This is a genomic window from Aeromonas sp. s3, assembly GCF_040907805.1.
In the GTDB taxonomy this organism is placed as follows: Bacteria; Pseudomonadota; Gammaproteobacteria; order Enterobacterales; family Aeromonadaceae; genus Aeromonas; species Aeromonas dhakensis.
Genome location: NZ_JBFOCQ010000010.1, coordinates 1 through 112,333, shown reverse-complemented (window position 1 = coordinate 112,333; position 112,333 = coordinate 1). Strand labels below are relative to the sequence as shown.

General features: G+C 61.2%; 98 protein-coding genes, 12 tRNA genes, 2 pseudogenes and 1 riboswitch (1 of these 113 cut by a window edge). Of the genes and pseudogenes, 69 read left to right on the top strand and 43 right to left on the bottom strand.

What is annotated here, in order from left to right:
* The 3 genes in view from AB5Y98_RS05800 to AB5Y98_RS05790 are tightly spaced (at most 22 nt apart) and all read right to left on the bottom strand, a layout consistent with a single transcriptional unit that may run on beyond the window.
* Positions 1-191 carry the beginning of a hypothetical protein gene (locus tag AB5Y98_RS05800; protein WP_368231494.1) on the bottom strand. 436 nt of this gene lie to the left of the window's left edge, so only the first 191 of its 627 coding nucleotides appear in the window; it begins with the start codon at positions 189-191; the stop codon falls past the left edge of the window.
* A gap of 22 nt (positions 192-213) precedes the next feature.
* Positions 214-516, bottom strand: a complete 303-nt coding sequence (locus AB5Y98_RS05795; RefSeq protein WP_029304363.1) for a YkvA family protein — start codon at positions 514-516, stop codon at positions 214-216.
* Positions 513-1,061 carry a hypothetical protein gene (locus AB5Y98_RS05790; RefSeq protein ID WP_368231493.1) on the bottom strand — a complete coding sequence of 183 codons (549 nt, stop codon included), beginning with the start codon at positions 1,059-1,061 and terminating at the stop codon, positions 513-515. The genes AB5Y98_RS05795 and AB5Y98_RS05790 overlap by 4 nt, the downstream gene beginning before the upstream one ends.
* Before the next feature lie 315 nt (positions 1,062-1,376).
* On the opposite strand from AB5Y98_RS05790, the gene AB5Y98_RS05785 reads away from it, so the two are divergent.
* Positions 1,377-1,760 (top strand): hypothetical protein, encoded by a 384-nt coding sequence (locus AB5Y98_RS05785; RefSeq protein WP_368231492.1) that lies wholly within the window; start codon positions 1,377-1,379, stop codon positions 1,758-1,760.
* A gap of 505 nt (positions 1,761-2,265) precedes the next feature.
* Positions 2,266-3,681, top strand: a complete 1,416-nt coding sequence (locus AB5Y98_RS05780) for a hypothetical protein (protein WP_368231491.1) — start codon at positions 2,266-2,268, stop codon at positions 3,679-3,681.
* Positions 3,682-4,150: 469 nt separating this feature from the next.
* On the opposite strand, the gene AB5Y98_RS05775 is transcribed toward AB5Y98_RS05780, so the two are convergent.
* The 5 genes and pseudogenes from AB5Y98_RS05775 to AB5Y98_RS05755 form a co-directional block, all read right to left on the bottom strand.
* Positions 4,151-6,292: a DUF1156 domain-containing protein gene (locus AB5Y98_RS05775; protein ID WP_368231490.1), complete on the bottom strand. Its 2,142-nt coding sequence runs from the start codon at positions 6,290-6,292 to the stop codon at positions 4,151-4,153.
* The gene (locus AB5Y98_RS05770; RefSeq protein ID WP_368231489.1) at positions 6,289-7,467 is read right to left on the bottom strand and encodes an N-6 DNA methylase; all 1,179 of its coding nucleotides are present in this window, start codon (positions 7,465-7,467) and stop codon (positions 6,289-6,291) included. The genes AB5Y98_RS05775 and AB5Y98_RS05770 overlap by 4 nt, the downstream gene beginning before the upstream one ends.
* Entirely contained in the window at positions 7,454-7,732 is a 279-nt protein-coding gene (locus AB5Y98_RS05765) for a helix-turn-helix domain-containing protein (RefSeq protein ID WP_368231488.1), read from the bottom strand. Before AB5Y98_RS05765 ends, AB5Y98_RS05770 begins: the two co-directional genes overlap by 14 nt.
* A 172-nt stretch (positions 7,733-7,904) precedes the next feature.
* Positions 7,905-8,374: pseudogene (locus AB5Y98_RS05760) on the bottom strand (hypothetical protein).
* 440 nt (positions 8,375-8,814) lie between these two features.
* The gene (locus AB5Y98_RS05755; RefSeq protein ID WP_368231487.1) at positions 8,815-11,091 is read right to left on the bottom strand and encodes an immune inhibitor A domain-containing protein; all 2,277 of its coding nucleotides are present in this window, start codon (positions 11,089-11,091) and stop codon (positions 8,815-8,817) included.
* Positions 11,092-11,510: 419 nt separating this feature from the next.
* Here AB5Y98_RS05755 and rraB point away from each other — a divergent pair, with 419 nt between their 5' ends.
* Positions 11,511-11,858: a ribonuclease E inhibitor RraB gene (rraB, locus tag AB5Y98_RS05750; RefSeq protein ID WP_080628938.1), complete on the top strand. Its 348-nt coding sequence runs from the start codon at positions 11,511-11,513 to the stop codon at positions 11,856-11,858.
* Between the two features lie 167 nt (positions 11,859-12,025).
* Here the strand turns inward: rraB and AB5Y98_RS05745 are convergent, their stop codons facing one another.
* Positions 12,026-13,999, bottom strand: a complete 1,974-nt coding sequence (locus AB5Y98_RS05745) for a bifunctional diguanylate cyclase/phosphodiesterase (RefSeq protein ID WP_042007430.1) — start codon at positions 13,997-13,999, stop codon at positions 12,026-12,028.
* 171 nt (positions 14,000-14,170) lie between these two features.
* Between AB5Y98_RS05745 and AB5Y98_RS05740 the strand changes: the two genes are divergently transcribed.
* Positions 14,171-14,665 (top strand): hypothetical protein, encoded by a 495-nt coding sequence (locus AB5Y98_RS05740; RefSeq protein ID WP_368231486.1) that lies wholly within the window; start codon positions 14,171-14,173, stop codon positions 14,663-14,665.
* A 145-nt stretch (positions 14,666-14,810) separates the two neighbouring features.
* Here the strand turns inward: AB5Y98_RS05740 and AB5Y98_RS05735 are convergent, their stop codons facing one another.
* From AB5Y98_RS05735 to rsgA, 5 genes are read right to left on the bottom strand one after another with little or no spacing between them, the layout of a single operon-like run.
* Positions 14,811-15,209 (bottom strand): hypothetical protein, encoded by a 399-nt coding sequence (locus AB5Y98_RS05735; protein WP_010633005.1) that lies wholly within the window; start codon positions 15,207-15,209, stop codon positions 14,811-14,813.
* Positions 15,210-15,211: 2 nt separating this feature from the next.
* Positions 15,212-15,463 carry a DUF2960 domain-containing protein gene (locus tag AB5Y98_RS05730; RefSeq protein ID WP_042007433.1) on the bottom strand — a complete coding sequence of 84 codons (252 nt, stop codon included), beginning with the start codon at positions 15,461-15,463 and terminating at the stop codon, positions 15,212-15,214.
* Between the two features lie 4 nt (positions 15,464-15,467).
* Positions 15,468-15,719 (bottom strand): VF530 family DNA-binding protein, encoded by a 252-nt coding sequence (locus AB5Y98_RS05725; protein ID WP_017763973.1) that lies wholly within the window; start codon positions 15,717-15,719, stop codon positions 15,468-15,470.
* Complete coding sequence (asd, locus tag AB5Y98_RS05720; protein WP_017763974.1) at positions 15,716-16,588, bottom strand: archaetidylserine decarboxylase; 873 nt, start codon at positions 16,586-16,588, stop codon at positions 15,716-15,718. Before asd ends, AB5Y98_RS05725 begins: the two co-directional genes overlap by 4 nt.
* A 26-nt stretch (positions 16,589-16,614) precedes the next feature.
* Positions 16,615-17,649, bottom strand: a complete 1,035-nt coding sequence (gene rsgA / locus AB5Y98_RS05715; protein ID WP_041202860.1) for a small ribosomal subunit biogenesis GTPase RsgA — start codon at positions 17,647-17,649, stop codon at positions 16,615-16,617.
* Positions 17,650-17,740: 91 nt separating this feature from the next.
* Here rsgA and orn point away from each other — a divergent pair, with 91 nt between their 5' ends.
* The 8 genes from orn to AB5Y98_RS05675 all read left to right on the top strand — a co-directional run bounded on the left by orn (position 17,741) and on the right by AB5Y98_RS05675 (position 19,174).
* Positions 17,741-18,286, top strand: coding sequence for an oligoribonuclease (gene orn, locus AB5Y98_RS05710; RefSeq protein ID WP_201992303.1), 546 nt, complete (start codon positions 17,741-17,743; stop codon positions 18,284-18,286).
* A 178-nt stretch (positions 18,287-18,464) separates the two neighbouring features.
* Positions 18,465-18,540, top strand: a tRNA-Gly gene (locus AB5Y98_RS05705).
* Positions 18,541-18,576: 36 nt separating this feature from the next.
* Positions 18,577-18,652: transfer RNA gene (locus tag AB5Y98_RS05700), tRNA-Gly, on the top strand.
* Positions 18,653-18,684: 32 nt separating this feature from the next.
* Positions 18,685-18,760: transfer RNA gene (locus tag AB5Y98_RS05695), tRNA-Gly, on the top strand.
* 24 nt (positions 18,761-18,784) lie between these two features.
* Positions 18,785-18,860: transfer RNA gene (locus AB5Y98_RS05690), tRNA-Gly, on the top strand.
* Between the two features lie 24 nt (positions 18,861-18,884).
* Positions 18,885-18,960, top strand: a tRNA-Gly gene (locus AB5Y98_RS05685).
* A 38-nt stretch (positions 18,961-18,998) separates the two neighbouring features.
* Positions 18,999-19,074, top strand: a tRNA-Gly gene (locus tag AB5Y98_RS05680).
* Positions 19,075-19,098: 24 nt separating this feature from the next.
* A tRNA-Gly gene (locus tag AB5Y98_RS05675) sits at positions 19,099-19,174 on the top strand.
* Between the two features lie 661 nt (positions 19,175-19,835).
* Here the strand turns inward: AB5Y98_RS05675 and AB5Y98_RS05670 are convergent.
* The 3 genes from AB5Y98_RS05670 to AB5Y98_RS05660 all read right to left on the bottom strand — a co-directional run bounded on the left by AB5Y98_RS05670 (position 19,836) and on the right by AB5Y98_RS05660 (position 23,187).
* Positions 19,836-20,045 carry a cold-shock protein gene (locus AB5Y98_RS05670; protein WP_005297820.1) on the bottom strand — a complete coding sequence of 70 codons (210 nt, stop codon included), beginning with the start codon at positions 20,043-20,045 and terminating at the stop codon, positions 19,836-19,838.
* Between the two features lie 272 nt (positions 20,046-20,317).
* Positions 20,318-20,986, bottom strand: coding sequence for a LysM-like peptidoglycan-binding domain-containing protein (locus tag AB5Y98_RS05665; protein ID WP_054545473.1), 669 nt, complete (start codon positions 20,984-20,986; stop codon positions 20,318-20,320).
* 98 nt (positions 20,987-21,084) lie between these two features.
* On the bottom strand, positions 21,085-23,187 hold the full coding sequence (locus tag AB5Y98_RS05660) for a methyl-accepting chemotaxis protein (RefSeq protein WP_368231485.1): 2,103 nt from the start codon (positions 23,185-23,187) through the stop codon (positions 21,085-21,087).
* Positions 23,188-23,448: 261 nt separating this feature from the next.
* On the opposite strand from AB5Y98_RS05660, the gene gltX reads away from it, so the two are divergent.
* The 7 genes from gltX (at position 23,449) to AB5Y98_RS05625 (ending at position 25,800) form a co-directional block, all read left to right on the top strand.
* Positions 23,449-24,864 (top strand): glutamate--tRNA ligase, encoded by a 1,416-nt coding sequence (gltX, locus tag AB5Y98_RS05655; protein WP_368231484.1) that lies wholly within the window; start codon positions 23,449-23,451, stop codon positions 24,862-24,864.
* Between the two features lie 15 nt (positions 24,865-24,879).
* The gene (locus tag AB5Y98_RS05650) at positions 24,880-25,011 is read left to right on the top strand and encodes a glutamyl-tRNA synthetase (RefSeq protein ID WP_230599180.1); all 132 of its coding nucleotides are present in this window, start codon (positions 24,880-24,882) and stop codon (positions 25,009-25,011) included.
* A 236-nt stretch (positions 25,012-25,247) separates the two neighbouring features.
* Positions 25,248-25,323 (top strand) — tRNA-Ala (locus AB5Y98_RS05645).
* 28 nt (positions 25,324-25,351) lie between these two features.
* Positions 25,352-25,427, top strand: a tRNA-Ala gene (locus AB5Y98_RS05640).
* Between the two features lie 63 nt (positions 25,428-25,490).
* A tRNA-Ala gene (locus AB5Y98_RS05635) sits at positions 25,491-25,566 on the top strand.
* Positions 25,567-25,614: 48 nt separating this feature from the next.
* Positions 25,615-25,690: transfer RNA gene (locus AB5Y98_RS05630), tRNA-Ala, on the top strand.
* A 34-nt stretch (positions 25,691-25,724) separates the two neighbouring features.
* Positions 25,725-25,800: transfer RNA gene (locus AB5Y98_RS05625), tRNA-Ala, on the top strand.
* A gap of 134 nt (positions 25,801-25,934) precedes the next feature.
* Here the strand turns inward: AB5Y98_RS05625 and AB5Y98_RS05620 are convergent.
* Positions 25,935-28,079 (bottom strand): ExeM/NucH family extracellular endonuclease, encoded by a 2,145-nt coding sequence (locus tag AB5Y98_RS05620; protein ID WP_368231483.1) that lies wholly within the window; start codon positions 28,077-28,079, stop codon positions 25,935-25,937.
* A gap of 296 nt (positions 28,080-28,375) precedes the next feature.
* A riboswitch (cyclic di-GMP riboswitch) is annotated at positions 28,376-28,461 on the top strand.
* A 148-nt stretch (positions 28,462-28,609) separates the two neighbouring features.
* On the opposite strand from AB5Y98_RS05620, the gene AB5Y98_RS05615 reads away from it, so the two are divergent.
* Positions 28,610-31,612, top strand: a complete 3,003-nt coding sequence (locus AB5Y98_RS05615; RefSeq protein ID WP_368231500.1) for a glycosyl hydrolase family 18 protein — start codon at positions 28,610-28,612, stop codon at positions 31,610-31,612.
* Between the two features lie 413 nt (positions 31,613-32,025).
* Here AB5Y98_RS05615 and AB5Y98_RS05610 read toward each other — a convergent pair whose 3' ends face one another.
* From AB5Y98_RS05610 to AB5Y98_RS05580, 7 genes are all read right to left on the bottom strand, one after another.
* Positions 32,026-33,261, bottom strand: a complete 1,236-nt coding sequence (locus tag AB5Y98_RS05610; RefSeq protein ID WP_124249677.1) for a lipopolysaccharide assembly protein LapB — start codon at positions 33,259-33,261, stop codon at positions 32,026-32,028.
* Positions 33,262-33,272: 11 nt separating this feature from the next.
* Complete coding sequence (locus AB5Y98_RS05605) at positions 33,273-33,908, bottom strand: energy transducer TonB (RefSeq protein WP_005297832.1); 636 nt, start codon at positions 33,906-33,908, stop codon at positions 33,273-33,275.
* 16 nt (positions 33,909-33,924) lie between these two features.
* Entirely contained in the window at positions 33,925-34,332 is a 408-nt protein-coding gene (locus AB5Y98_RS05600; RefSeq protein ID WP_005297833.1) for a biopolymer transporter ExbD, read from the bottom strand.
* Positions 34,333-34,399: 67 nt separating this feature from the next.
* Positions 34,400-34,927 (bottom strand): MotA/TolQ/ExbB proton channel family protein, encoded by a 528-nt coding sequence (locus AB5Y98_RS05595; RefSeq protein WP_005297834.1) that lies wholly within the window; start codon positions 34,925-34,927, stop codon positions 34,400-34,402.
* 10 nt (positions 34,928-34,937) lie between these two features.
* The gene (locus AB5Y98_RS05590; protein ID WP_005297840.1) at positions 34,938-36,311 is read right to left on the bottom strand and encodes a MotA/TolQ/ExbB proton channel family protein; all 1,374 of its coding nucleotides are present in this window, start codon (positions 36,309-36,311) and stop codon (positions 34,938-34,940) included.
* Entirely contained in the window at positions 36,308-37,072 is a 765-nt protein-coding gene (locus AB5Y98_RS05585; RefSeq protein ID WP_005297842.1) for a DUF3450 domain-containing protein, read from the bottom strand. The genes AB5Y98_RS05590 and AB5Y98_RS05585 overlap by 4 nt, the downstream gene beginning before the upstream one ends.
* A gap of 110 nt (positions 37,073-37,182) precedes the next feature.
* Entirely contained in the window at positions 37,183-39,738 is a 2,556-nt protein-coding gene (locus AB5Y98_RS05580) for a TonB-dependent receptor (protein ID WP_124249675.1), read from the bottom strand.
* Between the two features lie 735 nt (positions 39,739-40,473).
* On the opposite strand from AB5Y98_RS05580, the gene AB5Y98_RS05575 reads away from it, so the two are divergent.
* The 5 genes from AB5Y98_RS05575 (at position 40,474) to AB5Y98_RS05555 (ending at position 46,527) form a co-directional block, all read left to right on the top strand.
* Positions 40,474-41,499 (top strand): ABC transporter permease subunit, encoded by a 1,026-nt coding sequence (locus AB5Y98_RS05575; RefSeq protein ID WP_010633023.1) that lies wholly within the window; start codon positions 40,474-40,476, stop codon positions 41,497-41,499.
* A 2-nt stretch (positions 41,500-41,501) separates the two neighbouring features.
* Positions 41,502-42,545 (top strand): ABC transporter permease subunit, encoded by a 1,044-nt coding sequence (locus AB5Y98_RS05570; RefSeq protein WP_043170341.1) that lies wholly within the window; start codon positions 41,502-41,504, stop codon positions 42,543-42,545.
* A gap of 82 nt (positions 42,546-42,627) precedes the next feature.
* Positions 42,628-44,445, top strand: coding sequence for an extracellular solute-binding protein (locus AB5Y98_RS05565; protein WP_208201350.1), 1,818 nt, complete (start codon positions 42,628-42,630; stop codon positions 44,443-44,445).
* Between the two features lie 25 nt (positions 44,446-44,470).
* Positions 44,471-45,529 (top strand): ABC transporter ATP-binding protein, encoded by a 1,059-nt coding sequence (locus AB5Y98_RS05560; protein ID WP_042007445.1) that lies wholly within the window; start codon positions 44,471-44,473, stop codon positions 45,527-45,529.
* Positions 45,526-46,527, top strand: a complete 1,002-nt coding sequence (locus AB5Y98_RS05555) for an ABC transporter ATP-binding protein (protein ID WP_017781039.1) — start codon at positions 45,526-45,528, stop codon at positions 46,525-46,527. The genes AB5Y98_RS05560 and AB5Y98_RS05555 overlap by 4 nt, the downstream gene beginning before the upstream one ends.
* Positions 46,528-47,225: 698 nt before the next feature.
* Here the strand turns inward: AB5Y98_RS05555 and AB5Y98_RS05550 are convergent.
* Positions 47,226-48,677, bottom strand: a complete 1,452-nt coding sequence (locus AB5Y98_RS05550) for an aminoacyl-histidine dipeptidase (RefSeq protein ID WP_024941440.1) — start codon at positions 48,675-48,677, stop codon at positions 47,226-47,228.
* A 916-nt stretch (positions 48,678-49,593) separates the two neighbouring features.
* Between AB5Y98_RS05550 and gpt the strand changes: the two genes are divergently transcribed.
* The 6 genes and pseudogenes from gpt (at position 49,594) to AB5Y98_RS05520 (ending at position 55,305) form a co-directional block, all read left to right on the top strand.
* Positions 49,594-50,061 carry a xanthine phosphoribosyltransferase gene (gpt, locus tag AB5Y98_RS05545; protein WP_005297888.1) on the top strand — a complete coding sequence of 156 codons (468 nt, stop codon included), beginning with the start codon at positions 49,594-49,596 and terminating at the stop codon, positions 50,059-50,061.
* 120 nt (positions 50,062-50,181) lie between these two features.
* Positions 50,182-51,450: an esterase FrsA gene (gene frsA, locus AB5Y98_RS05540; RefSeq protein ID WP_005297890.1), complete on the top strand. Its 1,269-nt coding sequence runs from the start codon at positions 50,182-50,184 to the stop codon at positions 51,448-51,450.
* 61 nt (positions 51,451-51,511) lie between these two features.
* The gene (gene crl / locus AB5Y98_RS05535; RefSeq protein WP_054545465.1) at positions 51,512-51,904 is read left to right on the top strand and encodes a sigma factor-binding protein Crl; all 393 of its coding nucleotides are present in this window, start codon (positions 51,512-51,514) and stop codon (positions 51,902-51,904) included.
* Positions 51,905-52,065: 161 nt separating this feature from the next.
* Positions 52,066-53,169: a glutamate 5-kinase gene (gene proB, locus AB5Y98_RS05530; RefSeq protein WP_368231482.1), complete on the top strand. Its 1,104-nt coding sequence runs from the start codon at positions 52,066-52,068 to the stop codon at positions 53,167-53,169.
* A gap of 89 nt (positions 53,170-53,258) precedes the next feature.
* A pseudogene (locus AB5Y98_RS05525) lies at positions 53,259-54,515 on the top strand (glutamate-5-semialdehyde dehydrogenase); the annotation flags it as partial.
* A gap of 154 nt (positions 54,516-54,669) precedes the next feature.
* A complete protein-coding gene (locus AB5Y98_RS05520; protein WP_005297899.1) occupies positions 54,670-55,305 on the top strand; it encodes a murein L,D-transpeptidase catalytic domain family protein in 636 nt (211 codons plus the stop codon).
* 63 nt (positions 55,306-55,368) lie between these two features.
* Here AB5Y98_RS05520 and AB5Y98_RS05515 read toward each other — a convergent pair whose 3' ends face one another.
* Positions 55,369-55,800, bottom strand: coding sequence for a universal stress protein (locus AB5Y98_RS05515; RefSeq protein WP_005297901.1), 432 nt, complete (start codon positions 55,798-55,800; stop codon positions 55,369-55,371).
* Between the two features lie 210 nt (positions 55,801-56,010).
* On the opposite strand from AB5Y98_RS05515, the gene AB5Y98_RS05510 reads away from it, so the two are divergent.
* On the top strand, positions 56,011-56,754 hold the full coding sequence (locus AB5Y98_RS05510; protein ID WP_139431673.1) for a hypothetical protein: 744 nt from the start codon (positions 56,011-56,013) through the stop codon (positions 56,752-56,754).
* A 48-nt stretch (positions 56,755-56,802) separates the two neighbouring features.
* On the opposite strand, the gene AB5Y98_RS05505 is transcribed toward AB5Y98_RS05510, so the two are convergent.
* Positions 56,803-56,910, bottom strand: coding sequence for an RNA methyltransferase (locus tag AB5Y98_RS05505; protein ID WP_095592118.1), 108 nt, complete (start codon positions 56,908-56,910; stop codon positions 56,803-56,805).
* 22 nt (positions 56,911-56,932) lie between these two features.
* The gene (locus tag AB5Y98_RS05500; protein WP_201988258.1) at positions 56,933-57,436 is read right to left on the bottom strand and encodes an RNA methyltransferase; all 504 of its coding nucleotides are present in this window, start codon (positions 57,434-57,436) and stop codon (positions 56,933-56,935) included.
* Positions 57,437-57,633: 197 nt separating this feature from the next.
* Between AB5Y98_RS05500 and AB5Y98_RS05495 the strand changes: the two genes are divergently transcribed.
* Both AB5Y98_RS05495 and AB5Y98_RS05490 read left to right on the top strand, forming a co-directional pair.
* Complete coding sequence (locus AB5Y98_RS05495; protein ID WP_024941444.1) at positions 57,634-58,725, top strand: PfkB family carbohydrate kinase; 1,092 nt, start codon at positions 57,634-57,636, stop codon at positions 58,723-58,725.
* Positions 58,719-59,627: a pseudouridine-5'-phosphate glycosidase gene (locus AB5Y98_RS05490; protein ID WP_005297912.1), complete on the top strand. Its 909-nt coding sequence runs from the start codon at positions 58,719-58,721 to the stop codon at positions 59,625-59,627. Before AB5Y98_RS05495 ends, AB5Y98_RS05490 begins: the two co-directional genes overlap by 7 nt.
* Positions 59,628-59,692: 65 nt before the next feature.
* Here AB5Y98_RS05490 and AB5Y98_RS05485 read toward each other — a convergent pair whose 3' ends face one another.
* A complete protein-coding gene (locus tag AB5Y98_RS05485) occupies positions 59,693-60,418 on the bottom strand; it encodes a carbonic anhydrase (protein WP_368231499.1) in 726 nt (241 codons plus the stop codon).
* Between the two features lie 449 nt (positions 60,419-60,867).
* Here AB5Y98_RS05485 and AB5Y98_RS05480 point away from each other — a divergent pair, with 449 nt between their 5' ends.
* On the top strand, positions 60,868-61,845 hold the full coding sequence (locus AB5Y98_RS05480) for a cytochrome-c peroxidase (RefSeq protein ID WP_117402370.1): 978 nt from the start codon (positions 60,868-60,870) through the stop codon (positions 61,843-61,845).
* A gap of 242 nt (positions 61,846-62,087) precedes the next feature.
* A complete protein-coding gene (locus AB5Y98_RS05475; RefSeq protein ID WP_005297919.1) occupies positions 62,088-62,843 on the top strand; it encodes a DNA/RNA non-specific endonuclease in 756 nt (251 codons plus the stop codon).
* A gap of 47 nt (positions 62,844-62,890) precedes the next feature.
* Here AB5Y98_RS05475 and AB5Y98_RS05470 read toward each other — a convergent pair whose 3' ends face one another.
* The 3 genes from AB5Y98_RS05470 to AB5Y98_RS05460 are packed head-to-tail and all read right to left on the bottom strand — an operon-like array spanning position 62,891 to position 64,638.
* Positions 62,891-63,106, bottom strand: coding sequence for a hypothetical protein (locus tag AB5Y98_RS05470; RefSeq protein WP_005297921.1), 216 nt, complete (start codon positions 63,104-63,106; stop codon positions 62,891-62,893).
* 44 nt (positions 63,107-63,150) lie between these two features.
* Positions 63,151-64,227 carry a methyltransferase gene (locus tag AB5Y98_RS05465; protein ID WP_368231481.1) on the bottom strand — a complete coding sequence of 359 codons (1,077 nt, stop codon included), beginning with the start codon at positions 64,225-64,227 and terminating at the stop codon, positions 63,151-63,153.
* 18 nt (positions 64,228-64,245) lie between these two features.
* Positions 64,246-64,638 (bottom strand): hypothetical protein, encoded by a 393-nt coding sequence (locus AB5Y98_RS05460; protein ID WP_019839469.1) that lies wholly within the window; start codon positions 64,636-64,638, stop codon positions 64,246-64,248.
* Positions 64,639-64,885: 247 nt separating this feature from the next.
* Here AB5Y98_RS05460 and AB5Y98_RS05455 point away from each other — a divergent pair, with 247 nt between their 5' ends.
* The 18 genes from AB5Y98_RS05455 to AB5Y98_RS05370 all read left to right on the top strand — a co-directional run bounded on the left by AB5Y98_RS05455 (position 64,886) and on the right by AB5Y98_RS05370 (position 80,562).
* A complete protein-coding gene (locus tag AB5Y98_RS05455) occupies positions 64,886-65,596 on the top strand; it encodes a beta-ketoacyl synthase chain length factor (RefSeq protein WP_368231480.1) in 711 nt (236 codons plus the stop codon).
* Positions 65,581-66,339: a lysophospholipid acyltransferase family protein gene (locus tag AB5Y98_RS05450; RefSeq protein ID WP_017781051.1), complete on the top strand. Its 759-nt coding sequence runs from the start codon at positions 65,581-65,583 to the stop codon at positions 66,337-66,339. The genes AB5Y98_RS05455 and AB5Y98_RS05450 overlap by 16 nt, the downstream gene beginning before the upstream one ends.
* 17 nt (positions 66,340-66,356) lie before the next feature.
* Complete coding sequence (locus AB5Y98_RS05445; protein ID WP_005297932.1) at positions 66,357-66,623, top strand: phosphopantetheine-binding protein; 267 nt, start codon at positions 66,357-66,359, stop codon at positions 66,621-66,623.
* A 3-nt stretch (positions 66,624-66,626) separates the two neighbouring features.
* A complete protein-coding gene (locus AB5Y98_RS05440; protein ID WP_011707160.1) occupies positions 66,627-66,875 on the top strand; it encodes an acyl carrier protein in 249 nt (82 codons plus the stop codon).
* A gap of 19 nt (positions 66,876-66,894) precedes the next feature.
* On the top strand, positions 66,895-67,482 hold the full coding sequence (locus AB5Y98_RS05435; RefSeq protein WP_368231479.1) for a hypothetical protein: 588 nt from the start codon (positions 66,895-66,897) through the stop codon (positions 67,480-67,482).
* Positions 67,479-68,858 carry an AMP-binding protein gene (locus tag AB5Y98_RS05430; protein WP_368231478.1) on the top strand — a complete coding sequence of 460 codons (1,380 nt, stop codon included), beginning with the start codon at positions 67,479-67,481 and terminating at the stop codon, positions 68,856-68,858. Before AB5Y98_RS05435 ends, AB5Y98_RS05430 begins: the two co-directional genes overlap by 4 nt.
* Positions 68,842-69,198, top strand: coding sequence for a hydroxymyristoyl-ACP dehydratase (locus AB5Y98_RS05425; protein ID WP_017788369.1), 357 nt, complete (start codon positions 68,842-68,844; stop codon positions 69,196-69,198). Before AB5Y98_RS05430 ends, AB5Y98_RS05425 begins: the two co-directional genes overlap by 17 nt.
* Positions 69,195-70,898, top strand: coding sequence for a glycosyltransferase (locus AB5Y98_RS05420; protein WP_368231477.1), 1,704 nt, complete (start codon positions 69,195-69,197; stop codon positions 70,896-70,898). Before AB5Y98_RS05425 ends, AB5Y98_RS05420 begins: the two co-directional genes overlap by 4 nt.
* Positions 70,885-72,447, top strand: coding sequence for a histidine ammonia-lyase (gene hutH, locus AB5Y98_RS05415; RefSeq protein WP_368231476.1), 1,563 nt, complete (start codon positions 70,885-70,887; stop codon positions 72,445-72,447). The genes AB5Y98_RS05420 and hutH overlap by 14 nt, the downstream gene beginning before the upstream one ends.
* Before the next feature lie 28 nt (positions 72,448-72,475).
* Positions 72,476-72,901 (top strand): acyl-CoA thioesterase, encoded by a 426-nt coding sequence (locus tag AB5Y98_RS05410; RefSeq protein ID WP_368231475.1) that lies wholly within the window; start codon positions 72,476-72,478, stop codon positions 72,899-72,901.
* Entirely contained in the window at positions 72,898-73,512 is a 615-nt protein-coding gene (locus AB5Y98_RS05405) for an outer membrane lipoprotein carrier protein LolA (RefSeq protein WP_017766382.1), read from the top strand. The genes AB5Y98_RS05410 and AB5Y98_RS05405 overlap by 4 nt, the downstream gene beginning before the upstream one ends.
* Positions 73,513-73,562: 50 nt before the next feature.
* Complete coding sequence (locus tag AB5Y98_RS05400; protein ID WP_368231474.1) at positions 73,563-75,911, top strand: MMPL family transporter; 2,349 nt, start codon at positions 73,563-73,565, stop codon at positions 75,909-75,911.
* On the top strand, positions 75,908-76,465 hold the full coding sequence (locus AB5Y98_RS05395; RefSeq protein ID WP_201891721.1) for a DUF3261 domain-containing protein: 558 nt from the start codon (positions 75,908-75,910) through the stop codon (positions 76,463-76,465). The genes AB5Y98_RS05400 and AB5Y98_RS05395 overlap by 4 nt, the downstream gene beginning before the upstream one ends.
* Positions 76,462-77,646, top strand: coding sequence for a beta-ketoacyl-[acyl-carrier-protein] synthase family protein (locus AB5Y98_RS05390; protein WP_368231473.1), 1,185 nt, complete (start codon positions 76,462-76,464; stop codon positions 77,644-77,646). The genes AB5Y98_RS05395 and AB5Y98_RS05390 overlap by 4 nt, the downstream gene beginning before the upstream one ends.
* Positions 77,639-78,100 (top strand): hotdog family protein, encoded by a 462-nt coding sequence (locus AB5Y98_RS05385; protein ID WP_139398162.1) that lies wholly within the window; start codon positions 77,639-77,641, stop codon positions 78,098-78,100. Before AB5Y98_RS05390 ends, AB5Y98_RS05385 begins: the two co-directional genes overlap by 8 nt.
* 9 nt (positions 78,101-78,109) lie before the next feature.
* Positions 78,110-78,835 carry a 3-ketoacyl-ACP reductase FabG2 gene (locus AB5Y98_RS05380; RefSeq protein ID WP_005297950.1) on the top strand — a complete coding sequence of 242 codons (726 nt, stop codon included), beginning with the start codon at positions 78,110-78,112 and terminating at the stop codon, positions 78,833-78,835.
* Positions 78,832-80,058 (top strand): beta-ketoacyl-ACP synthase, encoded by a 1,227-nt coding sequence (locus AB5Y98_RS05375; protein ID WP_005297952.1) that lies wholly within the window; start codon positions 78,832-78,834, stop codon positions 80,056-80,058. Before AB5Y98_RS05380 ends, AB5Y98_RS05375 begins: the two co-directional genes overlap by 4 nt.
* A gap of 165 nt (positions 80,059-80,223) precedes the next feature.
* On the top strand, positions 80,224-80,562 hold the full coding sequence (locus AB5Y98_RS05370; protein WP_017766388.1) for a DUF2541 family protein: 339 nt from the start codon (positions 80,224-80,226) through the stop codon (positions 80,560-80,562).
* 39 nt (positions 80,563-80,601) lie between these two features.
* Here the strand turns inward: AB5Y98_RS05370 and mog are convergent, their stop codons facing one another.
* Positions 80,602-81,132 carry a molybdopterin adenylyltransferase gene (gene mog, locus AB5Y98_RS05365; protein ID WP_139398161.1) on the bottom strand — a complete coding sequence of 177 codons (531 nt, stop codon included), beginning with the start codon at positions 81,130-81,132 and terminating at the stop codon, positions 80,602-80,604.
* 399 nt (positions 81,133-81,531) lie between these two features.
* Here mog and AB5Y98_RS05360 point away from each other — a divergent pair, with 399 nt between their 5' ends.
* The 7 genes from AB5Y98_RS05360 to proX all read left to right on the top strand — a co-directional run bounded on the left by AB5Y98_RS05360 (position 81,532) and on the right by proX (position 87,867).
* On the top strand, positions 81,532-81,873 hold the full coding sequence (locus AB5Y98_RS05360) for a DUF3135 domain-containing protein (protein WP_005297955.1): 342 nt from the start codon (positions 81,532-81,534) through the stop codon (positions 81,871-81,873).
* A 234-nt stretch (positions 81,874-82,107) separates the two neighbouring features.
* Positions 82,108-82,905 (top strand): threonine/serine exporter family protein, encoded by a 798-nt coding sequence (locus AB5Y98_RS05355; protein ID WP_005297956.1) that lies wholly within the window; start codon positions 82,108-82,110, stop codon positions 82,903-82,905.
* Between the two features lie 118 nt (positions 82,906-83,023).
* Positions 83,024-83,491, top strand: a complete 468-nt coding sequence (locus AB5Y98_RS05350) for a threonine/serine exporter family protein (protein WP_017788380.1) — start codon at positions 83,024-83,026, stop codon at positions 83,489-83,491.
* 24 nt (positions 83,492-83,515) lie between these two features.
* Positions 83,516-84,007, top strand: coding sequence for a type 3 dihydrofolate reductase (gene folA, locus AB5Y98_RS05345; RefSeq protein ID WP_005297958.1), 492 nt, complete (start codon positions 83,516-83,518; stop codon positions 84,005-84,007).
* A 514-nt stretch (positions 84,008-84,521) separates the two neighbouring features.
* Complete coding sequence (gene proV / locus AB5Y98_RS05340; RefSeq protein ID WP_368231472.1) at positions 84,522-85,718, top strand: glycine betaine/L-proline ABC transporter ATP-binding protein ProV; 1,197 nt, start codon at positions 84,522-84,524, stop codon at positions 85,716-85,718.
* Positions 85,715-86,869, top strand: a complete 1,155-nt coding sequence (gene proW, locus AB5Y98_RS05335) for a glycine betaine/L-proline ABC transporter permease ProW (RefSeq protein WP_368231471.1) — start codon at positions 85,715-85,717, stop codon at positions 86,867-86,869. The genes proV and proW overlap by 4 nt, the downstream gene beginning before the upstream one ends.
* Entirely contained in the window at positions 86,866-87,867 is a 1,002-nt protein-coding gene (gene proX, locus AB5Y98_RS05330; RefSeq protein WP_208200749.1) for a glycine betaine/L-proline ABC transporter substrate-binding protein ProX, read from the top strand. Before proW ends, proX begins: the two co-directional genes overlap by 4 nt.
* A gap of 92 nt (positions 87,868-87,959) precedes the next feature.
* Here proX and AB5Y98_RS05325 read toward each other — a convergent pair whose 3' ends face one another.
* From AB5Y98_RS05325 to AB5Y98_RS05315, 3 genes are read right to left on the bottom strand one after another with little or no spacing between them, the layout of a single operon-like run.
* The gene (locus tag AB5Y98_RS05325) at positions 87,960-88,766 is read right to left on the bottom strand and encodes a phosphoadenylyl-sulfate reductase (RefSeq protein ID WP_017766718.1); all 807 of its coding nucleotides are present in this window, start codon (positions 88,764-88,766) and stop codon (positions 87,960-87,962) included.
* Entirely contained in the window at positions 88,756-90,468 is a 1,713-nt protein-coding gene (gene cysI, locus AB5Y98_RS05320; RefSeq protein WP_368231470.1) for an assimilatory sulfite reductase (NADPH) hemoprotein subunit, read from the bottom strand. The genes AB5Y98_RS05325 and cysI overlap by 11 nt, the downstream gene beginning before the upstream one ends.
* Positions 90,468-92,258 carry an assimilatory sulfite reductase (NADPH) flavoprotein subunit gene (locus AB5Y98_RS05315; RefSeq protein ID WP_368231498.1) on the bottom strand — a complete coding sequence of 597 codons (1,791 nt, stop codon included), beginning with the start codon at positions 92,256-92,258 and terminating at the stop codon, positions 90,468-90,470. The genes cysI and AB5Y98_RS05315 overlap by 1 nt, the downstream gene beginning before the upstream one ends.
* A gap of 198 nt (positions 92,259-92,456) precedes the next feature.
* On the opposite strand from AB5Y98_RS05315, the gene AB5Y98_RS05310 reads away from it, so the two are divergent.
* Complete coding sequence (locus AB5Y98_RS05310) at positions 92,457-93,263, top strand: PhzF family phenazine biosynthesis protein (protein WP_368231469.1); 807 nt, start codon at positions 92,457-92,459, stop codon at positions 93,261-93,263.
* Positions 93,264-93,395: 132 nt separating this feature from the next.
* Here the strand turns inward: AB5Y98_RS05310 and lysS are convergent, their stop codons facing one another.
* The gene (gene lysS / locus AB5Y98_RS05305; protein WP_005297982.1) at positions 93,396-94,931 is read right to left on the bottom strand and encodes a lysine--tRNA ligase; all 1,536 of its coding nucleotides are present in this window, start codon (positions 94,929-94,931) and stop codon (positions 93,396-93,398) included.
* Positions 94,932-94,955: 24 nt separating this feature from the next.
* Positions 94,956-96,054 (bottom strand): peptide chain release factor 2 gene (gene prfB / locus AB5Y98_RS05300; RefSeq protein WP_099358782.1). Its coding sequence is split into 2 segments (ribosomal slippage): positions 94,956-95,978 and positions 95,980-96,054, totalling 1,098 coding nucleotides; the frame shifts between segments, so codons are not numbered across the junction.
* A gap of 254 nt (positions 96,055-96,308) precedes the next feature.
* On the opposite strand from prfB, the gene AB5Y98_RS05295 reads away from it, so the two are divergent.
* Positions 96,309-98,180 (top strand): methyl-accepting chemotaxis protein, encoded by a 1,872-nt coding sequence (locus AB5Y98_RS05295; RefSeq protein ID WP_017780299.1) that lies wholly within the window; start codon positions 96,309-96,311, stop codon positions 98,178-98,180.
* Positions 98,181-98,366: 186 nt separating this feature from the next.
* Here the strand turns inward: AB5Y98_RS05295 and gltS are convergent, their stop codons facing one another.
* Entirely contained in the window at positions 98,367-99,566 is a 1,200-nt protein-coding gene (gene gltS, locus AB5Y98_RS05290; RefSeq protein WP_017780300.1) for a sodium/glutamate symporter, read from the bottom strand.
* 513 nt (positions 99,567-100,079) lie between these two features.
* On the opposite strand from gltS, the gene ansA reads away from it, so the two are divergent.
* Complete coding sequence (gene ansA, locus AB5Y98_RS05285) at positions 100,080-101,087, top strand: asparaginase (protein WP_005297986.1); 1,008 nt, start codon at positions 100,080-100,082, stop codon at positions 101,085-101,087.
* A gap of 381 nt (positions 101,088-101,468) precedes the next feature.
* On the opposite strand, the gene AB5Y98_RS05280 is transcribed toward ansA, so the two are convergent.
* Together AB5Y98_RS05280 and AB5Y98_RS05275 are read right to left on the bottom strand one after the other, a co-directional pair.
* A complete protein-coding gene (locus tag AB5Y98_RS05280; protein ID WP_024941476.1) occupies positions 101,469-101,762 on the bottom strand; it encodes a YeaC family protein in 294 nt (97 codons plus the stop codon).
* Positions 101,763-101,802: 40 nt separating this feature from the next.
* Positions 101,803-103,233 (bottom strand): glyceraldehyde-3-phosphate dehydrogenase, encoded by a 1,431-nt coding sequence (locus AB5Y98_RS05275; RefSeq protein ID WP_368231468.1) that lies wholly within the window; start codon positions 103,231-103,233, stop codon positions 101,803-101,805.
* A 197-nt stretch (positions 103,234-103,430) separates the two neighbouring features.
* Between AB5Y98_RS05275 and AB5Y98_RS05270 the strand changes: the two genes are divergently transcribed.
* Positions 103,431-104,231, top strand: coding sequence for a DUF2989 domain-containing protein (locus tag AB5Y98_RS05270; RefSeq protein ID WP_005297998.1), 801 nt, complete (start codon positions 103,431-103,433; stop codon positions 104,229-104,231).
* Positions 104,232-104,237: 6 nt separating this feature from the next.
* Positions 104,238-104,795 (top strand): NUDIX domain-containing protein, encoded by a 558-nt coding sequence (locus tag AB5Y98_RS05265; protein WP_139723866.1) that lies wholly within the window; start codon positions 104,238-104,240, stop codon positions 104,793-104,795.
* 60 nt (positions 104,796-104,855) lie between these two features.
* On the opposite strand, the gene sppA is transcribed toward AB5Y98_RS05265, so the two are convergent.
* Positions 104,856-106,700 (bottom strand): signal peptide peptidase SppA, encoded by a 1,845-nt coding sequence (sppA, locus tag AB5Y98_RS05260; RefSeq protein WP_368231467.1) that lies wholly within the window; start codon positions 106,698-106,700, stop codon positions 104,856-104,858.
* Between the two features lie 310 nt (positions 106,701-107,010).
* Between sppA and AB5Y98_RS05255 the strand changes: the two genes are divergently transcribed.
* The 3 genes from AB5Y98_RS05255 to AB5Y98_RS05245 all read left to right on the top strand — a co-directional run bounded on the left by AB5Y98_RS05255 (position 107,011) and on the right by AB5Y98_RS05245 (position 111,875).
* Positions 107,011-109,032 carry an NADPH-dependent 2,4-dienoyl-CoA reductase gene (locus tag AB5Y98_RS05255; RefSeq protein ID WP_279485528.1) on the top strand — a complete coding sequence of 674 codons (2,022 nt, stop codon included), beginning with the start codon at positions 107,011-107,013 and terminating at the stop codon, positions 109,030-109,032.
* A gap of 802 nt (positions 109,033-109,834) precedes the next feature.
* Positions 109,835-111,289: an autotransporter domain-containing protein gene (locus AB5Y98_RS05250; RefSeq protein WP_368231466.1), complete on the top strand. Its 1,455-nt coding sequence runs from the start codon at positions 109,835-109,837 to the stop codon at positions 111,287-111,289.
* A gap of 37 nt (positions 111,290-111,326) precedes the next feature.
* The gene (locus AB5Y98_RS05245) at positions 111,327-111,875 is read left to right on the top strand and encodes an NAD(P)H nitroreductase (protein WP_017779913.1); all 549 of its coding nucleotides are present in this window, start codon (positions 111,327-111,329) and stop codon (positions 111,873-111,875) included.
* The last annotated feature ends 458 nt before the right edge of the window (positions 111,876-112,333 follow it).

Here is a 112,333-nt window from a genome sequence, read left to right as displayed (position 1 = left end):
AACCAGTGTTTGCTGAACAGGCCACCCGTGTCGTTGGCGGTAATGCGAAGCGCGTAGCGACCTTCATCGTTCTTGCCCACCTCGTAGTGCAGCAAACCACTGGCCCGTGCGCTGATCTTCGGGGCCTTAGCAGATTTAATAACAGTCCAGACCGGAGCAGCCGACGCTGCCGGTTGTGTGGCTTTTGCCATGATGGTGTTCCTTCTGAAGGGATTACTTGAAGAAGTCAGCCGCTTTACTGCGATGACCTTGATGGATATGACTGCCTAACGAGGCAATGGCTCCGCTGATGACCCCCAGGTCATCGGTGAGACCTACGCCGGGGATAAAGTCCGGTACGGCATCGACCGGACAGAGCAAATAGGCGAGTGCGCTGACCACGATGGTCTTGACCCACACAGGCGTCTGCTCGTCGGCCATCAACAGGTAGAGCAAGACGGCCTGCTCAACCAGCAGCTTCATGCCCTTGATGTGCTTGAGCTTGGCGAGTAGCGAGGAGCGGTTGATCTCGGTCATGCGGCCCACTCCCCATCCCACTCTGACGCCAGCACCAGACTGACCACACCATCGCAGATATCCAGGACCGGACCAGCGTTCCGGGCGGTGACGTTGAGCAACTTGAACACCGGATGGTCTTTATCGTGCAGCGCCACTTGTGTGCCCTCCAGAGCAATCCAGCGCTCCGGTAACGGCAACCAGTAGACGGCTTGCTCGGCACTGTCCGTGGTAAAGCTGCTGTCACCCATATCCCAGACCTCTTCAAAAATGCCGTTGTCCAGGTCGTGGGTAGCCTGACCGGAGAAGCGGGCAATCGACAGCACCAACTGCCCTATCTGAGTAGAGGGCAGTTGGTGCAAGGTGTAGGTATTGGTGTGACTGAAGATGGCAACCAATACCGGCAGACCGGGCATTGGCAACGATTCCGGTACATAACGACCGTGGATGCGGATGGCTTTGACCAGTTGATGATGGCGCAGCAGAGCCCGCGACAGGGTATCCAGATAATCCTGAGTCGCGTTCTTGCCTTCGCCAATGGCATCGAATATTGAAAGTTCAGACATGGATATCTCTCCTTTGAATTTAAATAACCGAAATGGCTATTGGATATCAAAGGATTTATATATATTTCAATCGATAGGTAATTCGGTGGCTGGTATGTATTTAAATATCAACGCTATATATTTAACATGAGGTTAATCTCGCGCGCGCGAATAAATGAGTGAAAATTAAAATTCAAGAGAACCTATTTACTTTATTGAGCGGCAGCCGTAGATTATATCTGTTGATGACAACATGAGAACTGCGTTGATGGGTGAATGAAGATGTTGTTGAACAGGTATGGGGAAACCACTACTCGTATCTTGAAGGAGACAAATATGATTAAGATATCAAGCCTGTTCATCAACCCAATCGACGCATATCAGGTCAATGAAATCGTAAGTCGTGATCATCGTGAGAAATTCGATCTGAATTCATTTGAGGAGAGGATTAATCGTGTATTGAGATCTATGTTCGGTGCTGAGTTGGATGAAGTCCTTATTGGAGAGCGATTCTACGCATACAAACTCAAACGGCGGCTGGCAACTCGCAAGGAGAAGGTGAAGTTGGGGCGACTAATTGTGCGCATAATCCCGGAGCTAATCCCTGCCATCATGAGCTATCCGAAGCGGCACCCTGAAGAGTTAAGAACCTGTCGGAAATTGTTCCAATGCGTGAAGGCGAAGAAACGACTAGCTAAAGCTTCTCTACAGATATCTTGAATAAGTAACCCCTAGAGTTAAAAATCAAGGGGTTAAAACAAAAAAAACAATAGCGGGGAAGGGGGAGTTATCTTTGAGAGCGAACTGGTTTTTTATTAGTTTTCATCCGTCATTCTGCACCTAAATTTCATATCTTAAAAGTTGACAATGTTCACGAAATTGAGATTAATTTGCTAAATCCGATGATGTTATGGCTTTGTTCGTGCACGAAGATTAGGTAAAAATTCACATCATCTCATAGGTGGGACAAACATTGTTCTGAACATTTCAGCTTTTTTGCCACCACCTACTCAAGATCATCAAAGTCATCATTTGCTGCCAAATTGCTGCGAACGCGTAGTCATTATCGCCGAAAACAACAAAACCAAGCAGGTGTCGAAGGTCGGTTCTGAAAATGGATAATGGTCTCACACCAGGACTTGTTCGAACCTGCTCAATGCGAACTTGAGTTTGCAAGTTGTGGCTGATAGCCTATAACCCATCGTAATCAATACAGGCTGTTCAGATGCCAACATCTATAGAGATCGATATCTTTGTCGATGGGGAAGAAACGTACCACTTGGAAGATTTTAGGCAATTTTGGGTCAATATTTGGGGACAAAAATATCTCAATCTAGGACCTATCAGATTCAATAATCCGGTGAACGTAAAGGAGAAATCTGGATTTGATTCTCTGCCTCAAGACCTTAAAGTGGCATTCGAAATCAGAAATCCAGACATATTCTTCGTTGCAAGTATTGGAAATAATAAGGTGGCCTTGGGTAGTATAGAAATTACAGTTCATTCACCTGATGGATCTAATGTTGAAAAACGTTATCCATGCATTTGGGCTGGTAGAAAAATTGGATTCACCTCGTTTGTGGTTTGCCCATACATGAAGTCCAGACGTGGAGGCCAAGTCAATAAACTGCCCAATCGCCACTCTGTTAGAAACATTGATTTTATCAATGAATGGAAAAGAGAAAAATCCCCAAAAGCCGCTCTTCATCAAATTATTCCACTGGAAGAATTACAAGATGATTTAAGTGCTGCTTATGCTCTGCTTAAAATGCCTTTGATGAACTGGCAACGTTTGGCAGGATATTTTTGTGATCTACTTGCTGAAAATATAAAACCAGGCTCAAGTGCAAACAGAATTGAAACGTTTATAGAAGAGCTTCAAAAGCTAGCCTCTGCTTGCAAAAGCGTCACACGATACACAAAGCCATCGAGCTTTATGGAGGATGGTGGCCGCTGGATTCAAATTTATAACACTCGCCCAGACTCCGGACACTGGGAGCGTGGTGAAGGCCAATTCGATTCAATAGATGGTCGTCTGATGTTTACATTGGATGATGCGGAAATTAAGGGAATAAAAACCCCCATTGAATTTTGGATGCCACAACTTTCTAAGAGACACCCTTGGGTTATGGAACAAGTTGAAAGAGATCATGGCAGCAAACGGTTTAGAAATATTGTAAAAGTGTTAGGAAATTACATTACTGTCAAGTTTTCAGATGACCTAACACATGCTGACTTGCAGACTCTTCAACGTAATCCGGGTCTGACTCTTGAACGACTAGACTGGAAGAGTGGAATACTAAAAATTGCCGACCTGCTTGGCAATTCAAACCCGGAAAAAATTGCTCGTGCAGGCCTGAAATCACCCAGTTCAAATGTGCTAGATGCTATACAGAAAATTCTATCTAGCAATACGACTTTCATCAGCACACATCGTTTATATGAGGCTGACTGGGAAAGTACGTTAATAAAAGAAATCAATTTAACACCAAAAGGTTCGACGATTATTGTGCCTCGAATCCCAAAATCGCAGTTGACTGGGCAATCGAAATTTAACGAGCGAGAAGTGATCTTCGCTGAGGATTGTACAAAATGGCAGTTAATGGCAATTCGACAACTTCATCGTCAGAGTTTTGAATGATATGGCCGGACAAGGAAAAACAACCCGAGAGTATGCTAAACAATTAATCAACGAGGGCTGGAATGTCCTCTATATCTGTATACCAAATACACCGCACGTGAGAGTTGTTCCAATCCCAACATCACATGGCGTAAGCAAGCAACGATATCCAGATATTGCTGCAGAAAAAGATGGCTACCTATTACTCGTAGAAATAGAAATGAATTTAACTGAGGCTGTAGTCCAGGATATTAGTCTTAGGTTCAATGAGATGCGGCATTCATTAATAAATCCAGATCTTTACAGAGCTTGGAGTAATAGCGTAGAAAGCGTTAGCAAGCATAAGATGCCAGCTAGTCCTATAATAGAAACGAGGTTGAAGATAGTCAATGGCATTACTCGAAAATCAACCAACCTCGTTTATCAATTGCAATCTCAGGGTATTTCAATCGTTGGTGAGTTATAGAATTTAGATAAGCAATAAAATAAGCTAAAGGTTCACGCTATCCAACAACTCCTCAATTGCAACCTCGCGCCCTGATTCATCCAAAACTTGACAATGCATGTAATCGTCGAGTACTAGAGGAAATACTGACATCGACAAAGCAACACCATCTTTCTCGAGTTCTGGATGTTTCATTTTCAGTTGACTCATTCTATTGGTAGCCATTTCTTTGAACTCAGCAACCTCTATTTTGCGTCTATTTTCTTTGAAGATTGACTTCATCGGTTTTAATACTAGCAAGCAAGAAACACCTAGCGCATCGACCCGACTATGCTGAAACTTTGTCTTTCTTTCAGTTTGAATCGGCCAAGAAACTGAGACACGTAATCCTGCATTTTTTATCGCTATAAATAGAGACTCCCAAGCAACTAGTGCCTTATGACCATACATTAGAACGATTATGCCATCGTCAGTTAGCTTACGACGCGCCTCAGAAAGACATGCACTCATTTTTTCAGCAAAAAAACTTGCGTTCTTCGGAGCCGGCGCCAGTTTGTGCTTTCGATCAACGATAAGTTCTTGAGCTTTAGGAGTTGCCTCATCAGAGAACCAATCAGGAAAGTCACCTTGGACTAGCTTTTTTGTCCACGGATAAAAGAAATCACTAAGATATGCATAAGTAATTGAATCGAAATACGGTGGATCAATAACAACTAAGTCCAGTGATTCATTAGGTATGCGTGTATCAGCGGCATCGCCTTGGCTTACATTGGCCTTCCCCTGTATTGGCAATAGTTGCTCTATTGCTTTAACAACCCATTTGCTTGAACTTATCCAGCCACCAGCCCCGGTACTAAATGGTGGAATTTCTACATAGTTCCAAACCATGGAAATAGCTTGGCGAACAAATATATTTGCAGGAAATGCTCCGTTTGACTGCCACCAGGAGTGCCGATTACTGTAAATTGAAACTTTGTTCATTATCATTAACAGGCAAAGATAGCGAAACTTCACTTCTTCAGCTGACGAACTTGTCGCGTCAATGATTTTTCGATGATCTGCGATGGCCCGAGCCATAACTTGTATAGCTTGATGCTGACGTGGGTTAAAGAGATCAAAAACTGTTTTAATGCCGTACTGAATTGCCCATAGGTGGCGAATTCCGTTCAAATCCAAAGGTAGATTAAGATCAACAAAATTAACGCTATTCTTTATGGCATTCTTTCTATTGGGTTTAGCTTGAAGATTTAATGATTTTATCGGGACCGTGTACTGCTTTTTCCCTTCTATTGTTGTTAATTTCGCGTACTGCACCTCACTAAGGAGGCCTGCAACTCCTTGGCGCATTATTTCATCGGTACCGATAGATCCACCACAAAATATACATGAAGCAGATTTTGATGCTATGGTACCAGTGTCGGCATCAAGTAAATCAGATTTACTTGATGGCTCATAAACTTTCAAGTCAAGTACCCCGTTCTCTCGGTCTGCGTTTATTTTGAGAGCTTGCTTGTTACCTGTTTTGCTGAGCCATTTGTTCTGAAAGAGTGGAGCAAGTAGTTCACAATGCGGGCATCGATAGGTTTTGAACCAGAAATACGCTAAGTCATCTTGGCTTGGGTACGACGACAAAATCTCTTTCTCAATTAGCTCTGATACTGATTTAATATCCGTTCGCAGGCGATCTAATGCACTCTGGGAAATTCCTGGTGCAAAGTTTAGAGCCAGCTCTAGTCCAACAGATGCAATAGGATTCAAGTCAGATGCATAAGTCTTTAAACCCAATCGAATAGACTCAAGCGGAATTGACCCGCCACCAGAAAAAGTGTCTGCAAGACTGGGGTTAGAGTTGGTGCAAGCAATAATATCTCGTGCGGCTGAAATTAGTTTGTGATTGTTTGAATTACTAAAATCGGACATTTCAGAGACAAATTTAATTATTCTTGCATCAAAATCTTTCAATTCCGGATATAGGCTTGATAGTATTTTCATCACCCGTCCGTTCTTTAAAAGAACATCTTTTGAGGGGAGAGAAGCCAGAAAAATAGTTGCACGGCAAACGGCAAGTGGACGCCTTGCCCACCATGCTTGGAGTGTGCTAATGTGTCCTTGCCTAATCGATTTCTCCCGCTTACAGCTTACCGAAACTTCTTCTACTGGAAAAATTTCTTCGATCAATCGTTTCATTTTTCTTCCGGGTATTTATTTGCAAGTTGACGTAATGCCACCTCTTTAGGGAGCATTTCACGAAACAGTCTAACCAAATCCTTTGCTGATATTTTTGGGAAAGAGTCCCGGTGACCGACGCTTGGTCTATGAGTGATGATGAACTCTGATACCTGTGGTGAATTCAAAAATACGCACAAACCCCGTAATATATCTGGATCATTTTCGACGTGTTTCACGACAAGAACATCTCCAGCACATAGAGCTTTTTCGCTGATATAAGTAGCTCCTAAAGTCTTGTCTGACCAAATTGGAACACGCCTCACGAATATTCTGGGACCTTCAAATCTGTCAATCTCTTTTGGGTGTGCCAGCTGCTTACCATAGTTAACCCAAAGCCTGCCCTTTTCATAGGAAAATTTACCAATGTCTCCGGTACGCAGGCAAGGCAACCAGCCTGGCTTGTAGCTTGATGATGAATAGGGCTTATTTTTAACGATCTCAGCAGATTGAGGGGGATCACCATCGCCTACCGCATATAATTTCACTCCTGTGAGAACGCGAAAGCCATCGACCTCATTCTGAGAGTCCTTTTGGCTTTTCTGGGTATAGCCTGCTCCACATTGATGATGGATGATGACGTGTCCTGTAGTAACGCCTAACGGGCGTCCTTTTAATAAGGTAAATTTGACCCCGCTGATTGCATCCACAAATGACATTGGGAGAAGAAAAATCAACTCAGCTCTCCCATTAAAATATGAATTACATTCCTCGAAAAACTTCACCTCAAGTTTTTTACCATAAGGAGGGTTTCCAAGAATTATGTTTACATCCTTCAGCAATGAGGTCTCTTCTTCGTGTAACAATCCATGTTGTAGTACCTGCAACGTGTCGCAGTTAATCAATGTGATATTATTATGTATTTTGGAGAAAAACCTGTTTAGGCGGTTTCTGGCTTTATTTATCATTTCTTGATCAATATCGAAGCCTATTAGTTTTATATCTTCAAGATCTACCCCAGATTTAACCAGCTCAACGGCTGCTGCTTCTAGTAATACACCATCACCACATGCAGGGTCAAAAACTCTCCAGCTTTTCTTTTCTGCTTTAATGTACTGACACATATCAAGTGCCACTTCTTCTGTGGTCATATACTGACCCAGTACGTGTTGTTTTGTATTCTTACGTTGTGCCATATTTATCGAATTTATCTTTTGCAGCTGTAACTGATTTTTTGGGAGATTCACGAAGTTCTTCAACCATCCACGTGGGGATTATTCCTACTGAGACAGATATTTCATCTTTGTCACACCCCAGCAATTCGGAAATCGCACACAATAAATCCGGAGAAGGCTTCCGTTTTCCATTTTCAATTTGAGATAGGAAGGATTCGGAAATGCCAAGCTTTCCGGCCACCTGACAAAGTGAAAGACCTAAGTTGTTTCTTAATTTTTTTAGCATGAACTTTGCAGCTATTGTAAAATTTTGGCATACAATACCATGGTTCTTTCAAGTTTGGTACGCCTCCAATCCATGGAGGCGACGTCTCGGTTTGCCAGGTGACCTGTTAGAGTGCCTTGGCCCCGACCTAAATCAGCAATCTGCTTGCAATACAGCTAGCCGCAACTGGCGATTACATTTGGGGCCATCCAATAGGCAGGCCGAGGCTATTCAGTTTGTTCATTGCGCAGATATACGCCATGATCTCGCCCACCTGATTGTTGTAGTTCCGTAGGTTCAATCTCGCTGTCATCACTTGCTTAAAACGATGTATCTCAGTCTCCACCAGTGAAACTCGAGATAGCCGGATGCCTTCGTCCAGTAGGGTAATCCCTCTTTTCACATGACAAGTACGACATCATGACGCGTATGCCCCTACTCCCATAGAACTGTGTTTTTGCTCAGTGGATTATGCAGGGCGGCAAGCACCTCGGCATCGTATATCCAGCGATACTTCAGCTGTCACTATATCGCGGCTGGCAAGGTCTACGGTCAGCTGTGATGCTGATCGTGAAACCTGTTTTTAATGACTTCGGAATCTACCCAAAAGGTTAAGCGGCCACGATTGACTAAGGATTTGTTGGGCTGCGACCAGTTGGTGATAGGAGGATGCGGAGGTCATTGCTGAGGAGGGGCGTACGTATCTTGCTATCTGTTGTCAGATGAAGCAGCGGAGCAGGAGGTGGGGATTATTAATCCCGAGCTCGGTGAGCAACCTTGCCAGAGATTGACCAGAGACGCATAACAAAAAGGCCTCGCATTGTAAGCGAAGCCTTGTAGGGTGTTCCGTCCAGCGCTGTGGTATGGAAACTGTCATGGGGATTTTCAATCCCCTGCTCTACCGACTGAGCTATCTGGGCAACGGCGCGCATTAAACCCTTTCTGAACGGATGTGTCAACCGCAGGGCGCAGATAGTCGTATCGTTCGCTCGACAAGTGAGCAATCAGGGTGTTTGTTGTGCGGTTTGGCCTGTTCTCATCCTGGGCGGCAGGTCGGCAGATGAAAAAAGGGGCCCTGGGGCCCCTTGTCATGGCTGTCGTGCTCAGTGGCGGCTGACGATGATCCGTCCGGTACTCATGTCACGGGCCTGACCGGTGACGCTGATCTTGAGCCCGTACTCGGGCAGTAGGCGACCGGCATCCGGGATCTCCTTGCTCTGGTAGCTGCGGGAATCCTTGAACACCCGGTTCGGGGTGATCCAGAAGTCACGCAGCAGGGAGCCGCTCGGGTGCTTGAGGTTGAGCGGCTGCTGGAAGCCCAGGCTGAAGGTGGCGTCGTGGATCTGGTAGCGGGTACCGGCCACGGCGCCGTCGCTCCACTTGAGGGTGCGCTGATCCGCATCCACCACCCCGAGGAAGCCCTCACCCGGGTGGACACCCACCCAGTTGTTGACCTGGCTGTTGTCCACGTACCAGAGCAGCATGCCCGGCTCGTAGCGCATCAGCTGGTCGGCCACGTTGATGTGGGCCAGTCCCTTGTCCACTCCCGCATGGTTGCGCCACTCGGCCAGGTAGTAGTGATCCTTGGCCTCGTTGCCGTCGCTCTTCACGAAGCCGGCGAGGGTGAAGGGGGAGTTGCCCTCGGCACCGTCGCTCAGCAGGGTGTCGCCATCGGCGAGGATCTGCAGCTCGTCCACGAACAGCCCGTTCTCGGCCACGCCGCCGTCGCTCAGGTATTGCAGGGTCAGAGTGACCTGCTGACCGGCCCAGGGGGTGAGGTCGAACTCGGCATCGGTCCAGCCATTGGAGTTGCCGGTGATGCCAACCCCGAAGCCGACCCCGTTGGGATCGTCACTGGTGGTCAGGTTGCCCGCGATGGGCTGGCCGTTGACCAGCACCCTGGCGTAGTCGTACCCCTCTTCAATTTGATACCAGGCCTTGAAGTTGAGGCTGGCGCTCTGTTTGCCGCTCAGATCCAGCTTGAGGCTCATGCGGTTGTCGAGGTTGTTGCCCTTGCCGCCGTGATACTCGTACTGGCCGGCGTAGGGCGGGTTGAGCGGGATCTGCTTGGCCGGCAGGTTGATGCGCACCACGTCGTCGTTGCGCCCCTTGTCGTTGGCCTGATCCAGCATGTAGACGTTGCCGCGCGGGCTGAGATCGGCGAGCTGCACATTGCTGCCGTGCAGCCAGTTGCCGCCGAGGGAGGCCTGCAGGAACTCCTTGGCCCAGGCGGAGAACCCGGTCGGCTCGGTGCCGCCGATGACCCCGGCCCAGGAGCCTGAGGACATGATGGACCAGGTCGCCACCGGTTCGCCCTTGCCGGTGTACTTGGTGTCGTACTCGTCCGGCAGCCCCAGATCGTGGCCATATTCGTGGGCACAGACCCCGGCCGCCGCATCGATGGGCTGGATGGTGTAGTCGTAGGCGGCAAACTTGCCACCGAAGTTCTGGCTCGGGCTGCTGGTGCCCGGGATGGGGTAGGGGGCACCCAGGTTCCAGCGGTGCGCCCAGATGGCGTCTTCGCCGAGATCGCCGCCACCGGCCTCCTCGCCGACGCTGGAGTGGAAGATCATCAGGTGGTCGATGAGGCCGTCCGGCTCGTCCCGGTTGCCGTTGCCGTTGAGATCGTAGCGATCCTCCTGGTCAAACTCGGACAGATCGATGGAGGGGTCGCCCGCCACCTGGATCAGCGCCTCCTTCACCAGCTCCCGGATGGTGTTAGGGGTAGCGTTGGCGCCGTAGTAGGCGGCGTTCTTGCTGGCGGTATACCAGCCCGCCACCTGGCCGCGCACGCTGTAGCTCTTGCCTGACTGCTGCTCGTAGAACTGGCGCATGGAGATGAACTGCTCGCCGTTCGGGCCGGCATAGCCCTTGGACGAGAACAGCAGGTCGTTGTAGTGCGCCGGGGTGTAATCCGGGTAGTACATCTTGGTGAGCTCGGGGCGGATGCTGTTCTTCGGGTAGTCGGGGAAGTCCACCAGGATGGCGAGGATCTTGTCCTTGCGCATCTTGCCCTGGTAGTGCTCCCGCTCGATGGACTTGAGCAGCAGGGTGGGCACCCGATCGCCAGGACGGGCGGTGCCGTTGAGGCGGATCTTCTTGAGGATGGTCTCGCGCACCTTGCCCTCTTTCACCGCCAGGGTACCGCTGTTGCCCTGATAGGCCCGCGACTTCTCGCGATAGTAGCTGGTGAGGGCCGCCTGCTCCTGCTCGGGGGAGGCCAGGGTCGGGATGCGGCCGCTCTTCTTGAGCATCTCCAGCACCTTCACCTCATCGGCCAGGGGGGCATCGAACGGACCGTGGACCGGGGCGGCCATGGCGTGGTTTCCAATCATAAGGGTTGAGCCGACAAGCAGGCTCATTATTGTTTTTTTAGGCATTATCTATGTGCTCCTTCACATGATAAAAAGGGAGCCTCACTGGCTCCTCTTTCCGTACGGGCGATGGATTGCCCGCGTCCCTTGATACACTCCGTGGATGGCCTTGTCACCGTCGTGCTGCTGGTGGATCCTGCTGATTTCAAACGGCTTGCTGGCGCTGTCGTGTGGTTTTGACACATTCGTGCAAAGCTCCATATGGAGCAATCTTGTTTTGGCGGCAGATTACCCTTTATTAACCTTTTGTGATGGCACCCCATTTGGGGTGGCTGTGGACGGCGGCTTATCTTGGTCTGCCGCATTGAGCCGGATGGGCTGTGCGAGTATGCTTTGCCGCAACCGGGCCTGCGGGGCGGCAGATGGCCGAGATGGCACCGTCCGCGCTGGCATTTGATAACAACACAGTCGCATCTGGGGTTAATATGAGTCTTGATATGCAAGAGTGGCGCGAAGAGACCACCGCCATCGTCAACGAGTTGCTGGCCGATGGCAGCAACCCGGATCTGGAGTACGAGATTGAGCACCACTTTGCCTGCCAGGATTTCGATCTGCTGGAGAAGGCGGCGGTCGACCTGTTCAAGGCCGGTTTCGAAGTGACCGATGCCGAAGAGATGGAGCTGGATGACGGCGCCACCATCTTCTGCTTCGACGCCACCGTCGAGTGCAAGCTGGACATCGAGACCATAGTGGCGGACATCGCTACCATGCTGCCCATCCTCGAAAAATACGGCGTGGACTACGACGGCTGGGGTACCTACTTCCAGGAGTAAGCCGGCTCAGGGGGCGTCATCGCCATCATGCTGGCCGTTCATTCCTCGAAAAATACGGCGTGGACTACGACGGTTGGGGTACCTACTTTCAGGAGTAAGTGCGTGCCGGTGCGCACCGTCTGCAGAAACAACAAGGCCACCCTCGGGTGGCCTTGTTGTTGTGAGCATCACGCCTGCGGCAACTGGTAGCAGCGGGCAAACTCGGCGGGGGGCAGCGGGCGGCTGAACAGGTAGCCCTGCAACCGGTCGCAGCCGGCCTGCACCAGCCACGCCTGCTGCTCTTGCGTCTCCACCCCTTCGGCGGTGATCTTGATGCCGAGCTCGTGGCCCAGCCCGATGACGGAGCGCACGATGGCGGTGGTGGCCTGGTTGGTGACCAGCTCCTGCGTGAAGCTTTTGTCGAGCTTGAGGGTCGCTACCTGCAGCCGTGGCAGATAGGCCAGACTGCAGTAGCCGGTGCCGAAGTCGTCGATGGCGAGCTGAAAGCCCGCCTCGATCAGGCAGGCCAGGTTGCTCTCTATCTCGTCGGCGTTCTCCATCAGCACCCCTTCGGTGATCTCCAGCTCCAGCTGCCAGGGGGCGAGGCCGTGACGTTCGATGCAGGCGAAGATCTGCGGGCAGAGCTCGGGATCGCGAAATTGCAGCGGCGACAGGTTGATGGAGAGCACCAGATCCGGTGCATCGGCCTGCCAGCGGGCCAGCTGGGCGCAGCCCTGCTCCAGCATGTGGCAGCCGAGCAGGCCGATGAGCCCCAGCTCTTCCGCCAGCGGGATGAATTCGTCCGGCGAGATCATGCCGAGCTCGGGATGGGGCCAGCGGCAGAGCAGCTCGGCCCCGTGCAGCTGACTGGTGCGGGTGCTGATGATGGGCTGGTAGACGGCGGTCAGCTGGCCGGACTTGATGGCGAGCGGCAACTGGGCCGCGATGAGCTGACGACGCTTGAGCTTGGCATCGAGTTCGGGGTCGAACAGGGTGCAGTGCTGCTGCTGACGCTTGCCCTGGGCCAGGGCGGCCTCGGCGTGGCTCAGCAGCCGTTCGGCGTCGTTGGCCTTGCCGTGGGCGATGCCGAGGAACACCGGGATCTGGATCCTGTGCTCTTCCACCTGATAGGGGACCATCAGCGCCCCCTGCAGACGGCTGCTCCAGTTGGCCAGCGGCTCGTTCAGTTCGGGCAGCAGCATGGCAAAGTCGTCGGCGGCCACCCGGCACACCAGCGACTGGGGTGGGGCCAGTTGCTGCAGGCGACGGGCCACCTGGCTGAGCAGGCGGTCGGCGACCCGGATGCCGAAGCGATCGTTGATCTCGCGAAAGTGTTGCAGGTCGACCAGCACCAGGCTCGCCTTGCGGGCGCCGAGGTGACGGCTGGTCTGCAGAAAGTGGGAGAGCTTGAGTAGGCCGGTCAGGCTGTCGTAGTGCTGCTCCTGCTGCAATTGGGCCTGGGTGGTGCGCAGCCCGGTGATGTCGCGGCTCAGGGTGAGGATGCCGAGGGAGTTGCCCTCGTCGTCCGGCACCTCGACTCGGGTCACCTCCAGATGGCGGCCCTGGCCGTTGGCATCCACCAGGCAGTATTCACCCCGTCCCATCGGCAGTTCGGTGGAGAGGCGGTGAGCCACCCGCTGGCCGAGCGCCTCGCTGGCCGCCATCCCCATGAAGTCGAGAAAGGCCTGGTTGCAGTCGATCAGCAGCCCCTGATGGTCTTCCAGCCGGATCGGATCCGGGATGGCGTCCAGCAGGCGGCGTTGCAGCAGCTGCTGCTGGCGGAAGGTCTGCTCCAGCTCCTTGCGCTGATCTATCTCGTTGACCATGCCGAACAGGGCCACCGGCTTGCCCTGCTCGTCGTAGAGCGGGATCTTGTGGATCTCCATCCAGCTGGTGGCGTCGCCGTTGTTGCAGTGCAACTGCTGATAGAGCAGGGGTTTACCCTCCGCCAGCAGGCGCAGATCCTCTTCCCGAAAGATGTCGCCCCAGGGCATGTCGGCATCCGTCTTGCCGACGAGATCCGCCGGCAGCGGCAGACCCGCCTGCTCCGTGAAGGCACGGTTGGCAAACAGGTAGCGCCCATCCGTATCCCGGCAGAAGATATTCATGGGTAGCTGGTCGATGATCTGCTGCAGCAGGGGCAGGGTGAGCAAGGAGTTCACACAGACACTCACGGGGGAAATTTCGAGCAAATCTATGATAGCAGGCTGGTTTTGTAAAGCTTGGGTTAAGGCTGACTCATTTCTGCCGATCCCTGCTGACAGTCTGTGTCGCTGCCGCCATAATAGCCGCCGGTCGGCCGAGGGCCGGATTATATGGATGAGAGAAGCAGCATGAAAAAGATAGTGGGAGTAGCACTGGCCCTGTTGATGGCCGGTTGTGCCAGCGACAACAATGGCGGCGAGCAGTACAGCTATACCCCGCCGGTAGCCAAGGCGACCAACAACACCCAGGAGATGCAGATCCCGGTGGATCTGGTGTGGGCCCGCGCCGAGAAGTGGTTTGGCGATCATGGCCTTAACATCGAAAACAGCCAGCGTGGCTCCGGCCTGATGACCGCCAACGTTGAGAATTCGGCCGACGGTCTGGAGTGGCTGGATTGCGGTACCATGGGCTCCAAGGTCGCACTGGGCAACCCCAACCTGCAGATCAACCTGATCATCACCCAGAGCGGCAACAACAGCGTGGCCACCGTCAACGTCAAGGGCAACACCCAGCTCTACTTCGTCGAGTCCTCCGGCGAGCGGGTACCGGCTCCTTCCATCACTCCGGTGTGCGTCTCTCGCGGCAGCCTGGAACAGAGCCTGTTCTCCACCCTCGCCAACTAAGGTTGCGCCGAGTGCCAGCAAAAACCCCGTTGCCTGCAACGGGGTTTTTTGTTTCCGGCCTGGCGACAAGGGGCATGCGGGCCGCTGTTGATAGCCGCAAAAAGCAACCCCCGGCAGGGCCGGGGGCTGGATAGAGTCGGGTGACTCAGCGGGCGACGTCGCCGTGAAACAGCGTCTGCTCGCCGGCTTTGAGCACATACCCCTTCCACGGGAAGAGGGTGTAGCCGCTGCCTTGCCACGACCAGTTGCCCTCCGCCCCTTGGCGGGTGAGCAGGTGCTGCTCGCCGCTCGGCAGGGTCAGCTCGGCCTGGCTCTGATCGGCGTTGAACAGCACGAAGGCGCTGCCGGTCTGGCCGGCATCGGTCGGATTGAGCCTGATGCCCTGCTCGAACAGCCGCACGCACTGCCTGGTCAGGGCTGACCACTGATAGCCGGCACTGGCTCGGCAGCCGTGGACATCCTGATCATTGCCGACCAGGTGTTGTTCCGGAGTACTGCAGGCCGCCAGCAGCAGGGAGGCGGCCATCAGGGTCAAGGTACGCATGGTTACTCCTTGGCATCCCGCTCGATGACGATGTTGGAGAAGCCCAGCTCCTTGAAGTAGTTCTCCCGGTAATCCTTCACGCTCTTCTTGTCGCGACGGCATACCTGGGCCAGCTGCTCCTCCATGGCGTGGAAGCTGGTGAGATCGATCCCTTCGGCAGCGGCAATGGCATCGTAGATGCTGTTGAACTTATCGTTGGCGTAGCCGATCTCTTTGGTTTTCTTGCCGTAGGTGTAGGTAATCTTGAACGCCATGGCGTTATTCCTTTGCTTTGGCCTGCTTGCGCTGGACGTACAGGTAGAGGCTCTCGACCTTTTCCCGCGCCCAGGGAGTTTTTCGCAAGAATTTCAGGCTGGATTTGATGCTGGGATCCTGGGTAAAGCAGCGGATATTGATCTCCTGCCCCAGTTTCTCCCAGCCGTAGTGTTCGACCAGGGCGGTGACGATGGCTTCCAGCGTCAGCCCGTGCAGCGGGTTGTTCTTCTGGGAAGAGACGGGCTGATCGCTCATGCCTGCTCCGCCAGCTTGGCAAAGGGCTGACCCATGCGGGTGGTGACCCCGTTGGCCAGATGGGGCTCGAAACCGGCCAGCATACCCGGGCCAAACAGGCAGACGACTGTGCTACCCAGCTTGAACAGCCCCATCTCGGCGCCTTTTTGCAGGGTGATGGCCTCGTCGCCTGTGTAGTCCCAGCGCACCACCTTCTTCTCTTTGGTCGGCGCTATGTTGCCGGCCCAGATGGTCTCGATGCTGGCGACGATAGTGGCACCGACCAGCACCAGCGCCATGGGGCCGTGCGGGGTGCGGAAGGTGGCCACCACCCGCTCGTTGCGGGCAAACAGGTTGGGCACGTTCTCGGCGGTGAGCGGGTTGACGGAGAAGAGATCCCCCGGCACGAACACCATGCTCTCCAGCACGCCGTCCAGCGGCATGTGAATGCGGTGATAATCCTTGGGCGCCAGGTAGATGGTGGCAAAGTCGCCATCCTTGAACGGCGCCACCAGATCCTCATAGCCGCCCAGCAGCTCGCGGGCGCTGTAGTCGTGGCCCTTGGCCTGGATGATGCGACCCTGCTGGATCGGGCCGAGCTGGCTGACGGTGCCATCCACCGGCAGCGCCAGGGTCATGGCATCCTCGACCAGGGGGCGGATCCCCGGCTTGAGCTCGCGGGTGAAGAACTCGTTGAAGCTCTTGTAGTGGGCAGGGCTCTCGTGCAGCGCCTCGCTCATGTCGACCTGGTACTGCTTGATAAAGGCCTCGATCACCCTGGTGGTGAGGTTGCCCGCTTCGGCGGCGGCAAGCTTGCCCACCAGGCGGGAGAGGGCGTGTTTGGGCAGACAGTATTGACCGGCAATTTTCAGGTTGTCAGTAATGCTCATGTTCATCATCAACGTAGGTTAAAGGGTCACAGGCGTGCCTGTTGGCGACCGTGACGGGCTTCCTGCATGGTTTCCAGGATGCGGTGATAGTTGTGGAAGCGATCGGCGCTGATGGCGCCCGCTTCGACCGCGGCGCGCAGGGCGCAGCCGGGATCGTCCTTGTGGGTACAGTCGCGGAACTTGCAACCGCCCAGATAATCGCGGAACTCGACGAAGCACCAGGTGATACGGTCGGCCTCCAGATGCCAGAGGGCGAACTCGCGGATCCCGGGGGAGTCGATGAGATCGCCGCCGCTCGGGAAGTGGTAGAGCCGCGCCGTGGTGGTGGTGTGCTGGCCGAGCCCCGAGTTCTCGGAGATCTCGCCGGTGAGCACATCCAGCCCCGGCATCAGGGCATTGGTGAGCGACGACTTGCCGACCCCGGACTGGCCGACGAAGATGCTGATCTTGTCGGTCAGGGCGGCTTTCAGCTCATCGAGACCTTCGCCGCTCTCGCAGCTTACCAGCAGCACCTCGTAATTGAGCTTGCGGTAGGTTTCGAGCTGGCGCTCGATGCGGGCGCGGGCGGCATCATCGAGCATGTCGACCTTGTTCAGCACGATGAGGGGGCGGATCTCCACATCCTCGGCGGCCACCAGATAGCGGTCGACGATGTTGGTGGAGAACTCGGGCATCACCGCCGAGACGATGATGATCTGGTCGATGTTGGCGGCGATGGGTTTGACCCCGTCGTAGAAATCCGGCCTGGTCAGCACCGAGTGACGCGGGTGCACCGCTTCGATGACGCCGGCGGTCGCGGCATTGAGGCCGGGACGCCACACCACCTTGTCGCCGCACACCAGGCTGCTGATGCTGCTACGCCGCAGGTTGCTGCGGTGGATGGTGCCATCGCTAGCCTCGACGTCTGCATGCTGACCAAAACGGCTGATCACCACCCCTTCGATGGCCGGCCCGAACAGGGTGTCATCCACCTCTGTGGTGTGCTCTTTTTGCAGCCGACGCTCGCGGTTGGCCTGGACGCGCCTTTGTTGACCCAGATTGAGTTTTGCTTTCTTTGCCACTCGATTCGCCAGTTTATGAACAGATCCAAAGCCAGTATGATACATGCAAATTGGCAAAATTCCGCCATTCCTCCCAATAGAGAGAGCAATCATGACAGTCAGCGCGCAGAACCTGGTATGGATCGACATGGAGATGACGGGCCTTGACCCTGAAGAAAACGTGGTACTGGAGATTGCCACCATCGTCACCGACAAGGACCTGAACGTGCTGGCCGAAGGGCCGGTCATCGCCATTCACCAGAGCGACGAAGAGCTGGCCAAGATGGACGACTGGAACGTCAACACCCACACCAAGAGCGGTCTGGTGGCCCGGGTCAAGGCGAGCCAGCACGACGAGGCGAAAGCCGTTGCCGAGACCCTCGAGTTCATTCGCCAGTGGGTGCCGGAGCGCACCAGCCCGCTGTGCGGCAACAGCATCGGCCAGGATCGCCGCTTCATGGTCAAGCACATGGCTGATCTGGAAGCCTTCTTCCACTATCGCAACGTCGATGTCAGCACCATCAAGGAGCTGGTACGCCGCTGGCAGCCGGAGCTGCTGGATCAGTTCAAGAAGAGCGGTACCCACCAGGCGCTGGACGACATCCGCGAATCCATTGCCGAGCTGCAGTTTTACCGCAGTCACGTCTTCAAGATCTGACGCCCAGGCAAGGGATTGCCCCGCTCTGGTTGCTAAAATCGACAGTTCGACCAGCTTTTGAGCGAACGCGCGCAACCAGACAAAAAAGCCCTTGCAATTGGAATGACTGCTCTTATAATTCGGCTCCCGTACAGTAGCGCAAGCAACCAAATGCTGTACGGCCTGTTTTAAGGCAGTTGCGGGAATAGCTCAGTTGGTAGAGCACGACCTTGCCAAGGTCGGGGTCGCGAGTTCGAGTCTCGTTTCCCGCTCCAAATTCTGATGATGACACTGGTGAAAACCAGCCCGATGCGGGAATAGCTCAGTTGGTAGAGCACGACCTTGCCAAGGTCGGGGTCGCGAGTTCGAGTCTCGTTTCCCGCTCCAATCATCAGCCAGCCTCAAGACAATCTAATGTTGCGGGAATAGCTCAGTTGGTAGAGCACGACCTTGCCAAGGTCGGGGTCGCGAGTTCGAGTCTCGTTTCCCGCTCCAAAAATTTGTAAGTGATATTCCGATGCGGGAATAGCTCAGTTGGTAGAGCACGACCTTGCCAAGGTCGGGGTCGCGAGTTCGAGTCTCGTTTCCCGCTCCAATCACTTGCAGATGACATTCTGTTGCGGGAATAGCTCAGTTGGTAGAGCACGACCTTGCCAAGGTCGGGGTCGCGAGTTCGAGTCTCGTTTCCCGCTCCAAACAGTTTCTAGTAGATATGTGTAAGTGACATTCCGTTGCGGGAATAGCTCAGTTGGTAGAGCACGACCTTGCCAAGGTCGGGGTCGCGAGTTCGAGTCTCGTTTCCCGCTCCAATCACTTGCAAATGACATCCTGTTGCGGGAATAGCTCAGTTGGTAGAGCACGACCTTGCCAAGGTCGGGGTCGCGAGTTCGAGTCTCGTTTCCCGCTCCAATCTCTCTTCAAATTCAATCTCTTTTCCCCCAAGCTCACAGATCCAGTTTCTCAATACAATCGCTGCCACATTTAGTTGGTAGAGCATGATCCGCGCTTGCCAAGGCTGGGGTCGCGAGTTCGGGTCTCGTTTCCCGCTCCAATCTCTCTTTAAATTCAATCTCTTTCCCCCAAGCCCACAAATCCAGTTGCTCAATACAATCGCTGTCACATTCAGTTGGTAGAGCATGATCCGCGCTTGCCAAGGCTGGGGTTGCGAGTTCGAGTCTCGTTTCCCGCTCCAATATCTCTTCGAATTCAATCTCTTCCCCCAAGTTCACGAATCCAGTTTCTCAGCACAATCACTGCCACATCCTGTTGGTAGAGCATGATCCACGCTTGCCAAGGCTGGGGTCGCGAGTTCGAGTCTCGTTTCCCGCTCCAATCTCTCTTAGAAGTCCTCACCATCCATTTGAATTGCCCATTACATCGCGCTGCGATGATTTGTCGTATCCGGCGTTCAGCCAGATCAGATCCATGTTTGCTGTACTCGTGTCGTACACAAGGGCGAGAAGGGCTGTTGCTGCTGCGGGCAGGTTGATGATCGTGGCGGGGAAGGGGAAATGGCAGGCAAAAAAATAGGAGGGGCGATGGCTCCTCCTACCGGCTCACTGGCGCTGGCTTAGATAACGGTAACGTTCTCAGCCTGAGGACCTTTTTTGCCCTGGGTCACAGTGAACTGTACTTTTTGACCTTCAGCCAGGGTCTTGAAACCGGCGCTCTGGATGGAGGAGAAGTGAACGAAAACGTCCGGTCCCTGGGATTGCTCGATAAAGCCAAAACCCTTGGTCTCATTGAACCATTTTACTTGGCCGGTGCGAATGTCAGACATGTGGTAAGTCCTATCTATAACAAAATGAAACTAAGCCTGGTTGGGCAGCATTTGCCTAGAAAGCAGGGGTTGAAGCATGACTGACCACGTCAATTTGTCCCAGTAGCATGTAGCACAATCCCTGTCTAAAGCACAAACGATTGTACGTGAGCACGATCCCTTGTCAATTTGGCACTTTTCATTTTTTGAGCAAGCTAAAAATATTGTGAAGTCAGTAGCTTGTTTCACGGGAACCGGTCAAAAAAACGGGAGGCGCCAGGCCTCCCGTTTCATCACTCCTTGAGGGCGAACCCTTCGCCCTGTCGGTCATAGCGATAGATGGCCTGACCGTAGGAGCGGATCTCGACCCGCTGGATGCGGCGGGTGTCGTCCACCAGGATAAAGATGGCGCGGCCGGACTGCAGGCGGGTCAGCGGGCGATCCGGCCCTTCGATGGCAATGAGGCGGCTCAACTCGGCGCCCGGCAGCTCGAACTTGCGGAAGATGGAGTAGAGGGTTTCACCGGCCTGTACATCGTGTTGCAGCCAGGTGCCGTTGACCTTCTCTTCAACCGGTTTGGCCGCGGCGGGGGCATTGCCGCTGGCGCCGTTGCCCACGGTGAGGGCCTGGGCCGGTACGGCGATGGGCACCGTCAGCGAACCGGACGGTGCCGCCTTGGGTTCGGTCGGGGCGGGTTCCCAGGCCAGTACCAGCAGCCAGAGCGGGAGCAGGATCAGCAGCCCTATGGTGTGCTTGCGGGGCAGCGGGCTGGCCAGTTTGAACTTGCCAGTCCTGGGTTCCTGGCCGCGTTGGCCAAGTCCGCTCATGCCCTGGCCGATGCGTTGGCGCAGGGGCAGGGTAGCGGCATTGATACGATGGAGCAGGGATCCTTGTGATTCGTCTTGGCGACGCTGCTGGGCTCGTCTGTTGTGGCCACGGGGGCGACGGTCCGGGGTGGGCACGGCATTTACCTCTCACTACATTGCCTGCCATCAGGCAAATTCGTGCCTATGGTAAACGGACTCGCCCCCGAGGGGGAGAGTCCTGACCGTGAAAATTATCAGCTGAGACGAAATTGTCCCAACAATTGCTGTAAACGCTCGGCCGCCTGACGCAATGCCTGGCTGGCTTTGGCCGTCTCGGTGGCATCCTGGGCGATGTCGTTGGCCAGTGCGTTGGTTTTTGACAGATTGCCGGAGACGGTCTCGGAAACCGAGCTCTGCTCCTCGGCGGCGGAGGCGATCTGGTAGGTCATGTCGTTGATGGTGGAGATGGCCTGATAGATGCTGCCGAGCGCCTCTTCCGCCAGATCTGCTTCCCCCACCGCCTGATGGGTCAGCTGCTGGCTCTGGTTGATGGCGTTGACCGCGTTGGCCGAGCTGTGGCGGATCTTCTCGATCAGCTCCTGGGTATTCTGCACCGCTTGCTGGGTGTTGCCCGCCAGCTTGCGCACCTCGTCGGCCACCACCGCAAAGCCGCGGCCCTGCTCGCCGGCCCGGGCTGCCTCGATGGCGGCGTTGAGCGCCAGCAGGTTGGTCTGATCGGCGATCCCCTGAATGACGGTGAGGATGCTGGTGATCTGCTCGCTGTCGTGAGCCAGCCCTTCCACCACCTCGGCGCCCTTGCCAGCTTCGGCGGCCACCTTGTGCATCGACTGGATCACCTGCTGGAAGCGCACCTTGCCCTGATCCGCCGCGCCCTGAGCCTGTTTGGCGGAGTCGGCGGTGTTGTTGGCGTGGGTCGCCACCTCCTGGCTGACGTAGGACATCTCCTGCACCGCGGTCAGCATCTGTTCCATCTCCGCCTGGTGGTGCTGCAGGTTGTTGTCGGTCTGGCCGGCGATGCGGTCGGTGTCGCCGGCGTGACGGTTCACCTCGCTGGCGGTCTTGAGCACATCCCCCAGCAGCACCTGCAGCTTGTCGATGAAGCGGTTGATGCCCTTGGCCAAATCCCCCAATTCATCCTGGGACTGGGTATTGAGCCGCTTGGTGAGATCCCCCTCGCCATCGGCGATGTCATCCACCAGGCTCACCATCTGGCGGATGGGGCCTGTGATGCTGCGGGCAATGACCAGCATGGTGGCCAGCGCCAGCACCAGCACCACGACGGCACCCACCAGTTGCTGGGTCATGGCGGCCCGGTTCATGTCGCCCAGCTGGGCTTCCAGCTGATCGGCTCCGGCCAGTACCACCTTGTAGGGCAGGGTGACGATGATGGCCCAGTTGCGGCTCATGCCCGGCACCGCGATGGGTACCGAGATGCGAAACGCATCGGTGAGCTCCTCGCGCTGTACCTCGGGTTTGAGGTATTGCTGCCAGCCGTTGCCGAGCAGCTTGTCGGCGCGACTGCCGAGCAGGCTGGCATCCCCGCTGGTGCCGGTGATGACGCCGGCGGCGCTGACGATCAGGGTCTCGCCCTTGCCGTCATAGATGTTGCTGTTGAGGGACTGGGCCTGGCGGCTGATGGAGTCCACCGCCAGATCGAGGGCGGCTATCCCCTTGAACTGGCCGCCCACCATGATGGGGGTGGTGATGGTGCTCACCAGCACCTGCTGGCCGTTGATGTCCACCTTGAAGGGGTCGATGAGGCAGGAGCGCCCCTCCCGTTTCGGGCAGGCGTAGTAGTCGTTGGCCGGATTGCCGAATTCATCCGGATCGCTCTTCTCGATGGAGAGCAGCAGATCGGTGCCGATGCTCTCCTTGTCGCGATAGAAATAGGGTACGAAGCGCCCCTTGCTGTCACTGCCCAGCGCCGTCTGGCCGGCGAAGCTGGCATCCTGGCCGTCGAAGCCGTTGGGCTCGAAGCCGGCGAAGGCGCCGTAGAGCTGGGGTTCGAGGGCGAGCTGGGCCTTGAGCAGGTCGGTGGCCTGCTGGCGATCCAGCGGCAGCTTGCCCTCCTGCTGCAGGGCGAGGGCGCTGGCCATCTGCTGGGTATAGGAGAGCCCCTTTTGCAGCAGCTGGGTGATGGTGGCGGCCTCGGCACGGGCGTTGGCGCTGACCTTCTGCCAGGCCTCCTGCTGCAGGGCGGCGCGGCTGGAGCTGATGGTCAGCTTCTGGGTCTGTTGACCCGAGTACTGGTTGAGCAGGATCAGGATGACCAGGGCGGCGGTCATGGCGATCCCGGCCATCACCAGAATGCGATTCTGGATAGAACGGAACTGCATCGTCTCTTCCTTGTTGGTGAGCGTTATTTGAATATCGGCCGGAGGAGGCAGCTCTCCAACACTTTGCATAGCAAATAGGAAACGGGGATTTTGTTTTGCGATCCCCTTCAAACATCAGGTGGCAAGGGGGCGGACCGGTGCTTTGTTCCCCCTACTTTGGCTTGTGGCAGCGCCATGGTTTTCCCATCCGTCATTGTCGGTGCTAAAATGCGACGGTTTTTTTAACGAATTGGCCCAAGGCCCTCTACACAAGGCTTAAAGATGAAAGTCAAAACCCGTTTTGCTCCCAGCCCGACCGGCTTTTTGCATGTCGGCGGTGCCCGTACCGCACTCTATTCCTGGTTGTTTGCAAAGAACCAGGGCGGTGAGTTCGTGCTGCGTATCGAGGATACCGACCTGGAACGTTCCACTCAGGAGGCCATCGACGCCATCATTGAGGGCATGGAATGGCTGGAGCTGAACTGGGATGAGGGCCCCTACTACCAGACCAAGCGCTTCGATCGCTACAACGGCCTGATCGACGAGATGCTGGCTGACGGCCGCGCCTACAAGTGCTACTGCTCCAAGGAGCGGCTGGAAGCGCTGCGCGAAGGCCAGATGGCCAATGGCGAGAAGCCCCGCTATGACGGCAAGTGCCGCGATCACGCCCACGATCACCCGGCCGATGCGCCCCACGTCATCCGTTTCCGCAACCCCACCGAAGGTTCCGTGGTGTTCGATGACCACGTCCGTGGCCGCATCGAGTTCGCCAACACCGAGCTGGACGACCTGATCATCCGCCGTACCGACGGCGCGCCGACCTACAACTTCTGCGTGGTGGTCGATGACTGGGACATGGAGATCACCCACGTGGTGCGTGGCGAAGACCACATCAACAACACCCCGCGCCAGATCAACATCTACAAGGCGCTGAACGCGCCGGTGCCTGAGTTTGCCCACGTCTCCATGATCCTGGGTGACGACGGCGCCAAGCTCTCCAAGCGCCACGGTGCTGTCTCCGTGATGCAGTACCGCGACGACGGCTACCTGCCGGAAGCGCTGCTGAACTATCTGGTGCGTCTGGGCTGGTCCCACGGCGATCAGGAGATCTTCAGCCTGGACGAGATGATCAAGCTGTTCAGCCTGGACGCCATCTCCAAGTCTGCCTCCGCCTTCAACACCGACAAGCTGCTGTGGCTGAACAACCACTACATGCGCAGCCTGGATCCGACCTATGTGGCCAAGCATCTGGCCTGGCACATGGCCGACCAGAAGATCGACACCAGCAAGGGCCCGGCCCTGGCCGACGTGGTGACCCTGCTGGCCGAGCGCTGCAACACCCTGGTCGAGATGGCCGCCCAGAGCCGCTACCTGTTCGAAGAGTACGAGGCCATCGACGAGGCGGCAGCCAAGAAGCACCTGCGCGGCGTTGCCGCCGAGCCGCTGACCCTGGCCAAGGCCAAGCTGGCTGCCCTGGAAACCTGGACCACCGAAGCGCTGCACGAGCTGATTGAAGCCACTGCTGCCGAGCTGGGTCAGGGCATGGGCAAGGTCGGCATGCCGCTGCGCGTGGCCGTCACCGGGCTGGGTCAGTCCCCTGGCATCGACGCCGTGATGGCGCTGGTGGGCAAGGAGCGGGTTCTTGCCCGTATCGATCGCGCCCTGGCGTACATCGAAGCGCGTATGGCCGCCGAGTAAGCTTGCCGTCGCACATTGCCATCATCGGTCTGGGGTAATCTCTCCCCCGCCATCGACGCCGTGATGGCGCTGGTGGGCAAGGAACGAGTGCTGGCACGTATCGACCGCGCTTTGGCGTATATCGAAGCGCGCATGGCCGCCGAATAAGCGCCAACCATCGCTTGAAAAAGGGCTCCCGTGCGGGGCCCTTTGTTTTTGGTCAAGGGCCGGTTTTGTGACATAAAACAGCGAGATAGCTATGCCATTGCCGGTTAAATCGGCTAACTGCTTGAATTTTGACTAAACGCGCGAATCGCTGTTATTTTTGGGTTGACAGCAAAGCGGCCGGTGCCTATCATGCGCCTCCGTTGCCGGAGATAACTTTGGTAGCGCCGAGGTGAGTTGGGGTTATAGCTCAGCTGGGAGAGCGCTTGCATGGCATGCAAGAGGTCCGCGGTTCGATCCCGCGTAGCTCCACCAAATTCTCCTCGAACAATCTGGAATCCAAGGGGTTATAGCTCAGCTGGGAGAGCGCTTGCATGGCATGCAAGAGGTCCGCGGTTCGATCCCGCGTAGCTCCACCAGGTTCCTGATTGAAATGAAGTACCCAGGGCAGTGCGGTGTGTATCACCCAGGCCGACCTTTGTGGGGTTATAGCTCAGCTGGGAGAGCGCTTGCATGGCATGCAAGAGGTCCGCGGTTCGATCCCGCGTAGCTCCACCATTATTTAGGATGATTGGCCGCCAGAACCATTCATTCAGTACCGAATTTGGGGTTATAGCTCAGCTGGGAGAGCGCTTGCATGGCATGCAAGAGGTCCGCGGTTCGATCCCGCGTAGCTCCACCAAATTCAGAGTGACTCAACGTCACTCACACACATCGGGGTTATAGCTCAGCTGGGAGAGCGCTTGCATGGCATGCAAGAGGTCCGCGGTTCGATCCCGCGTAGCTCCACCATCTTTCGTAATGAAAGTAGAAAAGGCCACCGCACTGCGGTGGCCTTTTTGTTTTGCGCTCCGTTCACCGGTCGTACCGACGATCCATAAAAAAGCCCGCATCGCTGCGGGCTTTTGGCTTGATGGCAAGGGTCATCAGCCGTGGCGGCGACGCCAGGCCAGCGGCAACAGCGCCAGCAGCAGGGCGCCCATGGCACCACCACCGCCGTTGCTCTCCTCTTTCAGCTTGAGGTCGACGATGATGGGGTCGTGGTCGGAGGCACTGAACGGATTGTCCGACTTGATCATGTCGCCGGTGAAGTCCCGGCCGTACTCGAACAGGTTGCTCTCGAACGAGTTGATGTGCCAGTCGGCCACGGCGATCACCTTGCCTGCCAGCGCAGGGTTGGCGAGGGCATAGTCCAGGGTGCCGAGCTCGGCTTCGTAGCTGTAGGAGATGGCCTTCTCCTTGTTGAACTTGACGTTCATGTCCACCAGGCCGTAACTCTTGGCCACTTCGCTGCCGGTCTGCTCAAAGACCTGGTCGCCAAGGAAGGTCTGGGAGGCTGAGACTATCTTGCGCTGGCCGTCGGTCGGCACATAGTCAGTCAGCACCCGGATCGCATCTTCCCGGGCGTAGGAGTTGAAGTCGCCCACCAGTAGCACCTGGCCGGGCAGCTTGCTCACCGCCTCGCCCAGCACTTTGGCGGCGCTGACCCGGAACTCGGTGCACTTGCCCTGCAGATCGGCCGGCTCCTTGCCGTCCAGGTTCTCCAGGCAGCCTGAGCCCTTGGATTTCAGGTGGTTGACCACCAGGGTCAGCGGATCCTTGCTGCCCTCGACGGTGAAGGTCTGCACCAGGGAGTCACGCTGGGAGGCCTGTTTCTCGACCCCTTTGGCATCCAGGTATTTCTGTACCGGCAGGGTGATGACGTTGGCATCCCCTTGCGGGGTCAGCTTGGCCGGCCGGTAGAGCATGGCCACCATGATGGCGTCGCCACCGAAGTAGTGCTCGCCCTGCAGCAGCGCCTTGGGCAGGGTGACGAAGGCGTACTGCTTGCCCGCCTCTTTCTGCTGGGCGTTGAGGGCCTGTACCAGATCGCTGATGGCGGAGTGGCTGTCAAAGCCGTTGTTTTCCATCTCCATCAGGCCGAGCAGGTCGGCATCCATCTCGGTGATGGCGTTGACTATCTTGGCGCGCTGCTTCTGGAAATCTTCCAGGTTCTTGGCGCCGCGGTTGCAGCCCTTGGCGCTGTCCGCATCCGCCTGATCCTTGCACAGCACATTGAGGGCACCGCCCACGCTGGAGTGGCTGGTGAAGTAGTTGAGCACGTTGAAGCTGCCGACGCGCAGATCGGTGCCGTCGGCACGGGCCGGGGCGCTCTGGCGGTCGTTGTCGCTGGTGCGCAGCAGATCGCCGGCGGTAATCACCTGATCCTGTGGCACGATCAGTCGGTACTCGTTGTAGCTGTAGCCCACCATGGCGTCCAGATTGACCGGGGCATCGCCGATGCGCAGGTAACCCTGCTCCGGCTCCCAGGCCGGCAGCCAGGGCAGTTTGCCGTCGGCGGCCTTGAAGTCCGATTCGAGGAACACCCGGTTGCCGGCGTTGGCCTTGGCCAGCGCCTTGGCGGCCTTGCTGTCGGCGTCGTGCAGCTGGGTCGGCTTCATCAGCGGCGCCTGGTGAGAAAGCACCAGGTTGTTGCGTCGGGCGGCGTAGTCATAGCTGAAGTTGCGGCTGATCTTGAGCGCGCTGTCGGCATCGAGGCGTACCCGCATCCCTTCGTGGCGCTCCAGTGCCCGGGCCAGGGTCTCGTTTTCCAGCACCCGCAGCGGGATGGCGGCCGGGGCTGTGCCTTGGGCGATCACCTGCAGGCGCGCGGTGCCGTTGTCAGTCATTGGCTTGAGCTGGGTGTGGCCGTAATACTCCTCGACCTTGGCCTCCAGGCAGACTTCGGCGCCCGGCTTGATGTCCGGATACTTGCTGGCGAAGTTTTTGTCGTTGAGGTAGACGAAGATGCCGTCCGAGGTCTGGGGGTTGCCGTCGCCCTGCACATCCAGCAGGTAGAACCCCTTGTTGAGGCTCTCGCCCAGACCCGAGACCACCGCCTTGACCATGACGCTCTGGGGGCTTTCGAACTTGTCGGCGGGAATGAGCGGGCTCTTGTCACCGCTGCCCTGAATGACCGGGATCGGGGTGAGGTCGCTGTCGGCCGGGCAGCTGAAGCCAGCGGCATAGACGGACGGAGAGGCGAGCGCAATCCCCACGGCCAGCGACAGCAGGGTACGTGTTCCTTTCATATCTGTTCCTTTTTTATTTTTTGCCAGTGTTTCCATAGCCTTGGCGCATCGGCCAAGGGCGCGCATTGTCACATTTCTGGCATGTCGTACCAGTGAGCCAACGCACATTACGGGGATACAAATGAGGGCAATGCCGGTTTTTTTGACTTGGCTAACAGCATGAAACTAATGACAAATTTGTTATTTCATCCGATTGGCGAAAATGTGATCCCGCTGGCATCCACATATTTTTCCTCGAGAATGAAGATTGAGACTCGGCTGGTTGATTCCTATACTCGGCTTGTTCCTCACGGAACCCAGGTAAAGGGCAAACCGGCCGAGACGCCGGGACGCAATGCCTCCGGTCTTCAGATCGTGCGATCCAGATAGCGGGGCTTCCCAGGGTGAGGGTGACGTTTGTGGCAGGTCCATTGCCAGTTGTCTGCGCCCATCACGCAGGTTGCGCTTGTGCTTTGCCTTGGAGACCAATGCCAAGACAAAACAAGGAAGATAACAATATGCAACAGACCCTAAGGCCCAGCAGGCTTGCCATGCTGGTGGCTTTGGCTGCCATGCCCGCCTGGGCACAGGCCGCTTATCCCGCCTATCAGGCCGGTACCGCCTACAAGGCCGGCGACATCGTCAGCAACGTCGGCAATCTCTATGAGTGCAAAGAATTTCCCTACTCCGGCTGGTGCGGGGCCTCGCCCTATCACTATGAGCCAGGTGTCGGGGTCGTCTGGGCGGATGCCTGGAAACTCTATGGCGGCGAGGTGCCACCCCCGGCGCTCGGCGTAGCTGTCAGCTCGCCGGCTTCCGGCGCCAGTGTCAACGAAGGGGCCAGCGTCGCGCTGGCGGTGACCCTGAGCGGCCCGGTGACGGCGCTGGTCAAGGTCGAGTACCTCATCGACGGCACCCTGGTCGCCACGGCGAGTGCCTCGCCCTGGAACGGCAGCTGGCGTGCCGCCGGTGTCGGCGCCCACGCCCTCAAGGCGCGAGCGCTGGATAAAGACGGCAAGGTGCTGAGCGAAGCGGATTCCAGCTTCAAGGTCGCCGCCGTGGTGGCGCCAGAGGCGCCCAAGGTGAGCATCAGCAGCCCGGCCGCCGGCGCCAAGGTGACCCTGGGTCGCAGCGTGGCGGTGAGCGGCAACGTCACCGATGCCAACGACGACGTCGCCAAGGTCGAGTTGTTCGTCGATGGCAAGAAGGTCGGGGAGGACACCAGTGCCCCCTGGCAGGTGAACTGGACGCCCCAGAGCAAGGGGCTGGCCGGCCTCAAGCTGGTGGCGACCGACAAGGAGAACCTGAGCGGCGAATCGGCCCAGGTCGACGTGCAGGTGGAAGAGGCCGCCTTGCCGCCCACCGGTGGCAACCTCTCCTGCGATATCCGTCAGATCTACCGCCCGGACGGTTACGAGTGCATGGGGGATGATCACGCCCGCCGGGTCATCGGCTACTTCACCTCCTGGCGTACCGGCAAGAACGGCTTGCCCTCCTACCTGGTGAGCGACATCCCCTGGGACAAGATCACCCACATCAACTACGCCTTCGCGGCGGTGGACGAGCAGAGCCACACCATCAAGGTGGACGATTCGGCGACCAAGATGACCTGGGACGGGGTGCCGGGTGCCGAGATGGATCCTGAGTTCGCCTACCAGGGCCACTTCAACCTGCTGTCGAAGTACAAGAAGCAGTATCCGGACGTGAAGACCCTGATCTCGGTGGGGGGCTGGGCCGATACCCGCGGCTTCTATACCGCCACCACCAAGGGTGACTGCTCGGTCAACACCGACGGCATCAACGCCTTTGCCAACTCGGCGGTGAGCTTCATCCGCCAGTACGGCTTTGACGGGGTCGACGTGGACTACGAGTATCCCACCTCCATGAAGGATGCGGGCAACCCCAACGACTTCCCGCTCTCCAACCAGTGCCGCGGCAAGCTGTTTGCCAACTACAAGGTGCTGATGCAGACCCTGCGCAGCAAGCTCGACAGCGCCGGCAGCGAGGATGGTCGCAAGTACATGCTGACCATCGCCTCGCCGGCCTCGGCCTACCTGCTGCGCGGCATGGAGAACTTCCAGGTCACCCAGTACCTCGACTACGTCAACCTGATGACCTACGACTTCCACGGTGCCTGGAACAACTTCGTCGGTCACAATGCCGCCCTGTTCGACAACAAGGCGGATGCCGAACTCGCTCACTGGGGCGTCTATACCCAGAGCCAGTTTGGCGGCATCGGCTACCTCAACGCGGCCTGGTCTGCCCACTACTTCCGTGGCGCCCTGGCGGCCGGCAAGATCAACGTGGGCGTGCCCTACTACACCCGCGGCTGGCAAGGGGTCAGCGGTGGCACCCACGGTCTGGGCGGCAAGGCAGCCCTGCCGAGCCAGAGCGATTGTCAGCCGGGCACCGGTGGCAGCACCATTCCGTGCGGCAACGGGGCGGTCGGCATCGACAATATCTGGCACGATCTCGACAAAAACGGCAAGGAGATCGGCGGTGGTGCCGTGCCCATGTGGCATGCCAAGAACCTGGAGAACGCCGCCAGCCTGGGTATCACCACCATGCCGAGCTACGGCCAGGCCTGGGGTCTGGATCCCAACAACCCGGCTCACGTGATGCAGGGCAAGTACGTGCGTTACTACGATGACAAGGCGCAGGCGCCTTGGCTGTGGAACGAAGAGAAGAAGGTGTTCCTCTCCACCGAAGATGAAGAGTCCATGGGCCACAAGCTCGACTACATCATCAAGCGGGGCCTGGGCGGGGTCATGTTCTGGGAGATGGCGGGTGACTACGCCTTCGATCCGGCCAAGAACGAGTACGGCATGGGGGATACCCTGACCACGCTCGCCTACGACAAGTTCGCCAAGGCGACCAAGTACGACACCAGGCAGAACGATCTGGCGGCGCCAACTGCCCAGCTCGACATCGCGGTGAGCCTCTCCGGCTTCAAGGAGGGGGATTCCAACTACCCGATCAACCCGACCCTGAAACTCACCAACAACTCGACCCAGACCATTCCGGGCGGTACCCGCATCGAGTTCCTGGTGCCCACCTCCACCTCCGACACCATCACCGACCAGAGCGGGATGGGGCTGAAAGTGGTGGAGAGCGGCGGCAACCAGAACTCCGATGGCATCGCGGGCGAGAAGGACTTCCACAAGGCGGCCTTCACGCTGCCGACCTGGAAGGCGTGGGCGCCGGGCAGCGACGTGGAAGTGGCGATGACCTACTATCTGCCGGCCGCCGGTGTACCGAGCGGCATCCGCATCATCAGCGGCACCCAGACTGCGGGTCTCAAGGCCGAGTTCCCGACTTTGCCGGAGGCCGTGCTGGGCAGCAGTGGCGGCGGTGAGAACCCGGGCGGTGCCACCTGCAGCAGCCAGAACGTCAATCCGGCCGCCTACAAGGCCTATCCGACCTGGCCGCAGGGGGATCATGCCAACGGTGGTGATCGTATGACCAACAACAAGGCGGTCTGGCAGGCCAACTGGTGGACCAGCAGCGAGCCCAAGGCGGGCGATGGCAGCTGGAAGCTGGTGTGCAGTTACTGAGTTGTCCAAGCTGCCGCACCAGCAGCGAGCTCAGAGCGGGCGATAGCTGCTGGAAACTGGTATGCAGCTACTGAGTTGTCCAGGCTGCTGTACCAGCAGCGAGCTCAGAGCGGGCGATAGCTGCTGGAAGCTGGTGTGCAGTTACTGATGACCGTTTGAGAGGCGGCCGGCACTCTGCATGGCCTGTTCTCTCGCAAGGCAATGACCCAATCCGGAGCCCAGGCTCCGGATTTTTTTATGGCGAGGTAATAAAGGCAGGGGCATAAAAAAGACCGCTCCGGGGAGCGGCCAATTGCCACCAAGGCAATCTGCGGGGTAATCCCCTTGTTGTTGATCGGCAGGGCGGGAGCCCGTCCTGCCGGGTGTTGTTGCGTGCCTTGCCGAGGGATGGTCCCGGTCGGCACGCGGCTTGGTTACTGGGTGACGGCGCCGCCCTGCTGCTCTTTCAAGAAGCTGATCCAGGGCGAGGCGCGACCGCTGACGTTGCCGTTCTGGGCAGCCTGGGTGAAGGCGGAGAGTGCCTCCTTCGGCTTTTGCTGCTCAAAATAGGCAACCCCGGTCAGGAACTTCAGATCCGCCCGCTGCTCGCCGCTGGCGTTGGCGGCAGGCTTGGCGGCGAAGGTCACCAGATCCTGGTAGCGCTTGCTCTGGATCATCATGCGCGCCATCTTCAACTGCAGATCGGCACTGGGGGCCAGCTTGTAGGACTTGGCCAGGGTGTCGATGGCCGGGTCCAGCTCCTTGGCCTGGTGCCAGTAGTTGGCCAGCGTCTTGTAGTTGGCTGCGTTGCTCTCGATGGTCCCTTCCTTCATCGCCTTCTCCATCACGCGGGCGGCGCGGTGGGGAATGCCGGCGAAGGCCAGGTAGTTGGCGAGGCGCTGCAGCTCGCTGGCTTCGGTCAGCATGCCGAGGTTGTAGGCGCCTTCCAGCGCCGCCAGGGCCTTGGCATCGTTGCCCGCCTGCATGTGCATGGCCGAGAGCTGGGTCCAGTACTTCTTCTTCTCCGGGTAGCGGTCGACCAGTGCGGTCAGCACCTCGGTAGCCGGCTTGTACTGCTTCAGCTCGTAGTGGGCCGCCATCTTCAGCAGGTACCAGGACTCCGGCGCCTTGCCCGCGGAGAGCTTGATCGCGTTGTCCACCGCCGGAATGGCTTCTCGATACTGCTTGAGCTGCACATGGGCGTTGGCCAGCGTGATGTAGGCGTGCGGGGTCGGCTTCTCGTCCTTGCCGAGGTTCGCGAACCACTGGTTCATGGTGCTGATGGAGGCCTTGAAGTTCCCCTCCGCCATGTAGAGCTGGGCCAGGTTGTAGCGCACCTGCTGGGCCACCGGCTGGGGCAGCCCACCAGTGGCGATGGCATCGGCGAAGTACTTGGTCGCCTGACCGTACTTCTCCTGTTGCGCCGCCACGAAGCCCAGGGTCTGCAGAATGACCCCCTTGTCGTAGACCCGCTCGCCGGCGCCGGACAGCGCCTCCTGCAGCTTGGCATTGGCCTCGCCGTATTTCTTCTCGGTGATCAGTGCCTGCGCCTTGTTGACCGCGCGGTAGGCGCGGTCAGAGAGGGCGGGCTGCTCGGCGGCCCAACCGGCGGTGCTGAGCAGCACCGCCATGGCGACCGGGGCGAGGATCAGGGTGTGTAACTTTTTCATCGCCACCTTCCTTAGTTGGTCGCAAACTCGATCTCTTGCTGCATGCGACTGGCCTGCGGCTTGCCATCCACCATGGCCGGTTTGAACGTCCATTTGGCGATGGTCTGGCGCGCTGCCTTGCCGAGGTCGTAGCTGCGTGGCTCTTCCTTGACGATCCGCACGTTGCTGACGGTGCCGCGCTCGGTGACGGTGAACTCCACCAGCACCTTGCCGGAGGCGAGGCCGGCCAGCGCCGCCTTGCGGGGCATCATGGGCTCGAAGGTCGCCAGCGGAATGGCGCCGTTGTTGCCACCCATGCCGCCGCCACCGCCGCCGGTGCTGTAGGCACCGAGGGCGTTGCCGCCGCCGATGTTGACCGGGATGTCGAGTTTGGGCATGTCCATCGGCGAGCTCTCCATCTGCGGCCGATCCGTGCTCGCCACTTCCATCTCGGGAGGGGGCGGCGGGCGTTTCGGGGGCGGCGGTTTGGGCAGCTCACGTTGTCTCTCTTGCAGGGTCTCCTGAGGCTTGAGGCGAATGAAGTCGGTCATGGTGACGTCCTCCTTCTCCGTCAGCTCCCGGTGATCCGGCGTGATGAGCTTGTTCATTCCCAGGAACAGGAAGAACACCACCACGCAGGAGACCGCTAACGATATCAGGTATCTCATGGCATTCGCTCCGGCATCAGCTGCTCTTGTCGGCGGCGATGGAGATGTTCTGGACACCGGCCATGCGGATCTGATCCATGACCTGGACCACCAGACCGGAACGGGATTCGCTGTCGGCCTGGATCACCACGGCGCTCTCCGGGTTCTCTGCCCGCAGCCGCTCGATGTTGGCACGCACGGCACCCACTTCGACGATGCGCTTGTCGACCCAGACCTGGCCGTTCTCGCGGACCGCGACCATGATGTTCCCCTTCTTCACCGTTTCGGCCGTGCTGGCGCTCGGGCGGTTGATCTCCACGCCGGACTCCTTGACGAACGAGGTGGTGACGATGAAGAAGATCAGCATGATGAACACTATGTCCAGCATGGGGGTCAAATCGATGGCCGCCTCATCAGCACTGCTGTCGCTGTGACGTTTTCTCATGGCAAAAACTCCTTGCTTGTTCTGTGCCCCCGCCAGAACCGGGCCCGGCGGGGGAGTGCATCCTGCATCAGCCGTGTTTCAGGTTGTCTTCCAGCTTCTGCACGGCCAGCTTGGCCTTGTGATCGAGCCGGCTGACAAAAAACAGACCGGAAAGGGCGGCAATCATGCCCGCCATGGTCGGTACCGTCGCCTTGGAGATCCCCGAGGCCATTGCCCGCGGTGAGCCGGTGCCGGTGATGGCCAGGGTGTCGAACACCTGCACCATGCCGACCACGGTGCCCAGCAGTCCCATCAGCGGGCAGAGGGCGATCAGCACCTTGATGACCGGCATCCCCTTGTCCACCGCCATGGCCACCCGGGAGACCAGCTCGCGGCGGATCTGCCTGGCAGACCAGGAGAGGTGATCGCTGCGGGCCAGCCAGGCGGCCTTGGTCTGCTTCACCTGTTGCGGGTAGACCGCCATGAAGTAGAACCAGCGCTCCAGCAGCAGGGCCCACATCATCAGGGTCAGGAAGAACAGGGCGACCAGCACGTCGCCCCCCAATCCCAGAAACCGGCGGACCGACTCGACTTCTTCAATCAACCAGAACCACATGGGTGACTCCTTACGCTGCGGCTTTGGAGGCGTGCAGACGTTCCTGATAACGGGCGACGAAGCCGGCGCTCTGCTCTTCCAGCACCTGGATCAGACGGCGGCTCTGGGTCTGTACGATGGTGTAGAGGAACAGCATGGGCACCGCGACCACCAGACCCTGCATGGTGGTGACCAGGGCTTCGGAGATACCGCCTGCCATCAACTTGGGATCGCCGGTACCGAACAGGGTGATGGCCTGGAAGGTGGCGATCATGCCGACTACGGTACCCAGCAGACCCAGCAGCGGTGCCACCGAGGCGATCAGCTTGATGATGCTGATGCCCTTCTCGAACTTGGGCACGTTGCGCAGGATGATCTCGTCGAGCTTGGACTCCAGATCCTCGATGTTGTCGCCACGGTGCGCCTGGTAGGCGCCCAGCATCTCGCCGATGGGGTTGCCCTTGATGATCTGATCGGATTTCAGCTGCTTGCGCATGGATCCACCGATGAGGGAGAGGCGGGCACCGCAGAACAGCGCCAGCAGGGTGCCGATGACCCCCAGTGCCAGGATCACGTAACCCACGGAGCCGCCCTGATCGATGCGCTCTTTGAGGGTTGGCGACTGCACCAGCAGGGAGAGGATCACGCCGCGGGACGGGTCGATGAAGATGGGTTCGACGCTGCCGCCGCCCTGTTCAAACTTGGCGACCGGTTCCAGCACATTGCTCTCTGGTTGACGGGAGAGCTGTTCGAACTTGCCGGTCTCCGGCACGAAGGTGAGGTACTTGCCTTCGGAGACGGTGTTGAACTCGCCGATCTGGGTGACGGTCTTCTCGGCCTGGTTGCCTTCGCCATAGACCACGGTGGCCGGGATCTGGCTCACCTTGCCACCATCGACCATGCGGCTGAGGGTAGTGGTCCAGAAGGCGGTCAGGTCATCGCTGGAGGGGAGCTCCTTGCTCTCGGCCAGGCGTGTCAGCAGGGCGGTCTGCTCCGGATGCTCGACCCGACGGGCGGAGGCGTTGAAGATCCCCTTGAACTCGCCGGCGAACTGGCGCAGTACGCCGAACATCTCGCCCATGTTGCCGGAACGCTGGCGCAGGGTCTCGGTCAGCTCGGTCAGCTGCTTGTCATTGGCATCAAAAGTGGCCTTGAGCTGCTCGCCTCTGGCGGTCTCGGCAGCCAGGTCGGCCTTGGCCTTGGCCAGCAGGGCGGTCTGCTCGTTCTTGTCGGCCAGGAAGCGGGCTTCCCGCTCCTTGTTGAGCTGGGATTCAGTGGTGCTGGCAGCCTTGACCTGATTGAGCAGGGCGTTCAGATCCACCGGTTTCTCGGCGGCGGTCACCGGCAGGGTGACCAGGGTAGCGCCCGCGATCAGCGAGGCGATGGCAAGTTTGATTCCTTTCATGATGCTTTCTCCGCAGTTTGAACCGGCAGCTTGATGAGGGCGGGAGGCGCCTGCTTCTTGGCGATGCGAAGGCCCTGTTCCACTGCACTGCGATACTCCTGGGGCAACTCTTCCCACTGGCGGGTCTGCTTGTTCCACATGCCGGTTTCCTGGCCGTCCGGGGACTGGTAGAGCAGGGCGATGCGGCCGACGCGCAGGAACTCGTAAGTCTTCTCGCTGCCATCCTTGTCCAGGCTGGCCTTGTAGGACTCGATGGTGCGGCTGAAGCCCTCCTCGATCTGATAGGCCTCCAGGATCTTGCGGTACTTCTCGGAGATGGTGACATCGGCCCGGTTCATCAGGTCGGTCAGGGCCGCCACGCGGTCCTCCCGCTCAACCTTCTGGAACGGCAGGTCCAGCGAGACGAACTGGTCGAGGGAGTCGATCATCTTGAGCATCAAGGGCACCACTTCGGTGCTGGTCTGATCGATCTGGGCGATCTGGCGCTGCATGGAGGCCAGCTCGCTGCTCTGGGATTCGACCATCTTGCCCACCTGCTCGTTGTAGGTGCGCAGGCTGTCGACCTGGCGCAGAGCGGCCTTGTACTGGGCGAGGGCGGATTCGGCAGAGTCGGCGTAGTTGTCGATCTTCTGCTGGGAAACTTTGGATGCATTGTCGGTGGCGGCTTGAGCGTCCACTGCCTGGCTGGCAGAGGCGGCACTCAGATTGAAGCTGGTCAGCAAGGCAGCAGAAACCAGGCTGCCGAGGAGCGCTTTCTTCATTGTAATTGTCCTTGTTTTCATAGGATTACCCTATCTCCGTAACTTCCTTGGACGTTGGGCAAAGCCGGCCCGACCGGGCCGGCTTAGGTTGGTATATCAACGAGAGTTGATTAGAACTTCTGGGTGTAGTCGAGGTAGACGATGCGTCCGTCGATGCCGTAGAGATCTTCGTCGTAGGTGAAGCCGTCGCTGGAGAGCGAGGGGCCTACGTTGAACATGTTCTTCACACCGGCTTGCAGCTTGCCGTTCCAGGGGGTGTCAACACCGACGTTCAGGTTCCAGGTGGTCTGGGAGGCGATATGGCCCTCGGTCCGACCGTCAACATAGTCCTGGCTCTGGGAGTCGATATAGCTGGCACTCAGGTAGGTATCCATGTTCCACCACTGCGGCACATTGACCCCGACACCGGAGTTGAAGCGCAGTTCTGGCTTGGCGTTCCAGCCCTTCTTGTCGACCATGGGACCACCGGCGAACAGACCCTCTTCGTATTTCAGAATGTAGGTGCTGCCGAAGTCGTAGCGCACGGTCGCGACGTTGAAGTCGTACTTGTAGTCAGCCTTGAAGTCCAGACCGCTGGTCTTGAGCTGGCCCAGGTTGACCATGCCGGCGTAAACCTGCTCCACATCGCCGTTGGCATCGCGGATGACGTTCGGGTTGCTGCCGGTGTTCAGCTCCTGATAGAACTGGGTCTGGGTGGTGGCCAGCTGGATCACGTCATCAATCTTGATGTAGTAGTAGTCCAGCGAGAGGTTGAGGTCGTCGATCGGGCTGTAGGCGGCACCGATGCCGAAGGTGTCAGCCGTCTCTTCCTTCAGGTTCTTGTTGGATTGGCGAACCGTGGTGTACTGCTCTTCCGGGCAGTTGGCCACACCGTTCTTCTGGCAGGAGACATAGTCCTTGGCGAAGTCGGCGGAGTCGGCATCGGCCGCGTACAGGTCATCCAGACCCGGAGCGCGGAAGGACTGCGACCAGGAGGTGCGGAACAACAGGTTGTCCAGCGGCTGATAGCGCAGGCTCGCCTTGGGCGAGAAGGCGCTGCCAAAGTCGCTGTACTTGTCGAAACGACCGGCCAGGTTCAGCTCGATCTGCTCGGTGATGGGGATCAGGCTCTCGATATAGGCAGCGAAGACGTCGCGTACACCACCGCCCGAGTTGCCGGAAGAGCCGATGACGTTGCCGGCCGCAGACTGGCTGTCATAGGTGTCGGAGTAGACCCAGTCGTTGTACTCGGCCCCCAGGTACCAGCCGATGGGGCCGGCCGGCAGTTCGCCCATGCTCCAGCCCAGGCCACCGTACCACTGGAAGAAGTCCATCTTGGAGGTGCGGCTGGTGTCGTAGGAGAGGCTGTTGGTGGCGGCACTGGAGAACTCGCCGTTCTTGAAGTTGCCGCTGTCGACCTCCTGCTGGACCGACGGATTCAGCACATAGCCGGTCCCGCGGTTCTTGTTGTCGGTCTTGGAGTACATGTAGCCCGCATTCCACTCCACATCGCCCACCGCTTCGGTCGGCAGTGTGCCTTCGAAGCCCAGGTTCATGCTGCCGGTCAGGTCGGTGACGTCGTTGTCACGGGGGCCGACGTTGCTGAAGCGATAGTAGACGGTAGCCTTGTCGCCGATGAAGCCGTTGTCGGCCAGCAGCTGGGCGCCGCCCGGGGTGGTGCCGTCGATGCTGAAGGGACCGGCGGCCGGGGCGAAGCGGCCGAAGCTGGTGACCCGCGAGCCGATCAGCTGGGGTACGAAATCGACGTTGTCATTGATGTGATAGCGGCCGTTGACATAGACGGTGTCCCGGGTACGGGAAGCGGTCTTGGCGGCGACCTGGGCAAAGTCGAAGCGGCAGGCGGTACCGACCGGCACGAAGCCAGGACCGGTATTGGCGCAGTCGATGCCGTCCAGGGTACGGGTGACCGTCTTGCCGGTGGCGGCATCGATCCCCTTGATGTTGCGGCCATACAGGCTGGGAGCAGAAGAGCCCTGCAACGCCAGGTAGTCGCGATCCTTGTAGTAGATCTCGTCCTTGACGTCGTGCTCGTACACCATCATCAGGGCACCCTTCTCCCCGGTGATGCCGCTGACGATGGAGCCGCTCTTCTCGTCACCACCCTCTTCGGTGGGAGAGCCGATACGGCCCTGGAATTCCAGCCCTTCATAGTCCTGTTTCAGGATGACGTTGATGACACCGCCGATGGCATCGGAACCGTACAGAGCCGAGCCGCCGTCCAGGTTCACTTCTACCCGCTCCACCGCCGCCATGGGGATGGAGTTGAGGTTGATGGCGCTGCCACCCATGGAAGGAGAACCGGCGACCCGCTTGCCGTTGAGCAGCACCAGGGTGCGCTCTGAGCCAAGCCCGCGCAGGCTGACGGTGGCCTGGGATTGTGCTGAGCTGCCGGAGGAGGGGGAGATACTACCGAAGGAGTTGTAGGAAGCCTGCTTCAGGTAGTCGGCTACGGTCTGCTGACCGGATTGTTCGATCTTGGCCTTGCTGACGGAGACAACCGGGGTGGCGCCTTCCACGTCGACACGGGAGATGCGCGAGCCGGTAACCTTGATCTTCTGGAGTTTTTCGACGTTTTGGCCTTCTTCGGCCAAGACAGGGGTGGCCACTACTGCCGCGCTCGCCAAGGCAAACGCAACGGCAGCAGAGAGTCTGCTTTTCCTAAGCATCGCTTATATCCTTCCTGGTTGTTTTTTTGTTTGCTTCCATACCGCCCTCGTTGGGGCGATGCGTAAGGCTTATCAAGGTTTGGCGGTTGACGTCAATTGAGGCGGTACGGATGGGGGCGTGGCGGGTAATAAGATGACTATGTTTTATTTGTTCGCATTTGGCAGAGATTTATTCTGATTTGGTAACGTTTTCCTATGTAAAGGTTTTGTTAAAGTAAATTGATTCCAGTTTATCGATTAATTTTGAACTTATCGATAAGGGTGGTGTCTTTCTGGGTTTTATATTGTTGAGTTAGGTGTTTTTAGCATTATTGTCTGTTTTGGTAGTGTGTTCGGCTGAGGTTCAGGCTGGGCGCCGGCTGCCTATTTATATGCAGCCATATAGAGAAGGTGTTCTTTTGTGGATTTTTTTAAGCTGCTGTTTTTAATGGGTTATTTAATTTTCTTGCTGGTTTTTATCTGTTTTATTGAATTATTAAACGTTATTTAAGTTGTTCATCTTGTAGTTTTTTATCTTGAAGTTGCGAATTTCAGAAAAAACTCACGATAAATTCCACTGCGCAAGCCGGGACCAGAATGCACCCCTAGTTCTACTTGATTTTTGTTGCAGAGCTTTTACAGTGACCGAGCGGATAGTCTGTCAATCATCGGCTATTCAGTGAGTAATGCCAGGAAGGACGGGCCCGTCACCGGATGTGACTGGCCATAAAAGAACAACAAGGACGAGGTTCCACCATGCTGTCGTATTTCCTACGTCGGATGCTTTTGATCATCCCGACGTTTCTCGGTATCACCCTGCTCGTCTTCACCATCACCCGTTTCGTGCCGGGCGGTCCGGTCGAACGCATGTTGCTGCAGGCCCAGGTTTCCCAGAATGAGTCCGGTCGCTCCAGCGGCAGCAAGGGGGCGCAGGCGCTCTCCGACGAGCAGATCGAGGAGCTCAAGGCGTTCTACGGCCTCGACAAGCCCATGCTGGTCGCCTATTGGGAGTGGCTGCAGAAGCTGGCGGTGCTGGATCTCGGCGAGTCGACCCGCTATTACGAGCCGGTGTGGGATCTTATCAAGGACAGGTTGCCGGTGACCGCCTTCTTCGGGCTGGCCACCTTTCTGCTGAGCTATGCCGTCTCCATCCCGCTCGGGGTGGCCAAGGCGCTCAGACACAACACCCGCTTCGATTCAGTCAGCTCCATGCTCATCTACATGGCCTATGCGTTGCCCGCCTATGTGGTGGGCATCTTCCTCATCACAGTGTTCGCGTTTCATCTGGAGTGGCTGCCCATGGGGGGCTTCCCGGGAGACGAGTTTGACGGGATGGAGAACAGCTGGGATCAGATCCGCACCCTCTTCGCCCACGCGCTGCTGCCGCTCATCGCCTATGCCATCGGGGATTTCGCCATCCTCACCATGACCATGAAAAACAGCCTGATGGAGAACCTGTCGGCGGATTACGTACGTACCGCCGTGGCCAAGGGCTTGCCGTTTCGCAAGGCGGTGACCGATCACGCCATGCGCAACAGCCTGATCCCCATCGCGAGCCACCTGGGATCTGTGCTCACCGTCTTCTTCGGCGGATCCTTCCTCATCGAGACCATCTTCAACATCGACGGCATCGGCCTGCTTGGCTACGAGGCCATCGTGGAACGGGACTACCCCACAGTGATGGGCATTCTGGCCATCACCTCCATGCTGATGCTGGTGGGCAACATTGTCTCCGACATCTGTGTCGCCCTTGTCGATCCCCGCGTGCGGTTTGGAGAGTGAACATGAACCTGAATCCGGTAACGCTGAAAAAACTCAAGCGTTTCAAATCGATAAAACGCGGCTACTACTCCTTTATCATCTTCACCACCCTGGTGCTGCTCTCCCTGCTGGCGGAGCTCTTGGTCAACAGCCGGGCACTGATGGTGAGCTATCAGGGGGAGCTATATTTTCCCACCTATGGCGACGTGATCCCGGGTCAGCAGTTCGGGCTCGATTACGAGTACGAGACCAATTACCGCCAGCTCCAAGACAAATTTTCCGCAGAGGGCAAGGGGAACTGGGTGCTGCTGCCACCTGTGCCCTGGAATCCCTATGAGCAGGACTTCAAGCAGGACGCCTACCCACCCTATGCGCCGAGCCTGGCCGAGCGCCACCTGCTCGGCACCGACACCAGCGGCCGCGACGTGCTGGCGCGGCTGGTCTACGGCTTTCGCATCGCCATCGGCTTTGCCTTCATCGCGCTGGTGGCCAGCTACGCCATCGGCGTCACCATCGGCTGCATGATGGGCTTTCTCGGCGGACGCTTTGACCTGGTGCTGCAGCGCTTCATCGAGATCTGGTCCCAGGTGCCGTTTCTCTACGTCATCATGATCCTGGTGTCGCTGGCCAAGCCCAATTTCGGCCTGTTCGTGGCCATCAACGTATTGTTCGGCTGGATGGGCATCACCTGGTACATGCGCACCCTCACCTACAAGGAGCGGGCGCGGGACTACGTGATGGCGGCGCGGGCCCAGGGGGCCGGTACCGGGCGGATCATCTTCAACCACATTCTGCCCAATACCCTGATGATGATCGTCACCCTGGCGCCGTTTGCCGTGGTGGGCAACATCTCCACCCTGACGGCGCTGGACTATCTGGGCTTTGGCCTGGCCCCGCCCACCCCGAGCTGGGGGGAGCTGCTCTCCCAGGGGATCAACAACCTGGATGCCATCTGGATCGTGAGCTCGGTGGTGGCGGCGGTGAGTCTGGTGCTGATCATGGTCTCCTTCATCGGCGAGGCGATCCGCGAGGCGTTCGATCCGCGCAAATTTACCCGTTATCAGTGACCTGTGGCGCACTCAAGGCGCCGGGTCGCTCACCCTTAAATTGATAAACCCCCAGTGCAGGGGTATGACCAGGAAGTCAAACATGAACAATAAAATCAAATGGATAGGTGCTCTATTCTTGTTGGTGAACGGGACCTGGGTGTGGGCGGCCAGCCTGCCTGCGGATCTCAAGTGGGAAACCAACGACACCGACCCCGTGTTCGCCTCGCCCAAGGCGCTGCCCGGCGGCAGCATCACCATGTTTGTAGACAGCTTTCCGCTGACGTTTCGTACCGTGGGACCGGACTCCAACGGCGCGTTCCGCTCCTTCATCATGGACAACCAGCTGAGGCTCATCAGCTTCCATCCCAATACCGGCAACCCCATCCCTGCGCTGGCGACCCACTGGGCCATCGCGCCGGACAACCAGACCGTCTACTTCAAGCTGGATCCGCAGGCCAAGTGGTCCGACGGCAAGCCGGTGGTCGCCGATGACTACACCTTCGGCTACGAAATGATGCGTTCCAAAGACATCAAGGGGCCCTGGTTCAACAACTACTACACCACCGAGGTGGTGGCGGTGGAGAAGATTGACGACCACACCATCCTGGTCAAGGCGGGTACTCGCAAGGCCAAACTGGATCTGCTCAACACCACCGAGCTGTGGCCTCAGCCCAAGCACTACTACAAGCTGACCCCCAACTGGGTGAAGCAGTACAACTGGGCCGTGGTGCCCACCACAGGCCCTTACGTGATGACCGACGTGAAGAAGGGCAAGTCCATCACCTTCAGCAAGCAGAAGGGGTGGTGGGCCCAGAACTATCGCTACAACCAGCACAGGTTCAACCTCGACACCATCAAGGTGCAGGTGATCCGCGATCACAACATCGCCTTCCGTCACTTCCTGAAAGGGGAGCTGGATACCTTCGAGATGATCCTGCCCAACTGGTGGCATGAAAAAGCGGTCACTCCCGAGTACAAGCAGGGATACGTGCAGAAGGTGATGGCCATGACCGACACCAAGCAGGGCGGGCAAGGGCTGCATCTCAATATCGCCACTCCCAAGCTGGCGGACATCAACGTGCGGCTCGGCATTCAGCATGCCCTCAACATCGACAAGATGATCAAGACGGTGCTGCGTGGCGACTACGACAGAGCCACCACCTTCGGCTCGGGTTTTGGCGAGTTCACCGACATGCAGCTGCCGGAGCGGGCCTATGACATCAGCAAGGCGCGCGACTACTTTGCCAAGGCGGGCTACAGCAAGCCGGGGCCGGACGGCATCCTGCAGAACGACAAGGGTGAGCGACTGACCCTGGCGCTCACCTACACCAGCCAAGAGCACTCCAAGCGGTTGACCGTGCTCAAGGAAGAGGCCAAGAAGGCGGGGCTGGATCTGGAGCTCAACCTGGTGGACGGCGCCACCGGCTTCAAGGCAATGCTGGAGAAGAAACACGAGGCGGCCTGGATGGGCTGGGCCGGCGGCGGTCTCTATCCACAGTATTGGGAGTCGTTCCACTCCGCCAACGCCAACAAGCCGCAGACCAACAACCTGTTCAACGTGGCCGACAAACAGCTCGACGCGCTGATCGACGCCTACAACGTCGAGTTCGACATGGCCAAGCGGGCCGAGCTCTCTCGCCAGATCCAGCAGCGCATCTATGACTTGGCCATCTTCGTGCCCGGAGTCCAGCTCAACTACGTGCGAGCCAGCAGCTGGCGTTACGTGATGCTGCCCGAGGTGCCCGCCACCAAGAACACGCCGGATCTGCTCTACTGGCCCATGGACGGCTACCCCCACAGCAGTGGCGGTCTGCTCTGGCTCGATCCCAAGGTGAAGGAAGAGACCCTGAAAGCCAAGGAGGCAGGGGAGGCGCTGGCGCCCATCAACCTGCTCGACAAGACCTATGCACGTCACTGATATGGCGCAGAAGGGAGCAGCAGTCATGCCCAACACACAGGCTCCCCACCCGGGCGCCCGGGATCATGGGAGGCAGCTCGGCGTGGATGATGGCCAGAGCAAGGCCCCGATTCTTGAGGTGCGCGATCTCGAGGTGGAATTTGCCGTCGACGACGGCAAGATCAAGGTGCTCGACGGGGTCAGCTTCCAGGTTGCCCCCGGCCAGACCCTGGGGGTGGTCGGCGAGTCCGGCTGCGGCAAGAGCGTCACCTCGCTCGCCATCATGGGGCTGCTGCCCAAGCCCCATGGTCAGGTGGTGGCGGGTTCCATCCGTTTTCAGGGGGAGGATCTGCTCGCGCTGTCACCGGATCAGATGTACAAGGTGCGCGGCAACCGCATCTCGATGATCTTTCAGGAGCCGATGACGGCACTCAACCCGGTGCAGACGGTCGGCGATCAGCTGATGGAGGTGTTCCGCCTCCACCGTCCCGACTACAACAAGGCCCAGCGCAGGGAGGCGGCCATCGCCATGCTGCAGAAGGTGGGGATCCCCGAGCCCGCCCAGCGCTTTGCCGTCTATCCCCACAACCTCTCCGGCGGCATGCGCCAGCGGGTGATGATCGCCATGGCGCTCGCCTGCGAGCCGGCGTTGCTCATCTGCGACGAGCCGACCACGGCGCTCGATGTCACCATCCAGGCCCAGATCCTGGAACTGATGAAGGAGCTGCAGGCCCAGACCGGCATGGCCATCATCTTCATCACCCACGATCTCGGGGTGGTGGCGGAGCTGTGTGACGAGGTGGTGGTGATGTATGCGGGCCGGGCGGTGGAGCAGGCCGACGTGTTCGAGCTGTTTGACCACCCGCGCCATCCCTATACTCATGGTCTGATGAGCTCGATCCCGCGGCTCGAGGATGAGCCCAAGAGCCTGCTCAAGACCATCAAGGGGCAGGTGCCCGCCCTGCACGAGATGCCCGCCGGGTGCCGTTTCTCCAACCGTTGTCCCCATGCCACCGAGATCTGCGTGAGGGCCATTCCGGCCACCGAGCAGCTCGCCGAGCGGCACGGGGTGGCCTGCCACCACTGGAGGGAGCTAGCCGTATGAAGACGCTTTTATCGGTGCGCGACGTGAAGCAGCACTTCCAGCTGGGCGGCGGCTTGTTGCGCAAGAAGTACCACGTCTACGCGGTGGACGGCATCAGCTTCGATCTCAAGCAGGGGGAGACGCTGGGGCTGGTGGGCGAGTCCGGCTGCGGCAAGTCGACCCTGGGGCGCACCCTGCTCAAGCTGTTCGAACCGACCGCCGGCACCATCACCTTCGAGGGGCGTGACATCACCCACCTCTCGCCCAAGGAGATGCGCTCCCTGCGCCAGGAGATGCAGATCGTGTTTCAGGATCCTGCAGAATCCCTCAACAGCCGCCACACGGTGGGGCAGATCCTGGAGGAGCCCTTCGTCATCCACGGCAAGGGCAACGCCGAACAGCGGCGGGTCTGGGTACAGGAGCTGCTGGAGAAGGTGGGGCTGCCTGGCAGCGCGGTGGATCGCTATCCCCATGAGTTTTCGGGCGGCCAGCGCCAGCGCATCGGCATCGCCCGGGCCATCGCCCTCAAGCCCAAGCTGCTGGTCTGTGACGAGGCGGTGTCGGCGCTGGATGTGTCGGTGCAGTCCCAAATAGTCAACCTGCTGCTCACCCTGCAGCGGGAGATGAACCTCGCCATCATCTTCATCGCCCACGACCTGTCGGTGGTCAAGCACATCTCGGATCGGATTGCGGTCATGTATTTGGGCCGGATCGTCGAGCTGGCCGAGGCGCAGTCGCTCTATCTGGCGCCGCGTCACCCCTATACCCAGGCGCTCATCTCGGCCATTCCGGTGCCGGATCCGCGTCGGCGCAGCCAGCGCATCTTGCTGACCGGTGATGTGCCATCCCCCATCTCGCCGCCGAGCGGTTGCCACTTTCACCAGCGCTGCCCCTATGCCGGCGAGCTGTGCCGCACCCAGTCACCGAGTCTGCAGTCGTGCGACGGGGCCGGTCACCAGGTGGCCTGCCACACGCCGTTGCCGCTGGCCGAGGCGATCCCCCTGGGAAAGGCGGTATGATGCCGGTGCCCGCATCGCAGCAAGATGGCACGGGAAACAAGGAATAAAAAATGGGGCCTGCGGGCCCCATCTTCATGGTTGGAGTTCAGGTTTGGCCGTGGAACATCTGGCCAGGGCAGGACAGCGCCCCGAGAGGGGATGGCTGCTGTGTGGATTGCTGTTGTTTGTAATTTTACTACTTAAATGCCCGGTAACTCTTTCACGAAATTGGCCGCTGGTGGTATCAGGCGCCATAACGGAAGTAGTAGTTGCGGGTTGACGGTGCATAGGTATCTTTCTCTGCCACGCCTTTCTTGCTGGTTACACCCTTCAGGTGGAACAGTACTGCCAGATTCTCAAACATATTTTCACCTCATCGCTCTGTCGTTGACTTGTTATCTGTGACCTGGGTCACGCTTTGATCTTATGGCCTTATGTGAGCTGGATCAACTTTTTGTGTTGTAAATTTACATAAATCATGGAAAGGGTTTTCAAATCCAGCGCTGCTTATGGAGACGGTTTCAGCAGGCACTCAGGTTGCGGTGCTGATGGCCAGGCTGACAGGCCTGGGTGAGTGGGAGATGGGGCAGAGCAGCAAAGCTGCAGATCTGTCTGGCGGTTTCTAGGGGAAGCACGCCAAAGGCTGGTGGGCGCAGGCAAAAAAATACCCCGCACCTGGCGGGGTATGTGGTGTGGCCGGTCGGCCTTGACCTGCGGGCTTATTTGGCCGGGATCTGTTCCAGCACGTGAACCAGCAGCTGCCAGAAGCGCTCGACCGCCGGAATGTGTACCTTCTCGCCCGGCGCGTGGGCGCCGCGGATGGTCGGGCCGAAGGAGACCATGTCCCACTCCGGGTAGGCGCTCTTGAACAGACCGCACTCGAGGCCGGCGTGGATCACCATGACGTTCGGCATCTCGCCGAACAGGGTCTGGTAGCTGCTCCGTACCAAGGCCATTACCGGGGAGTCCACGTTCGGTGCCCAGCCCGGGTAGGCGCCGGTAAACTCGCAGCTGGCGCCAGCCAGATTGAACAGGGAGCGGGTCATCTGCTCGACGCTCTCGCGACCGGAGTCGATGAGGGAGCGGATCAGGCACTGTACGTACACTTCGCCATCCTGGGTCTTGATGACACCCAGGTTGGTGGAGGTCTCGGTCACGCCCGGGATGGCATCGCTCATGCGGATCACCCCGTTCGGGCAGGCCATCAGGGAGTCCAGCAGGCGGGCCTGCAGGGACTCGCTCATCAGCTGGGCAGGTTTCTCCTGGGCGGTGAGCAGCACGGTCAGGTTGGCTTCGGTGGCAGCCAGCTCGCTCTGGTAGATGCCGGTGTAACGGTCGACCAGGGCCTTGAATTCATTGACGCTGGCGGCGGGTACCAGCAGCTTGGCACGGGCCTCGCGCGGGATGGCGTTGCGCAGGGTGCCGCCGTGGATCTCGGCCAGACGCAGGCCCAGCGGCTCGGCGGCCTTGAGCAGACGCACCAGCAGCTTGTTGGCGTTGCCGCGGCCGCGATGGATGTCGACCCCGGAGTGACCGCCGCGCAACCCTTTTACCTGCAGCTCGAAACCTTCGCCTTCAGTGGCGGCAACCTGCTCCAGCGGGAAGCGGATATTGGCATCCACCCCGCCGGCGCAGCCCATGTAGACCTCGCCATCCTCTTCTGAGTCGGTGTTGAGCAGGATCTCGCCCTCCAGCCAGCCCGCTTCCAGACCGAAGGCGCCGGTCATGCCGGTCTCTTCGTCGGTAGTCAGCAGCACCTCCAGCGGACCGTGCTTGATGCTCTTGTCGGCCAGCACGGCCAGGCAGCCGGCCATGCCCATGCCGTTGTCGGCACCCAGGGTAGTGCCGCGGGCGGTGACCCATTCACCGTCGATGTAGGCATCGATGGGATCCTTGGTGAAGTCGTGCTGGGTGTCGGCGTTGGCCTGGGGCACCATGTCGATGTGGGCCTGCAGCACCACCGCCTTGCGGTTTTCCATCCCCGGCGTGGCCGGTTTCTTGATGATGATGTTGCCGACGGCATCTTGCTTGACCGCCAGCCCTTCCCCTTCGGCCCACTGCATGATCCAGGCGCTCAGCTGGGCTTCGTGCTTGGAGGGGTGGGGGATGGAGCAGATCTGTTCGAAGAAGTGCCAAATCAGTTTGGGAGAGAGAGAGCTAAGCTGTGCCACGTCGGGACTCCTTACCAGCACGGAAAATGACAGAGCCCCGGCAGCGGGGCGAGGAAGAGGATAACGATAATACAGTCAATCACACAAAAATGTGAGCGATCAGCGCAAATTGCGGGCAGCTTGTGCTGGCAAGTGGGGGATTGGCAGCGAACTGCTCCGATGGGGGCAAAATGAGCCAGCACAAAAGATTTTTTGTGATTCACATCACAAAAATATTGAGTTTATGGCGCCGACTGGTAAATTAACGACCGTGGTTCGCCACCCGTCAGGATGACGATGAATGCCTCCAGGGAACCGAAGCAAAGCAAGTGCGCCTCCATGGAACCGAGTGTCCGTTCAAGGATCTGAACCCGCATAAAGGTACGTAACTTGTTAAGCAATCAGGAGTTTATTATGTCAGGCAGCAATTCAACCTATTGGTTCGCCCAGTCTCTTTATACCCAGGGCTTCAGCTACCCGAACCCCTACGCCAACCGCCGTTAAGGCAGGTGCCGGCCGGGCTGACAGGCAGATCGAAAACAGCAGGCGAGTGAGGACTCCATCCTCCCCCTGCTATTTTTTTATCTGTTGCTCGGCAAACCCCGCCGGGGAGAGGGCAAAGAGGGAGTCAGCCGGACTTGCTTCGATTTTTTTCCTGCATTTCGCATACGTTTGCCAGTCAATTTATCCGCAAACGATGGTATCATGCCCGCCCAACAGCCTGTCTGCGGTCCTGCCCCCTCTGTGACATGACCGCCAGCTCTGCCCATCCTGCTTCCATTGCATCTGTTTTCGCTGCCGAGGGTCTTCTCCCGAGGCGGCCGCGGTGCAAGCCGAATTTGGGGAAAAGGGCCGTCAGTATTAACGAAATCACGTGCGTCGGCACGGGGTTTAAAGTCTTAAGTGATTGTTTTTATAACTCGTTGAGATCGATAGTATGCCGAAAAAGTTTTATGTGTCGTGGGACAACCTGCAACGTGAAGCGCGCCGTCTGGCCCGTCGTCAACTGCCTGTCAGCCAGTGGAAAGGGATCATCGCGGTCAGCCGTGGTGGCCTGGTTCCGGCGGCGCTGATGGCCCGTGAACTTGGCATCCGCAACGTCGAAACCCTCTGCATCTCCAGCTACGACCACAACAACCAGCGCGATCTGGTGGTGGTGAAAGCCGCCAGCACCGCGGGTGACGGCGAAGGTTGGCTGGTGGTGGAAGATCTGGTGGACACTGGCACCACTGCCAAGGTGATCCGCGAGCTTTACCCCAAGGCCAAATTCATCGCCATCTTCGCCAAGCCCATGGGCGAGCCGCTGCTGGATGATTTCGAAGTGGCCATCCCGCAGGACACCTGGATCGAACAGCCGTGGGACATGGCGCTGGAGTTCGCCACCCCCATCTGCGACGAAGAGTAAGCCGCAAAGCTGCTGCAAAGGGCCCCTGTATGGGGCCCTGTTTTTTTGTGGTGCAACTGGCTGCCCGGCGGCAAAAGTGGTTAAGATGGAGCCATTGCATGACAGAAATGAGTAACAGCTTTGGACTTGAACGACGACCTCAACCTGACCGAGCAGCTCTTTACCCGGGTCAAGAAGGTGCTGGAGACCTCCGAAGTCTCCAACTCCAGCCCGGTGGAGGAGCAGGATCACAATGTGGACGAGAGCTTCATCGACGGTTCCATGTCAACGCGCTGGTATCGTCTGCTGCGCCGGCCGACCTGGGCCTGGCAGGGGGCGGATCCGGTCGAGGTGGAGCAGACTCTGGCCCGCATCGCCATGGGCGAGGGCGAGCGTACCCACGAGCGCTTCCTCGACACCATCAAGGGTTATGTGCCCGGCAACTGGGTCTATGAGTGGAGCCAGCTGGCCGGCCGCTACTTCAACCGGGGTCGCGAGTTGGTGGCACAGGGCGAGCGGGGCGCAGCCCTGAAAAGCCTGCTCAAGGCGGTGCGTTACTACTCCATTGCCAGTTATCCCCACCTGAAGAATGACGAGCTGGCGGATCAGGCCCAGTTGCTCGGCAACATGGCCTACCGCGAGGCGGGCCGCCTGTTCAAGGTGCCGCTCAAGGAGCTCCAGGTGCCGTTTCGCGGCAAGCACATTCAGGGCTATCTGCATTTGCCGACCACCGACAAGCCGGTACCCCTGGTCATCGTCAGCGGCGGCATCGACTCGCTGCAGGTCGATTTCCTCAATCTCTATCTCAAGTGCCTGGAGCCCAACGGCATCGGCATGCTGTCGCTGGACATGCCGGGCATCGGTTATGCCGAGCACTGGCCGCTGGTGCAGGACACCAGCCGGCTCCACCAGGCGGTCTTGAACCATCTCTCCGAGGTGGCCTGGGTCGATCACCAGCGCATCGCCATGGTGGGATTCCGTCTGGCGGGCAATGTGGCGGCGCGCCTCGCCTTCATCGAGCCATTCAAGCTGCGGACCGTGGTCTGCATCGGTGCCGGCGTCAACCAGGTGTTTACCAATCATGAGATGTTCGCCCGCTGCCCGCGCATGATGCGGGACGGGCTGGCCAACCGCCTCGGCGCCGATGCGGCCGAGTGGGAGTCGCTGCGCACCAAGTGCCAGGTATTTTCACTCAAGACGCAAGGATTGCTGGGGACTCGCACTTCCGTGCCGATATTGAGTATTGGACACAAGCGAGATTTCATTTGTCCCGAGCAGGATGTACGGGCATTGGCCTCCGCCAGCCGCAACGGCAAGGCGGTGGTGTTCGACAAACAACCCTTGCTGGAGGTGTACGACGAGGCGTTGAAAGAGATGGTCGACTGGCTCAAGAAGCACTTATGTACATGATATAGCGCTAAAATTTATCGTCATCCCAGGGTGACGTGGCTTGTTCAACAGGGAGGTTAACATGTCAGAAAGAGTGACCTACAAGCGACTGCTGAGGCAGTTTGCCGCGATTGGCCCCTATTTACGTGAGGACCTGTGTGAAGAGGGGCGTTACCGTTTCGACTGCCTTTCCGTCTGTGTCAGTGCCAAGCCGGCACCGGACAAACGGGAGTTCTGGGGCTGGTGGCTGGTGCTGGAGCAAGACGATCACAGCTTCAGCTACCACTATCAGGTCGGCTTCTACAATGCAGACGGGGAGTGGCTCGACAAGCCGTTGCCCAAGAAGCATCAGGTGGAAGTCGAACGCACCCTCAACCACTTCTACAAGCTCATCAACGACAAGCTGCACCAGCTTGGTTGCCAGCTCGCTCCCGCCGAGCAGGTCACCAACGAGCTGACCGTCACCGCCGCCTGATGACCCGCCGCCCCGCCAGCCACCCATCGGCTGGCGGGGCATTTCTTTGCCGTGCTGCCGGCCATCCCGATTTCCCGCCTGCCGGGCGGCGTTAATTGCCTTGCAGGGCAACAGGGCCGTGGGTATAAAGGGATTCCTTACATTTCAGCCTTTTTGCTCCCATGGAAAACAGAACCATAGTCGTCAAACTGGGCACCAGCGTGCTCACCGGGGGATCTTCCCAGCTCAATTGTGCCCACATGGTCGAGCTGGTCAGACAGTGTGCAGCCTTGCACCGTCACGGCCACAGGGTCGTGATGGTCACTTCGGGGGCCATCGCCGCCGGCCGTGAGCATCTGGGCCACCCTCCGTTGGCGCCAACCCTGCCCAACAAACAGATGCTGGCGGCGGTGGGCCAGACCCAGCTGATCCGGGTCTGGCAGGATCTGTTCAACCTCTATGGGCTGCACATCGGCCAGATGCTGCTGACCAGAGCCGATCTGGAGGACAGGGAGCGCTACCTCAATGCCCGCGACACCCTGCGCACCCTGCTGGATCACCGCATCATCCCGGTCATCAACGAAAACGACGCCGTGGCCACCGCCGAGATCAAGGTGGGTGACAACGACAACCTCTCCGCTCGCGCCGCCATCCTAGCCGATGCGGATCTGCTGATCCTGCTTACCGACCAGAAGGGGCTCTTCACCGCCGATCCGCGCACCAATCCGGATGCCCAGCTCATCGAAGAGGTACAGACCATAGACGACACCCTGCGCAAGCTGGCGGGTGACAGCGTCAGCGGGCTCGGCACCGGCGGCATGGCCACCAAGCTGCAGGCGGCCGACGTGGCGCGCCGCGCCGGGGTCAACGTGGTGATCGCTACCGGCCAGATGCCGGAGGTGGTGGGGCGCCTCGCCAGGGGCGAGCGCATCGGCACCCTGTTCCCGGCGCTGGCTTCTCCGCTGGAAGGACGCAAGAGCTGGATCCTGGCAGGGCCGCCCCCTCACGGCGAGGTGCAGGTGGACCAGGGGGCTGTCGCCGCCATGCAGGAGAAGGGCTCCAGCCTGCTGCCCAAGGGCATAGTGGCGGTGAAGGGGGATTTCGTGCGTGGCGATGTGGTGCGCATTCTCGATCCCAAGGGGGCCGAGCTGGCGCGCGGCATCTGCCGTTACAATCATCTGGAGCTGGATAAACTGCGCGGCGTCCATTCGGACAACATCGAACAGGTGCTGGGCTACGGCTACGGCGCCGTTGCGATCCACCGCGACGACATGGTGCTGCTGTGAGGCGTCAGCCGCTGCAGAGCATGGGCAGCGGCACACCAGGATAAGAGAGGCGCCGCCATCAGGCGGCCCCGCAAGAACCAAAGGGAAGAGAGATGAGTCTGGAGAAAATGGGGCAGGCAGCCCGTGAAGCCGCCTATCAGCTGGCCACCGTCAGCACGGCGCAGAAGAACCGGGCGCTGGCCGCCATCGCCGACGAGCTGGAGGCGCGCAGCCACCAGATCCTGGCCGCCAACGAGAAAGACATCGCCGCCGGGCGCGAGGCGGGCCTCTCCGAGGCCATGCTGGATCGGCTATTGCTCAACCCGGCCCGACTGGCCGGTATCGTGGCGGACGTGCGCAAGGTGATCACCCTGGATGATCCGGTCGGGGCCGAAATCGACAGCCGGGTGCTGGAGAACGGCCTGCGTCTCTCCCGCCGCCGGGTGCCCATCGGCGTCATCGGCGTCATCTACGAGGCGCGCCCCAACGTCACCATCGACATCGCCAGCCTCTGCCTCAAGACCGGCAACGCCAGCATACTGCGCGGCGGCCGCGAGACCTTCCACTCCAACCTGGAGCTGGTGCGGGTGATCCAGCGCGCGCTGGCGGCCTCCGGCCTGCCCGAGGCGGCGGTGCAATATATCGACAACCCGGACCGGGCCCTGGTGGGCGAGCTGCTGCGCCTCGACCGCTACGTGGACATGATCATCCCCCGCGGTGGCGCGGGTCTGCACAAGATGTGCAAGGAGAACAGTTCCATTCCGGTCATCATCGGCGGATTCGGCATCAGCCACATCTTCGTGGACGAGAGCGCCGACCTGGCCCGGGCCTTGCCCCTCATCGACAACGCCAAGGTGCAGCGCCCCTCCGCCTGCAACGCCCTCGACACCCTGCTGGTGCACGAGAAGGTGGCGCCGACCCTGTTGCCGCAACTGGTTGGCTTAATGAACGAGCGCAAGGTGGCCCTGGTGGCCACGCCGGAGGCCATGCCGATGCTGGCGGGCGCCGACAGCCTGCGTGCCGCCGGCCCGGAAGACTTCGATACCGAGTGGCTCTCGCTGACCCTGGGGATCAAGCTGGTGGCGGATGTGAACGAGGCGCTGGCCCATATGCGCGAGCACAATGCCGGTCACTCCGATGCCATCCTCACCAACGATCTGGCCAATGCCGAGCGTTTCGTCAACGGCGCCGGTTCGGCGGCTGTCTACGTTAACGCCTCCACCCGTTTCACCGATGGCGGCCAGTTTGGTCTCGGCGCCGAGGTGGCGGTATCGACCCAGATGCTGCACGCTCGTGGCCCCATGGGGCTGACCGAGCTCACCAGCTACAAATGGGTGGGATTGGCGGATTATCTGAGCCGCGCCTGAGCCCCCGTTTTGCCCTGTGTGAAAATGCCGACCTTGGTCGGCATTTTTTTGCTTTTTTCTTGCGGGCTATCAGGGGCTTGCATATAACTATCCAGCAAGGTGTGGCGATAATTTGCACACTTTGCTAGCAACAAAAACGGGAGCAGATTCAAGGATGAAGCAGACAGATTGGATAAAGCGCTGGGGAGCGCTGTGGCTGAGCGTGCCACTGTTGCTGGGGGCGCTCTGTTTCAGCAGCAGCAGCCACGCCAGCTGGGATCAGGATCTCTATCGCCAGCTGGGGCTGGCCGGCAAGCTCGACAAACAGGTGTTTCGCAAGGCCCTCAACAGTTACCAGAGCGTGCGCCACAAGCGCAAACCCATTCTCACCATCATCGACTACAGCAAACCCTCAACTCAGCGCCGCTTGTTCGTCATCGACGTGAAACGCCACAAGCTGCTCTATCACACCTGGGTCAGCCATGGCCGCAATTCGGGTGAGCGGGACGCCCGCCAGTTTTCCAACCAGTTCAACTCCATGAAGAGTTCGCTCGGGGTCTATCGCACCGCCGAAACCTATCAGGGCAAGCACGGCTATTCGCTGCGCCTCGACGGCCTGAGCCCGGGCCAGAACAGCAATGCCCGCAAGCGGGCCATCGTCGTGCACGGCGCCGACTATGCGAGCCCCCGTCATCTGCTCAAATATGACAAGCTGGGGCGCAGCTGGGGTTGCCCGGCGCTGCCCAAGGAGCAATCCAGGGCCATCATCGACATCATCAAGGGGGGCAGCGTCATCTACGCCCACGGCTGAGGCCTGCCTTAGAGCCAAAAAAGAAGGCCAGCATATGCTGGCCTTTTTGTTTCGGGTGATGGATTACTTGCGCACCACCAGCACGGGGCAGGGGGCGTGACGGACCACGGATTCGGCGACGCTGCCCACCAGCAGGTGGCTGATGCCGGAGCGGCCGTGGCTGCCCATCACCACCAGATCGGCCTTTTCTTCTTTGGCCTGCACGACGATCTCGTCGGCGGCGCGGCCGAAGCGTACCTCGAAGGTGGCCGGAATGGGCAGGCTGGCGATCAGCTCCTTCATCTGGCTCTTGGCCTGGCGCTCCATCTCGTGGGTGATCTCGATGGCGGTCATGTGCAGGATCTTGTAGCTGTCGAAGCCGTGCAGCTGGTCCACCACGTGAACCAGTTTGAGTTCGGCCTGATGGCTCTGGGCCATGAATACGGCATAGTCGAGCACGGCTTGCGACATCTGGGAAAAATCGACCGGGCAGAGCAGGGTTTTGATGGATGGCATATGAAGGCTCCCCTATGGTTGGGTTACTAATGAATCTCATTGTCAATAATACCCATTCGGTCGGCAATAACTCTCGACTCGCTCGCAAAACCGGTAAAAAGTGGTGCTTTGCCGACGGATCTTCATATCATGGGATATGGCCTGTGCACCCTTGCCAGATAGGCCGGCTCGATGGGTGACAGCGTTCGCCTCCGGAGAAATAGTCAAGACATGGTTCGTTTGCTGCTTTCATGGGTATTGCTGCTGCTCTGCTGGCCCGGTCGGGCCGATCCCCTCAATGTCTATTGCGATGACTGGCCGGGTTTTTGCCAGCGGGATGGGCGTGGCATCTATCTGGACATAGTGCGCGCCATCTACCAGCCCAACGGCTACGAGGTCATCCCCCGCATCGTGCCCTACAAGCGGGCGCTGGCGGTGATCGCCCAGCAGGGGGGCGACATGGCGATGGGGGTTTACCGGGATGAGGTGAGTGGCGTGCTGCAACCCCGTTATCCCGCCTCGGCCGATGACCTGACGGTGCTGATGCTCAAGAAGTGGCAGCCCCAGTGGCTGGGCGAGTCGAGCCTCAAGGGGCAGGGGGTGGTGTGGCTGCGGGGCTGGGCCTTTGACAAGTACATCCCGGTCTCCATGCGCTGGCACGAGATAGACAGCCACGACATGGCGCTGCAACTGCTGGCCAAGGAGCGCTACCGTTACTATCTGACCGCCGGGGTGCTCTACTCGGAGGACTCCATTCCTGCCAACATGCATCGTACCTTCCTGCGCTGGATCCCGACCTACCCCATCTTTGCCGATACCGAGAAGGGTCGCACCCTGCAGCAGCTCTGGGATCAGGGCATGGTCAACCTGGTGCGGCACGGCACCCTGGCCGAAATCTACCGACGCTATCGGTTGCACGACTACTACCGCGGTTTTATCGAAGAGCAGGAGCGGCGGCTAAAGCCTGGCAACTAAAACGTCCCGCGTCGGGGAGGGCTGGTTACCTGTTCAGGAACTTTTCTGTCAGCTTGCCGAGTTGCCGCGCACCTGCTTGGCCAGTGGGTCATAGAGAATGACGTTGACCGAGGCGGCCAGATTGATGCAGCCCTTGGGTATGGCCACGCAGATCACCTCCTGTTGCTCGTCTTTATCATCAGCGCCTCAACTGCTTGGCCAGCCGGTCGTAGAGGATCACGTTGACCGAGGCCGCCAGATTCATGCAGCCCCGGGTCGGTACGTAGATCACCTCTTTCACCGCTTTGAAGCGGGCCGGCTCCAGGGTGCCGTCTTCGGGGCCGAAGATGTAGAAGGCGCGCTCGGGGTGGACGTAGTCCGGCAGCGAGGTCGCCCCCTCGATCAGATCCACCAGCACAGGTGTGCAGCCGGCCGGCACCATGGCCATCAGATCGTCGACACCGAGCAGGGGGATCTGTTCCACCATCTGCTTGGTGTCGGTGACGAAACGGCGCGCCAGCTCGAAGCGGGTCCCTGTGTAGTAGACCTCATCCGCCCCATAGCAGCCGGCGGCCCGCATCACGGCTCCCACGTTCTCCGGTGACTTGGGGTTGACCAGCCCGATGCAGCAATAGCCTGCGTCGCCATGCGGTGCTGACTCATCCCCCTGTGGTGGCAGGCATTCGTGGTCTGACTCTTTCATGCTGATCTCCTCTGTGGCGGCCGCATTATAAGCCGTGCCCGCCGGCAAACGCAGAAAAAGTAACAGGTAGAGGCCGAGATTCGCTTGCTTCCCATCGTCGAGTTTTTGTGCGCAAGCCGACAATTTTTGCACGAGGCGATGGCGGGCAAACGTTTTTCGGAAATAATGGACAAACGTTTGTAACTGGATGTTTGTCTATGACAGAACGTGAGCAAGAGATCCTCGCCCTGCTGCGCCAGGATCCCATGATTGCCCAGCAGGAGCTGGCGGACAGGCTCGGCATCAGCCGTTCGGCGCTGGCGAGCCACATTTCCAGCCTGATGCGTCAGGGCTATGTGCAGGGGCGTGGTTATGTGCTGCGGGAGGGCCCCTACGCCGTGGTGATCGGCGGTGCCAACATGGATATCTGCGGCTGCAGCCACGACAACCTGCGCATCGGCGACTCCAACCCGGGCCGGGTGCGCACCTCCGCCGGTGGGGTGGGGCGCAACATTGCCGAAAACCTGGCGCGGCTCGGTACCGACACCCGGCTGCTGACCGCGGTGGGCAACGATCAGTACGGCCACCACCTGCTGGAGGTGAGCCAGCGCGCCGGCGTCGACGTGCGCCAGGTGCTGGTGCTGGACGGTCAGGCCACCTCCTGTTACCTCAGTCTGCACGATGGCAGCGGCGAAATGAGCTGCGCCGTCAACGACATGGGGATCATCGACCAGCTCACGCCGGCCCGGCTCGCCCCCCTGAGCGGATTCCTCGGGGCAGCCCGGCTCTGGCTGCTCGACACCAACCTCGCCACCCACACCCTCGACTGGCTGTTCGAGCGTCAGGGGGAGCACACCATCTTTGTGGACACCGTCTCGGTGGCCAAGGTGGAGAAGATCCGCCCCTGGCTGCACCGCATCCACACCCTCAAACCGAACCGCAGCGAGGCGGAGCAGCTGTGCGGCTTGCGCATCGCCGGGCCCGACACCTGGCCCATGGCGGCGGCCTGGTTCCACCGCGCCGGGGTGCAGCGGCTGTTCCTGAGCCTCGGCGATCAGGGGATCTTTTATAGCGACGGGGAGTGCCAGGGCCATCTGTCCGTGCTCGGCAGCCCGGTCGTCAACGTGACCGGCGGCGGCGATGCCTTCATGGCAGGGCTGGCCCACGCCTGGTTGCAGGAGCAGGACATCGTCGAGACCACCCGTTTCGCCCTCGGCTGCGCCGCCCTTACCGTCAATTGTCCCGATACCGTATTTTCCGGCCTATCCAAGGCCGCCGTTGAACGCATGCTGGAGGAGTACCCATGTTGAACGCTTACCTCGATATCCAACCGGTCGTCGCCGAAGCCCTGGCCGCCGGCAAGCCTGTGGTGGCCCTGGAGTCCACCATCATCTCCCACGGCATGCCCTATCCGCAGAACGTGGAGACGGCGCGCCAGGTGGAGCAGGTGGTGCGGGACAACGGCGCCGTGCCGGCCACCATCGCCATCATCGATGGCCGCCTCAAGGTGGGTCTGGATGAGGGGGCGCTGGAGGCGCTGGGCCGGGCCGGCCACGCCGCCACCAAGTGCAGCCGCCGCGACATCCCCTTCGTGCTGGCCAACAAGGGTCTGGGGGCCACCACGGTTGCCTCCACCATGATCATTGCCGCCATGGCCGGGATCCGGGTGTTCGCCACCGGCGGTATTGGCGGCGTGCACCGCGGCGCCCAGGAGACCTTTGACATCTCCGCCGACCTGCAGGAGTTCGCCCAGACCCCGGTGGCCGTGGTCTGCGCCGGTGCCAAGTCGATCCTCGACATCGGCCTGACCCTGGAGTACCTGGAGACTCAGGGCGTGCCGGTGATCGGCTACCAGACCGAAGAGCTGCCCGCCTTCTACACCCGTGAGAGCGGCTTCAAGGTGGATTACCGCCTCGAGAGCCCGGCGGCCATCGCCGAGGCGCTGCGCCTCAAGTGGGAGTTGGGGCTGGCCGGTGGCGCCGTGGTGGCGAACCCCATCCCGGCCCAGTTTGCTATGCCAAAGGCCGACATCGACGCAGCCATTGCCCAGGCACTGCGGGAGGCGGACGAGCAGGGAGTGAAGGGCAAGGCGTCCACCCCCTTCCTGCTGGCCCGGGTGTGCGAGCTGACCGGCGGCAACTCCCTGGCGGCCAACATCCAGCTGGTGCTGAACAACGCGGCGCTGGGGGCGCGCATCGCCGCCAGCTTGTAATGCGATGCGACGAATGAAAAAGAGGGCCGACTGGCCCTCTTTTTATTGTCAGATCGGCTGCTCTGTCACTGCAGCACCAGCCGACCGTGCAGTGGCTGCACAGGGCGGTTGTTGGGGTGGTGCATCACCGCCTTGAAGGCGTCGATCTGGGCCTGGCTTACCTGTACCGGCTCCTTCATCACCAGCCAGCGCACCCCTTCCGAGCAGGGCGGGGTGGTCAGGGACCCGCTGAAGCGGTAGTAGTCGCGTTTGGCGGGCAGCAACTGCTCCGCCGAGACCGGCTCCTTGAGCGCGTGCTGCTCCCCCGCCTTGGCTGGCAAGGATTGCCAGACCTGGCTCAGGGCCCCATTGGCCTTGCCCGGCTCGAACATCACCGCCACCACCGCCAGCTCCCCCTGGTCATTGGCATGGACCAGGTGCCCCTCCAGCGGATAGGACTTGCCTTCGATGAGGTTTTCGCTGGGGGCGTGGAAGTGGAACTGCTTGAGCTCGAAGTGCATGCCGTCGAGTTCAAGGCTGCTGCCCGGGGCATAGTCGACCTGCACCGTGTGGCCGTTGTTGGTGACGCTGTGGCCCCCCGCCAGGTAGTGGAACTGCAGCGGAGCCAGCTCGGCCTTGACCAGACCAGAGAGGTTGACCGGCGACTGGTTGCGGCCCGCGCACTGGCCAAATTCCGGGGTCAGGCTGGCCCATTTTGCCGGGCCGGCCTCGCCGCTGTATTCCCAGTGCGGGGTGGCGGCAAAAGCGGCGGGGCAGAGCAACAGGGTGGCGGCCAACAGGGACTCTTTCATCATGCATCCTTATCTTGATTGAAAAGCACGGCGATCCGTTTCCTGCACTGACGAGGAAATAACGGAAGGCATCATCTGAATTGCGGGATACAGAAGGTCAGACGCTATTGTTATTATTGGCTGGGTGAGCGCCGATGATATTTATGATGCATTTAATATGAATCTAAATAATGGGCGGTCACGCCTGCATATTGAATAATCGCTTTATTCAATGACAGCAATCTAATTAATTGGCTGTCATCGCCGATGAATTTGTTCATAATTCACTCATCAGAATTCAGCTCTTTTTTGCCGCGCAAGTCCCCGCCATTATTCCGTCCGTAATAAACTAATTCATTGTTTTAAATGTGGTTTTTGTTGGTCCCATTTGATCTTGAGCAAATAATGCACAGGCTTTCCCGGGCAGGCTGAGGCTGCTGTTATGCACAGTCACAAGGGAGAGAGAAACAATGAATAAATATTGTCTGTTGCTGGCGCTGGGCCTGCCAGGGATGGGGTGGGCGAACGAGCCTATCCAGGCAGTGGAAGCAGCCAAGGTGAGTGCACCGGAAAAAGTCGAGTTGGGCAAGATGCTGTTTTTCGAGCCGCGGCTCTCGAAATCCAACGCCATCTCCTGCAACTCCTGCCACAACCTGGCGACCGGCGGGGTAGACAACCAGGTCAGTTCCCTCGGCCACAAGTGGAAGGAGGGGCCGATCAACTCGCCCACCGTGCTCAACTCCAGCCTCAACTTCGTGCAGTTCTGGGATGGGCGCGCCAAGGATCTGCAGGCGCAGGCAGCGGGCCCCATCGAGAACCCGCTGGAGATGGCCTTCAGCCACAAGCTGGCGGTGGAGACCCTGCACACCCTGCCCGAGTACCGGGCCCGCTTCAGCGCCGTGTACGGCAAGGCGGACTTCGGCATCGACGAGGTGACCGATGCCATCGCCGCCTTCGAGGAGACCTTGGTCACCCCCGATGCGCCGTTCGATCGCTGGCTGAAGGGGGATGCCAAGGCGCTGACCGCGCAGCAGCTGAAGGGCTATCAGCTGTTCAAGGAGAAGGGCTGCACTGCCTGCCACAACGGGGTGGCCATCGGCGGCAACTCCTACCAGAAGATGGGGCTGGTCAAGCCGTTCAAGACCGACAACCCGGCCCAGGGACGCGGTGGGGTGACCGGCGAGAAGCAGTTCATCGGCTGGTTCAAGGTGCCGACCCTGCGCAACATCGAGCTGACTTACCCCTACTTCCACGACGGCTCCGTGTGGGATCTGAAGGAGGCGGTGCAGATCATGGCGGACATCCAGCTCGGCCAGACCCTGAGCGAGCAGGAGGCGGACGACATGACCGCCTACCTCAAGAGCCTGACCGGCGAGCAGCCGCAGATCGTGTTGCCGATCCTGCCGCCCTCCCAGCCCGATACCCCCAGGCCTCAGGTCAAGAGCTGAGCGGGCGTGATGATTGCAGCGGAGCCACCGGCTCCGCTTTTTTGTTCCTATCTATCTGATAAGCCTCTCGAAGTTACTGCACTACACAATGACAAAGGGATGACAATCCCCCAGCTGGCGACGGCGATTTTACCGATTTGCAGCCCTCTTCACACTTCCGACACGCTCACAATTCGTTCGATTGCCTTACTCATCCGACCTGGTGTCAAATCACTCCGCCTAACACAAGGAGTGGCATAATAATGAATAATATCAATAAATTAGTTCTGGCTATCGGATTCACTCTCACCACCTTCCCGAGCCTGGCGGCGGGCTTCCAATGCAAGGATCACGTCAAGCTCGGGGTGCCCAGCCAATCCAGTCAACTGCTGTGCCGGGACGGCTATGCCGCCGGTTACAACTACGACACCAAGGTCTCTGACTGGGTCTCTTATCGGATGACGGCCGCCAGCGCCCAGGGTCAGGTGCCGCGCAAGGATGCCTTTGCCGAGGACAAGGAGGTGCCGGTGCAGTTCCGCGCCACTTTGGCCGACTACAAGGGCTCCGGTTATGACCGTGGCCACCAGGCGCCCGCGGCGGACATGCGCTCCACCGCCACCACCATGAAGCAGAGCTTCCTGCTGACCAACATGACCCCGCAGCTGCCGGCGCTCAACCAGGGGGCCTGGCGCATCCTGGAGGAGAAGACCCGGCAGTGGGCCATCGCCTATCAGGATGTCTATGTGATCACCGGCCCCATCTTCACCAACTCCGATGCTTCCATCGGCAACGGTGTGACCGTGCCCCACGCCTACTACCGGGTGGTGATGGATGTGGCCAACCAGGAGGCGATCGCCTTCATCCTGCCGCAGGAGAACGTGTCGGCTAGCCGGCTGGCGGATTACATAGTGACGGTGGATGAGGTGGAGCAGCAGACCGGGCTCGATTTCTTCGCCGAGCTGCCGGATGAGCAGGAAGAGGCCATGGAGTCCCAGCTGATGGCCATGTGGAGCAACTGAGTTCACCCATGACGCTGATGAAAACAGGGGCCTGTCGGCCCCTGTTTCTATTTGCTCAGCTCATCACCGACCTTCTTGACGGTGTCCCGGGTGCCGTGACCTATCTCGCGGGTCACGTCCCGGGTGGTGTGGCCAATCTCGCGGGTCACATTGCGGGTGGTGTGCCCCACGGTTCTGCCCGCCTCCTTGATGTCGGCGCAGCCGCCGAGCAGGCTGCCCAGAACCAGGCCGAGGGCCATCAGGGCCATGCAGTCACGCCTCATGCCGTGCTCCTTCTCGTTTCATCATCGTTATGCCGATGGCGGCATTATGGCCTCGTGTGCAACGGGCGGGCAACCAGCAGGGTGTGGCCCGGGCCCGGGATCTCGTGCTCGGCTTCCACGTGGAAGTGGGCCTCGCGCAGGCACTGGTAAAGCTGTTTGGAGTGGTAGAAGCGGCTGTTGCCGTTGGCCAGACAGGTGAAGTAGAGGGAGGTGGCGTTGAGACTGAAACTGGCGGCTTCGAAGGATTGGCGGTCCCAGAACAGCTCCAGGATGCAGACCCGGGCGTCCGGCTTCATGGCCAGCCGGATCCGGTTCAGGATGGCGACGATTTGCTCGTGACTGAAGCAGTCGAGGAACTGGCTCATCCACCAGATGTCCGCCTCGCCGGGCAGGGTGCCTGGCTGCAGCAGATCCACCGGGTGACCCTGTACCCGCTCCGTCAGCCCCGCCTCCTCGATGTTGCGGCGAGCCAGTGCCAGCTGCTCGGGCAAGTCCAGGATGGTGACTCGCAGCGCCGGATCCCGCTTGGCGCAGGCGATGGCCCACTTGCCGGTGTTGCCACCCAGGTCGTAGAGGTGGCGCGGCTCGTAACCGAACACCTTGTCCTGGGCCTGCTGGAAGGCCCAGTCGGAGTAGAAGTGATCGAACGCGAACCAGCTGCGGCGGGCAGGCTCGGGCAGCTCGCTCAGGTGCGGATAGAGGGTCTGCCAGGGGCCGAACTCCTGCAGGCCGGCCGGCGTGCCGTTGCGGATGGCGTCGAGCAGGTGGGCGAGGGGCTGGTAGCAGACGTGCTGGGTGAAGTCGAGATTGACCCGGCTCATGGTGTCGTTCAGCAGGTATTTGCCGACCCGCCCCAGCACATAGTGCTCCTCGGCCAGGTAGCAGAGCCCGCCGCCGAGCCCCATGTCCAGCAGCACGCCGGCGCCGTATTCACTCAGCTCGCATGCCTGGGCGATGTCGGCCAGTGCTGCCCCCCGCTGGCCACGGGTCTCGAGATAGGCCAGCACCCCGGTTTCGCGCAGGCACCAGCTGGCCTGAAACAGCATGGGCCCGAAGGCGATTTTCTGGGCCTCGCTGATGGCTTCCAGCGCGTTGTAGGGGTCTGTCTGATAGTGATTCACGGGGGGGCTCCTGCCGGATCAGCGGCTCTGCGCGCGGGCGAGTTCCAGCTGAATGGCCTGGTTCAGACCCAGTACCCAGCGGTTATAACTGCGGTGGATGCTGCCCTTGCCTTTGTCGTCCAGATTGACGCTGCTCACATAATTGATGGAATAATCGCGAGCGCTATAGGGAATATTGATCACCGCCTGATGCTGACGCACATTGACCTGGCCCCGAATCAGTCCCGGCTGCTCCTGGCGCATTACCCAGCTCTTGCTGATACCCGCCGTAATAATGGCGTTGGCAACCTGCTCCTCGGTGAGGTTGGATGGCACCGGATTGGCCGCCATATTGCGGATGGGCTGGCTGGTGGAGCAGGCGGCCAGCAGGGCACAGGCCAGCAGCAGGGATATTTTATTAATGAGTTTCATAATATTTTCCTTGAGAAGGATATTTATCAATTGAGCGTGGCAATGAGACAACACAAATTGTTTATTTTCAATCACCAAGGCGGTGGATAATCCGGGCTGGCTATTATTTTTGATGAATAATGGTATTATCCGCCCGGTATTCACCTGATGACGCCATTCAATACCATGGCGCAGGCACTGCCCGTCGGGTGAGTGCCTTTTATGCTCTTCGCTCCCACCACGGTTTTAAGGACAGGTCGCCTGCAACATGCTCTCTTTCTCGCTGCTGGATAGTCAGGCCCTGTCACCCGGTCTGGCCGATGAGGACGCCTGGCAGGCGTGGGCGCAGCAGGGACGCTGGCCCGTCGACCCGCCGTTTCCCGTCACTCCCTTGCTGCCCATGATGATGGCGCGCCGCCTGAGCCAGGGCGCCCGGCTGGCGGTGCAGGTGGGGTTGAGTCTGCTGGCCCGCCACCAGGTAGACAGTGCCATCTTCGTCAGCCGCCACGGCGAGCTGGCCCGTTCCATGGCGCTGCTGCAGGCGCTGGCGGACGGGCAGGCGCTCTCCCCCACCGATTTCTCCATGTCGGTCCACAACACCGCCGCCGGGCTCTGCTCCATCCAGGGCAAGGCCGCCATTCCCATGAGCTCGCTGGCCGCGGGGGAGAACAGCCTGATGGCAGGCCTGACCGAAGCGGTCGGCGCCCTGCAGGCCGGTGCCCGCAAGGTGCTGCTGGTGGCCTTCGAGGGGCCGGTACCCGAATTTCATCGCCCCTGGCTGGCGGAAGAGGCGCCGCCCCATGCGCTGGGACTGGTGCTGGAGGGCGGTGAGCAGTGGTGCTGCGAGGGAGTTAGCCCCGCAGTTGACGCTGCCCGCCCGCTGCCCCAGAGCCTCGCCTTGTGGCGCGCCCTGCTGCTAGGCGAGCCGACCCTGATCCTCGGCGATGACCGTCAGGCGTGGAGATGGCAGCGTTGCTGAATCGGGCCTGGCGGTTGATCGGCACGGCCCTTGGCTTCACCCTGTTCGGGGTGGGCGGCCTGCTGCTCACCCTCTTCTGGTTCCCCTTGCTGGCGCTCTGTCTGCGCGGGGAGCGGCGGCGCACCCTGGCCCAGCTCACCATCCGCCACAGTTTCCGGCTGTTTCTCGCCATGCTGCGCGGCTGGGGGGTGCTCGACTATCGCGTCAGTGGCATGCCCGCCGATTTGCGTGGCGCCCTGGTGGTGGCCAATCACCCCAGTCTGCTCGACTACGTCATGCTGGCGGCCGAGATGCCGGTGTGCGACTGCATCGTCAAGCAGTCACTCTGGCGCAACCCCTTCATCGGCGGCGTGGTGCGGGCGGCCGACTACCTGCCCAACGTAGCGGGGGAGGATCTGCTGGCCCTGTGCATGGCGCGGATCCGGGCCGGCGGCCTGCTGCTGATCTTCCCGGAAGGGACCCGCACCACCCCGGGCGAACCCATCAAGCTGCAGCGCGGCGCGGCCCAGTTGGCGGTGCGCAGCCAGGTGCCGCTGCAACTGGTGCGGATCCACTGCAGCACCCGATTTCTCACCAAGCAGGACAAATGGTTCAAGATCCCGGAAAATAAGCCGACTTTCACCATAGAATTCCTGCAGCAAGTGGCGGCGGACGAGGTGGTCGCCACCGGCCAGAGCAGTGCGCTGGCCGCTCGCCAGTTGACCCGGTTTCTCACCCGGGCCCTGCAACCCGGGCCCCAATGACAGCATATGGAACAGTTATGCAAGACCTGCATCTAGAGATAAAACAACTCATCATCGACAGCCTCAACCTCGAGGGGCTCACCCCTGACGACATCGACAGCCAGGCACCGCTGTTTGGTGACGGCCTGGGGCTGGACTCCATCGATGCGCTGGAGCTGGGCCTTGCCATCAAGGGCCGCTACGGCATCGTCCTCTCTGCCGAGGATGAGAACACCCGTCGCCACTTTGCCTCTGTCGCGGCCCTGGTGGCCCTGGTGCAGGCCCAGTCGAAAGGGGAGGCCTGAGCCATGACCCGCGACGACATCTTTGCCCAGATCAAGGCCGCCCTCGTCGAGCTGTTCGAAGTCGACGAAGAGGCCATCACCCCCGAGGCCCGCCTCTATCAGGATCTCGAGCTCGACAGCATCGACGCCATCGATCTGGTGGTGCACCTGCAGAAGCTGACCGGCAAGAAGATCAAGCCGGAGGAGTTCAAGTCGGTGCGCAGCGTCAACGACGTGGTGGATGCGGTCGAGCGTCTGCTGGCCGACGCCTGATGCCGGTGTCTGCCCTGCCATGATGCGCTGGCTCTCCTGGCTGGCCGGTGGTGCCCTGCTGCTCTACCCGCTGGCGGTTTACTGGGGGCTGACCCATGCCGGTCAGACCCCGCTGCTGCTCGGCTTGCTGCTCATCTTCTCGCTGCGACTCTTGCCCGGCCTGCTCAAGGGGCGAGTCCGGTTCGGCCCGCTGCCGGAGTGGCTCTGGCTGGGGCGCCTGCTGGCCTGCATCGGGCTGGGGCTGACCCTGCTCTCCGCTCTGTTCAGCGCCCGGCACTGGCTGCTCTACTACCCGCTGGCGGTGAGCTTCTGCCTGCTGTGCCTGTTTGGCTGGAGCCTGACCCGCCCCATGAGCCTGGTAGAGCGGCTGGCCCGCTTGCAGGATCCCGCTTTGCCGGCGGCGGCCATCGGCTACACCCGGCGGGTGACCCAGGTCTGGTGCGGCTTCTTCGTCATCAACGGCGCCCTGGCAGCCTTCACCATCTGGCACGGGGATCTGGCGCTCTGGAGCCTCTACAACGGCCTCGTCAGCTACCTCCTGATGGGCGGCCTGATGGGGGCTGAGTATCTGGTGCGTCGCCGCCTGCTCAAGAGGCTGACTCCATGAGCCTGCTGCAAACCCTCTGGCAGCGCGATGGTGCCCAGCCGGTGGCCTTCGGCCCGCAGGGGGAGGTGACCCTGGCCGAGCTGCGCCGCGCCAGCCTGCAACTGGCCAGGGCCATGGCCCGTCATGACGGCGCCGGCCGGCCAGGCGCGCGCTGGGCACTCTGCTTTGACGACAGCCTGCTGTTCACGCAAGCGTTGCTCGCCTGCGCTCTCGGCGGCTATCAGGCTATTCTGCCGGGTCATCAGCGGCTGGCCGGCCTGCAGGAACTGCAGAGCCAGTTTGACGGCCTGCTCACCGACTCCGAGCTGCCGGGCGCAGCGCTCACCGTGTCTCAACTCAGGCTGCCGCTGGCCGATGCCCACGAGGGGCTGGACGCCGCACACGGTGATCTTGGTGATCTTGCGCCCGCGCGCCTGGATATCACCCTGTTCAGCTCCGGCTCCACCGGCGAGCCCAAGGCGATCCCCAAGGCCTGGCCCCAGCTGGAGGCGGAGTTGCGGGTGCAGATGGCGCTGTGGGGCGAGCGACTGGCCGATGCCCGGGTGCTGGCCAGCGTCAGCCACCAGCACATCTACGGCCTGCTGTTTCGCATCCTGCTGCCGCTGGCCCTCGGTCGCCCGTTCGATCGCCGCACCATCGACTATCCGGAGCAGCTGGCGGCGCAAGGCGCCCCCTGGTGTTTGATCGCGTCGCCGGCGTTTCTGAGCCGGCTCGATCCAGCCATGCCCGCCACCGGCTGCCGGTTGATCGTCTCCTCCGGCGGTCCCCTGCAGCTGGAAGATGCCCGGCAAGCCCGGGCGCTCTTCGGTCAGCTGCCGGTGGAGATCTTCGGCAGCAGCGAGACCGGCGGCATTGGCTGGCGTCAGCGCCACCAGGAGCAGACCCCTTGGACGGCGCTGCCTGGGATCGAGGTACGGGTTGGCCCGGAGCAGGGGCTGCTGCTGCGCTCCCCCTTTCTGGAAGAGGATGGCTGGCTGGCCTGCGCCGATCGCATCGCCCTGCGCGAGGAGGGTTTCGAGCTGCTGGGGCGCCAGGACAGGATCGTCAAGCTGGAGGAGAAGCGCATCTCCCTCGACGAGGTGGAGGCGCGCCTGCAGGCTCTGGCAGAGGTGGAGTCGGCCGCCGTGCTGCCGCTGCAGCAGGGTCAGCGCCAGATCCTCGGCGCCGTGCTGGTGCTAAGCGAATTGGGGGCCGCCCGCTGGGACGAACTCGGTCAGGGGCGCTTCCTGCTGGCCCTGCGCCAGCAGCTGCGCCCCTGGCTCGAGCCGGTCGCCCTGCCGCGCAGCGTGCGCCGGGTGGTGCAGATGCCCGTCAACGCCCAGGGCAAGCGCCCCTGGTCACAACTCAAGGAGCTGTTCGATGAGCCTGTCCGCTGACACGCTGCCAACCGAGCTGGGTTGTGAGGTGCTGGCCGATGGCGTGCGCCTGCGGCTGCGACTCGATCCCGCACTGCCCTGGTTTGCGGGGCACTTTCCCGGCGCGCCCCTGCTGCCCGGGGTGACCCAGATCCACTGGGTGATGCACTACGCCGCCAGCCGGCTCAAGCTGACACTGCCGTTTCACGGGGTGGATCAGCTCAAGTTCCAGCGCCCGCTGCGCCCCGGGGCCGAGTGCAGCCTGAGCCTGCAGTGGCAGGCGGACAAGGGCCAGCTCCTCTTCAGCTACCAGCTCGGGGACGAGCCGGCGAGCAGCGGACGGGTGCGGCTGACCCCATGAACCCTTGCATTCTTATTCCCTGTTACAACCACGCAGCCCCGCTGGCCGCCGTACTGGCGCGGCTGGCCGAATTCAAGCTGCCCTGCCTGCTGGTCGACGATGGCAGCGAGCCCGTCGTCGCCGCCGCGCTCGATGCGCTGGCCGCCCAGCACCCCTGGGTCAGCCTGCTGCGCCATCCCCACAACCAGGGCAAGGGGGGCGCCGTGATGACGGGGCTGCGCCGCGCCCATGAGCTGGGGTTCAGCCACGCCCTGCAGGTGGATGCCGACGGCCAGCACGATCTGGCGGATCTGCCGGCCCTGCTGGCGGAGGCGCGCCAGCACCCGGCGGCGCTCGTCTCCGGTCGCCCGCTCTACGACGACTCCGTGCCCAAGGGGCGCCTCTACGGCCGCTACATCACCCATGTCTGGGTTTGGATAGAGACGCTGTCGTTCGCCATCAAGGACAGCATGTGTGGCTTTCGCGTCTATCCGCTGGCGTCCACCTGCGCCCTGCTGGAGCGGGTGGCCCTCGGCCGGCGGATGGATTTTGACACCGAGGTGATGGTGCGCCTGCACTGGGCCGGGGTGCCGATGCGCTTCGTGCCGACCCGGGTCATCTATCCCGATGACGGCCGCTCCCACTTCCGGCTTTTTCGCGACAACCTCGACATCTCCTGGATGCACACCCGGCTGGTGTGCCGCCTGCTGTGGGATCTGCTGCTGCGCCTCTGCCGCTGGCCGGCTCGCCTCGGTGCCCGGTTGACCCGGCTGTGGCACGAGCGGCGCACCCACTGGTCGCGCACCCCGGAGCGGGGCTCGCTGCTCGGCATGCAGATCATGCTGGCCAGCTACCGCCTGCTGGGGCGGCGCGGCTTCTCCCTGCTGCTCTATCCGGTCATCGGCTACTTCTGGCTGACCGGCCGTGCCCAGCGGGAGGCATCCCGGGCCTATCTGGCCCGGCTCGAGGCCTTCGCCGGCGCGCAAGGCGTTGCGCTGCCCGCCGAGCCGAGATCGAGCTTTCGCCACTTCCTGCGTTTTGGCGAGGCGGCCCTCGACAAGCTGGCGGGCTGGCGTGGCGATATCACCGAGCAGCAGGTTGAACTGGTGGGGGCTGAGCACTACCAGGCCGCCATCAACAGTGGCAAGGGAGTGTTGCTGCTGGGCTCCCACCTGGGCGATCTCGAGCTCTGCCGGGCCCTTGGCAGTCGAAAGCAGGGGCTGCGCATCAATGCGCTGGTGTTCACCCGCCACGCGGCCCGCTTCAACGCCCTGCTCAAGCAGATCAACCCGGATTCGCACCTCAACCTCATCCAGGTGCAGGAGCTGGGGGCCGACACCGCCATCCTGCTCAAGGAGAAGCTGGAGCAGGGAGAGTGGGTGGTGATCGTCGGTGATCGCACCTCGGTGACCCGGGAGAAGCGGGTGATCTGGGCCGATTTCCTCGGCGCGCCGGCACCGTTTCCCCTCGGCCCCTTCGTGCTCAGCAGCATGCTGGGTTGCCCCGTCTACCTGATGTTCGGCCTCAAGGAGCAGGGGCGCTTTCGGGTGCATTTCGAGCCCTTTGCCGATGGCCAACCTCTGCCGCGGCAGGGGCGCCAACAGATTCTCGCGTCCCGGGTACAGGCCTATGCCGATCGCCTGCAGCACCACTGCCTGCGCGCCCCGCTGGACTGGTTCAACTTTTTTGATTTCTGGCAGCTGACCGATGAACAAGAGTGAGATGAGCAGGGTTGTCTTCGGCGCGAAGCCGCTGACCATCGAAGACGTGGTGGCGCTGGCCGAAGGGCGCGCCACCCCCGCACTGAATCCGGATCCCGCCTTCATGGCCCGCATCCAGCGGGGCGCCGACTTTCTCGACCGGCTGCTGGCCGAAGAGGGGGTCATCTACGGGGTGACCACAGGCTACGGCGACTCGGTGACCCGGCCGGTACCGACCGAGCTGGTGGCCGAGCTGCCGCTGCACCTGACCCGCTTTCACGGCTGCGGGCTGGGGGCGGATCTCGAGCTCGATGCCGCCCGCGCCGTGCTGGCGACCCGGCTCTGCTCGCTGGCGCAGGGAGTCTCCGGGGTCAGCCCGGCCTTGCTCGAGCGGCTCTGCTGGCTGCTGGAGCAGGATCTGGTGCCGCGCATTCCGGAAGAGGGATCGGTGGGCGCCAGCGGCGATCTCACCCCGCTCTCCTACGTCGCCGCCGTGCTGGTGGGGGAGCGCGAGCTCCATCATGATGGTGTGCTGCGCCCTGCCGCCGAGGTCTATCGGGAGCTGGGGATCACTCCCCTGACCCTGCGCCCGAAAGAGGGGCTGGCGCTGATGAACGGCACCTCGGTGATGACGGCGCTGGCCTGCCTTGCCTACGCCCGCACCGAGTACCTGATGCAACTGGCGACCCGGATCACCGCCCTGGTGAGCGTCGCCATGGGGGGCAACACCTTCCACTTCGACGAGCGGCTGTTTGCCGCCAAGCCGCACCCCGGCATGCAAGGGGTCGCGGCCTGGTTGAGAGAGGATCTGGTGGCGGGCGAGCTGCCACGCCACAGCGATCGGCTGCAGGACCGCTACTCGTTGCGCTGCGCCCCCCACGTCATCGGGGTGGTGGCCGACAGTCTGCCCTGGTGGCGCCAGCTCATCGAAAACGAGCTCAACAGCGCCAACGACAACCCGCTGATCGACGGGGAGGAGGAGCACATGATGCACGGCGGCCATTTCTACGGCGGTCATATCGCCATGGCCATGGACAGCATGAAGGCGGCCGTCGCCAACCTGGCCGACCTGCTGGATCGCCAGCTGGCCCAGCTGGTGGACAGCAAGTTCAACGGCGGCCTGCCGAGCAACCTCTCCGGCGCGCCACAGGGGCGGCAGATGATCAACCACGGCTTCAAGGCGGTGCAGATCGGCGTCTCGGCCTGGACCGCGGAGGCGCTCAAGCAGACCATGCCCGCCAGCGTCTTCTCCCGCTCCACCGAGTGCCACAATCAGGACAAGGTGAGCATGGGCACCATAGCGGCGCGCGATGCGCTGCGGGTGCTGACCCTGACCGAGCAGGTAGGGGCCGCCTGCCTGCTGGCGGCGGTGCAGGGGGTGGAGCTGCGCCTCGCCCGGCCCACCCCCTTCACCCGCCCGCTCGGCACGGCGCTGGCAGGCATGGTCACGCAGGTGCGGGCCGAGTTTGCCCCGCTGCTGGAAGACCGGGGGCTCGAGCCCGAGCTGAGGGCGCTGATCGCCCGCATTCGTCAGCGCCACTATCCCCTTTATGGGTCGCACCGGGACTGAGACAAGGTCACTATTGATGAGACAACCCATGCAGAATGAACCCTGGCAGATCAGTACCGAGATAGAAGTGGCCATCCCGTTCCACGACGTGGACATGATGGCGGTCGCCTGGCACGGCCATTACTTTCGCTACATCGAGCTGGCCCGCTGTGCCCTGCTCGATCTTATCGATTACAACTACCCGCAGATGGAGGCCTCCGGCTACCTCTGGCCCATCATAGACACCCGGATGAAGTATCTGGCACCGCTGCGCTTTGGCCAGCGGGTGCGGGTTCGCGCCACCCTGACCGAGTACCAGAACCGCCTGAAGATCGACTACCTGCTGAGCGACGCCGCGAGCGGCACCCGCACCAGCAAGGGTTACAGCATTCAGGTGGCGGTGAGCAAGGCGAGCGGCGAGATGTGTCTGGCCTCGCCCCAGGTGCTGCTGGACAAGCTGGGGGTGAGCCAGTGAGCCGGCTGATGGGGCCGCTGCTGGCAGGGCTGCTCCTGCTGCTGACATGGCCGCTGCAGGCGGCGCCCCTGAGCCGGGCCGAGGTGCAGCAGTTGCTCGCCCTGAGTCAGGCCAAGGAGGCCCGCTTCGAGCAGGAGAAGCAGGTGGCGGGGCTGAGCCAGCCGCTCAAGGCCTCCGGCGAGCTGCTGCTGGTGCGCGATCTGGGGCTCTGGTGGCAGCAGCAGAAGCCCTTTCCGCTGACCCTGGTCCTGACGCCGACGCGCATGGTGCAGCAGATGGCGGGACAGCCCGCCACCGTCATCGACAACCCCCAGCTGCTGGAGTTCAGCCAGATGCTGCTGGCGCTGTTCGGCTCGGACGAGGCGACCCTGGGCCGCTACTTCACCATCGACTTTCACAGCACGGAGGATGGCTGGCAGCTGGTGCTGGTGCCGACCCTGGCGCCGCTCGACAAGGTGTTCGCCAGCCTCACCCTGAGCGGGCAGGGGCAGCTGGATCAGCTGCTCATCGCCGACAAGCAGGGTGACAGCACCCGCATCCGCTTCAGCGACTGGCGCGAGCGCCCCCTGCCGTTGACCCCTGAGGAGCAGGCCCGCTTTGCTGTCCACTAGTACCTCGCTGCGCCAGCGAACCGCTCCCGCCGGGACGAGGAGAGCCCACCTTGCTGCACGCTGAAACCACCTGGCGCCGGCTCGGGACCCTCTGGATCGGGCTTTGCCTGCTGCTGGCAGCGGTGCTTGCCTGGCAGCTGCCCCACAGCCGCATCAACACCAGCCTGATGGATCTGCTGCCCCACGAGTCCCGCAGCGATCTGGACCCGGCCCTGCAGCAGGGTCTGCTGCAGCAGCTCGACCGCCAGCTGATCTGGCTGCTGAGCCTGCCCGCCGGCCAGGACGGGCGCGCCGCCGCCACCTTCTGGGCGCAGCAGCTCGGCGAGCTGCCTGCCCTGTCCCGCATCAAGGGGTATCAGCCCGAGCTGGCCCCTGCCTGGCAGAGCTATCTGCACGAGCTGGCCTGGCAGCGGCTGGATCCGGCGAGCCGGGCTCGGCTCGCCGGGGGGGCCGAGGGCTGGAGCCAGTGGGTGCTCGGCCAGATCTACTCCCCCTTCGGCGGCGTCTCCCGCGCCGAGTGGCAGAGCGACCCTCTGCTGCTGACCCGGGCCGGGGTGCTGGCCGAGGCCCGCGGCCCCATGCAGCTCAAGGAGGGCTGGCTGGTGAGCCGGGACAAGGCGGGGCGCGACTGGTACATGGTGCGCGCCGAGCTGGATCTCTCCGCCTTCGACATCCAGCGCAACCAGGCGCTGCTGAGCGAACTGGCCGGGGCCGAGCAGCGCCTCGCCGAGGCCTATCCCGGCGCCGAGTTGCTGCGCCGCGGCACCCTCTTCTACAGCCAGCACGCCAGCCAGCTGGCCCAGCAGGACATCTCCACCATAGGGCTGGGCTCCATGGTCGGGGTCATCCTGCTCATCTGGGGCGTGTTTCGCTCCACCCGGGCGCTGCTGCTCTCCCTGCTGCCCATCGGCGTAGGGCTGATGTGGGGGCTCGGCACAGTGCTCATCCTGTTCGGCGAGATTCATGTTTTCACCCTGGTGATCAGCAGCAGCCTCATCGGTATCGCCATCGACTACGCCATCCACTTTTTGTGCGAGCGGCGGCTGCACGGCGACGACGAGACGCCGCACCAGACCCGGCTCAAGTTGCTGCCGAGCCTGTCGCTCGCGGTGCTGACCACCCTGATCGGCTATGGCCTGCTCTGGTTCGCCCCCTTCCCCGGCTTGCAGCAGCTGGCGGTGTGCGCGCTGGCTGGGCTGTTCAGTGCCTTCATCACGGTGCTCTGCCTGTTTCCGCGCTGGGCCGGCCCGCTGCCGACAAGGCCGCTGCGGGGCCAGCGCTGGTTGCAGGGCTGGCTGCTGGCCTGGCAGCAACGCCCGCTGCTGCGCATCGGTCTGCCGCTCTGCTGCCTGCTGCTGGCGGCCCTCGGCATCAGCCGGTTGCAGGTGGATGACGACATCCGCCGGCTGCAGCCTCTGCCGGTGGTGCTGCAGGGGCAGGAGCAGCGGATCCAGGCCCTCACCGGCCAGCAGGGGGGCATGCAGGGCTTGCTGGTGACGGGAGCGGACGGCGAGCAGGCACTGCAACGGCTGGAGCGGCTCGATGGCCGGCTGGCCGAGCTGCAACAGCGCGGTGCGCTGCAGGCGTTCGTCTCGCTGGCCCGCTGGCTGCCTTCGCTGGCACGCCAGCAGGAGGATGCCGCCGTCATCCGGGCCCTGTTGCCAGAGGTGGTGAGCCGGCTCAAGGCGGCCGGACTGCCGCTGCAGCCGCCCGTGCGCGAGCCACACTGGCTGACCCCGGCCGCCTGGCTGGCCAGCCCGGTCAGCGAGGGGAGTCGCCTGTTGTGGCACGCCCTGGCGGATGGCCGCGTCGCCATCTGGGTGCCGCTGGTGGGGGTGGCAGACGAAGGAGCCCTGACGGCGCTGGCGGCGGCCGAGCCAGGGGTCTACTGGCAGGATCAGCGCAGCCAGTGGAGCCAGCTGTTCGCCCACTACCGCATCAAGCTGGCGGAGCTGCTGTCGGTGGCCATCGCGCTGGTGGCCCTGCTGCTGTGGCGGCGGATGGGGGCGGCGCGAGCGGCCCGGGTGCTGCTGGTCAACCTGATTGCGCTGGCCATGGGGCTGGCGCTGCTCGCCGCCTGCGGCCAGCCGCTCACCCTGTTCGGGGTGCTGGCGCTCAGCCTCATCTTCGGCATCGGCATCGACTACGGCCTCTTCTTCGCCCATAGCGGCAACGAGGCGGCGCGCCAGAGTTCCACCCTGCTCGCCATCCTGCTGGCCAACCTCACCACCCAGCTGGCCTTCGGTCTGCTGGCGCTGAGTCACACCCCCGCCATCGCGGGCTTTGGTCTGGTGCTGAGCGGCGGTATCTTTACCGCCTTCCTGCTCTCGCCCCTGGTACTGGACCGGGTGCGACCGCAGTTGCCGGGGCCACATGGCCGGGAGCCAACCTCATCATGAAAGCCTTGTTCGTGTTCGTCGTCCTGCTGCTGACCGGTTGCAGCAGCCAGCCGACCCCCACCGCCTATCTCGACAAGGGGACCGTCATGACGCTGCCGGCCCCCGTGCTGGCCGCCCCCTTCTATCGCCAGCAACTGCTGACCGCCAGCGTGGGGGAGAGCAACCACCAGCTGATGACGGTGCTGGAGGCGGACGGCCACCAGCTGACCCTGGTAGGGCTGACCCCGAGCGGGGTACGGCTGTTTCTGGTGCGCTATGACCAGCAGGGCATCGAGACCCGCCAGCTCAGCCCGCTGCTCACCAGCGGCATGCCACCGGTGAACCAGGTGCTGGCGGACGTGATGCTCTGCTACTGGCCGCTGGCCAGCTGGCAACCGCAACTGCCGCCAGGCTGGACGCTGCGTGACGAGGGGCTGCTGCGCCGACTGCGCGCCCCCGACGGCACTTTGGTGACCGAAATCCGCTACCGCGACGCCGACGGCGTGCGCGAGCCGGTCGGCCTGCAGCAACACGTGTTCAACTACCGCCTGCAACTGGAGACCCTGAGCCAATGAGCTGTTATATCGCCGCCTATGGCCTCGTCTCGGCGCTGGGGACGGGGCGTGATGCCAGCGCCGAGGCGCTGCTGGCCTGGCAGAGAGAGGGCATCAGCCCGCTGGATCGCCACCGGGCACCGCTGCTGGATGGCCGCCTGACTCCGGTGGGGCGGGTGGAAGGGGAGTTGCCAACCATCCCGGCGGCGCTGGCCCCCTATGCCTCGCGCAACAACCAATTGCTGCTGGCGGCGCTGGCCCAGATCCGGCCCGCCCTCGATCAGGCGCTGGCCACCTTTGGCTGCGACCGTGTCGGCCTGGTGTTAGGCACCAGCACTGCCGGGATCGGCGAGGCCGAGCTGGCGGTGGCCGCCGCCCGGCGCGGGGAGGCCGTGCCCCCCGAGTTTGACTATCGTCAGCAGGAGTTGGGCTCGCCGTCGGAATTTCTGGCCCGCCACCTCGGCCTGACCGGGCCGGCCTGGACGATTTCCACCGCCTGCTCCTCCAGCGCGCGCGCCTTCATCAGCGGCCAGCGACTGCTGGCGGCCGGACTGGCAGACGCCGTGCTGGTGGGCGGTGCCGACAGCCTGTGCGGGCTCACCCTCAACGGCTTTGACAGCCTGGAGTCCCTCAGCTGTGCGCGTTGCCAGCCGTTCGATGAGACCCGCCAGGGGATCAACATCGGCGAGGGGGCGGCGCTGTTTCTGTTGAGCCGCACGCCTGCGCCGCTGGCGCTGCTGGGAGCGGGGGAGTCCTCCGATGCCTGGCACATCTCGGCGCCTCATCCCGACGGTGTCGGCGCCGAGGCGGCCATGCGCATGGCACTGGCCCAGGCGGGCCTGACGCCGGCGCAGGTGGGCTACGTCAACCTGCACGGCACCGCCACCCGCCTCAACGACGCCATGGAGAGCCAGGCGGTGCACCGGCTGTTTGGTGCCGAGGTGCCCTGCAGCTCCACCAAGCCGCTCACCGGTCACACCCTGGGGGCGGCGGGAGCCGTCGAGGCGGCGCTCGCCTGCCTGCTGCTGGAGCGCGCTCTGCCACTGCCGCCCCAGCGGGTGACCACGGCGGATCCGGCGCTGGCCCCCATCCGGCTGGTGAGCGGCGAGGTGCCACTGGCTGCGCCCCGGGTGCTCTCCAACTCCTTTGCCTTCGGTGGCAACAATGTCAGCCTGCTGTTTGGGAGCGTTCACCATGAATGAGCCAGGTTCACTGCCCGCCATCGAGACCCTGCTGCCCCACCAGGCCCCCATGCTGCTGCTGGACCGGCTCTGCGCGGCGGATGCCCAGCAGGCGCGCTGCGAGACCCGTATCGGCGCCCGCCATGCCCTGCTGCTGGATGGCGAGGGCAACCTGCCGGGTTGGGTTGGCATCGAGCTGATGGCCCAGACCATCGCTGCCTGGGCCGGCATGCAGGGTCGCCTGCGCGGCGAGCCGGTGCGCATCGGCATGCTGCTCGGCAGTCGCAAGTATCGCTGCCTGCGCCCCGTCTTCGCGGCCGGCAGCCTGCTCACCATAGAGGCGTGCTGCCTGTTGCAAGACGGCGGCATGGCCAGTTTTGATTGCCGGATCCTGCTGGAGGGGGAGGAGTGTGCCCAGGCGCGGCTCTCCACCTATCAGCCGAGCCCCGGCGAATTGTCCGATTTGTTAGCCTGAGGAAGCTTCATGATCTCTAGCGTATTGGTCACGGGCGCCAGCAAGGGGATAGGCCGCGCCATCGCCCTCAAGCTGGCGGCCGACGGTTTTTCCATCGTGGTGCACTACCACAGCGATCGGGCCGGCGCCGAAGCCACCCTGGCCAGCCTGCAGGCGGCCGGCGGGCAGGGGCGTCTGCTCCAGTTCGACCTTGCCGATCGCGAGGGGTGCCGCGCGCGGCTGGAGGCCGACATGGCCGAGCATGGCGCCTATTACGGCGTGGTCTGCAACGCCGGCATCATCCGTGACGGCGCCTTTCCCGCCCTCACCGACGAGGAGTGGGACGGGGTGCTGCACACCAACCTGGACGGCTTCTACAACCTGCTCAAGCCCTGCATCATGCCGATGATCGGCCTGCGCCGGGGCGGGCGCATCGTGACCATCTCCTCGGTGTCCGGGCTGATGGGCAACCGGGGCCAGGTCAACTACAGCGCCGCCAAGGCGGGCATCATGGGGGCCACCAAGGCGCTGGCCCTCGAGCTTGCCAAGCGCAAGATCACCGTCAACTGCGTGGCCCCCGGCCTCATCGACACCGGCATGGTGGACGAGGAGGTGAAGGCGGAGGCGATGAAGATCATTCCGCTCAAGCGGATGGGGCAGGCTGACGAGGTGGCCGGTCTGGTCTCCTATCTGATGTCCGACATCGCCGGCTATGTCACGCGCCAGGTCATCTCCATCAACGGAGGCATGGTATGAAGCGAGTCGTAGTCACCGGCATGGCCGGGGTGACCGCCTTCGGGCAGGATTGGCCGAGCGTGCGGGCCCGCCTGCAGGCGGGGCGCAATGCGGTGGTGAACATGCCGGAGTGGGCCATCTACGACGGTCTCAACACCCGGCTGGCGGCCCCCATTCCGGACTTCACGCTGCCGGCCCACTATCCGCGCAAGAAGACCCGCGCCATGGGGCGGGTCTCGGCACTGGCCACCGTCGCCACCGAGCTGGCGCTGGCGCAGGCGGGATTGCTGGACAACCCGGTGCTCACCGACGGGCGCACCGGCATCGCCTACGGCTCCTCCACCGGCAGCACGGACCCCATCCGCGCCTTCGGGGTCATGCTCAACGACAAGAGCACCGCCAGCATCACGGCCACCACCTATGTGCAGATGATGCCGCACACGGCGGCGGTCAACACAGGGCTGTTCTTCGGTCTGCGCGGGCGGGTCATTCCCACCTCCAGCGCTTGTACCTCCGGCAGCCAGGGCATCGGCTACGCCTTTGAGGCGATCAAGCACGGCTACCAGACCCTGATGGTGGCTGGTGGGGCGGAGGAGCTCTGCCCGTCGGAGGCCGTGGTATTCGATACCCTGTTTGCCACCAGCCAGATGAACGACAACCCGGAGCTGGCGCCGCGTCCGTTCGACCGGCAGCGGGACGGGCTGGTGATAGGCGAGGGGGCCGGCACCCTGGTGCTGGAGGAGCTGGAACATGCGCAGGCGCGCGGTGCTACCATCCTCGCCGAGCTGGTGGGCTTTGCCACCAACTGCGATGCCGCCCACGTGACCCAGCCCCAGCAGGAGACCATGCAGCTCTGCATGGAGATGGCGCTGGCCCAGGCCGGGCTCCAGCCTGAGGATATCGGCTACATCAGCGCCCACGGCACCGCCACCGAGCGCGGCGACATCGCCGAGAGTCACGCCACCGCCGCTATCTTCGGCGACCGCACCCCCATCTCGTCCCTCAAGAGCTACTTCGGCCATACCCTGGGGGCCTGCGGCGCCATCGAGGCCTGGCTGGCGCTGGAGATGATGCAGGAGGGGTGGTTTGCCCCCACCATCAACCTGACCGAGCCGGATCCGGCCTGCGCCCCGCTCGATCACGTGGTGGGCAGCGGTCGCACGCTGGCGGTGGAGTACCTGATGTCCAACAACTTCGCCTTTGGCGGCATCAACACCTCCCTCATCTTCAAGCGCTGGTCCTGAGTGTCGGTGCCCTGCCTGGCAGGGCGCCGGTACAGGCTGGGTTTAGCCTTGATGAATTAATATGCCCCCCGTTTTTTTTCGGGAGGCATCATGTCTGTGTTATCTGCTTTTTCTTTTTCTGCCAAGCGTCTGCGCGTCATTCAGGGCGTTCTGTTATCCAGCTTGTTGTGGGCGCTGGCCGCCCCGGCCATGGCCGATGATGAATTTCGGCTGGGCAAGACCATTCTGCTCGGGGTCGGCGATCATCCCGCCATCATTCCCATGCTCGCCTGCCGGCCGACCAAATCCATCATGGTCAAGGCTGGGCGGGAATTAACCCTGGAACGGGTCAAGGTGTTTTATGGCAATGATCGCAGCAAGACCCTCTATTTCGGCAAGGATCTGAGAGAGGATCAGGAGTCGGAGTGGAAATCCCTCGGCAGCCGGCTCTGCATCAAGCGGATCGAGGTATACGGCAATTCGGAAGGGAGTCGGGCCGGGGTCAAGGTGTACGGCCGCAAATAAACGCTGGACGGGGGTTCAAATCCCCCGTCCAGTCAGCCCTTATTTCTTCGGACGGAACGGCTTGATGACGGTCTCGTCGCACTCGAGATAGGGGCCTTCCATCAGATCGATGCAGTAGGGGATGGCGGGGAAGACCGCATCCAGACATTCGCGGATGGACTTGGGCTTGCCCGGCAGGTTGACGATGAGCGAGCTGCCGCGCAGACCGGCGGTCTGGCGCGACAGGATGGCGGTCGGCACGAACTTGAGGGATTCGGCCCGCATCAGCTCGCCAAAGCCCGGCATCATGCGATCGCACACCGCCTCGGTCGCCTCCGGGGTGACGTCCCGTTTGGCCGGCCCGGTGCCACCTGTGGTGACGATGAGGCTGCACCGCTCCTGGTCCGCCAGCCGGATCAGGGTTGCCTCGATCTGCTCCTGCTCGTCGGGGATCACCTCATAAAGGGGTTCCCATTCCGAGGTCAGATAGGCGTTCAGGGTGTCGATGATGGCCTTGCCGGAGAGATCTTCGTAGATGCCCGCACTGGCGCGATCGCTGACGGTGACGATACCGATTCTTGCCTTGCTCATGGTCTGCTCTTGGTTGCCGCGATAAAGTGGCAAATAAAATAACATAATCAGCAAGATATGTTAAACCAGCCAGATCGCGGCGCGAAGGCGAGCGTCAAATGGAAAACTATATTGGCCGCTTCCTTTCAATAAGACATAACATCGGCATATTGCCGTGCCAAAAATGTATAAACGAACCCGCCATCGATATTCAGGAATAATCGCTTGATCCATAACGAATAACCGGGTTGGGTTTTCGCTGCGTCGTCATCTTTTGGCGCAGCTGGAGGGGAAAGCCGGTCTCATGGATTGAACCGCAGCGGGGTTCGGCTTATATAACACCTGAAGCGATTGGTGAAAATATGAACCGATTGTTGTTGTTTGAGTATCACCATGCAGCGGCTGGCCGCGGGAGGGCATATGGAGTTGCCTGATTTTGATACCTTGAAACGGCTGGCGGTGGCGGAGCCCGAGCGGCTCGACGAGTTGCTTCAGCAAGAGATAGAAGGTCTGATAGACAGGGTCAGCCCGCAGCAGCAAATGCGCCTGCGCGGCCTGCAATTTCGCATCGACTGTCAGCGCCAGCTGGCCAAGAACAACATGGACAGCTGCATCCGGATTGCCGCCATGATGCACGACTCCTTTTATTCCATGCGCTGTGAAATGGTTCAGCTCAATAATCCTGATTATGTCGAGCCGCTACCGGAATATAAAGAGAACAACATCCTCTATTTCAGTGATTATTATCGCAAGAAAAAATAATATTACTCCGGGTGAGTCATTTTAATATATTCCCGTCATTGTTATGGTTTCCGGGTGAGGCTATCTGACTGGCGTTGAACAGTTTGGGGTGATTTGTAATCTATTTGATGTATTTTTGTGTCGCTTTTTATTTTATTTGAGTTTGTTTATTGGCGTGATATGTGTAGATGAACGGCGCCGATAGTTAGGCTAACATGGCGACACTTTTTTAATTTGCTACGACTCGAAGGGATTATGAGAAGTATCACACCAAGGCGGGTGCTGTCGCGGGAACAGCAGACGGAGATCACCCGGATCATCGTCAAGGTGGGCCAGATGCTGGCCCAGTTCGGCGCCGAGAGTCGCATCATAGAGCAGACCACGGTCCGGCTCGGCATGGCGCTCGGGCTGGAGAGCGTCGAGATGGCCATCTCCTCCAGCGCCATCGTGCTCACCAGCCTATATCAGGGCAGTTGCGTCACCACCACCCGGCGGGTGCGCGAGCACGGCATCAACATGCAGGTGGTGTGCGAGATCCAGCGTATCTGCATCATGGCGGAGAAGGATCTGATCGGCGCGCGGGAAGTGCGTCAGCGCCTTGAAGCCATAGTACCGTTCCACTATCACCCCTGGCTGGTGGTGCCCATGGTGGGGCTCTCCTGCGGTGCCTTCAGTCTGCTGTTTGGCGGTGACTGGCCCATCTTCCTGGTGACCTGCTTCTCGGCCTCGGTCGCCATGCGGGCACGCCAGCTGATGGCGCGTCATCACCACAGCCCCCTCATCAATTTTGCCACCACCGGCTTTATCGCCACCCTGCTCGCCTCCAGCGCGACCTTCTTCAACTGGGGGGCCCAGCCCTATCTCGCCATGGCGGCCAGCGTACTGCTGCTGGTGCCGGGCTTTCCGCTCATCAACGCGGTCTCCGACATGGTGAAGGGTTACTTCAACATGGGGCTGGCCCGCTGGGGCACGGCGACCCTGCTCACCATCAGCGCGGCGATAGGGATTATTCTCGCCATGTCGGTGACCGGTATCTGGGGGTGGAAGGTATGAAGATCTTTGACGCTGTATCGACCCTGTTGATCGGGGCAAACCGGCTATCCATCAGCGCGCGGAACCATATCGGGATCATTCTCGCCATCTCGGTGACAGGACGCTGGGGGAGGGAGCCATGATGGATCTGCTCTGGCTGCTGGCCAAGGATGCCTTCTGGTCGGCCATTCCGGCGGTGGGCTTTGCCATGCTGTTCAACGTGCCGCCACGGATGTTGAAGTACTGCGCCATGGGCGGCGCCCTGGCTCACAGCCTGCGCACTCTGCTGATCCATCAGGGCATGCCCATCGAGTGGGCCACCCTGGCGGCGGCGACCACGGTCGGCTTTGTCTGCGTCTACTGGTCGCGCCGGCTGCTGGCGCCGCGCCCGGTGTTCAGCGTCGCCTCCATCATTCCCATGATCCCGGGCAGCTACGCCTTCAAGGCGATGATCGCGGTGGTGGAGCTCAATATCTCCGGGGTGACCATGGAGCTTATCCAGAGCGCGGTGGAAAACGGCCTCAAGGCGCTGTTTATCGTGGGAGCCCTCAGTTTCGGTTTGGCGATCCCCTCCCTGGTCGTGTACCGTAACCGCCCCATTATCTGACCGACGGTTCGAGAGGTTGACCCCATGATGATTTCCATGATTGCCGCCATGGCCCACGATCGGGTGATCGGCCTGGACAACCAGATGCCCTGGCATCTGCCGGCGGATCTGGCCCACTTCAAGCGGGTGACCCTGGGCAAGCCGGTGCTGATGGGGCGCAAGACCTTTGAATCCATCGGGCGGCCGCTGCCTGGCCGTCGCAATCTGGTGATCAGCCGCAACCCCGACTACCGGGCCGACGGCGTGGAGGTCATCGACTCGGTGGACGCGGCGCTGGCGCTGCTGGCCGGCAGCGATGTTACCGAGCTGATGGTGATCGGGGGCGGTCATCTCTACGGCCAGCTGCTGCCACGGGCCGACAGACTCTATCTGACCCGCATTGATCTGGCGGTGGAGGGGGATACCCGTTTCCCGGCCTTCGACGAGGGCGACTGGTCCTGCATCGAGCGCGAGTCACATCAGCCCGACGAGAAGAACCCCCACCCCTACCGTTTCGAGACCTGGCAGCGGCGCTGACGGCTGGCGGATTTCCCCGGTTGATGAAAGGCCCCTTGTGTTGCACAAGGGGCCTTTTTGCTGTCCGGGACAGGGATTGAATGCCCAGGTATTGCGGTGTGCCATAGCGTGGACACGCCACACCTCAGGCCTCTATTTCACAGTGGAAGTGCGGCAGCGAATGACAACATTATGGTTAGTGTTGTAACTAAATGCATTGACCCGCTAATGAGAGACATGCTCCCTCCTTTTCCCTCCCATTATTGCTCTGCTTTTCTCGCGTCACATACCTGTCAATCGTTGATTTTGATGGGATTATATTGATCTGTTCGGTTGGAATGACAGGGTTTCATTACACCTGAATGCATTTTTATGCCTAAAAATAGTCTTTAAAAATCAATAAATTAAAAGTTAATCCTTTTATTGAGACTCTTATGATTCTTTTGTTTTTGTTGTTAATTGCTTAGTGTTAAAAGTAATTGGCTCACGTTCGGCGGTTTGCCAGGCAGCCCGTCGGCCAAGAAAAAAGGACAATATGACAGTCAAACTCGAGGTCAAATCACTCTACAAAATCTTCGGCGATCAGCCGGAAAAAGCGTTCAAATTGCTGGCCAAAGGCCATGACCGCGCCAGCATACTGCAAAAAACCGGGCAGACCCTGGGGGTCCAGGATGTCAATCTGGCCATCGACGAAGGGGAGATCTTCGTGGTGATGGGCCTCTCCGGCTCGGGCAAGTCCACCCTGGTGCGTCTCTTCAACCGGCTGATCGAGCCGACCCGCGGCCAGGTGCTGATCGATGGCGAGGACATCGCCGCCATCTCCGACAGCGAGCTGCGTCAGGTGCGCCGCAAGAAGATCAGCATGGTATTCCAGTCCTTCGCCCTGATGCCGCACCTGAGCGTGCTGGAAAACACCGCCTTCGGGCTGGAGCTGGCCGGGGTGCCGCTGGCGGAACGTCAGCAGAGCGCCCGCCAGGCGCTGCAGCAGGTGGGGTTGGGGCAGTGGATAGAGGCTTATCCCGATGCGCTCTCCGGCGGCATGAAGCAGCGGGTCGGGCTGGCCCGTGCCCTTGCCAACGACCCTGACATCCTGCTGATGGACGAGGCTTTTTCGGCGCTGGATCCACTGATCCGCACCGAGATGCAGGATGAGCTGCTCAAGCTGCAGGCCAGCCAGCAGCGTACCATCGTCTTCATCTCTCACGATCTGGACGAGGCGATGCGCATCGGCGATCGCATCGCCATCATGCAGGACGGCCAGCTGGTGCAGGTCGGCACCCCGGACGAGATCCTCAACCAGCCCGCCAACGACTATGTGCGCGCCTTCTTTCGCGGGGTGGATCTGGCCCATGTATTCAGCGCTCGCGACGTGGCCAGCCGCAAGCAGATGCCGCTTATCAAGAAGCACACAACCGACGGGCCGGGCAACGCCCTGCGCCAGCTCAAGGAGCAGGAGCGGGAGTTCGGTTACGTGGTGGATCGCCGGCGTCGCTTCATCGGGGTTGTCTCGGTGGAGTCGCTCGATCAGGCGGTCAGGGCCAAAGGCAGCCTGGAGCAGGCGCTGCTGGCGGATATCCAGCCCATCCTGGCGGACACCGCCCTCAACGAACTGATCAGCCAGGTGGCTGCCGCCCCCTGTCAGGTGCCCGTGGTCGAGGAGGATGGCACTTACCTGGGCCTCATCTCCAAGGCCAACCTGCTGAACACCCTGGACAGGAGTACCCCGGCATGAAGCGGATGAATCCCCATTTTTTACTGAGCGGGCTGCTGGCCCTGGTGCTGCTGGCGAGTCCCTCCCTGCGAGCCGATGAGGTGGCGGCAGACCCCTGGGGCGCCACGGCTTCCAGTGCCACCGAGGTGGCCGATCCCTGGAGCGATACCGCCACCGCCGCCACCGACTGGCAGAACCAGATCGAGACGGTGGATACCACGGCCGCCGTCGACTGGCTGGATCCCTTCCAGCAGGCGCTGGTGCCGCTGGACAGCTGGGTGGAAGGGGGGATCGGCTGGCTGGTGGAGAACCTGCGACCTCTGTTCCAGCTGATCCGAGCGCCGGTGGAGCTGACCCTTAATGGCATGACCCATCTGCTGCAGACGGTGCCCTCCACCCTGATGATCGGCCTGCTGACCCTGATCGCCTGGCAACTGGTGAACGGCCGCATGGCGCTGGGGACCCTGGTCTCGCTGGTGATCGTGGGCCTTATCGGCGCCTGGTCCGATGCCATGGTGACCCTGTCGCTGGTACTGACCTCGCTCTTTTTCTGCGTCTTGTTCGGGTTGCCGGCCGGCATCCTGCTGGCGCGGAGCGAGCGACTGTCACGCTGGACCCGGCCGTTGCTGGATGCCATGCAGACCACCCCGGCGTTCGTCTACCTCATCCCCATCGTGATGCTGTTCGGCATCGGCAACGTGCCCGGGGTGGTGGTGACCGTCATCTTTGCGCTGCCGCCGATGATCCGGCTGACCATGCTGGGGATCCGCCAGGTGCCCGCCGATCTGGTGGAGGCGGCCCATTCGTTCGGTGCCAGCCCCTCCCAACTGCTGTTCAAGGTGCAGTTGCCGCTCGCCATGCCCACCATCATGGCCGGGGTCAACCAGACCCTGATGCTGGCGCTCTCCATGGTGGTGATCGCCTCCATGATCGCGGTAGGGGGCCTCGGCCAGATGGTGCTGCGCGGCATCGGCCGGCTCGACATGGGGCTCGCCTCCATCGGCGGCCTCGGCATAGTGCTGCTGGCCATCGTGCTCGACCGCCTCACCCAGGCGATGGGACAGCCGGATCGCAGCCGGACCGGACGCTGGTATCAGCGCGGCCCCGCCGCCCTGCTGCTGCGCCTGCTCGGTCGCGACAAGCCAATCGATTACAAAGGAGTAAATGCATGAGACTGATCACCAAAAGGCTGACCCTGGGCTCCCTGCTGCTGAGCGCCCAGCTGTTCGGTCCGCTCGCCATGGCCAGTACCGAGCTGCCGGGGGAGGGCGTGCGCGTTCAGCCCCTGCAGAGCTCCTTGCCGGAGGAGAGCTTTCAGACCCTGCTGGTCAGCAAGCTGATGGCGCGCCTCGGCTATGACGTCCAGCCGGCCCAGGAGGTGGACTACAACGTGGCCTACGCCTCGGTGGCGCAGGGGGATGGCACTTTTCTGGCCTTCAACTGGATACCGCTGCAGAACAACAAATATGAGCAGGCGGGGGGTGACAAGGTGTTCTTCCGTGAGGGGACCTATGTGGCCGGGGCCGCCCAGGGTTATCTCATCGACAAGCAGACCGCGACCCGCTATGGCATCACCAACCTGGGACAGCTCAAGGATCCCAAGCTGGCGGCGCTGTTTGACGGCGATGGCGACGGCAAGGCCGATCTCATCGGTTGCAACCCGGGCTGGGGCTGCGAAGAGGCGATCAACCGCCATCTGGCCGAGTTTGGGCTGACCCCCACCGTCACCCACAAGCAGGGCAACTATGCGGCGCTGATCGCCGATACCCAGGCCCGCTTCAAGAGCGGCAAGCCGGTGCTCTACTACACCTGGACCCCCTACTGGCTCAGCAGCGAGCTGGTGCCCGGCCGGGATGTGGTGTGGCTGCAGGTGCCCGCCGATGGCCCTGATGCGGCCAAGACCCGGCTGCCGAACGGCAAGAACTACGGCTTCCCGGTCAACACCATGCACATCGTCGCCAACAAGGCGTTCGCCGAGGCCAACCCGGCTGCCGCCAGGCTCTTCTCCATCGTCAAGCTGCCGCTCAATGACATCAACGTGCAGAACGGCCTGATGAACAAGGGACAGAACAAGCCGGCGGATGTGGAGCGTCACGCCGATGCCTGGCTCAAGGGCCACGAGGCGCTGGTGAACGACTGGCTGACCCAGGCGCGCGCCGCCGCCAGGTAATGAGTGGCGGTAGCTCGCTCTTTGCGCAAAGAAAAACGCCCGGCAGTTGCCGGGCGTTTTTTTATGGGAGCCGTGCGGGGAGAACGTCTGGCTCAGATGCCGGAGCCGTCGCTCTCGCCACTCTCCTCGTGCAGGCCGCACTCGCGCTTGAGGCCGAAGAAGCGGGTCTGCTCCTCGCTCATGCCGGGCTCCCACTTGGTGGTGGTGTGCACATCGCCCACCGACAGGTAGCCCTGCTCCCACAGGGGGTGGTAGGGGAGGTCGAACTCCTTGAAGTAGTAGAAGACGTCCTTGTTGCTCCAGTCGATCACCGGCAGGAACTTGAAGCGGCCGCGCTGGATGGCCAGCACCGGCAGCTTGCCCCGGCTGCCTGACTGCTCACGGCGCAGGCCAGAGAACCAGGTGCGGGCGCCGAGCTCGTTCAGGGCGCGGTCCATGGGCTCCACCTTGTTGAGCTGGTTGTAGCGGGTGATCCCCTCCACTCCCTGCTCCCACAGGAGGCCGAAGCGGGCCTCCTGCCAGGCCGGGGTGAGCGCGGCCCGGTAGATCTTGAGGTTGAGGGCGAGACGCTCGGTCAGCTCGTCGATGAAGCGGTAGGTCTCGGGGAAGAGATAACCGGTATCGGTCAGCACCACGGGCACATCGGCCCGCTCGCGGCTTACCAGGTGCAGCATCAGTGCCGCCTGGATGCCGAAGCTCGACGACAGCACATGCTCCCCCGGCAGGTTGGTCAGGGCCCAGCGCACCCGCTCGGGGGCGCTCATGGCGTCCAGCTCCCGGTTGAGGGGAACCAGCGCCTCGACCTGCTCCTCCCGGCCTAGGGCTAGCAGGGCGTCGAGGTCGAGCCGACCGTCGGCGGTGCGCGCCAGCCGGGCTGTATCAGTCTGTTCAGGCTGCATAGAAGTCCCTCGCGGAGTCGATGACCGGGGCTATGATCCCGGCGCGAATGACGAAGTCGCCGAAGCACTCGCCTGGGTTGCGATCCTTGGCCCAACGGCCGATCAGGGCGTCCAGCTCGGCCAGGATCTGCGGCTCGGTGATGTTCTCCTGATAGAGGCGCGGGATGCGGGTCCCCTCCAGATTGCCACCCAGGTGCAGGTTGTAGCGCCCCGGCGCCTTGCCCACCAGTCCCACCTCCGCCAGCATGGCGCGGCCGCAGCCGTTGGGGCAGCCGGTGACGCGGAAGATGATGGCGTCATCCGCCAGACCGTGCTTGGTCAGCAGCCCCTCGATGTCGGTGACAAACGCCGGCAGCATGCGCTCGGCCTCGGCCATCGCCAGCGGGCAGGTAGGCAGGGCCACGCAGGCCATGGACTGCTTGCGCTGCTCGCTCACGCCGTCATCCAGCAGACCGTACTGGCGCGCCAGGGCTTCGATGCGGGCCTTCTCGCCGGCAGGTACGCCTGCGATGATGAGGTTCTGGTTGGCGGTCAGGCGAAAATCCCCCTGATGCACCTTGGCGATCTCCAGCATGCCGGTCTTGAGGGGCTTGCCCGGGAAGTCCAGCAGGCGGCCGTTCTCGATGAACAGGGTCAGGTGGTGCTTGCCGTCGATCCCCTCGACCCAACCGAAGCGATCGCCGCGGCTGGTGAATTCGTAGGGGCGAACCGGCCCGAACTGGATGCCGGCGCGGTTCTCCACCTCGGCCTTGAAGGCCTCGACCCCGACGCGCTCGAGGGTGTACTTGGTCTTGGCGTTTTTGCGGTTGACCCGGTTGCCCCAGTCGCGCTGGGTGCTGACCACGGCGGCCGCCACCTCCAGCACGTGGGAGAGGGGCACGAAGCCGAAATCGCTCGCCTTGCGCGGGTAGGTGCTGGTGTCGCCGTGGGTCATGGCCAGCCCCCCGCCCACCAGCACGTTGAAGCCCACCAGCTTGCCACCTTCGGCGATGGCCACGAAGTTGAGATCGTTGGCGTGGATGTCCACATCGTTATGGGGCGGGATCACCACGGTCGTCTTGAATTTGCGCGGCAGATAGTTGGAACCCAGGATCGGCTCCTCGTCATCCCCCAGCTTCTCGCCGTCCAGCCAGATCTCCACGTAGGCGCGGGTCTTGGGCAGCAGGTGCTCGGAGATCTTCTTGGCCCACTCGTAGGCCTCCCGGTGCAGTTCGGACTCCACCGGATTGCTGGTGCAGAGCACGTTGCGGTTCACGTCGCCGGCGGTGGCTATGCTGTCGATGCCGGTGCTGTTCAGTGTCTGGTGCATCAGCTTGATGTCGCGCTTGAGCACACCGTGGAACTGGAAGGTCTGGCGGGTGGTCAGGCGGATGCTGCCGTACAGGCTGTGTTCCTCGGCGAACTTGTCGATCACCAGCCACTGGGCCGGGGTGATGATGCCGCCGGGCAGGCGGGCACGCAGCATGACGTTGTGCAGTGGCTCCAGCTTCTGGGCTGCGCGCTCGGGGCGAATGTCGCGGTCATCCTGCTGATACATGCCGTGAAAGCGGATCAGCTGGAAGTTGTCGCCGTTGAAGCCGCCAGTGAGCGGGTCCTTGAGATCCTGCTCTATGGTGCCGCGCAGAAAGTTGCTCTCGCGTTTCAGACGTTCGTTGTCGGCCAGCGGTCCTTCCACCGGTCCTGGAATAACTTGTTTGCTCATCAATAGACATCCCTTTGATAACGTTTGGCACGACGCAATTCGCTCAGATACTCTTCTGCTTCCTCACGGCTCTTCTGGCCATGTTCGGCAATCACATCCAGCAGGGCTTCCTGCACATCCTTCGCCATGTGGTTGGCGTCGCCGCACACATAGAAGTGAGCGCCTGCTTCCAGCCACTGGTAGAGCTCGAGCCCTGCCTCGCGCAGGCGGTCCTGCACATAAATCTTGTTGGCCTGATCCCGGCTGAAGGCCAGTGAGATCTTCGACAGCAGGCCGGATTTCACATAGCGCTGCCACTCCACCTGATAGAGGAAATCCTGGGTAAAGTGCGGATTGCCGAAGAAGAGCCAGTTCTTTCCCTCCGCCCCTTGCGCTTCCCGCTCCTGCAAGAAGGCCCGGAAGGGGGCGATGCCGGTGCCCGGGCCCACCATGATGACGGGGGTATCGGGGTTAGCAGGCAAGCGGAAGTTGTCGTTGTGCTCCACGAATACCCGCACCTCGGCATCTTCCGGCAGGCGGTCCGCCAGGTAGGAGGAGGCGGCGCCGCTGCGCACTGTGCCATCTTCCTGCGGGTAGCGCACTACCCCGACGGTCAGGTGCACCTCTTCCTCCACCTCGCTCTGGCTGGAGGCGATGGAGTAGAGGCGCGGGGTGAGCGGGCGCAGCAGGCCGATCAGCTGTTCGGCGGCGAGCGCGGTCGGGAAGCGCTTGAGCACATCCACCACCTGGGCGCTGGCCACCAGCGCGTTGACCTGGGCCTTGTCACCGGCCAGATCTTTGAGCGCCGCGTTGTCCGAGATCTCTGCCAAGCCGGTGATAAAGCCGCCGTGCAAGCGGGTCAGCTCCAGCTCGTGGCTGAGCACCTCGCGCAGGCTGCCGCGAGCGGTGGCCTCGTCGCCAGAAAGATGAGCCAGCGCCAAGACCTCACCGACCAGGTCGGTATCGTTGTCAAACCAGATGCCCAGCGCATCCCCCGGCTGGTAGCGGATGCCGGACTCTTCGAGGCTGATCTCGATGTGGCGGATATCCTTGGTCGAATCGCGGCCGGTGATCTTCTGGTTGACCGAGAGCCTGGCCGGGAAGGGGTTCTCCTTGCTGTACTGGCTGTGGCTGACAGCCTGCTGTACCGAGCTGGCTACGCTGCTGCCGGCGGGGCCGGCAGAGAGGGTGGCGGCGATGGCGTTGAGCGCCTGTTCGCCCCATGCCTTGGCGGCATCCTGATAATCCACGTCCAGGCTGGCGAGTTCATGCACCCGATCGGCGCCGGCCTTGGTCAGCAGGCTGTCAAAGTCCTTGCCGGTCTGGCAGAAGAACTCATAGGAGCTGTCACCCAGCCCCAGCACGGCGAACTTGAGCCCTTCCAGCTTGCCAACCTTGCCCTTCTTGAGCTGCTCGTACAGATCGACCGCGCTCTCCGGTGGTTCACCCTCCCCGTAAGTGCTTACTATCACCAGCAGATGGGTCTCTTTCTTGAGCTGCTTGGGTTTGTAGTCCGCCATGGAGGTGAGGGTCACCGGCAGGCCACGGGCTTCGGCCTGCGCCTTGATGGCGCTGGCCACGCCCTTGGCGTTGCCGGTCTGGGAGCCGTAGAGAATGGTCAGGCTGCCGCTGGGGGCGGCGGCGGCTGCACCGGTCACGGCAGGCTGGCTGCCTGCTTGGGAGAGACCGTAGAGATAACCGCTCACCCAGGCCAGTTGCTGGGTATTGAGGGTCGATAGCGCCTGGCTCAGCTGTCGCTGCTGCTCGTCAGAGAGGGGAGTCAGGTTGGTCAGGGAGTCCTTCAATTGCATCACACACGTCTTCCATGGTCTGATTTTTGGTCAGGTTAAGGGGTGTGATGGATAACAACAAAGAATAAAAATGTCTTTTTTATTCTATTACTGCATTAAAAAGGCAATGGAGAGAGTTGCAAGGCGACTCAGGTCGACAGGGCTCTCATGGTATAAAGGGCGATGAATGAGCCCGTATTACCCACACAGGAAGCGTGAATGTCGATCATCAGCTTGTTTCATGTCAATGCCTTCAGCCGGCACCCCTTTGGCGGCAACCCGGCGGTGGTGGCGCTGGGGCCAAGCCAGCCGGATGCCACCTTGCTGGCCATGGCTGCCGAGTTCAACCAGTCGGAGACCGCCTTTCTGGTGCCTTTGGGCCGGGCCCGCTACCAGTTGCGCTGGTTTACCCCCGAGCTGGAAGTTGATCTCTGCGGCCACGGCACCCTAGCGGCCGCCCATGTGTTGTGGCAGACGGGGGCGGTGGCTGAGGATGAGGTCATTCGTTTCGATACCCGCAGCGGCGAGCTGCTGGCCCGGCGCGAAGGGGAGTGGATCTGGCTCGATTTCCCGCGCATTGCCCCGGCGCCGCTCGTTCTGGATCCGGCCTATGCGGCGGCGGTCGGTTGCCAGCCGTTGCAAATTCTGGCGGCCGGCGCCAAGTTCTTGCTGGAGCTCGCCAGCGAGGAGGAGGTCCGCTCGCTCAGCCCAGATTTTCAGGCCCTGCGCACGCTGCCCGGTCGCGGCCTGATGGTGACGGCGCCCTCGCGCGATCCGGACCATGACTTCGTCTCCCGCTACTTCGCCCCCTGGGTCGGGGTGGATGAGGATCCGGTGACTGGCTCCAACCACTGCGCCCTGGTGCCCTTCTGGGCCGAACGGCTAGGCAAACAGCAATTGCGGGCCCGCCAGATCTCGGCCCGGGGCGGGGAGCTGCGGCTTGAATTGCAGGGAGATAGGGTGCTGATGGCCGGTCAGGCCGTCACCCTGTGGCAGGGGGAGTGGCTGCTGCCACCAGCCTCATAAGCGCGAGACTGACGGCGGCTTGAGCGTTCGCCACACCGGTTTGTGCCTACCATAAAAAACGCCCCGCAGTGGCGGGGCGTTTTGATTGTCATGGACGGCAGCAGTGTTGCTACGGCCTTATGCCTGCGGCGCTTACTTTTGTGGACGCAGAGCCGGGAACAGGATGACGTCGCGGATGGTGTGGCTGTTGGTGAACAGCATCACCAGACGGTCGATACCGATACCCTGACCGGCAGTCGGCGGCAGACCGTGTTCCAGCGCGGTCACGAAGTCGGCGTCGTAGAACATGGCTTCGTCGTCGCCGGCGGCTTTCTGGTCAACCTGAGCCTGGAAGCGCTCGGCCTGATCTTCCGCATCGTTCAGCTCGGAGAAGCCGTTGGCCAGCTCGCGGCCGCCGATGAAGAATTCGAAGCGGTCGGTGACGTCCGGGTTCTGGTCGTTGCGACGGGCCAGCGGAGAGACGGCGGCCGGGTACTCGGTGATGAAGGTCGGTTGCAGCAGCATGTGCTCCACGGTCTCTTCGAAGATCGCGGTGATCACGTGGCCCAGTTCCCAGCTCTTCATCAGCTCGATGTGCAGGCGCTTGGCAACGGCGGTGGCCTTCTCCAGGGTCGCCAGATCGTCGCGGGTCACATCCGGGTTGTACTTCAGGATGGAGTCAACCATGGAGAGACGCTGGAACGGCTGACCGAAATCGATGGTCAGGCCCTCTTCGCCCTCTTTGGCGTAACGGATCTTGGTGTCGCCCAGGATGTCTTGCGCCAGGGTGCGCAGCATCTCTTCGGTGAGATCCATCAGATCGATGTAGTCGGCGTAGGCCATATAGAACTCGAGCATGGTGAACTCGGGGTTATGGCGAACGGAGATACCTTCGTTACGGAAGTTGCGGTTGATCTCGTAGACACGCTCGAAGCCACCAACCACCAGACGCTTCAGATAGAGTTCCGGAGCGATACGCAGGTACATGTCGATGTCCAGCGCATTGTGGTGGGTGATGAACGGACGGGCAGAAGCGCCACCCGGGATGACCTGCATCATGGGGGTTTCCACTTCCATGAAGCGCTTGTCATTCAGGAACTTGCGGATACCGGCCACGACCTTGGTACGGGTCACGAAGGTCTTGCGGGACTCTTCGTTGGCGATCAGATCCAGGTAACGCTGACGGCAGCGGGCTTCCTGGTCGGTCAGACCTTTGTGCTTCTCGGGCAGCGGGCGCAGGGCCTTGGTCAGCAGGCGAATGTCGGAGACGTGAACGGAGAGTTCGCCTGTGTTGGTGCGGAACAGGGTACCTTCGACACCCACGATGTCGCCCAGATCCCACTTCTTGAACTGCTCGTTGTAGAAGCCTTCCGGCAGGTCGTCACGGGTGACGTAGACCTGGATCTTGCCTGCCATGTCCTGCAGGGTGGCGAAAGACGCCTTGCCCATGATCCGGCGGGTCATGATGCGACCGGCAATCTTCACCCGTTTACCCAGTGCGGCCAGCTCGTCGGCGCTCTTGTCGCCAAACTCGGCGTGCAGATCGCCGGAGAGGTGGTCACGACGGAAGTCGTTGGGGAAGGGGTTGCCCTGGGCGCGCAAGGCGGCCAGCTTGGAACGACGCTCCTGCATCTCGTTGTTCAGTTCGAGAGTTTGGTCGACTTCCGGAGTGGTGGTTTGTTCAGACATGGTGATTCCTGCTGTTCTGTTTTTTTACAGGCCTGACTTCAGGCTAGCTTCGATAAACTTGTCCAGATCGCCGTCGAGTACCGCCTGGGTATTGCGGGTTTCGACGCCGGTACGTAGATCCTTGATGCGCGCATCATCCAGCACATAGGAACGGATCTGGCTGCCCCAGCCGATGTCGGACTTGGTCTCTTCGAGGGCTTGCTTCTCGGCATTCTGCTTCTGAATTTCCAGCTCGTAGAGCTTGGCTTTCAGCTGCTTCATACACTGATCTTTGTTTTTGTGCTGGGAACGATCGTTCTGGCACTGTACCACGACCCCAGTGGGAATGTGGGTAATACGTACCGCGGATTCGGTCCGGTTGACGTGCTGACCACCGGCGCCGGAGGCACGGTAGACGTCGATGCGCAGGTCGGCCGGGTTGATCTCGATGTCGATGTCATCGTCGATCTCGGGGTAGACGAACACGGAGCAGAACGAGGTATGGCGACGACCGCCGGAATCGAACGGCGATTTGCGCACCAGGCGGTGGACGCCGGTCTCTGTGCGCAGCCAGCCGAAGGCGTACTCACCGGTGAACTTGATGGTGGCGGACTTGATGCCGGCCACGTCGCCTTCGGAGCATTCGATGAGCTCGGGCTTGTAGCCGTGGGCATCGCCCCAGCGCAGGTACATGCGCAGGACCATGTTGGCCCAATCCTGAGCTTCGGTACCGCCGGAGCCGGACTGGATGTCGATGTAGCAGTCGGAGGGATCGTGCTGACCGGAGAACATGCGGCGGAACTCGAGGTCCACCAGCTTGGACTCCAGCACGTCGGCTTCGGCCACGGCTTCGTTGAAGGTATCTTCGTCTTCACCTTCCACGGCCAGCTCGACCAGCATGGCCACGTCGTCAGCACCCTGGGTCAGGGTGTCGATGGTACCGACCACGTTTTCCAGCGCGACGCGCTCCTTGCCCAGCGCCTGTGCGCGCTCGGGTTCATTCCAGACGTCCGGCTGTTCCAGCTCGGCGTTGACCTCTTCTAGACGCTCTTTCTTGGCGTCATAGTCAAAGGTACCCCCTAAGCAGCTCGGTCCTCTCAGACAGCTCCTTAAGCTTGTTTAATACAGGATTGACTTCAAACATCGTGAAAACTCTCGGGGTCGATGTGATTTAAAAACGGGATATTCTAGCCAATTGTGGAAGGAATAAACAGGGTCGGCTGTCCTTGTGCGTGCCCGGTAGTCAATTTCTGGTGCAGTTTTCCCCAACTCGGTGGAAAATATCGCCCACCGCCCCATTTTCCGGTTCAGTTTTGTGCCGACGGGTCGTTAATAACTACGCAGTGCTGTGCACTTTTTGGGAAATCCTGTTCCTGACCTCCATAAGAAGAACGCATGATGAAAAATCTATCACTCAAGCAGAAGATACTGTTGTCAGTGGTCATCGCCCTCTCGCTGGTGATCCTGCTGCTCTCTTGGCAGAGCTACACCAGCCAGAAGTCCCTGTTGCTGCAAGGCAGTCAGGAACAGGTGCAACGCCTCGGCAACCAGCAGGCCGCCAGCGTCAGTGACTGGCTCGCGGCCCGTCGCGACGTCATTCAGGCGCTCGGCAACAAGGCCGGTGCCGAACCCCTCAACGCCCTGCAACAGGCGCAAGTCTCCGGCCGCTTCCAGCTCACCTACTTTGGCGAGAGCAGCGGCAAGATGAACGACTCCGATCCCTCCATCAATCGTGACGGTTACGATCCCCGCTCCCGCGGCTGGTATCAGGAGGCGATGGGCAAGGGTGGCATGATCGTCACCAAGCCTTACCTTGACGTGGCCTACAACATCATGGTGGTGACCCTGGCCCAGCCGGCGCAGGGCGGCGTGGTCGGCGGCGACCTCTCCATCGCCTCCTTGGTGGAAGACGTCACCAAGATGAAGCTGCCGGCCGACGGTTTCGCCATCATGATGCACAAGGACGGCACCGTCATCGCTTACAAGGACGCGGCCAAGGCGATGAAACCGGCCACTGAGATCGACAACGATCTGACCAATGCCCTGATCGAGCAGAGCAAGACCAGCAACAGCCTGGTGCCGGCCTACTTCGACGGCGAAGGGCGCGACAAGCTGCTGTGGGCGGTGGATATCCCCGACACCGACTGGGAGCTGGTGCTGGTGCTGGACAAGGAGACCCTGGAGGCGCCGCTCTCTTCCCTGCTGATGACCCAGCTTGGCCTGGCCCTGCTGGTGCTGGTAGGCAGCATCCTCGCCATCTCCTGGCTGGTCAGCCTGCTGTTGGGGCCCCTTGGCAAGGTCTCCCAGGCCCTGGCCCGCATCGCCGACGGTAACGGCGATCTGACCCAGCGCATCAAGATCGACACCAACGACGAGGTGGGTCAGCTGGCCAACAGCTTCAACCGCTTCGTCGGCAGCCAGCACCAGCTGATCGGCAACATCCGTCAGCTGGCCAACGAGCTGAACGCCGATGCCGAGCGCAGTCTGGTGACCAACCAGGCCGCCGTGGACGAGTTGCAGCGCCAGCAGCAGGAGGTGACCATGGTCGCCACCGCGGTTACCGAGATGGCGAGCGCCACCATGGAGATCGCCGGCAACGCCGAGAACACCGCCGCCGCGGCCCAGCAGTCCGCCCAGAGCAGTGAGCAGGGCAAGATGCTGGTGAACCAGACCCGTCAGTCCATCAACGGTCTGGCCGAGGAAGTGGGGCAGGCGACCGAGGTGATCGGCGAGCTGAGCCGCCACGCCCAGGCCATCTCCGGCATCCTCTCCACCATTCAGGGTATCGCCGAGCAAACCAACCTGCTGGCGCTGAACGCGGCCATCGAAGCGGCCCGCGCCGGTGAACAGGGTCGCGGTTTCGCGGTGGTGGCGGACGAGGTGCGGGTGCTGTCGCGCCGTACCCAGGACTCCACCCAGGAGATCCAGTCCACCATCGAGACCCTGCAGCAGACCACGGCCCGTGCGGTGAGCCTGATGCAGACCAGTCAGGGGCTGGCGGACAACAGCGTGAAAGACGCCGATGCCGCCGCCGCTGCGCTCGAAGAGATCACCCAGGCAGTCAGCCTCATCTCCGACATGGCGGGCCAGATCGCCACGGCCGCCGAGGAGCAGACCCAGGTGACCGGCGAGATCACCCAGAACACCACCGCCATCAAGGATGTGAGTGACGAGATCACCGCCGCTGCCATGCGCGATCTGGATCAGGCCGAGAGCCTCAAGGGGCGGGCCACCGACCTGAACAAGCAGGTCTCGACCTTTATCCTGTAAGTGCCTGAACGCGGCGAGCACGGCCGCCATGACCAAGCCCCGCACTCTGCCGAGCGCGGGGCTTTTTGTTTATGGGTCTCGCCACGGCTATCCATGAAGGAAGTGGTGCAGAGAAGCTGGCGAGCAGAAATGGCAGAGCCCACCAGGGGGGTGGGCTCTGTTCATATACGTCTGACGGGAAAGGAATTACAGGAAGGGCAGTGCCAGGAACAGCTTGATCACCATGGCGTTGATGATGTCGATGAAGAAGGCGCCCACCATGGGCACCACCAGAAACGCCAGGTGGGAGGGGCCGAAGCGCTGGGTGATGGCCTGCATGTTGGCGATGGCGGTGGGGGTGGCCCCCAGACCAAAGCCGCAGTGGCCCGCTGCCAGCACGGCCGCATCGTAGTTGCGGCCCATTACCCGGAAGGTGACGAAGATGGCGTAGAGCGCCATGGCCACGGTCTGGGCCGCCAGCAGGATGAAGATGGGCAGCGCCAGGTTGGCCAGATCCCACAGTCGCAGGCTCATCAGCGCCATCGCCAGGAACAGCGACAGACTGACGTTGCCGAGCAGGGAGACTTCGCGGTCGCTCACCTCGTGCCAGTTGAGCAGGGTCAGCACGTTGCGCAGCAGCACGCCGACGAACAGCACGCAGACGAACACCGGCAGCTCGAAGGCGCCGCCCTTGAGGTAGGCGGAGAGCATCTCGCCCCCCTTCAGGCTGATGGCGATCAGCGCCAGGGTCTCGATCAGGCTGAAGGTGGTGAGCGGGCGCTCCATGTCCGGCATCTCGAAGCCTTGTGGCGCGTCGTCCCGGTTGTGCTCCTCGCCGGGCACCTGCACCTTCTTCACCAGATAGCGGGCCACCGGACCACCGATCAGGCCCCCCAGCACCAGGCCGAAGGTGGCACAGGCGATGGCGAGCTCGGCGGCGGATTGCACCCCGTACTTCTCGGTGAAGGTGGCGCCCCAGGCCGCCCCGGTGCCGTGGCCGCCGGAGAGGGTGATGGAGCCGGCCAGCAGCCCCATGTGGGGATCCAGACCGAGCAGGGTGGCTAGACCCACCCCCAGGCTGTTCTGCACCAGCAGCAGGCCGGTGACCACCAGCAGGAAGGTGAGCACCGCCTTGCCGCCGCGCTTGAGGCTGGCGAGATCGGCGGAGAGACCGATGGAGGCGAAGAACGCCAGCATCAGCGGGGTTTGCAGGCTGGTATCGAACTGCAGCTCCATCTGCAGGGTGGCGCGCAGCAGCAGCAGCACCAGGGCGACCACCAGGCCGCCGGCAACCGGTTTGGGGATGTTGAAGGTGCGCAGCAGCCCGACTCGGGTCACCAGCAGACGACCGAGCAGCAACACCAGGGTGGCTGCGACCAGGGTGGCGTAGGAATCAAGTTGTAGCATTCAGTACTCCCATGTTGATTGGCTGTGTCTTTCGTTGATGCAGACTCACAGATTCAGCCGGGATAAAAACAGTGTGGCTCAGGTGCCAACAAAGAAGGGGCGCCATGCCCCCGCCCCACGTAAGAATGGGACCGGTGCGGGCCTGAATTGATCAGGCATCCAGATGAGATTTATGAAAAATCGAGCGGATAGTAGCAAAAAACACCACTTATATCCACATTTGTCAGATAAATGGTCGCTCATTGTGTTTGTTGTGAAATTTAACACTATCGGGTTAGTCGCGGTGCAAGCCGGGGTGAGGGCTATTTCCTGGCTGTCATTTGGGGCGCCAGTCCCTATAATTCGGCGGTTTTTGGCCCGCGGACGGCACTGGTGGGATGTGAGCCGGCGGCCTGGCGCGCTATCATGTGCGGGCTTTCGGCCCATGGCGAATGCGGCAGGCAGTCGATGCCACCGTTTCGTCCCGTTTGAGCCACGATTCGCGGCTGTTGTGCCCATCAAAGAGGAGAGGGTGTGAAGAAGTCCATCTATATCGCCTACACAGGCGGCACCATAGGGATGCAGCGTTCCGACCACGGCTATGTGCCGATGGCGGGCTTCATGGAAGACTGTCTGGCGCGGATGCCCGAGTTCCATCGTCCCGAGATGCCGGATTACCATATTCACGAATATGCGCCCCTCATCGACTCTTCCGACATGACGCCGGCGGACTGGCAGCGCATCGCCGAGGACATTCGTGACAACTACGAGAAATACGACGGTTTCGTCATCCTGCACGGCACCGACACCATGTCGTTCACCGCCTCGGCGCTCTCCTTCATGCTGGAGGATCTGCACAAGCCGGTGATCATCACCGGCTCCCAGATCCCGCTCGCCGAGCTGCGCTCCGATGGTCAGCAGAACCTGCTCAACGCCCTCTACATCGCGGCCAACTACCCGATCCACGAGGTGACGCTGTTCTTCAACAACCAGCTCTATCGCGGCAACCGCAGCAAGAAGGTGCACGCCGACGGCTTCCACGCCTTCGATTCGCCGAACTACCCGCCGCTGCTCAACGCCGGCATCGCCATCTCGCTGGAGGCAGGCGAGCTGGGCGTGCCCTCCGAGCGGCCGCTGGTGCTGCACGACATCACCCCCCAGCCCATCGGTGTGGTGACCCTCTATCCCGGCATCTCGGCCGAGGTGATTGCGAACATCCTGCAGCAGCCGGTGCGGGCGCTGATCCTGCTCTCGTTCGGGGTGGGCAATGCGCCGCAGAATCCGGCCATGCTGGCGCTGCTCTCCGAGGCATCGGCCCGTGGCGTCATCATCGTCAACCTGAGCCAGTGTCTGCACGGCAAGGTCAACATGGGGGGCTATGCCACCGGCAACGCCCTGTCGCGGGCCGGGGTCATCTCGGGCTTCGACATGACCGCCGAGGCGGCGCTGACCAAGCTGCACTTCCTGCTGAGCCAGGATCTGCCGGCGCCGCGCATCCGCGAGCTGATGCAGCAATCCCTGCGTGGTGAGCTGACCCCCTGAGAAACTGTCCACGACCTTACTGCGAAGCCGTGATCAAGGCTCATGTGCTGCTCGGAATCCTCATGTATGCGTATACACTCCGGTTCCTGCGCTGCTCTTCACCTTGCTGACGTCTTCTCGCGACAGGTCGTGAACAGCTTCTGACCTCCCTACCATGGGGGGAGAGGGGATAGCTCGAGGTGCTGTTGGCCGCGAAGCTTGCCATGAAGATCGCCGGCAGGTGGCCCGCTTACGGTTCGCAGCTGCGAGCCTGCTCCCTTCTCCCCTGGCGGGAGAAGGGCTGGGGATGAGGGGGATCACTTTGCAGAGATAAAAAAGAGGGGAGCCATTATGGCTCCCCTCTTTCGTTTCGTTACCGCGATAGGTGACGTGCGGCCTGCCTCAGTGGCTGAGGTCGACCCGCACTATCTCTTCCTCGTCGCGATACTGGCGCTTGAGCTCGCTCTTGCTCTTCATCACGATCTCGCCGTCACGGCCGATGTTCATGTGCTCGGGGTTGTCGAGGTGCATCGCCTGCCAGGCCATCACGGCCTGCAGCGACGTGGCTTTCTGCTCGTCGGTGAGCGGCTTGCCATCGGGCCACTTGCCGAGCTCGACCGCGGTCTTGAGCCGCTCGTACACCTCTGCGGGCATCTGCCTGATTGCTTGCAAAAACTCACCTTGTTGAAACGACATCCTGCCTTCTCCTTGCACATTGAGCCATGACGAATCGGGATCAGACCGGCAGATCCTGGCGAACTGCGCCAGCCATCTGCTCCATCACCCGCACTACCTGACAACTGTACCCGAACTCGTTGTCATACCACACGTAGAGCACGCAGTGATCCCCCTCGGCGATGGTGGCCTGGGAATCGACGATGCCCGCAAAGCGGGAGCCCACCATGTCGGAGGAGACCAGCTCGGTGCTGGCGCTGAAGTCGATCTGGCGATGCAGGGCGGAGCTCAGCGCCATCTGCTGCAGATAGGCGTTGAGGCTCTCCCGATCGGTGGTCTGCTCCAGCGACAGGTTGATGATGGCCAGCGACACGTTGGGAGTCGGCACCCGGATGGCGTTGCCGGTCAGCTTGCCCTTGAGCTCGGGCAGCGCCTTGGCCACCGCCTTGGCGGCGCCGGTGCTGGTCATCACCATGTTGAGGGCCGCGCTGCGACCGCGTCGCTCGCCCTTGTGATAGTTGTCGATGAGGTTCTGGTCGTTGGTGTAGGAGTGGACCGTCTCCACGTGACCGTGACGGATGCCGTACTTGTCCTGCATCACCTTGAGCACAGGAGTGATGGCGTTGGTGGTGCAGGAGGCGGCGGAGATGATCTTGTCATCGGGCCCGATCACCTCGTGGTTGACCCCGAACACCACGTTCTTCATCTCCCCCTTGCCGGGAGCGGTCAGTAGCACCCGGGCGGCGCCGCGCGCCTTGAGGTGCTCGGAGAGACCCGTCTCGTCACGCCAGACGCCGGTGTTGTCGACGATCAGCGCATCGTGAATGCCGTAGGCGGTGTAGTCGATGTCGGCCGGGCTGTTTGCATAGATCACCTGGATGAAGGTGCCATTGGCGATGATGGCGCTGCGCGCGGCATCCACTTCGATGGAGCCGTTGAAGGGGCCGTGCACCGAGTCACGGCGCAGCAGGCTGGCACGCTTCTCCAGATCCCCGTCGCGGCCGCCACGCACCACGATGGCGCGCAGTCGCAGGGAGTTGGCGGCGCCGGTGCGCTCGATCAGCAACCGGGCCAGCAGACGGCCGATGCGGCCGAAGCCGTACAACACCACGTCGGTCGGAGCCGGTACGCCGCGACCCAGAGCCGGTGCCAGCTTGGCACGCAGGTAGTCGTCGATGCCGGCTTCATCCTGGTGATCCTGCCAGTAACCCACGGCCAGCTTGCCCAGATCGATCTCGGCGGCGGTCGGGTTCAGGGCCAGGATGGCTTGCAGCAGGGGAAAGCTCTGTTGGATCGGGAGGGGGGCTCCCTGGTGGCGGCGAACGACCCGGTGGGCCTTGAGGATATCGATGGTGGAGGCGTTTTGCAGCGGGCGGCCGAAGATGGTGATCTCGATCCCTTGCTGACGGTAGAGGCGACCGATCAGGGGTTGCATGGCTTCGGCGAGCTCCTGGCTCTCCTGCCACGCTTGCAGATAGTGCTCGTGGGTCATTAACCAGATCCTTTATTTCACGTTGTTGGGGCAAATAGAAATTCGTCGAATGCAGATCAGTGTAGGGGTGTATATTTCGTTATATTATTCTGCAGTCGCGGCCTTATACGGCGCGCGCATTGTAATGGATATGTAATTCGTTTGCTAGCCAAGGGTGGCTATAGCGGGCTGCAATTGTTACCAACAAGATGTGAACCATGACCCCTTTTCCAGCTAGAACCCTGCTGTTCGGCCTCTGTTGCGGCCTGGTGCTCACCGCCTGTGACGATGACAGGATCCACAACATCTGTGCCAACTATCCGGCCCTCTGTCAGGATCTGGTGGACGACGGCTGGTGTCGTTACGAGCGCAGCGACATCATCCGGGCTCGCTACTACCTGCAGGCGGAGCAGACGGAGCGGCATCAGTACGAGTTGATGCGCAGCCTGGAGCGCTACCTCAAGTGCGCCGAGCGCTCCACCAACATCGAGTACAAGCGGGCCCGCGAGCAGAAGAGCCCGCGGGTGGAGGGGATGCTGGCGGCTGGCGACCAGCTGGCCCAGCTCGATGCTGCTACCCGCAACGCCAAGGATCCCTATCTGCTGCTCTGGCACTGGACCAACAACACCAACGAGCTGGCCCGCCAGCAGTTTCTGGCGCTGGAGGGGCAGCCCGCGCTGGAGGAGCCCGAACTGCAGCTGGCGCTCGGGGGCATCTATGCCAAGCGCGAGCCGCAAAAGGCCATCGCGCTGATGCAGCACGCCCTCTCTCTCTACCGGGAAGGGGATCAGGTGAACGGCCGCATCCTTACCTCCCTCAGCACCCTCTACATGGGCCAGAAGGAGTACGGGCAGGCCTATCTGTGGGGCAAGGTGAGCGAGTCGTTCCAGAACGCCGCCGAGGTGTCGGCCAGCCGTTTCAGCCTCTACCACTCCCTGAGCAAACAACAGCAGGAGGGTCTGGACAGCCAGGCCGCTATCCTGGTCGAACAGCTGAAAAGCGGAACCTATCGTCCCTGAATCCTGATGAACCACATTGAACCTCTGGCCAGCGACTGGCCGCACCCCTTCGACATCCGGCTCACCCACGGCCGGGTCAATACGGATGGCCGCCAGCTGGAGCGGGTCACAGTCCGGGCCGTCGTGCTGCGTGGCGACCAGCTGCTGCTGGTGCACTCCAGTGTCAACGGCGATCTCATGTTTCCCGGTGGTGGCATCGAGCACGGGGAGTGCCACAACACGGCCCTGGCCCGCGAGCTGCGCGAAGAGTGTGGGGCCGAGCTGGTGGCGGTCGGCGCCCTGCTCGGGCAGACGCGGGAGTACCGCCCGGCCCGCGAGGCCGACTACGACGCCTACTGCATCCGTTCCTTCTACTACCTCTGTCAGGTGGGGGAGAACTGGAGCGAGCCGCGGCCCCAGCCCTACGAGATCAGGCTCGGCTTTACGCCAGGCTGGTTCGAGCTGGCCGAGGCGCTGCAGACCAACAAGACCCAGCTGGCGGGCTCCTGCCCCCAGTGGACGGCGCGGGAGACCCGGGTGCTGGCCGAACTGCAGCACTGGCACGGTGCCGGCCTGCTGGGCTGAGCACTTTCACTGCACCATAAAAAAACCGCCGATTGGCGGTTTTTTTATGTTGGTTGCCGATCAGGGCGTGCAGACCGGGCAGAGGGCGTAGGTGCCCTGCGGATCGTTGAAGCGGGTCAGCGGGTCCAGGCTGCGGTTCACCTCCACCAGCGCCTTGCCAAGGCCGGCCGGCAGCCAGCTCTGCAGGTGCGAAGCCAGCACCTGGGCGCTGCTGTCGAACAGCTGGCGCAGGAACTTGTCCTTGGCCGACTCTTCCTGCTCGATGGGGGCGACCTGCCACTCCTTGAGGTTGGCCAGCTCGGCTGCCGCCTTGATGGCCGCCTCCTGATCGCCAAACTCGTCCACCAGGCCCAACGCCTTGGCATCCTGACCGGTCCAGACCCGGCCCTCGGCCGCTTTCTCGGTCTCTTCCGGGCTCAGGCCACGGCCCTTGCTCACCAGACCGACGAAACGCTGGTAGGTATCTTCCACGCTCAGCTGGATCGCCTGGCCGACGTGTTCCGGCAGGGCACGGGTCAGGCCGACGCCGACATAGTCGGTGGTGCCAACACCGTCGGTGTGCACCCCGTACTGGGAGAGTGCCTTGTCGATGGTGGCGAACATGCCGAACACCCCGATGGAGCCGGTGAGGGTGGTGGGGGAGGCGAAGATCTTGTCCGCATCGGCGGAGATCCAGTAACCGCCGGAGGCGGCGTAGCTGCCCATGGAGATCACCACCGGCTTGCCGGCCTGCTTGAGGGCCAGCAGCTCGGCGCGGATCTGCTCGGCGGCGAAGGCGCTGCCGCCTGGGCTGTCGACCCGCAGCACCACGGCCTTCACCTTGTCGTCGCGGCGAGCATCGGCCAGTAGATCGGAGAGGCTGTCACCGCCTATGGTGCCGGCAGGCTGGATACCATCCATGATGGCGCCGCTGGCGACGATGAGGCCCACCTCATCCTTGCCGCTCTGGGGATACTGGCTCGGAATGGCGGCCAGGTACTCCTTGAGGCCCACCCCCTTCCAACCGTGGTCATCGCTCTCGCCCACTTCCTTGATCACCGCCTGGGTCATCTCGTCGCGGGTGGCCAGCTGGTCCACCAGACCGTTGTCGAGGGCGTAGTTGGCCGCGTTGCCGCCGGCCTTGCGCAGCAGCTCGAGGAAGCGATCCTTGCCCGGTGCCACGGCGTCCGGTTCGATTTCACGCTGCTCGGCCACGTCGGTCACATAGGATTGCCACAGCTGATCCAGCCAGCGCTGGTTTGCCTCCTTGCTCTCGGGGGACATCTCGTCGCGGGTATAGGGTTCGACGAAAGACTTGTAGGTACCGACCTTGAACACGTGCGGGGTGATGTTGAGCTTCTCCAGCGCCGACTTGTAGTAGGTCTGGTAGACGCCGAGCCCCTCGATCACCACGGCGCCGCTCTGGTTGAGCAGCACGTGATCGGCGTGGGCGGCCAGCAGGTACTGGCCCTGAGTGTAGAAGTCGGCCATGGCGATGACCGGCTTGCCGCTCTCCTTGAATGCATCGATGGCGTTCGCCACCTCCTGCAGTTTGGAGAAGCTGGTGCCCTGCAGCCCCTGGGGCTTGATCACCAGCGCCTTGATGCGATCGTCATCCTTGGCGTTCTTGATGGCCCACAGCAGATCGGAGAGGACGATCTCGCTGGGCAGCTCGTCGCTGTTATCCACCTGGCGCAGCAGCTGCACCGTGGGATCGGTTTGCGAGCGCTGTTCCACCAGTACGCCGGAGAGATTGAGGGTGAGGGCCCCTTCGATGGGGGCGCTGGGGGCCTCTTTCTGGCTGACGCTGAAGACGATGATCAAGACCACGACGAGAAACAGCAGATTGACCAGCATCAGCCGGGTGAAATTGAGCAGGCGCCACAGGCTGCGAAACAGCCAACCCAGACCTTTGAAAATAGACATAGTCGCGTTATCGCCCTGTTAATGGGGAGGGAAGCGCCATTATTAACCAGTTGGCCGGTGAAATGCCATTTCCGCTTGGAGAGGATCGGAGCCGGTGAGTTCGGAACACGTCTGTTCGCCGAAAAATTGTCCAAACATTTGTTTGAAAAAGCATTTTTGATTCTTTACTCTAGCCTCGGTTTGATAACAAAAAATTAACTGGAGGCCCTGTGAGCCGCCCACCCATGCTGCCGCCTTGTTCCAGGCCTGAGTCCGGACGGTGGGGGATGGGCGTGGTGCCATCCAGCCCGGCCCCGAAAAGGAGTTCATGATGAGCCGTTACCCGACCCTGCTGACCCCCCTCGATCTGGGCTTTACCCAGCTGCGCAACCGCGTGTTGATGGGATCCATGCACACCGGCCTCGAAGAGGAGAAGGGGGGCTTTGACAAGCTAGCCGCCTTCTATGGCGAGCGGGCCCGGGGCGGGGTCGGCCTCATCGTGACCGGCGGCATCGCCCCCAACCTGCGCGGTCGGCTGGTGCCCCACGGCTCCCAGCTGAGCTTTCCCTGGCAGGTGGCCAAGCACAAGAAGGTGACCAGTGCGGTGCATCAGGAAGGGGGCAAGATAGCGCTGCAGATCCTCCATGCCGGCCGCTACGCCTATCATCCGTTCAGCCTGGCGCCGAGTGCCCTCAAGGCCCCCATCTCTCCGTTCAAGCCGCGCGCCATGAGCGAACGGCAGATCCGCGGCACCATCCGCGACTTCGCCTCCACCGCGCAACTGGCCAGGAGCGCGGGCTACGACGGGGTCGAGGTGATGGGCTCGGAAGGCTACCTCATCAACCAGTTCATCTGCGAGCGCACCAACAAGCGCACCGACGGCTGGGGTGGCAGCAGTGAAAACCGCATGCGCTTCCCGGTGGAGATCGTCCGCGCCATCCGCGAGCGGGTCGGGCCGGATTTCATCATCATCTTCCGCCTCTCCATGCTGGATCTGGTGGAGCAGGGCTCGACCCTGGAAGAGGTGATTGCGCTTGGCAAGGCGCTGGAGCAGGTGGGGGTCACTCTCATCAACACCGGCATCGGCTGGCACGAGGCGCGCATTCCCACCATCGCCACCAGCGTGCCGCGCGGCGCCTTCAGTTGGGTGACGGCGGAGCTGAAAAAACACCTCAAGGTGCCGCTTATCACCACCAACCGCATCAACACCCCCGAGGTGGCCGAGCGCATTCTGGCGGGCGGCGAGGCGGATATGGTCTCCATGGCGCGCCCCTTCCTGGCCGACCCCGAATTCGTCATCAAGGCCGCCGAAGACAGAGCGGACGAGATCAACACCTGCATCGCCTGCAACCAGGCCTGCCTCGACCACATCTTCAAGCAGAAGCGTGCCTCCTGCCTGGTCAATCCGCGTGCCTGCTTCGAGACCGAGCTCAACTTCGGCCGTGTGCCCCAGCCCAAGAAGCTGGCGGTGGTGGGCGCAGGTCCGGCCGGGCTGGCGTTTGCCTGCTACGCCGCCGAGCGCGGCCATCAGGTGAGCCTGTTCGATCAAGCCAGCGAGATCGGTGGCCAGTTCAACTTCGCCAAGCAGATCCCGGGCAAGGAGGAGTTTCACGAAACCCTGCGCTACTTTGCCAAGCGGCTGGAGAAGTGCGGCGTCGAGCTCTATCTGGGCCAGCGCCAGAGTGCCGAGAGCTTGCTTGGCGGCGGCTTTGACGAGGTGATCCTCGCCACCGGTATCCGCCCGCGCACCCCCAACATTCCGGGTATCGAGCATCCCAAGGTGCTGAGTTACCTGGACGTGCTGCGGGATCACAAGCCGGTGGGCGAGAAGGTGGCGGTGATCGGCGCCGGCGGCATCGGCTTCGACGTGGCCGAATATCTGGTGGAAAAACGGGCGGATGGGGGCCAGAGCCGGGATCACTGGCTCAAGGAGTGGGGCATCGACAAGCAGCTCGGCGAGCGCGGCGGTCTGACGACCCCGGTGATCGACGCCCCCGAGCGCCAGATCTGGCTGCTCCAGCGCAAGGAGAGCAAGGTGGGCGATGGCCTGGGCAAGACCACTGGCTGGATCCACCGCACCGTCTTGAAGAACCGCAAGGTGGAGATGCTCTCCGGCGTGCAGTATCTGCGCATCGACGACGAGGGGCTTCACATCCGGGTGGGCGACCAGCAGCAGTGCCTGCCGGTGGATCAGGTGATCATCTGCGCCGGCCAGGAGCCGCTCAAGGAGCTGCAGGCCGGTCTGCAGGCGGCGGGCAAGCCGGTACACATCATCGGCGGCGCCGATGTGGCCGCCGAGCTGGATGCCAAGCGCGCCATCCGCCAGGGGGCCGAGCTGGCGGCCCTCATCTAGAAGAGGTTCAGGCACGGGAAAGCGAGAGGGGCGACAAGCCCCTCTTTGCATAGGAAATCTCCTTGCTCTGGCAGAGCCGGCGCTTGTGGCTTGACTGAAATTAACATAGGGTCAACAAATACCTGTCTGGCGTCATGAGGGATGTACCGCCAGACGGGGGCAGGCTCAGCAAGCCAGATATGCCCCCTTGGTGCCACCATTGGCCTGAACGTGTCGACCAATCCCCTCTCCCGGACAAGGCAATAAGGACATTACCATGTGCCCGGCAACACCCATAAACCCAGTCTGCAACCCTGCTCCTCGTGTTGGCTCAGTCGCATTGGCGGTGATGCTGTATTGCTCACCGGCGTTGGCGGATCCAGCCGGCAGATTGATCTTTCTTGGCTGGACCAGCGATCAACTGCATTCGGTCTGGCTCTCAGCCGTGTCATCCGGCCAGTTTGAGGTGGAGTCGGCCAAGCAGGGGCAAGTCTATGACAACTGGAGTCAGGACCGCAGAGGCCTGCATCTGACCCTGTCACCCGAGGTACAAAACGGCGGTACCCACAAGCTATATGCCTATCTGGATACGACATCAGGTAAACGAGTCCTGCTCGATACGGATAACCAGCAAAATGGACATTTCACCTTTCCCGGTAATTTCACTCCGCCCACTCTGCCGACCAGGCCGCTCCCTCCTATCGCTGTTTTGCCTCCCGAGAGCGGTGTAACACCGCCGATAGGTACTCTGCCGCCACAGGGGATGATGCCGACCCGGCCCGGCGGCGTAACACCGCCGATGGGCACTTTGCCGCCGCAGGGGATGATGCCGATTCGGCCCGGCGGCGTAACACCACCGATGGGCACTTTGCCGCCGCAGGGGATGATGCCGACCCGGCCTGGCGGCGTAACACCGCCGATGGGCACTTTGCCGCCGCAGGGGATGATGCCGACCCGGCCCGGCGGCGTAACACCACCGATGGGCATTTTGCCGCCGCAGGGGATGATGCCGACCCTGCCCGGCGGCGTAACACCGCCGGTGGGCACTTTACCGCCACAGGGGATGATGCCGACCCGGCCCGGTGGCGTAACACCGCCGATGGGCACTTTGCCGCCGCTGGGGATGATGCCGACCCGGCCCGGCGGCGTAACACCGCCGGTGGGCACTTTACCGCCACAGGGGATGATGCCGACCCTGCCCGGCGGCGTAACACCGCCGGTTGGCACTCTGCCGCCGCAGGGAGTGATGCCGACTCGACCCGGAGTTTTACAGCCGCCCACAGGTCTGCTGCCCACACCTGTGCTCCCGATGGTAACGCATCCGGCCGGAGAGCTGGCGAGCGAGCGCGCCTGGAATGAAACCAGATTGTGCGTCATGGCAGACGAGCGAGCACAGCTGCCGCCCACTCTGCGCGATCGATATCCGGATTGTCCCTCTTCCCGGGAGGCTGTGGTTGTGGTGGGGCAGCCACAGCCCAGACGCTGGGCCTTGTGGGGGGACGAGGTCTACTACGACATAGCGGATCACCGGGAAGGGAGCGATCTGTCCGGCAGTACCAATGTGTTTACCTTGGGGGCAGAGACTCGTCTCGATCAGGCTATGTCGCTGGGATTTGCCGTCTCCCGACTCGACAGCAAGGCAAGTGCCTTCGAAGGGGGAATGAGGCTGGCTGCAGGGGGCTACAATCTGGGCCCCTACTTCACTTATCAATTGTCGAAACGCTGGATGCTGGATGCGACCCTGATGTATGGCTGGATGGACAACGAGCAAGGCTTGTTGTTTCTCAGCGGTGACTACGGTTCGACGTCCGTGAGCGGCAACCTGGGGGGCTCGGCCCAGTTCGAGTGGGACGCGTTCACCCTCCGTCCCCGACTAGCGATCAGTTACAGTCATGGCCGCAGTGACGGCTATCGGTTGCAAGGGGATTACCGTGGCCTTCCCCTGCAGCTGGAACGGGGGAGCGACAGTTACAACCAGGGCAACCTGACGGGGACGCTGGAGCTGAGCCGGCTCTATCATACCCGCGATGGTGTGCCGGTGATGCCTTATGGGGAACTGGGTCTCGATTATGGCTTTGAGAGACCTAACGATGGCTATATCCTGACGGGCAATCTGGACATGGCCCGCACCCAGCCGTTGAGCGGCACTATGCGGGTCGGGCTGCGCACTCTGCTGGGTGGAGACACCACGGTCACGGCCAGTACCGGTTATCTCAGCCTGGGTCAGGGGGGGCTGAATGTCTGGGAATGGAGGCTCAATCTTTCCAGGTCATTCTGAGCCTAGGCCCGACCTTTTCTCAATGAAGGAGATTTTGATGGATGCACTGACGTTATTGCTCAACCGCCACTCCTGTGGCCGTCTGGCCGAGCCGGCTCCCGCCGGAGAGGTACTCGACAATATCCTCAAGGCCGGGCTGCGGGCGCCGGATCACGGCACCCTGACCCCCTGGCAGTTCATCCTGTTCGAAGGGGAGGGCCGCGAGCGGTTGGGCACCCTTTTGGCGGAAGCCGCCCGTAGCCGCGGTGAGGATGAAGAGAGCATCAAGAAGTGCCGGGAAGCTCCGCTGCGCGCGCCCCTGGTGATCGCGGTGGCGACCCGCCATCAGGAGCACCCCAAGGTGCCGCGGCTGGAGCAGGAGCTCTCCGCCGGCTGCGCCCTGATGGCGATGCAGATGGCGGCCCAGGCCCAGGGCTTCAACGGCATCTGGCGCTCCGGCTGGTTTATCTTTGACGAGCAGATCCAGGCCGGCCTTGGCCTTGGCACAGACGATCAGCTGGTGGGCTTCCTCTACCTCGGCACCCCCATGCTGGAGGCCCGCAAGCTGCGCGAGCTGCCGGTGAGCGAGTTCGTGCGCCGCTTCTAGTCTGATGAACTGTCGATAAAGCCCTGACTTGTCAGGGCTTTTTTGTTTCTGGCGACAGGCTGTACTGATAAATGAAAAATTGCCAAGAGGGAGGCCGTCGCTGGCAGGGAATTTTTTAAATAGTGAGATGCCGTTCTCAATCCTGGTTTATTACGCTATGTAAAACGTTTGCGCCTCGTTAATATCCCTGTGCCAGTTTAGAAGGTGACCCCTTCTAATTTTCTGCGATGAGAGTCGCAATTCCGTAGCACCTTTTTACAGCCCAACGTCTTGATGACATTGGGCTTCATTTTTTTGGGCGCTTTTTAGGTACCGGTACCCTCAACCTCCTAGGACCGGAAAGGTCACCTTTTTACAGACCATCATGGTCTTGATGACATTGGGCTTCATTTTTTTGGGCGTTTTTTAGGTACCGGTACCCTCAACCTCCTAGGACCGGAAAGGTCACCTTTTTACAG

What these genes read in the sequence shown, in the direction of transcription:
- AB5Y98_RS05450 (WP_017781051.1), top strand. Translation starts at nt 65,581, where the DNA reads ATGGCAGCGTTGCTGAATCGGGCCTGGCGGTTGATCGGCACGGCCCTT.
- AB5Y98_RS05360 (WP_005297955.1), top strand. Translation starts at nt 81,532, where the DNA reads ATGGAGTTGCCTGATTTTGATACCTTGAAACGGCTGGCGGTGGCGGAG.
- AB5Y98_RS05395 (WP_201891721.1), top strand. Translation starts at nt 75,908, where the DNA reads ATGAAAGCCTTGTTCGTGTTCGTCGTCCTGCTGCTGACCGGTTGCAGC.
- AB5Y98_RS05565 (WP_208201350.1), top strand. Translation starts at nt 42,628, where the DNA reads ATGAACAATAAAATCAAATGGATAGGTGCTCTATTCTTGTTGGTGAAC.
- AB5Y98_RS05445 (WP_005297932.1), top strand. Translation starts at nt 66,357, where the DNA reads ATGCAAGACCTGCATCTAGAGATAAAACAACTCATCATCGACAGCCTC.
- AB5Y98_RS05515 (WP_005297901.1), bottom strand. Translation starts at nt 55,800, where the DNA reads ATGCCATCCATCAAAACCCTGCTCTGCCCGGTCGATTTTTCCCAGATG.
- gltX (WP_368231484.1), top strand. Translation starts at nt 23,449, where the DNA reads ATGAAAGTCAAAACCCGTTTTGCTCCCAGCCCGACCGGCTTTTTGCAT.
- AB5Y98_RS05375 (WP_005297952.1), top strand. Translation starts at nt 78,832, where the DNA reads ATGAAGCGAGTCGTAGTCACCGGCATGGCCGGGGTGACCGCCTTCGGG.
- proW (WP_368231471.1), top strand. Translation starts at nt 85,715, where the DNA reads ATGAAGCGGATGAATCCCCATTTTTTACTGAGCGGGCTGCTGGCCCTG.
- AB5Y98_RS05455 (WP_368231480.1), top strand. Translation starts at nt 64,886, where the DNA reads ATGCTCTCTTTCTCGCTGCTGGATAGTCAGGCCCTGTCACCCGGTCTG.
- AB5Y98_RS05380 (WP_005297950.1), top strand. Translation starts at nt 78,110, where the DNA reads ATGATCTCTAGCGTATTGGTCACGGGCGCCAGCAAGGGGATAGGCCGC.
- AB5Y98_RS05390 (WP_368231473.1), top strand. Translation starts at nt 76,462, where the DNA reads ATGAGCTGTTATATCGCCGCCTATGGCCTCGTCTCGGCGCTGGGGACG.
- cysI (WP_368231470.1), bottom strand. Translation starts at nt 90,468, where the DNA reads ATGAGCAAACAAGTTATTCCAGGACCGGTGGAAGGACCGCTGGCCGAC.
- AB5Y98_RS05430 (WP_368231478.1), top strand. Translation starts at nt 67,479, where the DNA reads ATGAGCCTGCTGCAAACCCTCTGGCAGCGCGATGGTGCCCAGCCGGTG.
- AB5Y98_RS05510 (WP_139431673.1), top strand. Translation starts at nt 56,011, where the DNA reads ATGGTTCGTTTGCTGCTTTCATGGGTATTGCTGCTGCTCTGCTGGCCC.
- AB5Y98_RS05555 (WP_017781039.1), top strand. Translation starts at nt 45,526, where the DNA reads ATGAAGACGCTTTTATCGGTGCGCGACGTGAAGCAGCACTTCCAGCTG.
- AB5Y98_RS05265 (WP_139723866.1), top strand. Translation starts at nt 104,238, where the DNA reads ATGAACCACATTGAACCTCTGGCCAGCGACTGGCCGCACCCCTTCGAC.
- AB5Y98_RS05730 (WP_042007433.1), bottom strand. Translation starts at nt 15,463, where the DNA reads ATGGCGTTCAAGATTACCTACACCTACGGCAAGAAAACCAAAGAGATC.
- proV (WP_368231472.1), top strand. Translation starts at nt 84,522, where the DNA reads ATGACAGTCAAACTCGAGGTCAAATCACTCTACAAAATCTTCGGCGAT.
- AB5Y98_RS05600 (WP_005297833.1), bottom strand. Translation starts at nt 34,332, where the DNA reads ATGAGAAAACGTCACAGCGACAGCAGTGCTGATGAGGCGGCCATCGAT.
- lysS (WP_005297982.1), bottom strand. Translation starts at nt 94,931, where the DNA reads ATGTCTGAACAAACCACCACTCCGGAAGTCGACCAAACTCTCGAACTG.
- AB5Y98_RS05780 (WP_368231491.1), top strand. Translation starts at nt 2,266, where the DNA reads ATGCCAACATCTATAGAGATCGATATCTTTGTCGATGGGGAAGAAACG.
- crl (WP_054545465.1), top strand. Translation starts at nt 51,512, where the DNA reads ATGTCAGAAAGAGTGACCTACAAGCGACTGCTGAGGCAGTTTGCCGCG.
- AB5Y98_RS05520 (WP_005297899.1), top strand. Translation starts at nt 54,670, where the DNA reads ATGAAGCAGACAGATTGGATAAAGCGCTGGGGAGCGCTGTGGCTGAGC.
- AB5Y98_RS05725 (WP_017763973.1), bottom strand. Translation starts at nt 15,719, where the DNA reads ATGAGCGATCAGCCCGTCTCTTCCCAGAAGAACAACCCGCTGCACGGG.
- hutH (WP_368231476.1), top strand. Translation starts at nt 70,885, where the DNA reads ATGAACAAGAGTGAGATGAGCAGGGTTGTCTTCGGCGCGAAGCCGCTG.
- AB5Y98_RS05295 (WP_017780299.1), top strand. Translation starts at nt 96,309, where the DNA reads ATGAAAAATCTATCACTCAAGCAGAAGATACTGTTGTCAGTGGTCATC.
- AB5Y98_RS05580 (WP_124249675.1), bottom strand. Translation starts at nt 39,738, where the DNA reads ATGCTTAGGAAAAGCAGACTCTCTGCTGCCGTTGCGTTTGCCTTGGCG.
- AB5Y98_RS05470 (WP_005297921.1), bottom strand. Translation starts at nt 63,106, where the DNA reads ATGAGGCGTGACTGCATGGCCCTGATGGCCCTCGGCCTGGTTCTGGGC.
- proX (WP_208200749.1), top strand. Translation starts at nt 86,866, where the DNA reads ATGAGACTGATCACCAAAAGGCTGACCCTGGGCTCCCTGCTGCTGAGC.
- AB5Y98_RS05435 (WP_368231479.1), top strand. Translation starts at nt 66,895, where the DNA reads ATGATGCGCTGGCTCTCCTGGCTGGCCGGTGGTGCCCTGCTGCTCTAC.
- AB5Y98_RS05245 (WP_017779913.1), top strand. Translation starts at nt 111,327, where the DNA reads ATGGATGCACTGACGTTATTGCTCAACCGCCACTCCTGTGGCCGTCTG.
- gltS (WP_017780300.1), bottom strand. Translation starts at nt 99,566, where the DNA reads ATGCTACAACTTGATTCCTACGCCACCCTGGTCGCAGCCACCCTGGTG.
- AB5Y98_RS05475 (WP_005297919.1), top strand. Translation starts at nt 62,088, where the DNA reads ATGAATAATATCAATAAATTAGTTCTGGCTATCGGATTCACTCTCACC.
- AB5Y98_RS05420 (WP_368231477.1), top strand. Translation starts at nt 69,195, where the DNA reads ATGAACCCTTGCATTCTTATTCCCTGTTACAACCACGCAGCCCCGCTG.
- AB5Y98_RS05315 (WP_368231498.1), bottom strand. Translation starts at nt 92,258, where the DNA reads ATGCAATTGAAGGACTCCCTGACCAACCTGACTCCCCTCTCTGACGAG.
- AB5Y98_RS05480 (WP_117402370.1), top strand. Translation starts at nt 60,868, where the DNA reads ATGAATAAATATTGTCTGTTGCTGGCGCTGGGCCTGCCAGGGATGGGG.
- AB5Y98_RS05585 (WP_005297842.1), bottom strand. Translation starts at nt 37,072, where the DNA reads ATGAAGAAAGCGCTCCTCGGCAGCCTGGTTTCTGCTGCCTTGCTGACC.
- AB5Y98_RS05310 (WP_368231469.1), top strand. Translation starts at nt 92,457, where the DNA reads ATGTCGATCATCAGCTTGTTTCATGTCAATGCCTTCAGCCGGCACCCC.
- AB5Y98_RS05440 (WP_011707160.1), top strand. Translation starts at nt 66,627, where the DNA reads ATGACCCGCGACGACATCTTTGCCCAGATCAAGGCCGCCCTCGTCGAG.
- AB5Y98_RS05615 (WP_368231500.1), top strand. Translation starts at nt 28,610, where the DNA reads ATGCTGGTGGCTTTGGCTGCCATGCCCGCCTGGGCACAGGCCGCTTAT.
- AB5Y98_RS05795 (WP_029304363.1), bottom strand. Translation starts at nt 516, where the DNA reads ATGACCGAGATCAACCGCTCCTCGCTACTCGCCAAGCTCAAGCACATC.
- AB5Y98_RS05560 (WP_042007445.1), top strand. Translation starts at nt 44,471, where the DNA reads ATGCCCAACACACAGGCTCCCCACCCGGGCGCCCGGGATCATGGGAGG.
- AB5Y98_RS05490 (WP_005297912.1), top strand. Translation starts at nt 58,719, where the DNA reads ATGTTGAACGCTTACCTCGATATCCAACCGGTCGTCGCCGAAGCCCTG.
- AB5Y98_RS05275 (WP_368231468.1), bottom strand. Translation starts at nt 103,233, where the DNA reads ATGACCCACGAGCACTATCTGCAAGCGTGGCAGGAGAGCCAGGAGCTC.
- orn (WP_201992303.1), top strand. Translation starts at nt 17,741, where the DNA reads ATGACAGTCAGCGCGCAGAACCTGGTATGGATCGACATGGAGATGACG.
- AB5Y98_RS05575 (WP_010633023.1), top strand. Translation starts at nt 40,474, where the DNA reads ATGCTGTCGTATTTCCTACGTCGGATGCTTTTGATCATCCCGACGTTT.
- AB5Y98_RS05770 (WP_368231489.1), bottom strand. Translation starts at nt 7,467, where the DNA reads ATGGCACAACGTAAGAATACAAAACAACACGTACTGGGTCAGTATATG.
- AB5Y98_RS05670 (WP_005297820.1), bottom strand. Translation starts at nt 20,045, where the DNA reads ATGTCTGACATTCGCACCGGCCAAGTAAAATGGTTCAATGAGACCAAG.
- AB5Y98_RS05740 (WP_368231486.1), top strand. Translation starts at nt 14,171, where the DNA reads ATGAAAAAGATAGTGGGAGTAGCACTGGCCCTGTTGATGGCCGGTTGT.
- AB5Y98_RS05605 (WP_005297832.1), bottom strand. Translation starts at nt 33,908, where the DNA reads ATGAGATACCTGATATCGTTAGCGGTCTCCTGCGTGGTGGTGTTCTTC.
- AB5Y98_RS05570 (WP_043170341.1), top strand. Translation starts at nt 41,502, where the DNA reads ATGAACCTGAATCCGGTAACGCTGAAAAAACTCAAGCGTTTCAAATCG.
- AB5Y98_RS05350 (WP_017788380.1), top strand. Translation starts at nt 83,024, where the DNA reads ATGATGGATCTGCTCTGGCTGCTGGCCAAGGATGCCTTCTGGTCGGCC.
- mog (WP_139398161.1), bottom strand. Translation starts at nt 81,132, where the DNA reads ATGAGCAAGGCAAGAATCGGTATCGTCACCGTCAGCGATCGCGCCAGT.
- AB5Y98_RS05790 (WP_368231493.1), bottom strand. Translation starts at nt 1,061, where the DNA reads ATGTCTGAACTTTCAATATTCGATGCCATTGGCGAAGGCAAGAACGCG.
- AB5Y98_RS05495 (WP_024941444.1), top strand. Translation starts at nt 57,634, where the DNA reads ATGACAGAACGTGAGCAAGAGATCCTCGCCCTGCTGCGCCAGGATCCC.
- AB5Y98_RS05590 (WP_005297840.1), bottom strand. Translation starts at nt 36,311, where the DNA reads ATGAAAGGAATCAAACTTGCCATCGCCTCGCTGATCGCGGGCGCTACC.
- AB5Y98_RS05785 (WP_368231492.1), top strand. Translation starts at nt 1,377, where the DNA reads ATGATTAAGATATCAAGCCTGTTCATCAACCCAATCGACGCATATCAG.
- AB5Y98_RS05325 (WP_017766718.1), bottom strand. Translation starts at nt 88,766, where the DNA reads ATGCAGCCTGAACAGACTGATACAGCCCGGCTGGCGCGCACCGCCGAC.
- AB5Y98_RS05355 (WP_005297956.1), top strand. Translation starts at nt 82,108, where the DNA reads ATGAGAAGTATCACACCAAGGCGGGTGCTGTCGCGGGAACAGCAGACG.
- AB5Y98_RS05270 (WP_005297998.1), top strand. Translation starts at nt 103,431, where the DNA reads ATGACCCCTTTTCCAGCTAGAACCCTGCTGTTCGGCCTCTGTTGCGGC.
- AB5Y98_RS05765 (WP_368231488.1), bottom strand. Translation starts at nt 7,732, where the DNA reads ATGCTAAAAAAATTAAGAAACAACTTAGGTCTTTCACTTTGTCAGGTG.
- AB5Y98_RS05385 (WP_139398162.1), top strand. Translation starts at nt 77,639, where the DNA reads ATGAATGAGCCAGGTTCACTGCCCGCCATCGAGACCCTGCTGCCCCAC.
- AB5Y98_RS05280 (WP_024941476.1), bottom strand. Translation starts at nt 101,762, where the DNA reads ATGTCGTTTCAACAAGGTGAGTTTTTGCAAGCAATCAGGCAGATGCCC.
- AB5Y98_RS05255 (WP_279485528.1), top strand. Translation starts at nt 107,011, where the DNA reads ATGAGCCGTTACCCGACCCTGCTGACCCCCCTCGATCTGGGCTTTACC.
- AB5Y98_RS05425 (WP_017788369.1), top strand. Translation starts at nt 68,842, where the DNA reads ATGAGCCTGTCCGCTGACACGCTGCCAACCGAGCTGGGTTGTGAGGTG.
- sppA (WP_368231467.1), bottom strand. Translation starts at nt 106,700, where the DNA reads ATGTCTATTTTCAAAGGTCTGGGTTGGCTGTTTCGCAGCCTGTGGCGC.
- AB5Y98_RS05735 (WP_010633005.1), bottom strand. Translation starts at nt 15,209, where the DNA reads ATGCGTACCTTGACCCTGATGGCCGCCTCCCTGCTGCTGGCGGCCTGC.
- AB5Y98_RS05660 (WP_368231485.1), bottom strand. Translation starts at nt 23,187, where the DNA reads ATGCAGTTCCGTTCTATCCAGAATCGCATTCTGGTGATGGCCGGGATC.
- AB5Y98_RS05500 (WP_201988258.1), bottom strand. Translation starts at nt 57,436, where the DNA reads ATGAAAGAGTCAGACCACGAATGCCTGCCACCACAGGGGGATGAGTCA.
- AB5Y98_RS05775 (WP_368231490.1), bottom strand. Translation starts at nt 6,292, where the DNA reads ATGAAACGATTGATCGAAGAAATTTTTCCAGTAGAAGAAGTTTCGGTA.
- AB5Y98_RS05485 (WP_368231499.1), bottom strand. Translation starts at nt 60,418, where the DNA reads ATGAAAGAGTCCCTGTTGGCCGCCACCCTGTTGCTCTGCCCCGCCGCT.
- gpt (WP_005297888.1), top strand. Translation starts at nt 49,594, where the DNA reads ATGCCGAAAAAGTTTTATGTGTCGTGGGACAACCTGCAACGTGAAGCG.
- asd (WP_017763974.1), bottom strand. Translation starts at nt 16,588, where the DNA reads ATGAGCATTACTGACAACCTGAAAATTGCCGGTCAATACTGTCTGCCC.
- AB5Y98_RS05595 (WP_005297834.1), bottom strand. Translation starts at nt 34,927, where the DNA reads ATGTGGTTCTGGTTGATTGAAGAAGTCGAGTCGGTCCGCCGGTTTCTG.
- AB5Y98_RS05610 (WP_124249677.1), bottom strand. Translation starts at nt 33,261, where the DNA reads ATGAAAAAGTTACACACCCTGATCCTCGCCCCGGTCGCCATGGCGGTG.
- folA (WP_005297958.1), top strand. Translation starts at nt 83,516, where the DNA reads ATGATGATTTCCATGATTGCCGCCATGGCCCACGATCGGGTGATCGGC.
- AB5Y98_RS05460 (WP_019839469.1), bottom strand. Translation starts at nt 64,638, where the DNA reads ATGAAACTCATTAATAAAATATCCCTGCTGCTGGCCTGTGCCCTGCTG.
- AB5Y98_RS05410 (WP_368231475.1), top strand. Translation starts at nt 72,476, where the DNA reads ATGCAGAATGAACCCTGGCAGATCAGTACCGAGATAGAAGTGGCCATC.
- AB5Y98_RS05620 (WP_368231483.1), bottom strand. Translation starts at nt 28,079, where the DNA reads ATGAAAGGAACACGTACCCTGCTGTCGCTGGCCGTGGGGATTGCGCTC.
- AB5Y98_RS05250 (WP_368231466.1), top strand. Translation starts at nt 109,835, where the DNA reads ATGATGCCGATTCGGCCCGGCGGCGTAACACCACCGATGGGCACTTTG.
- rraB (WP_080628938.1), top strand. Translation starts at nt 11,511, where the DNA reads ATGAGTCTTGATATGCAAGAGTGGCGCGAAGAGACCACCGCCATCGTC.
- AB5Y98_RS05755 (WP_368231487.1), bottom strand. Translation starts at nt 11,091, where the DNA reads ATGCCTAAAAAAACAATAATGAGCCTGCTTGTCGGCTCAACCCTTATG.
- proB (WP_368231482.1), top strand. Translation starts at nt 52,066, where the DNA reads ATGGAAAACAGAACCATAGTCGTCAAACTGGGCACCAGCGTGCTCACC.